We start from the raw sequence: 111,744 nt of genomic DNA on the forward strand, positions 1-111,744 counted from the left end.
CGAGGATCAGGGCCCGGCACGCCGAGAGCACGCACCTGACGCCGCAGAGCCCGCCCTCCAGGCGGACGGCAGGAATTTGACGACAGGACCTAGGGGGTGCCGCCGGCTGATCGGTCACCGTGTCCTGCCGGTGAGGGCGCGCCCGCTCGGCGGAGCCGCTGTGCTGTACGGCCCCGCGCCCCTGGGGTGGGCATGGGTGCCGTCGGCCGACCGGCGGGGGTGTGTGACGACGGAACCCCGCACCCTCTTCCGGGGTGCGGGGCTCCGAGGTGGGACGGGTGGGTCAGTCCTTGATCTCGCAGATGGGGGCGCCCGAGGTGATCGAGGCGCCGACCTCCGCGGCGAGGCCCTTGACGGTGCCGGAGCGGTGCGCGTTCAGGGGCTGTTCCATCTTCATGGCCTCCAGGACGACGATCAGGTCGCCCTCCTTGACCTCCTGGCCCTCCTCGACCGCGATCTTGACGATCGTGCCCTGCATCGGGGAGGCGAGGGTGTCACCGGAGGCGACGGGGCCGGACTTCTTCGCCGCGCGCCGCTTGGGCTTGGCACCCGCCGCGAGGCCCGTGCGGGCCAGGGACATGCCGAGCGAGACCGGGAGGGAGACCTCCAGGCGCTTGCCGCCGACCTCGACGACGACCGTCTCGCGGCCCGCCTCCTCGTCGGCCTCGGTGTCCGCGGGGGCCGCGAAGGGCTTGATCTCGTTGACGAACTCCGTCTCGATCCAGCGGGTGTGGACCGTGAAGGGGGCGTCGGAGCCGGTGAGTTCGGGGGCGAACGCCGGGTCCCTCACCACCGTGCGGTGGAAGGGGATGGCCGTGGCCATGCCCTCGACCTGGAACTCCTCCAGGGCGCGGGCGGCCCGCTGGAGGGCTTCCTTGCGGGTGCGGCCGGTGACGATCAGCTTGGCCAGCAGGGAGTCCCAGGCCGGGCCGATGACCGAGCCGGACTCCACGCCCGCGTCGAGCCGCACACCCGGCCCCGAAGGGGCGTCGAACCTGGTGACGGTGCCGGGGGCCGGAAGGAAGTTGCGGCCCGGGTCCTCGCCGTTGATGCGGAACTCGAAGGAGTGGCCGCGCAACGCCGGGTCGTCGTAGCCGAGTTCCTCGCCGTCGGCGATGCGGAACATCTCGCGCACCAGGTCGATGCCGGCGACCTCCTCGGTGACCGGGTGCTCCACCTGGAGACGGGTGTTGACCTCCAGGAAGGAGATCGTGCCGTCCATGCCGACGAGGAACTCCACGGTGCCGGCGCCGACGTAGCCGGCCTCCTTGAGGATGGCCTTGGAGGAGGAGTACAGCTCGGCGATCTGCTCGTCGGAGAGGAACGGCGCCGGGGCCTCCTCGACCAGCTTCTGGTGCCGGCGCTGCAGGGAGCAGTCACGGGTGGAGACGACGACGACGTTGCCGTGGGTGTCGGCGAGGCACTGGGTCTCGACGTGCCGGGGGTTGTCGAGGTAGCGCTCGACGAAGCACTCGCCGCGGCCGAAGGCGGCGACGGCCTCGCGGACCGCCGAGTCGTACAGCTCGGGGACCTCTTCGAGGGTGCGGGCGACCTTGAGGCCGCGTCCGCCGCCACCGAAGGCGGCCTTGATCGCGATGGGCAGGCCGTGCTTCTCGGCGAAGGCGACGACCTCGTCGGCGCCCGACACCGGGTCCGGCGTGCCCGCCACCAGCGGCGCACCGGCGCGCTGGGCGATGTGCCGGGCGGCGACCTTGTCGCCGAGGTCGCGGATGGCCTGCGGCGGCGGGCCGATCCAGATGAGGCCCGCGTCCAGGACGGCCTGGGCGAACTCCGCGTTCTCCGAGAGGAACCCGTAGCCGGGATGGATCGCGTCCGCCCCGGACTCGCGGGCGGCGTTCAGCACCTTCTCGATGTCGAGGTAGCTGGTGCCGGGAGTGTCACCGCCCAGGGCGAACGCCTCATCCGCGGCGCGGACATGCAGAGCGTCCCGGTCCGGTTCGGCATACACGGCGACGCTTGCGATACCGGCATCCCGGCAGGCCCGGGCCACGCGGACTGCGATTTCGCCACGGTTGGCGATGAGCACCTTGCGCACGATTGAGGCTCCCTCCTTGAAACAAGCCGAGTTTAGGGACTGCCGACACGACTGATCGACCCGTCCTCGATGGTGAGCTTTCCCACACACAGCGTGATGTCAGGCTCACTCGATTGCGAAATCCCTTGCAGCACCGCCGTACGCAGCACTCCTTCCGGAAACCCTAGCCCTCCACTGTGGCCAAGGTCTCTGTGAGCACGTGCTGCGGCCCACTCCGATTCTTTGTGGAGTCCCTACGAATGGCCCAATGATTCTTTGCCGCCGGCAGAACCCTTGTCCCCTGGTTTACCCGTTAGTAGCGTTCGGGACGCCGAAGAGGGCCCGGCGGCCCGAGGGGCCTCCCCGAGGGGTGGCGGTCGGGCGGCGGGCGGGCACTGCTCGGGGTAACCAGGGGGCCCGTACGGGCCGGGTCGAAAGTGGGTGGGACCGGTGGTGCGCAGACCGGTGGCAGTCGTCGTGGCGGTCGTGCTCGTCCTGGAGGCGGTCGGCGTCGCCGCGCTGAACTGGTTCCTGGGGATCGTCGTCGACCGTCAGGACATGTCCCTGGCGGGCCTGGACCCGGACATGATGTCGACGTCGTCGAAGGCCGGCGGGATCGTCTTCGGTCTCTACTTCGCCTTCTGCGGGCTGGTCGCCCTGCTGGTGGCGGTCCGCGACCGGCCGCCGGCCGGCCTCGGCCGCGTCCTGCTGATCAGTGCGGCGGTGGTGCACGGACTGCTGGCCGCCGTCGCGTGGGGGCTGGTGGGGTGGCCCGCGTTCCTGTTCATGGTCGTCGTGCTCGCGCTCATCGTGCTGCTGCTGATGACGTACGACCGCCACGACGGGCCCGCCACGCCCGCCGCCGACCCCCGGGACGAGGGGCCGCGGGACCAGGGGCCGGCCCCGGTCAGTGGTCCGCCGGCGCCCACAACTCCGTGATGTTCACGCCCAGTTGCGCCAGCAGTCGGCGTACGAGCGGCAGACTGATGCCGATCACGTTGCCGTGGTCGCCGTCGATGCCGTCGATGAAGGGCGCCGAGCGGCCGTCCAGGGTGAACGCCCCGGCGACGTGGAGGGGCTCGCCGGAGGCGACGTACGCGGCGATCTCCTCGTCGGTGGGCTCGCCGAAGCGGACGACGGTGGAGGCGACGGCGGAGGTGTAGCGCCCGGTCGTGGTGTCGTAGACGCAGTGGCCGGTCTGCAGCGTGCCCACGCGGCCGCGCATGGACTTCCAGCGGGCGGTGGCCTCCTCGGCGTCCGCGGGCTTGCCGAGGGCCTCGCCGTCCAGGTCGAGGACCGAGTCGCAGCCGATCACCAGGGCGCCCCGGACCTCGGGCTTCGCGGCCACGACGGAGGCCTTGGCCTCGGCGAGGGCGAGGGCCAGTTCGGCAGGGGTCCGGGCGGTCACGGCGTCCTCGTCGACCCCGCTGACGATCACCTCGGGGTCGAGCCCGGCCTGGCGCAGCAGGCCCAGCCGGGCGGGGGACTGGGAGGCGAGCACGAGACGGCGGCGCGGCTGATCGGTCATGCGGTCAGGGTATCGGCGTGCCGCGCCGCGTTCATCCCGGTCACCCGAGGCCGATGACGATCATCGCGAGCACCATGGCCAGCGCCATGAGGACCCCGAGCCGCCGCAACATCTCCTGCATGTCGCGCAGTTCCTCGGGCGGTTCGTTCTCGGGGTCGGACCACAGCATGCCGTCCAGCCTGCGACGACGCGATGCCGGATGCCTGAGTACGCGTACTCAACTTCCTTAAATGGGACTGTGGTTTCATTAAAGCACGCACCGTGCCGGCCGACGAGAGGACACGCCCGTGTTCACCACCGCTTGGACCGCCCCGCCCCAGCTCCCCAGCGAGGGCTTCACCCCCAACTGGTCCCGCGAGGGCTTCTGGCGCCAGTCCGTGCGCCAGACCGTCCGGCTCACGGCGGGCGGCGACCGGGTGCGCGTCCGGCTGTCGAACGCCTACGGCACCTCCCCGGTCCGGGTCGCCGCCGCCACGGTGGCCCGCGCGGCCGCGGGCGCCGCCGTCGAGCCGGACTCCGTCACCCGCCTCACCTTCGACGGCGCTGGGCCCGCGGTGATTCCGGCCCGGGGCCACCTGCTCAGCGACCCGGCCCCCCTCGCCGTGGCCCCCGGACAGGCGCTGACGCTGACCCTGCACTTCGACGCGGTCACCGGCCCCGCCACCTTCCACGCGCAGGCCTTCACGACCAGCCACCGCGGCGAGGGCGACCTCACGGCGGACGCGGGCGGGGAGCGCTTCGACGCGAGGAGCGAGTCCTGGTACTTCCTCACCGCCGTCGAGACCGACGCGGGCCGGACGGACGGCATCGCCCTCCTCGGCGACTCCCTCACCGACGGCTTCGGCTCGACGCCCGGCGCCGACCGGCGCTGGTCCGACCAGCTGGCCCGGCGCACCGGACGTCCCGTCCTCAACGCCGGGATCGGCGGGAACCTGCTGCTCAACGACTCCGCCTGGTACGGCGAGAAGGCCCTGCACCGGCTGCGCCGCGACGTGCTGGACCAGCCGGGCGTGGACACCCTCGTGGTGCTCCTCGGCCTCAACGACATCGGCTTCGGCGAGACGGACGAGCAGCCCACGTACAAGCCCGCCCCCGTGGTGGAGGCGGACGAGCTGATCGCGGGGCACCGGGAGCTGATACGGCAGGCGCGCGGGCGGGGCCTGCGGGTGATCGGGGCGACCCTGCTGCCGTTCGGGGGCTCGGACCACTGGGGCGGGCACGCGGCCGGGGTGAGCCGCGAGGTGGACGCGTGGGTGCGCGGCTCCGGCGCCTACGACGCGGTCGTGGACCTGCGCCGGGCCCTGGCCGATCCGGCGGACCCGGACCGGCTGCACCCCGCGTACGACTCCGGCGACCACCTGCACCCCGACGACGCGGGATACGCGGTGATGGCCGAGGCCGCGGCCGCCCGCCTGTGACGGGCGGGAGACCGGACAGGCCCTAACCGGGCCAGTACGTGCGGCCCCAGGCGGCCGGGCCCGGACGGGGCAGGCGACGGGCCGCGATGCGGGAGGGGTCCGACCAGGAGTCCCCGGCGTCCTGCGCGCCGGACGGCTCGGCCGTCGCCGCCGCGGCGCGGGCGCGCACCACCGCCAGTGCGGCGGCCAGCTCCTCCGGGGTCGGATTGCCCCGTACGACCTTGATCACAGCGGCTCCTTACAGGGGGATGTTGCCGTGCTTCTTCGGAGGGAGGGATTCCCGCTTGGTGCGCAGCTGACGCAGGCCCCGCACGATGTGCCGGCGGGTGTCCGACGGCATGACCACCGCGTCGACGTAACCGCGTTCGGCGGCGATGTAGGGGTTGAGGAGCGCGTCCTCGTACTCCTGGATCAGCCGGGCGCGGGTCGCCTCCAGGTCTCCCGCGGACTCCGCCTCGGCGATCGTGCGGCGGTGCAGGATGTTGACCGCGCCCTGCGCGCCCATCACCGCGATCTGGGCGGTCGGCCAGGCCAGGTTGAGGTCGGCGCCCAGGTGCTTGGAGCCCATGACGTCGTACGCCCCGCCGAAGGCCTTGCGGGTGATGACCGTGATCAGCGGGACGGTCGCCTCGGCGTAGGCGTAGATCAGCTTGGCGCCGCGGCGGATGATGCCGTCGTGCTCCTGGTCCACGCCGGGCAGGAAGCCGGGCACGTCCACGAAGGTGACGACCGGGAGGTTGAACGCGTCGCAGGTGCGCACGAACCGGGCCGCCTTCTCGGAGGCCTTGATGTCCAGGCAGCCCGCGAACTGCATCGGCTGGTTGGCGACGATGCCGACCGGACGGCCCTCCACCCGGCCGAAGCCGGTCAGGATGTTCGGCGCGTACAGCGGCTGCGTCTCGAAGAACTCGGCGTCGTCCAGGACGTGTTCGATCACCGTGTGCATGTCGTACGGCTGGTTGGCGCTGTCCGGGACGAGCGTGTCCAGCTCCAGGTCCTCGTCGGTGACGGCGAGGTCCGCCTCCTCCGGGAACGACGGGGCCTCGGAGAGGTTGTTCGACGGCAGGTACGACAGCAGCTGCTTGACGTACTCGATGGCGTCCTTCTCGTCGCCCGCCATGTGGTGGGCCACGCCCGACGTGGAGTTGTGGGTGCGCGCGCCGCCCAGTTCCTCGAAGCCGACGTCCTCGCCGGTGACCGTCTTGATGACGTCCGGACCGGTGATGAACATGTGCGAGGTCTGGTCGACCATGACGGTGAAGTCGGTGATCGCGGGCGAGTAGACCGCGCCGCCCGCGCACGGCCCGACGACCAGGCTGATCTGCGGGATCACCCCGGACGCGTGGGTGTTGCGGCGGAAGATCTCGCCGTACGCCCCCAGCGAGGCCACGCCCTCCTGGATGCGGGCGCCGCCGGAGTCGTTGATGCCGATGACCGGGCAGCCGGTCTTCAGCGCGAAGTCCATGACCTTGACGATCTTCTGGCCGTAGACCTCGCCGAGAGCGCCGCCGAAGACGGTGAAGTCCTGCGAGAACACGGCGACGGGCCGGCCGTCGACGGTGCCGTACCCCGTCACGACACCGTCCCCGTACGGGCGGTTGTCCTCCAGGCCGAAGTTGGTGGAGCGGTGCCGGGCGAACTCGTCCAGCTCCACGAACGAATCCTCGTCCAGGAGGAGTTCGATGCGCTCACGGGCCGTCAGTTTGCCCTTGGCGTGCTGCTTCTCGACGGCGCGTGCGGAGCCGGCGTGCGTCGCCTCCGTGACGCGGCGCTGGAGATCCGCGAGCTTTCCCGCGGTCGTGTGGATGTCGATCTCTTCCGACTCGGACATCGGGATGCGGCTCCCTGCCTGCTCAAAAGGGGGGACGGTTACTCATTCGTAGAGTAGTGGCGGCCCCACCGATCGGCAGTGCGGCATTTACCACACCTAGGGTGGCTTGCATGACGCCGCGAGATGCAGCAGGAAACCCCGGAACCCCAGGAAATCCAGGACACGGCAGCAGCCGGTGGTCCGACCTGGACCGTCCGCCCCTCAACGCCGTCGCGCTGCGGCGCGGACTCCTCCGCGAGGGCGGGCTGTGGACGGCGGTCGACATCGTGCCCCGCACCGGGTCCACCAACTCCGACCTGGTCGCGCTCGCCGCCGCCGGGAAGGCCGACGAGGGCACCGTCCTGGTGGCGGAGGAGCAGACCTCCGGCCGGGGACGGCTGGACCGGCGCTGGACGGCGCCCCCGCGGTCGGGGCTGTTCTTCTCCGTACTGCTGCGGCCGGCCGAGGTGCCGGTGGCGCGCTGGGGCTGGCTGCCGCTGCTGACCGGCGTCGCGGTCGCCACCGGCCTGTCCCGGGCGGCGGGCGTCGACACGGCGCTGAAGTGGCCCAACGACCTGCTGGTGACCGTCGGCGGCCAGGAGCGCAAGGCCGGGGGGATCCTGGCGGAGCGGGCCGGGACGGACGGGGTCGTGGTGGGCGTCGGCATCAACGTCACCCTGCGGGCCGGGGAGCTGCCGGTGCCGCAGGCGGGGTCGCTGGCGCTGGCCGGGGCGGTGAGCACGGACCGCGATCCGCTGCTGCGGGCGGTGCTGCGTTCCCTGGAGGAGTGGTACGGGCGGTGGCGGCGGGCCGGCGGTGACCCGTCCCTGTCCGGGCTCCAGGAGGCGTACGCGGCGGGGTGCGCCACGCTGGGGCGGACCGTGCGGGCGGAGCTGCCCGGGGAGCGCTCGGTGGTGGGGGAGGCCATGGCCGTGGACGGGGACGGGCGGCTGGTCATCGCCACGGGGGAAGGGGTGCGCGAGCCGGTGGGCGCGGGCGACATCGTGCACCTGCGACCGGCGTGAGCCGCGCCCGGACGGCCTCGTCCCGAACTCCTCCGGGAGGACGGCCCCGGACGGACCGGGACACCCGGCCGGCGCCGGCCGGCCGGCCCGGTCGGCGGCGGGACGGGCCGCTTCTCCGAACGGAGTGAGCTGGCGCACACCTGCCGTAGAGTTGGGCCCGGTCGAAACCTGACCGCGATAGATCGGAAGGGCAGCAGGCGTGACCGTCGACGACACGGGCTCCGACGAGGGCGCGGACGGCCGGGTTGACGATCCGGCCGCCGACCCCGGTGACGACCCCCTCGCCCTGCGCCTCGAGCACCTCATCCTCGGTGCCGAGCGCCGCTACACCCCCTTCCAGGCGGCCCGCAGCGCCGGTGTCTCCATGGAGCTGGCCTCCCGTTTCTGGCGGGCCATGGGCTTCGCCGACATCGGGCAGGCCAAGGCGCTCACCGAGGCCGACGTACTGGCCCTGCGCCGCCTCGCCGGTCTCGTCGAGTCGGGGCTGCTGAGCGAGGCCATGGCGGTGCAGGTCGCGCGGTCCACCGGGCAGACCACCGCCCGGTTGGCGGAGTGGCAGATCGATTCCTTCCTGGAGGGACTGACCGAGCCGCCCGAGCCGGGGATGACCCGCACCGAGGTGACGTATCCGATCGTCGAGCTGCTGCTGCCCGAACTGGAGGAGTTCCTCGTCTACGTGTGGCGCCGGCAGCTCGCCGCCTCGGCGGGACGGGTCGTGCAGGCCGCGGACGACGACGAGATGGTCGACCGCCGGCTCGCGGTCGGCTTCGCCGACCTCGTCGGCTTCACGCGGCTGACCCGCCGCATGGAGGAGGAGGAGCTCGGCGAACTGGTCGAGGCCTTCGAGACCACCGCCGCCGACCTGGTCGCGGCCCGCGGCGGACGGCTGATCAAGACCCTCGGCGACGAGGTGCTGTACGCGGCCGACGACGCCGGCACCGCCGCCGACATCGCGCTGCTGCTCGTCGAGACGATGAGCAACGACCCGACGATGCCCGAGCTGCGGGTCGGCATGGCCTTCGGCACGGTGACCACCCGGATGGGCGATGTCTTCGGCACGACGGTCAACCTGGCCTCCCGGCTGACGTCGATAGCGCCCCGGGACGCCGTGCTCGTGGACAGCGCCTTCGCCGAGGAACTGGTCCGCACCGGCGACGCGCCCGCCTCGGAGGCGGAGGCCGCCGAGGCCGCGGCCGCCGCCGAGAAGGAGGGCGAGGAGCCGCCCGGGTACCGGTTCGCGCTCCAGCCGATGTGGCAGCGGCCGGTGCGCGGGCTCGGCGTGGTCGAGCCCTGGCTGCTCACGCGGCGCAACGGCGGCGGCGCGTAGGGCCGCTCCCGCGGACCGAGCCGGGTGAACCGGCGGATCGAGGCGGAGGAACCGGCGGCGCCTTCCGGTCCGGGTGGGCGGGGCCCGGTACGCCCGGCTGCGCGGCGGAGGAGCCCGCTGTCGCGGTGGGGCCCTCGCGGTAGGGCCCTCGCGTGGACGCGACCGGGCGTGGGGGAGCAGGGCGACCGAGGACGGCGCCGCCGGTGCACCTGTCCGGGCTGGGGCACCCCTCCGGAGGAGGGCGTGTCCGGAGGAGGGCGTGCCGGACCCCGCGTCTTCGACGCGATCCGGCGCACCGGCTCCGGGGTTCCGAGTCTCCGGGTTCCGCGTCTCCGGTACGACCTGCTGGACCGGTTCCGGGGTCCGCTCCTCGGTTCAGTCTGGCGGACCGGTTCCGGGGTCCGCTCCCCGGTTCAGTCCGCCGGACCCGCTCCCGGTTCAGTCCGCCGGACCGGTCAGTGTGTCCACGCAGAGTCCGACGACCGGCAGGCAGAGTCCGGGACCGCCCGTCGGTCCGGGAGGCGGCGGGGCGGTGGCCGGGCCGGGCGCCGTGGACTCGGAAGGGCGGGAAGGCCCGGAATCGCGCGGCGGCCGGGGGGTCGCGCTCCGGGAGGACGTGGGTGCCGGTGTGCGCGGGCGCGCCCCGGCCGACGGCGTCGTGCGCGGGCCGTAGGGGCCGCTGGGGGCACGGACCGCGGAGGTCGGGGAGGCGGTGGGGACCGCGGGGGAGACGGGGGCCGCGAGGGAAGCGGGGGTGCCGCCCATCGGGACGGGGGCGGTGGGCGTCGGCCCGGGCGCCGGGGAGACCGCGCCGGTCGCGCCGGCCGGGTGGCCCGTGGCCGTCTCCGGCCTGGTGTCCGCGGTGGGCTGGAGCCGGGGTCCGGCCTCGGCGGTGTCCACGCCGGAGTCCGAGCCCGGCCGCAGCAGACTCAGGGCCCCCACCGCCAGCGCGAACCCGCCCGCGGCGAACAGCGCCTTCCTGGGCCGGGGCCGGGGCCGGCGATGCCGCCCGTGGGTGCGGCGGAGCCGCCCGAGGCGGGTCTCCGTCGTCTCCGTCGTCTCCGTCGCCTCCGTCGCCTCCTCGGCACAGTCCGCTCTCGCGCTTCCGGCCCGGGTCCTCACCGGTGTGGTCGTCATCGCGTGCCCTTCCCGATGTCGTCGCGCCCCCTCTGCGCCGTGGCGGACGCACGTTATGCGCTCCCTCGGGCGGTGCGAGGGGAGTCGGGCGGGATGTCACTCGAACGGGTGGGCGGGGGCGAGCGCGACGCGGGCGGGACGCGGCCGGGCCTTTCCCCGGCGCGGCGCGGCTGCGATGATCGGCGAGCCAGATTTGTTAACCCGCGTTAACCCGGAGGGTGTCATGAGTGAGGAACGGTTCGGGGAGTTCGTGCTGGTGCGGCGGCACGGGGACGGGCATGTCGCGGAGCTGGCCCTGGACCGGCCCAAGGCCATGAACGCCGTGTCGACCGAGATGGCCCGGTCCGTCGGGGCCGCCTGCGCGGCGCTGGGCGACGACCGGGACGTACGGGTGGTCGTGCTCACCTCGACGCACGAGCGGGCCTTCTGCGTCGGGGCCGACCTCAAGGAGCGCAACTCCTTCTCCGACGCCGAACTGGTGCGGCAGCGGCCGGTCGCGCGAGGGGCGTACACCGGTGTGCTGGAGCTGCCCGTGCCGACGGTCGCGGCGGTGCACGGGTTCGCGCTGGGCGGCGGCTTCGAGCTGGCGCTGGCCTGCGACGTGATCGTGGCCGACCGGACGGCCGTGGTGGGGCTGCCCGAGGTGTCGGTCGGGGTGATCCCGGGCGGTGGCGGGACCCAGCTGCTGCCCCGCCGGGTGGGCGCGGCCCGCGCGGCCGAGCTGATCTTCTCCGCGCGGCGGGTCGAGGCCGCCGAGGCGCGGGAGCTGGGGCTGGTGGACGTCCTGGTGGACGAGGGGCGCGACCGGGAGGAGGCGCTGGCGCTGGGGGAGCGCATCGGGGCGAACTCGCCGGTGGGGCTGCGGGCGGCCAAGCGGGCCCTGCGGCTGGGGCAGGGGCTGGACCTGCGGGCGGGGCTGGAGGTGGAGGACGCGGCCTGGCGGACGGTGGCCTTCTCGGGGGACCGGGCCGAGGGGGTCGCGGCCTTCAACGAGAAGCGGAAGCCGCAGTGGCCGGGGGAGTGAGCCGGTCCGGGGGCGATGAGGCGTGAGCCGGTCCGGGGGGGGCGGGGCCGTCACTCCCGGCACCATCCCGAGTCCCCTTTGTTACTGAATGTCCCTAGCCTGGGGAGATGGGTGAGGACAGACGCCTCGCGGCCGTGGTGGCGCTGGCGCAGGGGATGGCGGCGGCGCGCACGCCCCGCGAGTCGTGGCGCGCCGCGGCTCTCGGCGCCTGCCGGGCGCTGGCCGGCGGCTTCGCCGCGCTGTCGGTCTGGGAGCGCGACCTCGGGCGGCTGCGCGTCCTCGTGAACGTGGGGGACCGGGCGCCGGACGAGGACGAGTTCCCGGAGCACGAGGCCTATCCGGTGCACCGGTTCCCGGAGATCACCGAGTTCCTGCACGAGCGCTGGATGGCGGGCGGCGAGCCCGACGCCTGGGTGGAGACGGCCCAGGGGCCGGCCGCCGGCCGCCCCGGCTACTGCCACCAGCGTGTCGCCGCCCTGCGCCGGCGCGGGCGCGGCTCCTGCGTGGTCGCGCCGATCGTGCTGCACGGCCGGGCGTGGGGCGAGCTGTACGTGGCCCGCTCCTCCGGCACCCCCGTCTTCGACCGCGGCGACGCCGACTTCGCGACCGTCCTGGCGGCCGTGGTCGCGGCCGGGCTCGCGCAGACCGAGCGGCTGGAGGAGGCCCGCCGGCTCGCCTTCACGGACTCCCTGACCGGCCTGGCCAACCGCCGCGCCGTCGACGTACGCCTGGAGGAGGCGGTGGAGCGGCACCGGACGCACGGGGACGTGGTCAGTCTCGTCGTGTGCGATCTCAACGGGCTCAAGCGGGTGAACGACACCTGCGGGCACGCCGTCGGCGACCGGCTCCTGGAACGGTTCGGGTCCGTGCTGTCGCTGTGCGGGGCGATGCTGCCCGGCGGGCTGGCCGCCCGGCTCGGCGGGGACGAGTTCTGTCTGCTCGCCGTCGGCCCGGCCGCCGACGAGGTGGTGAAGGTCGCCGACGAACTGTGCCGCCGGGCGGCCGAGTTGGAGCTGGGCGAGGGCGTGGCCTGCGGGGTGGCCTCCACCGGGGACCCGATCGGGCCGGTACGGTCGGCCCGCCGTCTCTTCCGGCTCGCGGACGCGGCCCAGTACCGTGCCAAGGCCGTCCGGGCCGCCCGGCCGGTCGTCGCGGGGCGGCAGGGGCCCGACGACCCGGTGGTCCGCCTCGCCGACGAGCCGCCGCACGGTCCGGCCGGTGAGCGGCGACGTTTCCGCGGGCGGCACTGAGCGGCGGCGCCTTTGCGGGCGGCACCGAGCGGCCGCGACGCACCGGTGAACGGCTGCGACGCGGCACCGAGCGGCCGCGACGCACCGGTAAGGGGCGAAGCCCGCCCCCACTGGTGACATCTTCGTCTTCACTGCGTACGCTTTTGAATATGGATATGCACACTGTGGTGGTGGGGACGTCCGGCGTGACCGCGTCCGACGTGCTCGCCGTGGCGCGCGACGGCGCCCGGGTCGAGCTCTCCGAGCAGGCGGTGGCGGCCCTCGCCGCGGCACGCGGGATCGTCGAGGCGCTGGCGGCCAAGCCCGAGCCCGTCTACGGCGTCTCCACCGGGTTCGGCGCCCTCGCCACCCGGCACATCAGCCCGGAACTGCGCGCTCAGCTCCAGCGCAACATCGTCCGCTCGCACGCCGCCGGCATGGGGCCGCGCGTCGAGCGGGAGGTCGTCCGCGCCCTGATGTTCCTGCGCCTGAAGACGGTCTGCTCCGGACACACCGGCGTACGGCCCGAGGTCGCGCAGACCATGGCCGACCTCCTCAACGCCGGCATCACCCCGGTCGTCCACGAGTACGGCTCCCTCGGCTGCTCGGGCGACCTCGCCCCGCTCTCCCACTGCGCCCTCGCCCTCATGGGCGAGGGGGACGCCGAGGGCCCGGACGGGGCCGTACGGCCCGCCGGCGAGCTGCTCGCCGAGCACGGCATCGCCCCCGTCGAACTGCGCGAGAAGGAGGGCCTGGCCCTCCTCAACGGCACCGACGGCATGCTCGGCATGCTGATCATGGCCCTCGCCGACCTGGACCGCCTCTACAAGTCCGCCGACGTCACGGCCGCCCTGACGCTGGAGGCACTCCTCGGCACCGACCGGGTCCTCGCGCCCGAGTTGCACGCCATCCGCCCGCACCCCGGCCAGGGCGACTCCGCCGCCAACATGCTGGCCGTGCTGGCCGGTTCGGAGCTGACCGGGCACCACCAGGACGACGCGCCCCGCGTCCAGGACGCCTACTCCGTGCGCTGCGCCCCGCAGGTCGCCGGCGCCGGACGGGACACCATGGCCCACGCCCGCCTCGTCGCCGAACGGGAACTGGCCTCCGCCGTCGACAACCCCGTGGTCCTCGCCGACGGCCGCGTGGAGTCCAACGGCAACTTCCACGGCGCCCCGGTGGCCTACGTCCTCGACTTCCTCGCCATCGCCGCCGCCGACCTCGCGTCGATCGCCGAGCGCCGCACCGACCGGCTGCTGGACAAGAACCGCAGCCACGGCCTGCCGCCCTTCCTCGCCGACGACGCCGGTGTCGACTCGGGCCTGATGATCGCCCAGTACACGCAGGCCGCGCTGGTCGGCGAGTTGAAGCGGCTGGCCGTGCCCGCCTCCGCCGACTCCATCCCGTCCTCCGCGATGCAGGAGGACCACGTCTCCATGGGCTGGTCGGCGGCCCGCAAGCTGCGCACCGCCGTCGACAACCTCACGCGCGTCCTCGCCGTCGAGCTGTACGCCGCCACCCGCGCCGTCGAACTGCGCGAGGGGCTGACGCCGGCGCCCGCGACCCGCGCGGTCCTCGACGCCGTACGCGGGGCGGGAGTCCAGGGCCCGGGTCCGGACCGCTTCCTCGCCCCCGACCTCGCCGCGGCCGACGCCGTCGTGCGCGACGGACGGCTGGTCGCGGCCGTGGAGACGGTGACAGGGCCGCTCCGCTAGCCGAACGGAAGGGCCCCGCCGTACGCGCGTGCGTGCGGCGGGGCCCGGTGTGCTGTGCCTACTTGAGCTTGGCGACCTGTGCCTGGGAGACGGCGGCCGGGACCTGGGAGTCCCCGCCCTTGGCCAGCGCGCCGAGGTTGATGCCGTAGAACGTGGCGACCGTGCTGCCGCTGCGCACCACCTCGACCTGGAAGTTGGCCGTGCCCTCGCCGTCCATGTCGGCGACCACGGTGAAGGCCGCGGACTCCTCGCCGAGCCCCGAGGCCTTGGCCGAGGTGACCTTGGTGGCCTTCTGGGTCTCGCTGTCGGCCGTCATGCTGAACCCGCCGGAGCAGGCCGTGACGCTGTCGGTGACGGCCTTCATGGCCTTCTCGGCCCCGTCGCCCTCGTAGGACGAGAGACCGACCAGCGTGGTGGTGACGTTGAAGGCGTCCTCGATGTCCGACTCGCTGATGTCCTCGGGCGACTTGGTGGCGGCCTGGGCCGACTTGTCCTCCGTGACGGTGTTGCGCGCGCTCACGTCGGTGTCACCCGGCGGGAGGGCGGAGATGGCGTAGACGAGCGGCTCGCACGCGGCCTTGTCGACCTTCACCGCGCTCTTGGACTTCGGCAGACTGGCGTCGCCCGCGTCCACCTTGTAGCCCTTGACCTCGCCCTGGGCCAGCAGCAGCTTCTCCAGCTCGGCCGCGGTCAGCGCCTTCGCGGCCGGGGCCGAGGACGAGGAGGAACCGGAACCCTTCGAGGATCCCTTGGAGTCCTTCTTCGACCCCTCGTCCGAGCAGCCCGTGATGAGGACGAGCGACAGTGCGCCGACAGCGGCCGTGGCGCACAGCCGCGCCCCCGATGATCTCTTCATGAGCGGACTATGAAGGTCGGGTCAAGTAAGCGTCAAATCAATTCAGAAACCCAGACGTTCCCGGCGTACGGAATAGACCACGAAACCGGCGCCGAGGGCGAGCAGGGTCGTCCCGCCCGCGAGGTACGGGGTGGTGTCGAAGCTTCCGGTGTCGGCGAGGCGCGTGCCGTCGGAGGCATCGGAGACGTCGGAGGCATCGGAGACGTCGGCGGTGTCGGCGGTGAGAGCGGTGGCGGTGAAGTCCGCGGACGCGGCCCGCGCCTGGGTGGTGACCTGCGTCGTCACGGCCGTTCTGGTGGGCTCGTCCTGGGTCGCCTGGGCGTTCGGGACGAACCACAGGGCACCCAGCAGGGTTCCCGCGGCGGTGGCGGTCAGCAACGGACGGCGAGCGGATGACACGGAATATCGATCCCCTTGTGGCGCTGGCGAATTGGCCGTGTGCCCCGATGCTAATGAACGGCGCGGGTCGCGGGAAAGCCGCGGGCGCCGGTAGCCGTACGCTCCGGGGGTGACTACCGAAAAGACATCCCCTTTTGTCCGCCTTCGACTTGAACTCGTCCTGGAGATCGACGACGTGGACGCCCTGACCGCGGCCGCCCTGCGACGGCTCGCGGAGGAGGCCGCGGACCCGGAGATTCCGGAGAGTGAGCGCGCGCAGGCCGAGAGTGCTGTGACGGAAGACACGGCCGAGGCCCTCGCCTGCCTCGTGGATCCGTTCGACCTGGTCAGTGAGATCCCCGGCATCGAACTCCAGCAGGCCTCCTGGTCCACCGAGCCCGTCGAGTACGACCCCGATTCGCCGGACTGGGACCTCGACGAGGATGATGACGGCCACGACGGCGCGGCGGACGCCGGGGAGGACGGCCGCGCGGGCGGCATCGGCTGAGCGTCCCGGGGAATTCATGACCCCGGGGGGCAACCGCCGCCCGGGGTTTCGTCGTCTCAGGGGACGCACCGACCGACACCCGCATCAGGGGCCCCGGGGGGGACCGAGCGCCCGCGGACGTGGTGTGGCCCACACATCAGGCATATGTGGAACGGGACGAACCGGTCGTAGCGTTGAAGGTCTTGACGGGGACTCCCGGGGGTTACCGGGAATCGGCGACGATGGAGAAGCGTGTGATGACGGACGGTAGGCGGCGCAGGGGTCTCATGACTGCGTCCGCCCTGCTCGGTGGTGTTCTGGTGCTCTCTGCGTGCTCGAGCGGCGACAGTGACGCGGCCGACGGCGGAGGCGGCTCCTCACAGGCCCAGGCCGACGAGGCGGCGGCCCAGAAGTCCTCCGAGGCCCAGATCAAGATCACACCTGCGGACGGCTCGAACAACGCCTCCATCAACAACTCCGCGACCGTCACCGTGAGCAAGGGCACGCTCACCGAGGTGACGATGACCACGGCCGACGGCGGCAAGGTCGCGGGCGAGCTGTCCGCCGACAAGACCAGCTGGAAGCCCAGCGGACAGCTGGAGCGCTCGACCACCTACAAGCTGGCGGCGACCGCGAAGGACTCCAAGGGCCTGGAGGCCCACGAGAACTCCTCCTTCACCACGGTCTCCCCCGACAACAGCTTCATAGGCAACTTCACGCCGGAGGACGGCTCGACCGTCGGCGTGGGCATGCCGGTCTCCATCAACTTCAACAAGGAGATCACCAACAAGGCCGCCGTCCAGAAGGGCGTCACGGTCAACACCACCAGCGGTCAGGAAGTCGCCTGCCACTGGTTCAGCGCCACCCGCATGGACTGCCGGCCCGAGGACTACTGGCAGGAGAACTCCACCGTCACGCTGAAGCTCGCGCTCGACGGGGTCGAGGGTGCCGACGGGGTCTTCGGCGTCCAGCAGAAGACCGTCACCTTCAAGATCGGCCGCAACCAGGTCACGTACGTCGACGCGAAGACCAAGCAGATGAAGGTCACGCAGGACGGCAAGACCGTGCGGACCATCCCGATCTCGGCCGGCTCGCCCGACAACAAGACGTACGAGGGCCAGATGGTGATCTCCGAGAAGTTCAAGGAGACCCGGATGAACGGCGCGACGGTCGGCTTCACCGACGACGACGGCAAGGGCGAGTACGACATCAAGGACGTGCCGCACGCCATGCGCCTGACCAACTCCGGCACCTTCGTGCACGGCAACTACTGGGGCGCGAAGTCCATCTTCGGCTCGGTGAACACCAGCCACGGCTGCGTCGGCCTGTCCGACACCAAGGGCGCCGACGACCCGAACACCCCGGGCGCCTGGTTCTTCAACAGCTCGATCGTCGGTGACGTGATCGTCGTCCAGAACACCGGCGACAAGACCGTCTCGCCGGACAACGGCCTCAACGGCTGGAACATGGACTGGGCGCAGTGGAAGGCCGGTTCGGCCGCCTGACGCACATCCCGCCCACAGTCCACCGGTGCCGCCCCCAGGGGCGGCACCGGTGTTTCCGGGGCCGGGCACAGCCTTCTCATGCTTCTCTTATGTCAGCCTTACGCCTTCATCACGGTCCGTACCTAGCTTGCGGCCATGTTCTTCACCTACCTGAGGCGCGAACTGCGCCGCCGCAGAAAAGCGGCCCTCGTCGTCGCCTCCGGACTGGCCCTCGGCATCGCGCTGGTCATCGTCGTCACCTCCGTGTCCGCCGGCATGGGGAAGGCCCAGGACAAGGTCCTCCAGTCCCTCTACGGCCTGGGCACGGACATGACGGTCACCAAGGCGGCCGAGCCCACCGCCGGCACCTCCGAGCGTCCCCGGTTCCGGTTCGACGCGCAGGACGGTGACTCCGACGCCGAGCAGAGCAGCGACCGCGTCATGGTCCAGGGCTTCCAGACCCTGTCGGCCGCCACCGTCACCGAGGTCGGCAAGCAGAGCGGCGTCTCCGACGCCGTCGGCGGACTGAGCCTGACGGTCGTCAAGGTCAACGGCCAGTTCACCCGCGGCCAGTTCCAGCAGGGCGAGGGCGGCGGGCCGGGCGGACCCGGTGGCGGCGACGGTCAGCCGCAGGGCGAAGTCCAGGGCGGCGGCGCCGACTTCGACGTCGACAACTACTCCGTCTACGGAACCGACGTCACCGAGCCCGCCCTCGGCCCGCTGACCTCCTCGAAGATCACCAGCGGCCGTACCTTCAGGACCACCGAGGCGAACGCGAAGGTCGCCGTCGTGGACTCGGCCTACGCCAAGGAGAAGAAGCTCGAGGCCGGTTCGAAGCTCACCGTCAAGAGCGTCGAGTTCAGCGTCATCGGCATCGCCACCGCCGACAGCGGGGACTCCGCCGCCAACGTCTACCTCCCGCTGACGCAGGCTCAGACGATCGCCGACGCCAAGGACAAGGTCACCACGATCTACGTCCGGGCGGCCGACTCGCAGAAGATCGACAGCGTCAAGTCCGCGATCCAGAAGAACGTCTCGGGCACCACGGTGACGACCTCCGCGGACCTCGCCGACACCGTCTCCGGCTCCCTCTCCACGGCCTCCTCGCTCGCCGCCGGCGTCGGCAAGTGGCTGTCCGTCGCGGTCCTCGTCGCCGCGTTCCTGGTCGCCGGACTCCTCACCTCCTCCGCGGTGTCCCGGCGCGTGCGCGAGTTCGGCACGCTCAAGGCGCTCGGCTGGAAGTCCGGCCGGGTCACCCGGCAGGTCGTCGGCGAGGCCATGGTCAACGGCCTCCTCGGCGGCGCCCTGGGCATCGCGCTGGGCCTCGGCGGCGCCTACGCCGTGACCGCCGTCAGCCCCACCCTCCAGGCCGAGACGGGCGGCTCCGCCGGCGGCGGCCAGGGCGGTCCCGTCGGCGGCGGCTTCGGCGGTCCGGGCCGGCAGGCCGCGGCCCGCACCCTCGACGTGGCGCTGACGGCGCCGGTGAGTGTCACGACGGTGGCCGTCGCGGTCGGACTCGCCGTCGCCGGCGGTCTGATCGCGGGGGCGTTCGGTGGCTGGCGGGCGTCCCGGCTGCGGCCGGCCGACGCGCTGCGGCGCGTCGAGTAGCCAGCCCACCCCATCCATCCCAGGAGTTGTTGTCCCCATGTACGAACTCAGAGGCGTCTCCAAGCGCTACACCCGCGGCAAGGACGTCGTCCACGCCCTCGACGGGGTCGACCTGACCATCCCGGACGGCGACCGGCTCGTCATCCAGGGCCCCACCGGAGGCGGCAAGTCCACCCTCCTGCAGATGCTCGGCGGCCTCGACCGGCCCAGCGCGGGCGAGGTCGTCCTCGACGGCACCGACCTGGCCGCACTGTCCGAGGCCAGGCTGACGAAGGTGCGCAGCGAGAACATCGGCTTCGTCTTCCAGGCCTTCAACCTCATCCCGACGCTCACCGCGCAGGAGAACGTCGAGACCGCCCTCGTCCCGCTCGGCGTGAAGGGCGGGGAGCGGCGCGAACGGGCCGCCGAGGCCCTGCGGTCCGTCGGCCTCGGCGAGCGGCTCGGACACCTCCCCGGCGAGATGTCCGGCGGCCAGCAGCAGCGCGTCGCCATCGCCCGCGCGCTGGTGAAGCAGCCCAAGGTGCTGCTCGCCGACGAGCCCACCGGCAACCTCGACGAGGGCATGCGCGACGAGATCATGGACGTCCTGCACACCATGTGGAAGGAGCACGGCCTGACCTTCGTCATGGTCACCCACGACTCCACCATCGCGAAGAAGGCCCCGCGCGTGGCCACCATCCGCAAGGGGAAGATCACCGTCAAGGAGAACGCCGTCTCCTGACGCGGTACGGCGCTCCTCGACACGGCGCCCCACGCGGTACGGCGCCCCACGCGGTACGGCGTCCCCGCGACCCGACGCGCCGAGCGGGCGGCCCCCGGAACACCGGCTCCCCGGAGCAGCGGCTTCCGGCGGGCCGTCCGCGCCCGGCTCAGGACGGCGCGGGCGTCCTCACACCGACGAGGAGGAGCCCGTCCCCACCCGGCTCGCGTCCGTCCCCCAGCTCGCCAGCAGCCGCAGCCCCTCCGCCGAGGGCGACCCCGGCTCCGCGTGGTACGTCACCATCGTCTGCTCGCTCTCCCCGAGCAGCCGGAACCCCTCGAAGTTCAGGGACAGCTCACCCACCAGGGGATGGCGCAGCAGCTTCACGCCGTAGGCCTTGTCCTTGACGTCGTGGGTCGCCCACAGCCGCCGGAAGTCGTCGCTCTTCACCGACAGCTCACCCACCAGGGCCGACAGCCGCGGGTCGTCCGGATAGCAGCCGGCGTCCATCCGCAGCGCGCACACGATGTCGATCGCCTTCTGCTCCCAGTCCACGAACAGATCGCGGTAGTCGGGCCGCAGGAACACCAGCCGCGCCCAGTTCCGCTCGGCGACCGGCAGCTCGCCCCAGTCCCCGAACACGGCCGCCGCCATCCGGTTCCAGGCGAGGATCTCCGACCGCCGCCCGATCACGTACGCGGGCACCCCGTCCATCTGGTCCAGCAGCTCCCGCAGCGCCGGACGCACCTGCCGGCCCCGCGCCGCCGGCCTCTTCTTGTGCTGCTTCGGCTTGGCGAGATGGGTCAGGTGCGCGTGCTCGGCGTCGGTCAGCCGCAACGCGCGGGCGATCGAGTCCAGCACCTCCGCGGACACGTTCCGCCCGTTGCCCTGCTCCAGGCGCGTGTAGTACGCCACCGACACCCCGGCCAGCTGCGCCAGCTCCTCGCGCCGCAGCCCCGGCACCCGGCGGTGCCGCCCGAAGTCGGGCAGCCCCACGTCCCCCGGCTTCAGCCGGGCGCGCCGGGTGCGCAGGAACTCGCTGAGTTCGGCACGCCGGTCCAGACGCCCGCCGGGCTGCGGTACGGCATCGGCCTGTTCGTCCATGCGTCCAGTATTCACGGTCGTACGCAGGCGAACCTGACCCCGCCAGTGGTAGGCACGGCGGACGTAGGCACAAGTGAGGCCTGGGTGGACGCCGCGATACGGGGCAGGCTGGACGCCGTGCCCGGTCCGAAGGCCGACCGGGCGTACGACTGCTAGGAGAACCCCGGCATGACCACTGTTGCCGCGTACGCCGCACCCTCCGCCAAGGCTCCGCTGGAGCGCACGACGATCGAGCGACGGGAGGTCCGCGAGTTCGACGTCCTGATCGACATCAAGTTCGCCGGCATCTGCCACTCCGACATCCACCAGGCCCGCGAGGGCTGGGGCGAGGCCATCTTCCCGATGGTGCCCGGCCACGAGATCGCGGGCGTCGTCTCCGAGGTCGGCCCCGGTGTGACCAGGTTCGCCGTCGGCGACCGCGTGGGCGTCGGCTGCCTCGTCGACTCCTGCCGCGAGTGCGACAACTGCAAGGCCGGCCTGGAGCAGTACTGCACCGGCGGCAGCGTCGGCACGTACAACGCCGTCGGCAAGGACGGCGAGCCCACCTACGGCGGCTACTCGGAGAAGATCGTCGTCGACGAGAACTTCGTCGTCCGCATCCCCGACGGCCTCGCCCTCGACGTGGCCGCCCCGCTGCTCTGCGCCGGCATCACCACCTACTCCCCGCTGAAGCACTGGAACGCCGGCCCCGGCAAGAAGGTCGCCGTCCTCGGCATGGGCGGCCTCGGCCACATGGGCGTCAAGATCGCGCACGCCCTCGGCGCCGAGGTGACGGTGCTCTCCCAGTCGCTGCGCAAGAAGGACGACGGCCTGAAGCTGGGCGCCGACCACTACTACGCCACCAGCGACCCGGAGACCTTCAAGGAACTGGCCGGCACCTTCGACCTGATCCTGTCCACCGTCTCCGCCCCGCTCGACCTGGACGCCTACCTGGCCCTGCTGCGCACGGACGGCGCCTTCGTCAACGTCGGCGCCCCCGAGGAGCCCGTCGCGCTCAACCTGTTCTCGGTGATCGGCGGCCGCAAGACCCTCGCCGGCTCCGGGATCGGCGGCATCCAGGAGACCCAGGAGATGCTGGACTTCTGCGCCGAGCACGGCTTCGGCGCCGAGATCGAGCTGATCAGCGCCTCCGAGATCAACGAGGCGTACGAGCGGGTGCTGGCCAGCGACGTCCGCTACCGCTTCGTGATCGACACGGCGACCATCTGACGTCCCGCGTCCCGCGTCCCGCGTCCCGCGTCCCGCGTCCCACGTCGCCTTCGACGGGCCCCCGGCCGCACGCGCCGGGGGCCCGCGTCGTACGTCCTCCGCCGGCCCGGCCTCTCGGGTCAGCCCGCGGAGAAGGACTCCCCGGCGCCGTACGACCGCACGAGCGCGCCGCCGGCCGGCGCGGGCCGTACGGAGTGGGCGCGGCCGAGTCCCGCGACCCGCGCCCGTCCGCCCGCCACCCGCACCACGGTGTTCTCGTCGACGGCGACCCCGTGCGCGAGCCGCCCGTCCGCCACGACCGCGGCCAGCCGCGCCAGCGTCCCCCACTGCGCCGCGTGCACGTCCACCCCGAACGGCACCAGCCCCAGTCCGGCCCGCACCTCGATCTCCTCCAGGTCCTCCGCGGTGTCCGGCGGACACACCGCCACCCCGCCCGCCAGCCAGCCCCCGACCACCGCGTCCCGCGCCGCGATCGCCGCCCCCGCGGAGTAGCCGGCGTACGGCACACCCCGCTCGGCGAGCAGCGCGGGCAGCGTGTCGCGGCTGTCGGCGAACGCCTCCTGGTAGGCCGGTGTCAGCCCGCCGCACACCAGCAGCGCGTCCACGTCCGCCGTCAGCGCCCCCGGCTCGAACGGCTCCCCGAGCGGCAGCAGCAGCGGCACCGGCGCGCAGTCACCGGCCTTGCGCAGCAGGGTGTCGTACCGGGCGAACAGGTCGGCGCCGTCGCCCTCGTCGACGAGGACGCACAGCACCCGGGGCACGGCCGCGGAGGCGGCGCGCAGGAAGGGGCCGTAGACGGCGCCGGCGGCCGACTCGTCCCGCCCCCCACCGATCAGGAACACATCACTGCTGCCGCTCATACGGAATTCCCCCCGGGGCTGTGCCTACGACGTCGACGGACACGGCCGCCCCCACGGACGGCCCGGATGCCCGGGGCAGTAACTCACGAACGGACGGCTGTGCGCCGCCGATTTTCGCGGCGCACAGCCGTCCGGTGACGGGTCCGGCAACGGGGGCGGAGGCAGGAAGGCCTCTCCTCACCGGTCGCCGTCGCGGCTCCACAGGGTCAGGTCACTGCTGGTCGCGACGGCGAGCGTGCGTCCGGAGGGGGAGAAACCGACGGCACGGAGGGTGGAGTAGTTCGAGTGGAAGACGTGCCACCACTTCTCGCCGTGCGGGCCGCGGTGCGGGAGTCCGTCACCGCGGGAGAGCAGGACGCGTTCGTGCGGCCAGGCCGGCTGGACCACCTCCACCGACCAGCCGTCCGCGGTACCGGTGTGCAGCCCGCCACCGAACAGGCCCGCGATGCGCACCCGGCGTCCGGCGACCGGTCCCAGCCCCGGACACGACAGGTCCTCCGACTCGTCGGGCATGCCGCCCTCCGGACCGGGGTCACGATCGCGGGCGATCCTCTCGCCCGTGACGGCGTCGAAGAGCCCGTGACCGTCCTGCGAGACGACCATCACCAGGTCGTTCCCGCTGCCGGGATGCACGGCGAACCCGATCCCGAGAAGCCCGCCCACGGCCGCACAGGAGCCGAAGACGGACCGCCAGGGCGCGGGCGCGGCAACCACCGGCGCGGCGAGCAGCCGGTCCCGCATGGCCAACTGGTAGGCGGACAGACCGGCTTCGGGGTCCGGCCGCTCGGCGGAGGCGGTCGAACTGGTCCACTTCACCATCGGGTCGTGCTCCTCGGGTTCTGGCATCGCGCTCGTCCCGTCACGGGAACAGCGACGAACAGGTGGCCGGATGAATTCCGCACGTCGGTCATGCCGGGCAACCGGACCGCGGAACCGGGGGCGTGGGCAATCGAATTCTCGCCTGCCCACGGACGGTCGGAGCCGCTCGCCCGAAACCCCTGTGCGGCTCCCCGCCTCCTCCTGCCTTCACGGCATGACGTCGGTCGAGGAGTGGCCGGACTTTCCCGAGGGGCTCGATCCCCGGAGCGTGTCCTTCCGGGAAGCCCGTTGCACGTGGCACGGCACGACCTGACCGGAGCCGCCGGCCAAGGTCGTGCGCACCCGGGACGGCGCCCGGTGGGCGGCCTGCGCGCGGGCAGTGCGCACGACCGCGGCCGACCGCGGCGTCCCACCTGGCCGACTGACGACTGTCACGGCCCTTTCCCCGACAGGTCACCCGCACAGGCCGGCCAGGAGCCCGTCCGGGGCGGGGTAGGGGCGTTCGGGCGGGAGGAGCCGGGCCGCGGCATCGAGGTCGCCACCGGTCACACGGTCGCGTATCTCGTGGACGAGCGGGGTCACGTCGCGGACGGCGACCGTCCACTCGTCCGCGTAGCGCCGTGCGGCCTCCCCGGCGAGGCCGAGTTGCAGGGACCGGTACGGCAGGGGCTGGAGGCGCAGGTCCCGCTCGGGGTCCCACTGCACACGGGTGGGCGCGCGCCTCAACTGCCGCTGCCAGGCCTCGCGGTCGGCGTGCACCCCGGGCACGTAACTCGACAGGCACGCGTGCCGCAGCGCCCAGTCGAAGCCGTCGCGGGTGATCTCGACGGCGAGGACCGTCTCCTGCCCGGCCTTGGCGCCCCAGCCGCAGCGGTACATCATCCACAGGAACGACGGCTTGATCCAGGTCATCCGGTCCCGCTTCCACGCGGCGGGGAAGCGGCCGTCGCGGGCGGCGGGTACGCCGATCTCCGGTGGGTACGCCTGGTGGACGGTGACCGTGGACTCCGTGTGGACGGCGCGGATCCGGCGTTGCGGTTCTTCCATGCCGTACAGCGTGTGGCCGCCCGGTCCGGGCGGCCACCGATTTAAGGACTCAGCCCTCGACCTCGGCGAGACCGATCGGGCACGACAGCCCCGTGCCGCCGAGGCCGCAGTAGCCGTTCGGGTTCTTGGCGTCGGAGAGGTACTGCTGGTGGTGGCTCTCCGCCGGGTAGAACGTCCGGTCCCGTGCCGGGAGGATCTCCGTGGTGATCGTGGGGTGGCCCGCCGCTGTGAGGACCTGCTGGTAGGCGTCACGGGAGGCTTCGGCCGCGGCGGACTGGGCGGTGGTGTGGGTGTAGATCGCGGAACGGTACTGGGTCCCGACGTCGTTGCCCTGGCGGAAGCCCTGGGTGGGGTCGTGGGACTCCCAGAACGTCTTCAGGAGGGTCTCGTAGGAGATGACGTCCGGGTCGAAGACCACGCGGACCACCTCCGTGTGACCGGTCAGCCCCGAGCAGACCTCCTCGTACGTGGGGTTCTCGGTGTGGCCGCCCTGGTAGCCGACCAGCGTCGTCCACACACCCGCCGGGAGCTGCCAGAACTTGCGCTCCGCGCCCCAGAAGCAGCCCAGGCCGAAGTCGGCGGTCTCCAGGCCCTCAGGGTGGGGGCCGAGCAGCGGGGTGCCGAGGACGGTGTGGCGGTCGGGGACGGAGAAGGCCGGCTCGGTGCGGCCGGGCAGAGCCTGCTCGGGGGTCGGGAGCTGGGGCTTGCGGCTGTGCGGGAACATGCGGTCTCCAATCAGGGGTCCGGGCATGTCAACGCTTGTGGGCCCCGGCGCATTCCGGCCCGGACCTGGACTCAGGCCGGTGGCCCGGGCCCAGGCCCGGGCCGGGACCGGGCTCAGTGCGGGAGCGACGCGGGGCTGCCGCCGTTGGCCTCGTATCCCGCCACGGCCAGCGCGCGGTACACCGCGAACTCGCCCGCCGGGTCGGCGGACAGGGTCCAGGGCAGCGCGCCCACGTGGCCGTCGACGTGGACCAGCTGGTTCACCGCCTCCGACCAGCGTTCGGCGCGCACCAGGAAGAAGACCAGGAGGTGGCGCACGTGCGCCAGCATGGGGTCGTCGGGGCGGGCCGCGTGGACGGCGAACAGGGCGCCGTGGATCGCCTTGGTCACGACCTCGCTCTGGTAGAAACCGGTGACCAGGTTGACCTCGGGCAGGTGCTCGAACACCGCGAAGAGGGGCATCGCCGCGAGGAGGGAGCCCTGGGGTGCGCGCGCCGCCGCGGCCTCCGCGAAGGACATCGCCGTCTCGCGCGAGCCGTGCCACTTCTCACACCAGTAGTGCAGGGCCGCCAGATGTGCGCCCATGTGCGCGGGGGCACGGTCCAGGATCTTCAGCCACAGCTGCTCGAACTCGCGCTGCGAGTAGGCCAGACCGCGGGCCACCGACAGCTCGACGATGTACGGGACCGGGTCGCCGGGGGCGAGCAGCGCCGCCTGCCCGCAGGCGTCCTTCGCCTCCTCCATGATGATCCGGAAGTCGTCCGTGCCCGGCGTCGAGGTGCGCCACGCCTGCTGGACGAGGAACTCGGCGTGCACCGCCGCCCCGCCCGGATCCTCGGGCGCCTCGGCGCGCCACACCCGCAGCCACTGCCCGCCCGGCGTGTCACCGACCCCGCCGGGCCGCTGCTGGAGCTCCAGCGCGGCGGCGCCCGCGAAGGCCTGCACGCGCTGCCAGCGCCGCTCGCCCTCGGTCTCGGTGCCCATCAGCAGTTGCCGCGCGGCCCGGTGGTCCTGGGTGCGCTGCACCACGTTCAGGACGTCGAGCAGGTCCTGGTCGGGGCCGGGCATGCGGATGTCCAGCTCCTCCTCGCGGACGAAGCCGTAGTCCGCGGGGTCCGCGGCGTCGGGGTGCCCGGCCGGGACCTGCTCGATCCCGCCGCGCCTGCGCCGCAGGAACGGCAGCAGCACGAAGCTGAGCATCACCAGCGCGATCAGGACCCAGAGAATTTCCATGCCCCAAGGGTTCCAGACGCCGCGGACAATTGGCCAACCTCCTCCGCCGGCCTGTGGAAAACCTCCCGGTGGAGCGGCGGGCACCCCGCCGTCCCGCACCTTCTCCCCCGGCGCACTACGCTCGGTGCCCATGAGCGACAGGCACATCAGTCAGCACTTCGAGACCCTCGCGATCCATGCGGGCAACACCGCCGATCCCCTCACCGGCGCGGTCGTCCCGCCGATCTACCAGGTCTCGACCTACAAGCAGGACGGCGTCGGCGGTCTGCGGGGCGGCTACGAGTACAGCCGTAGCGCCAACCCGACCAGGACCGCCCTGGAGGAGAACCTGGCCGCCCTGGAGGGCGGCGTCCGGGGTCTCGCGTTCGCTTCCGGACTGGCGGCCGAGGACTGCCTGTTGCGTACGCTGCTCAGCCCCGGCGACCACGTGGTGATCCCCAACGACGCGTACGGCGGCACCTTCCGGCTGTTCGCGAAGGTCGTCTCCCGGTGGGGCGTGGAGTGGTCGGTGGCCGACACCAGCGACCCGGCCGCCGTACGGGCCGCGATCACCCCGAAGACGAAGGCGGTGTGGGTGGAGACCCCCTCCAACCCGCTGCTCGGCATCACCGACATCGCGGCCGTCGCCCAGGTGGCGCGGGACGCGGGCGCCCGGCTCGTCGTCGACAACACCTTCGCCACGCCGTACCTCCAGCAGCCGCTGGCGCTCGGCGCGGACGTCGTCGTGCACTCGCTGACCAAGTACATGGGCGGCCACTCGGACGTCGTCGGCGGCGCGCTGATCACGGGCGACCGGGAACTCGGCGAGGAACTGGCGTACCACCAGAACGCGATGGGCGCGGTCGCCGGGCCCTTCGACTCCTGGCTGGTGCTGCGGGGCACGAAGACGCTGTCGGTGCGCATGGACCGGCACAGCGAGAACGCGACCAAGGTCGCCGACATGCTCACCCGGCACGCGCGCGTGACGAACGTCCTCTACCCGGGGCTGCCGGACCACCCCGGTCACGAGGTCGCCGCCAAGCAGATGCGGGCGTTCGGCGGCATGGTGTCGTTCCGGGTGGCGGGCGGCGAGGAGGCGGCGGTCGAGGTGTGCAACCGCGCCCAGGTGTTCACGCTGGGCGAGTCCCTCGGCGGCGTGGAATCGCTGATCGAGCACCCCGGACGCATGACGCACGCGTCCGCGGCCGGTTCGGCCCTGGAGGTCCCGGCCGACCTGGTGCGCGTCTCGGTCGGCATCGAGAACGTCGAGGACCTCCTGGCGGACCTCCAGCAGGCCCTCGGCTAGGCACCCGGCCACGGGCCGGCTTTCACCAGCCGGTCAGGGGTGGGGTCGTCTCCGACGGCGGCTCCACCCAGGGCTCGGCCACCGCCGCCCAGACGGCGAACGCGACGGCCGCCGCCCACAGCAGCAGCCACAGCAGGCGCCGGGCGAGCGTGCGGCGGCGGAGCATGCGGCTGCCGCGGCGGACGGCGTCCGTGTGCAGCTCGGGCGGCAGCCGGGGCACCGTCCGCTCCATGATCTGCCGCACGGCGGCCTCCCGCTGGGGCCGGTTCACGTCGGCGTCGCCTTCGCGGCGGAGGGCCGGGGCGGGAGCGGCGGGGGCGGGTGCAGGACGGTCGCCGTCGCCCGGTCGCAGAGGGCGTGGACGCGTTCCGCGGGCAGCCCGAGGAGGGCCGCGACCTGTTCCTCGCCGACGCCCTCGTAGAGCCTGAGGACCAGGATGAGGCGTTCCCGCGGGGTGAGGCCCGCCAGCGGGCCGGTGAGGTGCCGGCGGGGCCGGCCCAGGGCGGCGTACCGGTGCCAGGCGGTGTCGGCGAAGCGGACGGCGAGGTGCCGGCGGGCGTGGTCGTAGGGGTCCTCGCTGTGCAGCCGGTCCCAGCACGCGTAGGTGTGCGCGAGGGCGTGCGTCAGCAGCCGTCGCGCGCGCGGGTTGTCGTCGGACGGTTCCCCGGTGAGCAGGGTGGCGGTCTGCGTCAGCCGCCCGCCCGCGCCCGCCACGAACGCCTCGAAATCCTTGGCCCGACGGGCGTCCCGGCCCGCATGCCGTGCTCGCACCGTGCGCCTCCCGCCTGCCGGCGACCCCCTGGGAACGGATCCCGGCCGGCTGTGGCGAACGGGGACCCGGTCTCATATGAGGCCAGGGGCGGGCCGTCGGTCAAGAGCCGCGCACGCGCGGGATGCGCGACGCGCGCGGGGGTCAGGAAGCCGGTGCGGGCTCCGTGCCCGACAGACCGGGGGAGGCCATCCGGGTGGACAGGGCGGTGTTGAAGCGGGTGAGGAGCGTGCAGAACGCCTCGCGCTCCTCCGGGCTCCAGTCCCCGGTCAGCTCGGCCATCAGCTGACGTCTGGAGGACCGCACCTCGTCCAGCCGGGACAGCCCGCGCGGGGACAGCTGGAGCACCACGGCCCGCCCGTCCTCGGGGTGCGAGGTGCGCTTGACCAGACCGGTGTCCACCAGCGGCGCCACCTGCCGGGTGACGGTCGACGAGTCGATGCCCATGCTCGCGGCGAGCGCCTTGACGCCCATCGGGCCTTCCTTGTCGAGGCGGTTGAGCAGCAGGTAGGCGGCGCGGTCCATGGAGTTGCGCACCTGCCCGACGCCGCCGAGCCGGGTCTGTTCGGCACGGCGTGCGAAGAGCGCGACCTCGTGCTGCAGCGTGTCCAGAAGACCGGTGTCACCGACGGTCGTCATGTCCATCGACATTTCAGGTGTTGTGGGCATGGCCGGGGGCTCACTTCATGAAGGGGGTGCTGGGTTGGGGGACAGGGTACGCGGCCCGGAGGCGGGTCGTACCGGCGCTGCGGAAACCGGTCTCGGTGGTTGGTCACAGCGGTCGTTCCCGCCTGTGAACTGCGATGCTGGTGTCATGAGCTATGGCACGGCTGACTCCTTGCGGGCCGTCACTCTCGACGATGTGCGCGGCGCCCAGAAGATGCTGTCGGGGGTGGCGCGGACGACCGCGATGGAGGGCAGCAGGCACCTGTCCCAGCTCGTCGGGGCGCCGGTGCACCTCAAGTGCGAGAACCTCCAGCGGACGGGTTCGTTCAAGCTGCGCGGCGCGTACGTCCGGATCGCCGGCCTGCTGCCGGAGGAGCGGGCGGCCGGGGTCGTCGCGGCGAGTGCGGGCAACCACGCGCAGGGTGTCGCGCTGGCCTCCACCCTGCTGGGTGTGCGGTCCACGGTGTTCATGCCGACGAGCGCCCCGCTGCCCAAGATCAGCGCGACCCGGGAGTACGGCGCGCGGGTGTGCCTGCACGGGCAGGTGGTCGACGAGACGCTGACGGCCGCGCAGAAGCACGCGGCGGAGACCGGCGCGGTGTTCATCCACCCCTTCGACCACCCGGACGTGATCGCCGGGCAGGGCACGGTGGGTCTGGAGATCCTCGAGCAGTGCCCGGAGGTGCGGACGATCGTCGTCGGGATCGGGGGCGGGGGACTCGCGGCGGGCATCGCGGTGGCGGTGAAGGCGCTGCGGCCCGACGTGCGGATCGTGGGGGTGCAGGCGGAGGGCGCGGCGGCGTATCCGCCCTCGCTGGCGGCGGGCCGGCCGGTGTCGTTGCGCAGTCCGGCGACGATGGCGGACGGCATCAGGGTCGGCCGGCCCGGTGACGTGCCCTTCGGGATCGTCGGCGACCTGGTGGACGAGGTGCGCACGGTGTCGGAGGACGCGTTGGCGGCCGCCCTCCTGCTGTGTCTGGAGCGGGCCAAACTGGTCGTCGAGCCGGCCGGGGCGAGTCCGGTGGCGGCGCTGCTGAGCGCGCCGGACGCCTTCGAGGGGCCGGTGGTCGCGGTGCTCTCCGGAGGCAACGTGGATCCGCTGCTGATGCAGCGCGTCCTGCGGCACGGCATGTCCGCGCAGGGCCGCTACCTGGCCGTCCGGCTGCGGCTGACGGACCGGCCCGGCGCGCTCGCGACGCTCCTCGGGGTGCTGTCGGCGATGGACGCCAACGTCCTCGACGTGAGCCACGTACGGACCGACCCGCGGCTCGGACTCACGGAGGCGGAGGTGGAACTGCACCTGGAGACGAAGGGGCCGGTGCACTGCGCCGAGGTCGGCCAGGCCCTGCGCGAGGCCGGTTACACCGTCATAGACTGACGCCGCTGCCCGCTGCCCGCTGCCCGCTGCCCGCTGCCCGCTGCCCGCTGCCGGTCCCGCGCGCCGGCCGAGGCCGTCCGCCGGGCCGGAACTCTCTTGTCACTCGTTCGGGTAAGCCCGTTGAGAGACGCGATACATCGCGTTACGGTGTGAGTCACGCCATGTCGCCGGTGCGCTCGCCGCGTCCCGGCCGAGCGGAACGAAACGCGCAAAACTAGTCTTTCCGGAGAAACCCCACCGACGGAATCCCCAACTGCAGAATCCCCAACGACGTGGAGACTCACATGCCGGGCGCCATCCATGCCGAAGGCCTGGTGAAGACCTTCGGCGACGTAAGGGCTCTGGACGGCGTCGACCTCGACGTCCCGGAGGGCACCGTCCTCGGCCTGCTCGGGCCGAACGGCGCGGGCAAGACCACCGCGGTCCGCTGCCTGACCACCCTCCTGCGCCCGGACAGCGGCCGGGCCGTGGTCGCCGGACTCGACGTGCTCGAGCATCCCCACGAGGTCCGGCGCTCGATAGGACTCTCCGGCCAGTTCGCCGCCGTCGACGAGTACCTGACCGGGCGCGAGAACCTCCAGATGGTCGGGCAGCTCTACCAGATGCGGGCGAGGGCCGCGAAGGCCCGGGCGGCCGAGCTGCTCGACCAGTTCGACCTCGCGGACGCCGCCGACCGCGTCACGAAGACCTACTCCGGAGGCATGCGCCGCCGCCTCGACCTGGCCGCCGCACTCGTGGTCTCCCCGCCCGTGATGTTCATGGACGAGCCCACGACCGGCCTCGACCCGCGCAACCGGCAGATGCTGTGGGAGGTGATCGAGCGCCTCGTCTCCGGCGGCACGACACTGCTGCTGACCACCCAGTACCTGGAGGAGGCCGACCACCTCGCGCACGACATCGCTGTCGTCGACCACGGCAAGGTCATCGCCCGCGGCACCTCCGACCAGCTCAAGGCCCGCACCGGCGGCGAGCGCGTGGAGGTCGTGGTGCACGACCGCGAGCACATGCCGACCGCGGTCGAGGTCCTGGCCGGCTTCGGCAAGGGCGACACCACCGTCGAGGAGCACACCCGCAGGCTCACCGTGCCCGTCACCGGCGGCGCCAAGCTCCTCGCCGAGGTCATCCGGGAGCTGGACATCCGCGGCATCGAGATCGACGACATCGGCCTGCGCCGCCCCACCCTCGACGACGTCTTCCTGTCCCTGACGGGACACGCGGCCGAGGCGAGGGCCGAGGAGGATGCCGAGGCGAAGGACGAGAAGGATGCCGTGGCCCGGAAATGAGCGGTGTCGCGCTGTGGACGCGAGACGCGGACCCGAGTGGACCGGCGGTCGGCACCGGAGGGCCGCGACCGCACGCGCCCGACGGCGAGGACACCCGGCCCGGCTTTCGGAAGGAGCGGACTGAGTGAGCGGCATGAGCGATTCCCTGGTCATCGCCCGGCGGAACGTGATCCGAATGAGCCGGATTCCCGAGGTGGTCATCTTCGGGCTGATCCAGCCGATCATGTTCGTGGTGCTGTTCAGCTACGTGTTCGGCGGCTCGATCAGCGTCCCGGGCGCGGGTCTCAGCGCATCCGGATATCGAGAGTTTTTGATGGCGGGCATCTTCGCGCAGACCGTCACCTTCGCCACCGCCGGAGCCGGCGCGGGCGTCGCCGACGACATGCACAAGGGCCTCATCGACCGGTTCCGCTCGCTGCCCATGGCGCGCGGCGCGGTGCTGACCGGCCGTACCCTCGCCGACCTGATGCAGACGGCTCTGACTCTGGTGGTCGTCGCGATCGTCGCCCTCCTGGTCGGCTGGCGCACCCACGAGAACTTCGGCAAGGTACTGGCCGGATTCGGCCTGCTGCTCCTGCTCGGTTACGCGTTTTCGTGGATCGGCGCGCTGATCGGCCTGTCCGTACGCACTCCCGAGGCGGCCACCTCCGGCGGACTGATCTGGCTGTTCCCGCTGACGTTCATCTCGAACGCGTTCGTGCCGCCGGAGAACATGCCCACGTTCTTGCAGACCATCGCGAACTGGAATCCGTTCAGCGCCACGGTGCAGGCCTGCCGTGAGCTCTTCGGGAACCTCCCGGCGGGTTATCCGGTGCCGGACGCCTGGCCCATGCAGCACCCGGTGTGGGCCTCGCTGCTGTGGTCCGCACTGATCATCGTGGTGTTCCGCACGCTGGCCGTGCGCAAGTACCGCAGGGCGGACGCTTGACCGACCGGACCGGTGGCACGTGCGACCAGGCTCCTGATCGCGGACTTCCCCCTGTCGACGATCAGATCGCCCTCCCGGTGACCGGGCACCGCCCGGTCCCGGCCGCGGGTGCCCGTGGGGTGGTTGCGGCGGATCCCCCGGCTGACCGTGGACGGGCCGCGGCCCGATTCCGCGACGCCCGCCGCACGGTGGCCCTCTCCCGCGGCCGGCCGGCGATGTGGACCGGCTCGTCCTCGCGCGGGTATCCGGACGCCGCGGACGGCGGCACCACCGCACGTATCGGTGGTGCCGCCGTCCGTCGTCCGTGAGCGCTGCGGCCGTTGTGCCACTTCCGGCCCGTGCGGTCACCGACACCGACGATCACGCCTCGGCGTCGCTGTGGTCCCGCTGGACGAGCCGGGAGGGTGCCGCCCGCTCCCGGCTCGGCTTCACCGGCCCCCGAACCGTCCGGACCCCGCGGATCCCGAAGTCCATCGCACCCCTTGCACCGGGGCGTCGCGGCGACCCCTGGAACCCGAGCCGAGTCCTCCCCGGCCCATCGCCTCGTTCTCCGCCGTCAGGGGCAGATGAAGTTGTACTTCGAGGACCCCTGCCAGATGATCCTGCCGTTGTACTTCGCCACCGCCCACGTGGTCCAGTTCGAGCACTGACTCGGCGTGACCGAGACCGAGACCGTGCCGGCGTTGATCTTCTTGCACTTGGACGCCACATTGACGTCCGGGGTGAACGGGTGCTGAGCGTTGAGATACACGCACAGCTGGGTGCCTACGGGATTCGGTCCGTTGAGGTTCGCCGCCGCGATCACCTTGGCCCCTGACTTGTACGGGGCCTTGGCCGTGCCGGACGCGGCCTGGGCAGGAACGGTCAGCGCCAGCACGCCGGCACTCGCGAGACATGCGACGAGCGCGCACTTGCGAAGGATCTTCATTTCCCCCTCCAACAATCACCTGGGTACGGGCATGATCCGCGGGGTGGAGTGGGGTGGCCCGCCTCCTCGGTCCCGGCGTGATCATGCCGAGTGGTCGCGAGCACGCTAGCGCGCGAGAAAATCCCGATCCACTGCTTTGCAGGAGTGTTTGCGCCAGTTCTCCCTGTGGACGGCGAGTTCTGCCGATGGATCCGAGCACTGTCGATGGATCTTCGCCGACTCCGGACGATCGCCGTCCGTGGCACGGGCCGTGCGGCACCCGGTGTGGGCCTCGCGTCCGACGACGGCATGACGAAGCCCCCCGGCGTCACGGAGCGCCGGGGGGCTTCGTTCGGGAAGTCCGGGAAGGGGGGTCAGCCGTTGTAGGGCTCGGCCTTGAGGATGCGGACGGAGGCCTTCTTGCCGTTCGGCAGCTCGTACTCCGCGTCCTCGCCGACCTTGTGGTCGAGCACGGCGGAGCCCAGCGGCGACTGCGGCGAGTAGGTCTCGATGTCGGAGCTCGCGTACTCGCGCGAGGCCAGCAGGAAGGACAGCGTGTCGTCCTCGTCACCGTCGAAGGCGATCGTCACGACCATGCCGGGCGCCACCGCACCGTCCGTGGACACCGGGGCGGCGCCCACCTTGGCGTTGTCCAGGAGCTGGGTGAGCTGGCGGATACGGAGTTCCTGCTTGCCCTGCTCCTCCTTGGCAGCGTGGTACCCGCCGTTCTCGCGCAGGTCGCCCTCCTCGCGCGCGGCCGCGATCTTGGCGGCGATCTCGGTGCGCGCAGGACCAGTAAGGTGCTCAAGCTCGTCCTTGAGCTTGTTGTACGCCTCCTGGGTCAGCCAGGTGACGTTCTCGCTGGTCTGGGTCACAGGGTGCTCCTCGTCGGTACTGGGAATAACAAAGCATCGCCCTACCTGGAAGCATGTTCCTCCACAGATGGGCGAAACCACGAGCCTAACAATTCAGCGGCCCAAAGGGGAGGACATAAGCCGTAAGACTTACGTCGACGCAGGTCAGTACCGGCGTATTGCGGCGATGGTCAGTCCGCGTGACAACCCAGCAATTCCGCCGTGGTGCCCCGGGACGTCGTACGGAGCGTGACCACCTTGTCGATCCGCGTGTCCGGGCCGGAGAAGCGGAAGTCGGCGCGGCCCACCTCGGCGCCGTTCTCGGCCTGCGAGCGGACCGTGCAGTAGCCGCTCACCCCCGCGTCCTTGCGGACCTCGAGGTGCACCCGCACCGAGTCGTCCGAGACCTGGAAGGTGATCATCTCGCCGCTGATCTTGTTCTGGCCGACGTAGTGATAGGCGAAGTAGCCGATCAACGCGAGCAGCAGCGCACCCAGGACGGCGCCGGCCACCTTGAGCGTGCGGTCCGCACGCTCGTCCGAGGAACGGCCGTAACGGCCCTCGGGCGGTCGCGTGCTCGCCGTACTCATGATCGTCCTCTCGGCAAGGCCTCCGGCCGGTCGGGCGAAGGTCCGAAAGTGGGCTGCCGGGGCAGGACCACGGAATTATTGGCCCCCCGATTCGGTCACTATAGAAGCCGCCGATCGCACCCCGTCCCACGGGGGCGCCGACTTACTGAGGATTTGAGTCTTGACTGACCAGCTGCGACTGATGGCCGTGCACGCCCACCCCGACGACGAGTCGAGCAAGGGCGCGGCCACCATGGCGAAGTACGTGTCCGAGGGGGTGGACGTGCTGGTCGTGACCTGCACGGGCGGGGAGCGCGGCTCCATCCTCAATCCGAAGCTCCAGGGCGACACCTACATCGAGGAGAACATCCACGAGGTGCGCAAGAAGGAGATGGACGAGGCCCGCGAGATCCTCGGGGTCGAGCAGGAGTGGCTCGGCTTCGTCGACTCCGGGCTGCCCGAGGGCGACCCGCTGCCGCCGCTGCCCGAGGGCTGCTTCGCCCTCGAGGACGTCGACAAGGCGGCCGGTGAGCTGGTGAAGCAGATCCGCTCCTTCCGTCCCCAGGTGATCACCACCTACGACGAGAACGGCGGCTACCCGCACCCCGACCACATCATGACCCACAAGATCTCCATGGTGGCCTTCGAAGGCGCGGACGACACCGCGAAGTACCCGGAGAGCGAGTTCGGGCCGGCGTACCGGCCGCTGAAGCTCTACTACAACCAGGGCTTCAACCGGCCGCGCACCGAGGCGCTGCACCAGGCCATGCTCGACCGCGGCCTGGAGTCGCCGTACGGGGACTGGCTCAAGCGCTGGAGCGAGTTCGAGCGGGTCGAGCGCACGCTGACCACGCACGTTCCGTGTGCCGACTTCTTCGAGATCCGCGACAAGGCGCTGATCGCGCACGCCACGCAGATCGACCCCGACGGGGGCTGGTTCCGGGTGCCGATGGAACTCCAGAAGGAGGTCTGGCCGACCGAGGAGTACGAGCTGGCGAAGTCGCGCGTCGACACCTCCCTCCCCGAGGACGACCTCTTTGCGGGCATCCGCGACAATGCCTGACATGAGCGCAAGCGTGAGCCTGGCAATGACGCACCTCGTCCCCCTCGCCAAGGAGGTCGACGAGAACAAGGTCACCCCCGGCGTCCTCGGCTTCATCGTCTTCGCGGCGATGGCGATCGCTGTCTGGGGCCTGATGAAGTCGATGAACCGCCGCATGGGCAAGGTCGACTTCGTGGAGACCCCGGAGGACGCCTCCGGCGAGACCACCACGGAGAAGCCCACGCCCGCCAAGGGCTGAGCCGGGCCGCACCTGCGGACCGCCGCACCGCCGCCCGCCCGCGCGGGCAGCGGTGCCGGCGTCCTGCGCCGCGCCGACCCGCGCGGCCGCGGGCCGCGCCCGTCGGCGGCCCGGCCCTGGCTTCGGCTCCGGTCCTCGGAGCCACGACGGACAGCCCCCGCCCCCGGAGCCACGACAGCTCCAGCCCGCGGAGCCGCGGCGGCCCGGTCCTCGACCCCCGGAGCCACGGCGGTGCCGGTCCGCGCCGGCCGCGGTCGGCGGCGGTCGGCGGCGGTCGGCAGTGACCGGTGGGGCACCCGCGGTGCCTGGTCGGCGCAGGGCGTCGGACGCGTTCCGGGAGGGGCCTGCGGCAGGATGGACCCCATGGCGAACCGGCTGGCCCATGAGACGTCCCCGTACCTGCTCCAGCACGCCGACAACCCGGTCGACTGGTGGCCCTGGTCGGCGGAGGCGTTCGAGGAGGCGCGCCGGCGGGGGGTGCTGGGATCGACACATCGCTCGACCTCATGGTCGTGGCGCGCATGAATGGTCGGCTGGTGGTCGCACATGTCAGCTCGTACCTGCCTGTAGTGCCATGGCTTTCCGGCCTGCGACTGGCGCGCTCGTGGCGTCGATGGCAAAGCGGGGCAGTCGTGGCCCGTTCGCGTCGATGAACCGCAAACCGGATGCCCGGACCTGGGTCAGTTTCGTAGGTAGCTGCCCCGGTTGGTGTGATCTTCCGCCAACGTGACCTTGATCAGTTCCTGACCGGGCACGGCTGAACGATCGCTTACGAGCCGGCATGGCATCCGCAGGTGGTGCATCCGGCCCGGAGGTGGGGAATGTTCCGATCGGTCCGCGAACAACGACTATCCGGACACTACCGGTCAGCTGTCGAAAGCGGGGAGACCTCTCCGTCCTTACACGACCCCGAGATCGACGGTGATGGAGAAAGGCGCGGTGGCCTTCACCGTGCCGGTGAACATCTCGCCGTCCCTGTAAGCCCTGATGGCGGGATCGAGGACGTAGGTGTAGACGATCGGAACACCGGTGGCGGCCTGTTCGACCCGCCAGTAGAAGGGGATTCCGGCCTTGGCGTACTGGTCCACCTTCACGATCCGGTCGGTGGTCTCCGAACCGGGCGACACGACTTCGACGACCAGGAGTACGTGCTCGGGTCGGGTAGGCGTGAGGTCGATGGTCTCCGCCCGGTAGACGATGACGTCCGGCCGGCGGTTGGTGAGCGGAACGTCCTGCAGTCGGACGTCGAAGTCCGTGTCCGCGTTCCAGTCCCGGCCCGCAGCGGCGTCCAGGGCATTGGCCAGGATCCGGGCCAGCCGGTTGTGCCGCTTGGACGCGCTCGGGCTCACGACGACCATTCCGTCCACGATCTCGATGCCGGCACACTGCTCCTCGGACCAGGAGTCGTACTGCTCCGCGCTGATCTGCGAATGCATCCACGCGGGCGCCACCATCTCGGCGGCCATGGTGTACCTCCTTCGAGGAGCATCGGCAGTCCCGGCGCTGCTGGGCTCAGCCTACTGTCCGGTGACGCCGGGACGCTCGGCTTCGGAAGGCACCCCTGTCTCACCTGCCCGTTCCCGGTAGGGGTTCGGTTTCGATGCTGGAAGCCCGATCGCGGGCTCGGTGGTGGCTCGGCTCCGTCAGGTGTTGACCCGCCGGGTCTGTGGGCCTGTGTGTGCTGTCCGGTGAGCTGAGGGCACTGCGGCAGGATGGACCCCATGGCGAACCGACTGGCCCATGAGACGTCCCCGTACCTGCTCCAGCACGCCGACAACCCGGTCGACTGGTGGCCCTGGTCGGCGGAGGCGTTCGAGGAGGCGCGCCGGCGGGGGGTGCCGGTGCTGCTCAGCGTCGGGTACTCGAGCTGCCACTGGTGCCACGTCATGGCGCACGAGTCCTTCGAGGACCAGGCCACCGCCGACCACCTCAACGAGCACTTCGTCAGCGTCAAGGTCGACCGTGAGGAGCGGCCCGACGTCGACGCCGTCTACATGGAGGCCGTGCAGGCCGCGACCGGGCAGGGCGGCTGGCCCATGACCGTGTTCCTCACGCCGGACGCCGAGCCGTTCTACTTCGGCACCTACTTCCCGCCCGTGCCCCGGCAGGGCATGCCGTCCTTCCGGCAGGTGCTGGAGGGCGTGCGGCAGGCCTGGGACGAGCGGCGGGACGAGGTGGCCGAGGTCGCCGGGAAGATCGTGCGGGACCTCGCCGGACGCGAGATCTCCTACGGGGACAGCCTGGCGCCCGGCGAACAGCAGCTGGCGCAGGCACTGCTCGGCCTGACCCGGGAGTACGACCCGCAGCGCGGCGGGTTCGGCGGGGCGCCGAAGTTCCCGCCGTCCATGGTGATCGAGTTCCTGCTGCGCCACCACGCGCGCACCGGGGCCGACGGTGCCCTGCAGATGGCGCGGGACACCTGTGAGCGGATGGCCCGCGGCGGGATCTACGACCAGCTCGGCGGCGGCTTCGCCCGCTACTCCGTCGACCGGGACTGGACCGTGCCGCACTTCGAGAAGATGCTGTACGACAACGCGCTGCTGTGCAGGGTGTACGCCCACCTGTGGCGGTCGACCGGGTCCGAGCAGGCCCGGCGGGTCGCGCTGGAGACCGCCGACTTCATGGTGCGGGAACTGCGCACCGCCGAGGGCGGGTTCGCCTCCGCGCTGGACGCCGACAGCGACGACGGGAGCGGGCGGAACGTGGAGGGGGCGTACTACGTCTGGACGCCCGAGCAGCTCACCGAAGCCCTGGGCGCCGAGGACGCGGCGCTGGCCGCCGCCCACTTCGGGGTGACCGACGAGGGCACCTTCGAGGAGGGCGCCTCCGTGCTGCAACTGCCCCAGCGGGAAGGCGTGTTCGACGCGGAGAAGATCGCGTCGGTGAAGGAGCGGCTGCTGGCCGCGCGGGCGGAGCGGCCCGCACCCGGCAGGGACGACAAGGTCGTCGCCGCCTGGAACGGTCTCGCCGTCGCCGCGCTCGCCGAGACCGGCGCCTGCTTCGACCGGCCCGACCTGGTGGACGCGGCCGTCGCCGCCGCCGACCTCCTCGTCCGGCTGCACCTCGACGACCAGGCGCGGCTCACCCGGACCAGCAAGGACGGCAGGGCCGGGGCCAACGCGGGCGTCCTGGAGGACTACGCCGACGTCGCCGAGGGCTTCCTCGCGCTGGCCGGGGTGACGGGCGAGGGGGTCTGGCTGGACTTCGCCGGGTTCCTGCTCGACCACGTGCTCGCGCGCTTCACCGACCCGGAGTCGGGGGCCCTGTACGACACGGCGTCGGACGCCGAGCAGCTCATCCGGCGCCCGCAGGACCCGACCGACAACGCGGTGCCCTCCGGGTGGTCGGCGGCCGCCGGGGCGCTGCTGTCGTACGCCGCCCACACCGGGTCGCAGGCGCACCGCGCCGCGGCGGAGAAGGCGCTGGGGGTCGTGAAGGCGCTCGGGCCGCGGGTGCCGCGGTTCATCGGATGGGGTCTGGCCGCCGCCGAGGCGCTGCTCGACGGGCCGCGCGAGGTGGCCGTCGTCGGGCCCTCGCCCGACGATCCCGCCACGCGCGAGCTGCATCGTGCCGCGCTGCTGGCGACCGCGCCGGGAGCGGTGGTCGCCTGTGGCACGCCGGGGAGCGAGGAGTTTCCGCTGCTCGCCGACCGGGTGCTGGTGGGCGGGGCGCCGACGGCGTACGTCTGCCGCGGGTTCGTGTGCGATCTGCCGGTGACGGAGGTGGACGCGCTGCGCGCGAAGCTCACCCCGTGAGGTGGTGGGGGGCGTCGGTTGCGGAGCGGGGGCGGCGCGGCGGGAGCCGGTCGCGCCCCGCGGCGGGGCGGCACGGGTGACGGCCCCGCCCCCGGTGGCCCCGCCCCCCGTCGGCCGGGCCGCCGCCGTGACGAACGCGGGCTTTCAGTTGTTCCTGTTCCCCGCCCCCGCCGGTCGGGCCGCCGCCGGCCGCCCGCCGACGGGGCCCGGCCCGGTGGTTCAGCGGGCCGGGGTGGAGCCGCGCAGGTGACGGTCCCGCTCCCGGCCGGTCGCGGGCCGTGTCACCGCCGGTCCCGGAGGCCGCCGGGGCCCGACTTCGGACGTTTACGGGACCCGACTTCGCACGCCGCCGGGACCCGACTTCGCACGGCGACGGGGCCCGGCCGGTGGCCGACCGGGGCGAGCCGGTGGCCGACCGGGCCGTGCCCCGTCGCTTCAGCCGTGGCCGGGCCCCGTCGCTTCAGCCGTGGCCGGGGCCTCGCCTCAGCCGTTGCGGGGTCTCACCCCGGCGTCCCGCACGCCTCGTGCCGGCCGTGGCTTCGGCCCCGCCGTCACCCGAGCGGGTCCGGCACCGGGTCGGGGACCGGGTCCGGCGTGACGCGGGGGAGGGGCGGAAGGGCGGTGTGCGGGCGGCGGTACAGCCAGCGGTCCACGACCAGGAAGCGGGCCGTGAAGACGATCGCCATGGCGAGTGCCGTCGCCGGCAGGGCGGTCATGCCGGCGGCGCCGATGAGCAGCGCGCCGAGCGGGATGCGGGCGACCAGGTCGGCGTTGCCGACGGCGGCGAACGTCAGGATCCGTATCCCGCGCCGGTGGTGGCGCCGCTGGTTGCGGTAGACGAAGGAATCGATCAGGGCGAAGTTCCACAGCAGGCCCGCCTGGTTGGCGACGATCTCCGCCGGGGCGTAGTGCAGGCCGGGGGCCCGGCTGGTGAGCAGCCAGAGCAGGGCCAGGTTGGGGACGAAGCCCGACAGGCCGATGAGGCCGAAGACGACGGCGCGGGCGCGGGGGTCGGCGGTGCGCAGGGTGATCAGGTGGCGCAGGAAGCGCATGCCCTCGCGGGCCGTCGACTTGGACTCGCCGGCGTGCCGTTCCCCGAAGGCGTACGGGACTTCGGCGATGCCGCGCGGGCGGCACCGTACCGCCAGTTCGAGGAGGATCTTGTAGCCGAGGGGCTGCAGGCCCTCGTCCTGGGCCGAGGCGCGGTCGACCGCGGTGCGGCGGATCGCGAAGAAGCCGCTCATCGGGTCGGTGAGGCCGCCGAGGGCGCGGGGGAAGAGGGACTTGGCCAGGAGGGTGGAGGAACGGGAGACGAGCCTGCGGTAGGTGCCGTCGAGGCCGCCGCGGTCCCCGCCGTCCGTGTAGCGGCTGGCGACGACGAGTTCGGCGCCGGTCGCCTCGCCGCGGGCGACGAGGTGCGGGACGAGTTCGGGCGGGTGCTGGAGGTCGGCGTCGATGACGACGATCCAGGGCGCCGAGGCGCGGGCGACGCCCTCGACCACGGCACCGCCGAGGCCGCCCTCGGGGACGGGCCGGTGGTGCAGGACGACCGGGACGGCACTGCGGCGGGCCGCCTCCTCGATGACCTCGCAGGTGTGGTCGGTGGAGTCGTCGGCGAAGACCACCTCCGCGCGGGTCCCCGAGGGGATCGCGGCGCCGATGCGGGCGAGCAGCTCGTGGATGTTGTCGGCCTCGTTGAAGGTCGGGACGACGATGGACACGTCGGCGGGCAGGGCCGTCACCGTGCCTCCTGGGGCTGCGGGGCGGGGGCGGGGAGGTGTGCGCCGACATGGGAGGTCAGCTCCCAGTCGCGGCGCCCGGTGTACTCGCGCCACACGGCGCGCAGGGCGGCGCCCGCGAGGATCACGGCGTAGACGGGGCCGAGGAGGACGAGCCCCGCGTACTGGCCGAAGCTGATGCGGAAGCCGTACTCGCGGCCGAAGTCGTGCAGGGCGACCGCCTCGAAGACGATCATGGCGGCCATCGGCAGCATGGGCAGCCAGGCGAACATCGAGAAGGGCAGCGGGACTCCGCCGACGAAGGCGAAGAGGATGCCCAGCGGGATCATCACACCGGTCGCGGCCTGCACGAACGGGGTGCTGAGCGTGTAGCGGGCGAGCATCCGCTGGCCGAAGCCGGGCAGCCGGCGCCATTCGCCCTTGCGCAGGACCTGGAGGAAGCCCTGGTTCCAGCGGGTGCGCTGCTTGTAGAGCGCCCTGATCGAGCCGGGCGTCTCCTCGCGGGTGACCAGCGCCGCGTGGTAGGCGACGACGACCTTGGCGCCGCCGCTGGACAGCCGGACGCCCAGGTCGCAGTCCTCGGCGAGGCAGTCGCCGTCCCAGCCGCCGGTGTCGCGCAGCAGTGCGGACCGGACGAAGACGGTGTTGCCGCCGAGCGGGATGAACCCCTTGCGGGCGTGCAGGTGCAGCCGGCTGCGGAACCAGAAGAAGTACTCCAGGCAGTTGCGCAGGCTGTACCAGCTGCTCCGGTAGTTGATCAGCTGGACGCCGCCCTGGACGACGTCGGCGTTCTCGTGGCGGAAGGCGAAGTCGACGTGGCCGAGCAGTTCGGGGTGGACGACGTCCTCGGCGTCGAAGACCCCGACGACCTCGCCGCGGGCGTGCGGCAGCGCGGTGTTGAGGGCCCGGGGTTTGTTCTTCCTGGCGTGGGTGTCGACGACCGTGCGCACCCTGTCGGGGTGCTCGGCGGCGAGTTCGTGGGCGATGGCGGCGGTGCCGGGGTCGTCGTGGCCGACGATCAGCAGGATCTCGTAGTCCGGGTGGTCGATGCGGAGCATCTGCTCGACCGTGTGCCGCAGGACGGCCTCCTCGTGGCGGGCCGGGACCAGCAGGGAGAAGGACAGGTCCGCCCTGCCGTCGGGCGTGGCGAAGGCCGTCGACTCCAGTGTCTCCGGGGTGCGCCAGGCGTGGAGCATCCACCACAGGGTGATCCCTGCGGCGGCCATGAGGACGATCGAATCGATGAACAGAATGGCGGAGACCACGAATTCCCCCCTCGGTCTTTCTTGGTCATCCTTGTCGGAACATGGTGTTTCCCCGGGCGCAACCCGGTGTCGTCCGGCGTTCTTCGATGTTCTTCGGTGTTCTTCAGTGTTCTTCGGTGTTCTTCGGAAAGGACCCGTCCGTCTGCGGCCCCCCGGCGGACGGTGTTCCGTACGGTGCTCGTGATGTGTGACGGCCCTCGGCGAGAGGCCGGTTCCCAGCCGGTTTCCCACTCCGATATCACGGATATCGCGGATATTGCGGAGTTTTCGCGCATGATCGATTCGGGCCCACGAGCAAACCAGAGCCGAAGTTAGCAGGTTCGGCATTTGCCTCGCAATGTGGCCTCGGCGTGATGATCCCCGCCTCAAGCGGAGTCATGGGTTCTGCTCATGTGCCGCCCAGGCGTGTGCCATGATGCTCCGGCATGCCTGATTCCGGGGGGTTTCAAGGGGGAGTCCCGCGGCTGCCGTCAGGCCGAGAAGTGGGTGGGGGGATTCCGCATGGGGACTGCCGTGCCGAAAACGCGTGCGCGTGACGAGTCCGAAACACACCTTTCCGAAGGCGCTCCTTCCGTTTCCCGTCCGGTGCCCGGAGATTCCGCGGCCGATCGCACGTCCCCGCGCGAAAGCGTGTTACGGCGCGATTATTTCTGGGTTGCGCTCGTTCTCGTCGCCGGTCTCCTGGCAAGGATTCTCGGAATCGGCAATTACCCATTCCCGAACGATGACGAGGGCACCTATCTCGCGCAGGCGTGGGCGGTGCAGCACGGTGAACTCGCGCATTACACCTACTGGTACGACCACCCGCCGCTCGGCTGGATGCAACTCGCCTCCGTGTCCTGGCTGCCCCACTGGCTGCTGCCCGACCTGCCCACGTTCGTCCAGGGCCGGATCGCCATGCTGCCGGTGGCCGCGGCGTCGATGGTCCTCGTCTTCGTCATCGGCCGGCGCCTCGGCCTGGCCCGCCCCACGGCCGCCGCGGCGATGCTGCTGTACGCGTTGTCACCGCTCGCCGTGGTGCTGCACCGGCAGATCTACCTGGACAACTTCGCCGTCCTGTGGGTCCTGGTGTCCTTCGCCTTCGCGCTGTCGCCGCGCCGCCACCTGGGGCACCACGCCGCGGCCGGCATGGCGTTCGCCGTGGCCGTGCTCTCCAAGGAGACCGTCGCGGTCCTGCTGCCCGTGCTGCTGGTCACCCTCTGGCAGGGCAGTCACCCCAGCACCCGCACGTTCTCCTTCGCCGGCTTCGGCTCCGGGTTCGTCCTCACCGGCCTGTTCTACCCGCTGTACGCCCTGCTCAAGGGCGAGCTGTTCCCCGGCGCCGGGCACGTCTCGCTGCTCGGCACGCTCAGGTTCCAGCTCGGCGGGCGCGAGGGCAGCGGATCGGCGTTCGCCGAGGGCACCGACGCCCACCAGCTGTTCACCGGCTGGCTGGACCGGGACCCGTATCTGCTGATCGGCGGCGCCGCGGCCGCCGGCTGCGCGCTCGCGGTACGCCGGCTGCGGCCCGTCGCCCTCGCCGTGCTGGTGCTTGCGCTGGTCGCGCTGCGGCCCGGCGGCTACCTGCCGCAGATGTACGTCGTGCAGGTCCTGCCCTTCCTGGCGCTCGCCGTGGCCGGACTGGCCGAGGCCGCGGTGAGCGTGCTGCCCGGCAGGCCGCGTCCCGCGGCGGGGTCCGCCGGGTCCGCCGGGTCCGTGGTGGGACGGCTGTTCGCCCGGCCGGGTCCGCGCACCGCCGCCTCCCTGGCGGTCGTCGCGCTGGCCGCGGTGATCACCGCACCGCACTGGTACGAGCAGGACCGCGCCGCCGTGCGGGCCGACGACAACGGCGTGTACCACGACGCCGCCCGCTGGCTGCGCGAGACGCCCGTCGGAGACCGCGACCGGGTGCGCGTCGTCACCGACGGCGTGCTCTGGCTGGACGCGGTCGACGCCGGCTACCGGCCGGGCACCGGTGTCATCTGGCACTACAAGCTCGACCAGGACCCGGCGGTCACCAGGACGCTGCCGCACGGCTGGAAGGACATCGACTACGTCGTGTCCACCCCGGCCCTGCGCGGCGAGCGCGAGCACCTCCCCACCCTGCGGGACCTGTTCGCGCACGGCACGCCGGTCGCCACCTTCGGCGAGGGCGGCGGCCGGATCGACATCCTCCGCATCGAGAACGACGAATGACGCCCGTGACGCGCCGCCCGTGACGCGGGGGCCCGTGACGCGCCACCCGTGATGCGGGGCTCGTGAACAAGGGGGAACCACCATGTACGGAGCCCGAAGACGACCGGGGCGGCGGACCCTTCCACCCGGAAGGACACCGCGTCTGCTGCTCACCGCCCTCATGCTGTTCGCCGCCGCCCTCGGGCTCGGCCCGCTGGGCGCCCAGCCCGCCACCGCCGCCACCAACCTGATCGACAACCCCGGCCTGGAGATCCTCGACGGGCCGTCCGGGTTCCCGCGGTGCTTCGAGAAGTCGGGCTGGGGGGACAACGACTTCTCGTTCACCGTCACCGACGACGCCCACTCCGGCAGCCGGGCCGTACGCATCGAGCTGACCCGGCGCGCCGACGGCGACCGCAAGACGATGATGCTGGAGAACGCCTGCGCCCCGCAGGTCACCCCGGCCCACCAGTACGACCTGTCGTTCTGGTACAGGTCCACGACACCCGACGTGGCCTTCACCCTCTTCCGCCACGACACCGTCCAGGGCTGGGTCTACTGGACCGACCTGAAGACCCTGGAGCAGTCGGCCGGCTGGACCCGCACCGAGGTCCGCACCCCGCTCGTCCCGCCGAACACCGACCGGATCACCTGGGGCGCCTCCCTCTACGGCGTCGGCACCCTCACCACCGACGACTACGCGATGACGGACGCCACCGTCCCCGCCGGCCCCGACCCCTGCGCCACGGGCGGCACCGGACCGCAGTGCACGGGCGTGTGGACCGTCCAGGCCGCCGAGATGCCCGTCCGGGCGATGCACTCGGTGCTGCTGCACAACGGCAAGGTCCTGCTCATCGCCGGCTCCGGCAACAACCTCGACATGTTCGAGGCGGGCACCTTCAGGACCTCGCTCTACGACCCCGTCACCGGCGCCTACACGGACATCCCGACCCCGGAGGACTTCTTCTGCGCCGGGCACGTGCAGCTCCCCGACGGCCGGGTGCTGGTCGTCGGCGGCAACAAGGACTACGCCGCGCCCGACGGCAGCGTCGGCTACAAGGGCCTGCGCACCAGCTACGTCTTCGACCCCGACCGGAACACCTACACCAAGGTCAACGACATGCTGGCGGGCCACTGGTACCCGTCGGCCACCGCGATGGGCAACGGCGACGTCATCTCACTGGGCGGCCTCGCCGAGGACTCCTCCGGCACCGTCGTCAACGAGCACTTCTCCTACGCGCAGAACAAGTGGCTGCCACTCGGCGAGGCCAAGCAGGCCTGGTCCTTCTGGGGGCTGTACCCGTCGATGATCCTGCTCCAGGACGGCCGCCTCTTCTACACCGGCAGCCACGTCTTCGGCAACGGCCTGCCCGGCACCGGCGCCTCCGTGTACGACTACGGCGCCGGCACCGTCGCCGAGGTGCCGGGCCTGCGTAAGAAGGACGAGCGGGACCAGTCCATGTCGGTGCTGCTGCCGCCCGCCCAGGACCAGAAGGTCGCCACGATCGGCGGCGGCAACCACACCGTGTCGCCCGACGCGCACCGGCTCGTCGACGTCATCGACCTGAAGGCCGACTCGCCGCGGTACGTGCCGGGCCCGAACCTGCCGCAGGGCCACTACCGGGACGGCACCCCGCAGACCGGCGACCAGGGCAAGGTGTACGTCTCCGCGGTCATCCTCCCGGACGGCAAGGTCCTGGAGACCGGCGGCGCCCTGCACACCTACCGCGAGGACCCCGTCTTCGAGGCGTCGATGTACGACCCGGCGAGCAACACCTTCCGGGCCGGCCTGGCGACCGATCCGGTCCCGCGGACCTACCACTCCTCGTCCCTGCTGCTGCCCGACGGCCGCGTCCTGAGCGTCGGCGACAACCCGGGCGACGGCTCCTTCGACCAGCGGGTGTCCCTCTACGAACCGCCGTACCTGTTCAGGGGCGCCCGCCCGCGGATCACCTCGGTGGCGAGCACGACCTGGGCGTACGGCAGCGACCAGCGCATCACGGTCGACAAGCCGGTGGTCAAGGCCTCCCTGATCCGTCCGGCGGCCGTCACCCACTCCTCCGACCCCAACCAGCGCTACGTCGACCTGCCGATGACCGTCGACGGCGACACCGTCGACCTCAGCCTCACCAGCAATCCCGACCTGGCCCCGCCCGGCTGGTACATGCTGTCGGTCGTCGACGCCGACGGCGTGCCGTCGGTGTCGACGTGGGTGCGCGTCGGAGCGGCCGGCCAGGCCGCGGCGGCCCGCGTCCAGGACTTCGCGGAGGACCTGCGGGCCGTCCCCGCGAGCGAGACCGGCACCGCCGTGCCGCAGGGCACCGGCCACGGCGGCCACCAGGGCCACGAGGGCGTCCGGATGCCCGCCGGCTTCGACGGCTGCGACCACTCCTACGGCGCCGTCGGCCAGTGCGTGCCCTGGACCTTCCCGAAGAAGGCGGACACCGTCGCCGAACGCTGCGACTGGCTGGAGGAGAAGGGCTACGGCACCGGCCTGAAGGTCTCCGGCCGCGACCGCCACGGCCTGGACCGCACCAAGGACGGCATCGCCTGCGGAAAGGGTGACGTGCGCGAGAAGCAGCGCTAGGGCCTCTCGTTCGGATCATGCCGGGCTCGCGGGGCCTGGTGCCGTCCCTCGCGGCGTTGTCGTCGGTCGCCATGGCGCCCTCCTCCGCCTTGCGATGAACGGCACCAGGCCCCGCTCCCTGATCCGGCCTGATCCAGACGAAAGACCCTAGCGGTCGCCCGCGAAGTCCCGAAGGGCGCGTTCCACGATGGCCTCCAGCTGCTCGTGGTGCGCGCCCTTCCAGTACGCCCGCCCGCAGTCCGGGCACCGCGCGAACACGTCGTACGACTTCCGGGTGCCGCCCTCGAGCTGGTCGGTGACCTCCTCCTTGGTGGCCTCGCGCAGCAGCCCGTTGCAGGCGGTGCAGCGCGTCCAGGGGCGCAGCTCGGGGGCGAACCGGTCCAGGACGTCCCGGAGCTGCTCCTCGGGGCCGGTGCTGTAGACGAAGGCACCCGCCCACAGCTCACGGCGGCGCAGCAGACCGCGGTCGCGGCTCAGCATGACCCGCCGCTCGGCCGCCGAGCGGGCCGCGAGCGCCGGGTCGCCGATGTCGGCCGACTCGTACGCCGTGTCCACGCCGAGCAGCCGCAGCCGGCGGGCGAGGGTGCCGAGGTGGACGTCGAGGAGGAAGCGCAGCGGGGCGCCCGGCACCCGCTGGGGGCGGGCGACGGGGCGCACGTCCACCGACTCGCCGTCGGCCGGGACGTGCGAGACCGGTACCTCGCGGCCGTCGACGAACAGGGCGCCGACCTCCGTGAGGGGCACCCCGAAGGACTCGACGACATGGCCGAGGGTGGAGACGCCGTCGACGGCGAGGGCGGTGGCGCCGGCCCGTCGGGCGGGCGGGACGAACAGGGCCAGCTCGGGGGCGACTTCGACGCGGATCTCGGGTGCGTTCACCTGGTCAGGATGGCATGGGGAGGCGGCGGGGCCTCAGGGGTTTTCGTTGCCGAGGCCGTGTTCCAGGACGTTCAGCGCGCGGTCGACGAGGGCGGCGAAGTCACCCTGGTGGCCGTTCTCGGCCCAGTACAGGGAGGCCTCCATCAGGCCGCCGACGAGGGACATCGCGTAGACGCGGACCTCCAGGCCGTCGGGGTCGCGGCCGGTGCGCTCGGCGAGCGCGGCGCGGATCGTGCGGCCGGTGACCGACATGCTCTCCATCATCCGCGAGCGCACCGCCGGCACCTCGGCCATCAGCCGGGTGCGCAGCCGCGCCACGCGCGGTTCCTCCGCGACGCCGACCCGCGCGGCCGCCAGCATCACGTGCCGGACGGTGTCCGGCCACGGCTCGTCCGCGGGCCGGGCCCGCAGTTCCTCCCTCAGGACCGGGTCGTACTCGTCCGTGAGGACGATGTCCTCCTTGGCCGGGAAGTAGCGGAAGACGGTCGACGGCGACACCTCGGCCCGCTCGGCGATCTGCTCGACCGTCGTCGCCCCGTACCCCTGCTCCTCGACCAGCGCGTACATCGCGGAGCGGATCGCCTCGCGCGTCTTGATCTTCTTGCGCTCGCGGAGCCCGAGGTGGGGGCGGTCGGCGGGGGAGAGGGGGGAGCGTGCGGCCGTCATGGTGGTCATTGTCGGACATCGGCCTTCGGAGCGACCAGGTCAGGGACGGGGGGGCGGTGCGGGGGCGGGGGTCCGGGTACCGCGCACGGAAAAGGGCCGCGGCTCGGAAGCCGTGGCCCTTCGGGAGGGGGCGGGGAGCTATCCGTGCTGGTAGGCGACCAGCGAGATGCCCACGTAGTGCGTGATGAACGCGGCCAGGGTGAGGGAGTGGAACACCTCGTGGAAGCCGAACCAGCGCGGTGACGGGTTCGGGCGCTTGATGCCGTAGATCACGCCGCCCGCGCTGTAGAGGAGGCCGCCGGCGATGACCAGGACCAGCACGGCGATCCCGCCCGTGCGCATGAAGTCGGGCAGGAAGAAGACGGCCGCCCAGCCCATCGCGATGTAGCAGGGCGTGTAGAGCCAGCGCGGGGCGCCGACCCAGAAGACCCGGAAGACGATCCCCGCGGCGGCGGCGGCCCAGATGCCCCAGAGCAGCACCTCGCCCTTGGCGCCCGGCAGGAGCAGCATCGTCAGCGGCGTGTAGGTGCCCGCGATGATCAGGAAGATGTTGGCGTGGTCCAGGCGGCGCAGGACGCCGTCCATGCGGGGGCTCCAGTCGCCCCGGTGGTAGAGCGCGCTCACGCCGAACAGCAGGCAGGCGGTGAGGGCGAAGACGCCGCAGGCGATGCGGCCCCTCGTGGAGTCGGCGAGGGCGGTGAGCACGAGGCCCGCGACCAGGGCGGCGGGGAACATGGCGAGGTGCAGCCAGCCGCGCAGCTTGGGTTTGACCGGATGCGGCAGGGAGAGCGCGACGGGACCGCGGCCGGCGGCCGGCGTGTCCATAGGCGCGTCGGGGGCGGACGCAGTCATGCGATCCATCGTACCTACGGAACCGTAAGTTACGGATCGGCGGGGTGGGGCGGACGGCGCCGAGTGGTCATCGTCTCATGTCCCCGACCGGGCGCCCGAGGGTGCGGCGGGCGGTGGCGGGCGTCGGCGGGGGCGTACGTGGCGAGCCTCACGCCGCTCATCTGTGACGCCCTCTGGACAGATGCACGTGCGCGTCGGATGATCAAATGAGTGCGGTCGGCACCGGATGAGCGCTCAGCAGCTCGCTGCGAAGCATCCGGGTCGTGGCCCCCACGGGGCAAAAGAGAACAAAATCCCTCATCTAGGAGCAATCGTGGCGCGCGACATCGCGGCTCCCCCCGTCATCCCCACCCAGCACCAGGAACTGATCTCGTGGGTCAACGAGATCGCCGAACTGACGCAGCCGGACAACGTGGTCTGGTGTGACGGATCCGAGGCCGAGTACCGGCGGCTGTGCGAGGAGCTGGTGGAGAAGGGCACCTTCCGCAAGCTCGACCCCGTCAAGCGCCCCGACTCCTACTACGCGGCGTCCGACCCGACCGACGTCGCCCGGGTCGAGGACCGCACCTTCATCTGCTCCGAGAAGGAGGAGGACGCGGGCCCGACCAACCACTGGAAGGCCCCCGCCGAGATGCGGGAGATCTTCACCGGCGAGAAGGGCGTCTTCCGCGGCTCGATGAAGGGCCGGACGATGTACGTCGTCCCGTTCTGCATGGGCCCCCTCGGCTCGGACCTCTCCGCGATCGGCGTCGAGATCACCGACTCCGCCTACGTCGCCGTGTCCATGCGCACCATGACCCGCATGGGACAGCCCGTCCTCGACGAACTCGGCTCCGACGGCTTCTTCGTGCGTGCCGTGCACACGCTCGGGGCGCCGCTGGCCGAGGGCGAGGCGGACGTCCCCTGGCCGTGCAACACCACCAAGTACATCTCGCACTTCCCCGAGACCCGCGAGATCTGGTCCTACGGCTCCGGCTACGGCGGCAACGCCCTGCTCGGCAAGAAGTGCTACGCCCTGCGCATCGCCTCCGTCATGGCCCGCGACGAGGGCTGGCTCGCCGAGCACATGCTGATCCTCAAGCTGACCCCGCCGCACGGCGAGCCGAAGTACGTCGCCGCCGCCTTCCCGAGCGCCTGCGGCAAGACGAACCTCGCCATGCTGGAACCGACCACCCGCGGCTGGACCGTCGAGACCATCGGCGACGACATCGCCTGGATGCGGTTCGGCGAGGACGGCCGGCTGTACGCCATCAACCCCGAGGCGGGCTTCTTCGGTGTCGCGCCCGGCACCGGCGAGCACACCAACGCCAACGCGATGAAGACGCTGTGGGGCAACGCGGTCTTCACCAACGTCGCCCTCACCGACGACGGCGACGTGTGGTGGGAGGGCATGACCGAGGAGCCGCCCGCCCACCTCACGGACTGGAAGGGCAACGACTGGACCCCCGAGTCGCCGACCCCGGCCGCCCACCCCAACGCCCGCTTCACCGTCCCCGCCTCGCAGTGCCCGATCATCGCGCCCGAGTGGGAGGACCCCAGGGGCGTGCCGATCTCGGCGATCCTCTTCGGCGGCCGGCGCGCCACCGCCGTACCGCTGGTGACGGAGTCCTTCGACTGGAACCACGGCGTCTTCCTCGGCGCCAACGTGGCCTCCGAGAAGACCGCCGCCGCCGAGGGCAAGGTCGGCGAGCTGCGCCGCGACCCCTTCGCCATGCTGCCGTTCTGCGGCTACAACATGGGCGACTACATGGGCCACTGGGTCGACGTCGCCAAGGACAAGGACCAGGCGAAGCTCCCGAAGATCTACTACGTCAACTGGTTCCGCAAGGACGACGACGGCAGGTTCGTCTGGCCCGGCTTCGGCGAGAACTCCCGCGTCCTGAAGTGGATCGTGGAGCGCCTGGACGGCAGCGCCGAGGGCGTCGAGACGCCGATCGGCATCCTGCCGGCGCCGGGCGCCCTGGACACCGAGGGCCTCGACCTGGACGGGAAGGACCTCGACTTCCTCCTCACCGTCGACAAGGAGATCTGGCGCGAGGAGGCCGCCCTGATCCCCGACCACCTCAACACCTTCGGCGACCACACGCCGAAGGAACTGTGGGACGAGTACCGCGCTCTGGTGCAGCGCCTGGGCTGACCAGCCCCCTCCCTACGCCGCGGCCGGTTCCGATCGAGCCCTGACCAGCAACATCGTCACGGCCGGCCGCGGTGACAGCACCACCGACCGGCGAGGTCCCGCACAACGGCGTGGGGGGCCCAGGGCCTGTCGTCGCCCGTCCCGTCAGCCCCGACGGGACGGGCGACGACAGGCCTTCGCCCTTGCCACGCCCTACTTCGAGCGGTCCTCCAGGTACCGGGTGTGCGACTCCTGCCGCCGCGCCTCCGTCTCGCGCAGCCCCGCCGCCAGCCGCTCCGCCTCCTCGTGCAGCAGCGCCAGCTGCCGCTCCAGGTGCCGCTCGGGCGGTTCCTGGCCCGGTGCGAGCCGCGTCCACCAGCGGGTCCGCACGAACGTGTCGACCGCCTCCGGCACGTCCTGGCGCACCGCCCGCGACAGCGCGTGCACCGCCTCCGGGTCCTGGGCGAGGATCTCGGTGACCCAGCCCGGGTCCAGCAACGCGGCCAGCAGCTGGGTCAGTTCGGTGAGCCGGCCGGCCGCCGCGGGCGGCAGTTCGACGTCCGCGAGATAGCCCTGAAGCCGGCGGAAGTCACCCCGCACCTCGTCGAGCTGCGCGGAGGGGTCCGGGAAGTCCGGCGGCGCGGGCCGTTCCGGCGGCGCGATCAGCGCGCCCGCCCCGTACAGGCCGGCGACCACGACCGGCCAGTACGGCCCCGCCGTGCCCGTGAAGGTCAGCACCAGGCCGGCCAGCCCGCACCCGCTGCCGGCGATGTTCTTGCGGGACTCCAGGTAGCCCACGAACCTACTGGTAGCCACGGATCTCCTCGAAGGCGCCGTCCAGCGAGCCCTGCCGGGCGTCGAAGAGGCGGCCGCCGGTCAGCTCGGCGATGTGTTCCAGTTCCGCGCGGTCGGAGTCGCCGAACAGGATCGGGAAGACGGGGATGTTGCGGCGGTCGCCGGACAGCCGGCGGTAGAAGGCGTCGAAGTCGTCCGCGCCGGCGCCCGCGGTGTTCTCGCCGTCCGTCATCAGCACGATCGACGTGAACGTGCCGGTGCCGGTGCCGAGATGGTCGTACGCCTTCTCCAGGGAGGTGAAGATCGCGGTGTCGCCGTCGGCCTCCAGGGCCTCGGTGTCGTCGCGGATCGCGGCGAGGCCCTTCTCCGGGGCGGCGGGGTCGACGACGTGCGTGCGCACGCTCTTCACGTCCGAGCCGAACGGCATCAGGGTGACCTCCTCCCGGTCGCGGAAGTCGCCGGTGAGGCCGGTGAGGGCCGCCTTCAGCCCGTCGAGGCGGCCGCCCTCCATCGATCCGGAGGTGTCGAGGACGTACACCGTCCGCGAGGGGCGGCGCAGCTCGTTCTCGTAGGCGTCGAGCAGGCCGTCGGCGACGGACCGGGTGCCGGGGAAGGGCAGTTCGCGCCGCCGGCCGGTGTCGAGGCCCGCCGCGGGCGGCACGGAGGCGACGACCGGACGGCGGTGGGTGCGGTCGGTGATCAGCTGTTGCACGGCGTCCGTGCGCAGCGCCTCGGCCACCCGGCGCACGTCCTCGCGGGTCGTCGTGCCGGTGGCGGCGAGGGAGGAGAGGGGGTAGTCGGCGGTGACGACGCCGTCCGTCGGGCGGATCACGGTCAGGTCCGGGATGCCCTTGAGGACCGACTCGTAGTTGAGCAGGGCGTCCACGTCACCGCGGCGGGCGTACGCGCCGGCCAGCCAGCCCGAGGAGCCCGAGGTCAGCTTCTGCCCCTGGAAGAACTCCTTCAGCCGTGGGCGGGCCTTGGCCACGTCCGCGTCGGTGAGCGCGGACTGGGCGCCGGAGAGCGCGGAGGCGACCGAGATCAGTGTGGAGAAACCGGAGTTGGAGCGGGCCGGGTCGGTCATGCCGTAGGTGAGCCGCCCGTCCCGGACAGCCCGGTCGATCTGCGACCAGGTGACCTCGGCCGGCTTCCAGCCCAGCTTCTCGACCGTGGCGGTCCGGACGCCGACGGCGACCGGACTGGACATGACGGGGGTCTCCGACAGGACCCGCTTCGCCGCGTCCGGGCGCAGCCGCAGATAGTCGTTGGAGGACAGCCACACGGCGTCGTAGCGGCCGTCGGCCTTGCCGGTGGCCAGCAGGTCCACGGCGTCGAGGGTGCCCATGTAGGTGGGCCGGAGCGTGACCCCGGTGTCCTTCGCGACCCGCTCGAAGACCGGTGTCATGTCGCTGAGTTCGCTGGAGGCCAGGACGCGCAGGGTGCCCGGCTCGGGGGCACCCGCGTCCTTCTCCCTCCCCTTCTCCTGGGCGGCCGTGCACGCGCTCAGCAGGGCGACGGCGGCGAGCAGGGCGGCGGCCGGCCGTCTCATCCGAGGCCCCCTTCCAGCGCGTCCTGCGAGCGGCTGCGGTCCAGCCGGGCGCTCGCCTGCTGGAGTTCGGAGGTCAGGTTCTCCACCGTCACCGCCATCGCCTCGGTGGCCCGCACCTTGTACGTGTCGATGGCGTCGAGGGTGCGGTAGATCTGCTGGAAGGCGGTCCGCAGGGTCTCGGCCCCCACCGCCGGGTCGGCGGCGATGCGCTGGATCTCCCCGCTCTGCGTCGCCAGCATCTCCGCGTTGCCCCGGATCAGGTCCTCGGTGGTCCCGCGCAGGGCGTTGACCTGCTCGACGACCTTCTTCTGGTTGTCCAGCGCCGAGGCCAGCATCACGGAGATCCGCAGCGCCGACACGGTCGTCGTGGCCGCCCGGTCGACCCCCTTGATCAGTTCGTCGTTGTTGCGGCGTACGACGTCCATGGCGAGGTATCCCTGCGCGCACACCGCGAGCTGGGTGAGCAGGTCCTGGTGCTTCTGCCGGACCGGGAAGAGGACGTCGGCGCGCAGGGTGTCGGCCTGCGCGGGGTCGGTGGCCCCGACGCCGGCGATGTGCCGCTCGACGGCGTCGTCCAGGGCCTCGGTCAGGACGACGTACTCCTGGAGCTTGCCCATGGTCTCCCACAGGCGGACCCGCTCGGTCTGCAGTGCGGCGTTGTCGCGGCGCAGTTCGTCCTGGCCGCCCCGCAGCGATCCGACGATGTTGTTCAACGTGCCCTGCGCGGAGGCGTACTTGGCGACGTGGTCGCGCAGCCGGTTGCCGCCGGGAAGCCGGGACAGGAACCTGCGGCCCTTGCTCGCGGGCAGGTCCCGCGGGTCCAGGTCCTCGACCACGCGCCGCAGTTCGACGAGCGAGCCGGCCACCTTCGACGAGGCGTCCCCGCCCTTGTCGGGCAGGCTGCGCACGGTGCGCTCCAGCATCCGGTTGGACTGCGTGGTCGCGGTGCGCATCTCGCCGGCGCCCAGCGCGGTGATCTCGCCGACCTTGCCGGCGAACTCGGGCGAGCGGGCGTCCAGGGCGGCCAGGCCGTCGACGTACGCGGCGGCCTTGGCGGCCATGTCGGTGCGGACCCGGTCGTCGACCGGCACGAGTCCGCCGGCCCTCTCCCGCGGCACGGCCGTGACGGCCTCCGGTGGGGTGAGGGTGAAGTCGCTCTCGGTGGTGCTCACTTGATCTGTCCCCCCTGTTTCCGGCTTCATCCGCGCGCCCGTCGCGCCAGTTCGTGCAGCACCGCGGAGGTGGGCACGGGCGCCTGGCGGACGCCGGTCAGCTGCTGCTTGAGATAGGCGGTGCGCCGCGCGGTGGCCGCCGCGAACTCGGCGAGGTCGCCCTGCGGACGGAAGCCGTGCCGCACGGCCAGCTTGCGCAGTCGCGGGTCGCTGCCGAGGAGTTCGGCGACGTCCTTGCCCCGCTCGGTGAGCGGTACGACGGTGTGGTCGCTGTTGACCGTGGTGTCCGGGTAGAGGACGACCAGGTCCTGGGGGTCGGGCTGCCCGTCGAGGAGAGCGGCCACCTGGGACTCGTAGACGAGGACGAGGGGGTTGCCGGCGCCGCTGACGAAGTCCCGGAAGGCCGCGTCGGTGCTGGACTGCTGGGCGCCCTGCACGCTGACCAGCTTGCGCAGCAGCGGCGCGGTCCCCGCGACCTCGGCGTCGCTCGCGACCACCTTGCCGCCGTTGGCGACGTAGGAGGCGGCGGCCAGGTAGAGGGCGCCGGAGTTGGAGCTCTCCGGGTCGGTGCTGGAGATGTAGAGGGTGCCGGTCAGCTCCCCGTACGCCGCGGCGCCCTTGAGCTGCTGCCAGGTGCGGTCGTGTCCGGCCGCGTCGAGGAAGGCGGCCATGTCCAGGATGCCGCGGTTCTTTCCGTCGAGCGTGGCCAGCCCGTTCCCGGCGAGCACCTCGGCGGCCCCGCGGTGGGCCACGACGACGAGCGGCGAGTAGAACGGGCGGGGGAGGGTCCCCGTGACCTTGTACTTGGCGGCGAGTTCGGCGGCGGGCGCCTGGCTGGACGGGAAGGCGAGGTCGTACCCCTTGAGATCCAGTCCCTCCATGGCCCAGGACCCGGAGGTCTCGGCCCGCACGGTGTAGCCCTTGGCGGCGAGGGCCTTCACCACGTCCGGATCCGCGAAGAACTCGGCCTTCTCCGATCCGATGACCATCCGCACGGTCTTCGTTGCCGTGCCTGTCTCCTCGTTGTCCCGGCCTGCGACGACGGCGGCCACCACGCCACCGATCAGCAGCACCGCGAGGACGATTCCTGCGATACGTCTCACGCCGGGAGCGTGCTCCCGGAATCGCACATTCCCGGGTGACCGGGATGAACGGAGGGTGAAGGACCGGACCCGGATTGCAACAGGAACCGGCCCTTCCTGTTGTGGACCTGCGACCGTCGGGGGCCTGGCTCAGTTCGCGCTGTTCCCGGCCTTGCCGTAGCGGCGGAAGTCTGCCGTGTCGACCGTCCAGGGGCCGAAGGGGACCTTGTCGCCGTAGATGTAGGGGTCCTTGCGCGTGTACCGGCCCTTGCAGGGCTCCGAGTGCACCTCGACGGTGCCGGTGCGCGGGTCGACGATCAGGTAGTGGGGGATGCCCATGGCGGGGTAGTCGGCGAGCTTGTCGACGAGATCGCCGCCCGGCCCGGACGGTGGGGTGACCTCGACGACCCCCAGTACCGCCGTGGCGTCGACCGCGAGACCCTCCTCGTCGAGCACGTGCCGGGGGACGACGACGGCGTCGGGGCGACGCATGCGGGCGAGCGCGAGGTCTTCGACGTACGGGCCGTTGGCGCACGCGTACCCGGGGTGTGTGTCGGCGAGCTGGGGGCCCAACTGCTCGCGGATGCGCAGAAGTGTGCCGTGGTGGCGTGCCGGCGCGCGTCTCATGGCCAGCACGGGACCCGACGGGCCGATCTCGACGCGCCAGCTCCCCTCGAGCCCCTCGGCGAAGGCGTCGAGGTGCTCGGCGATCGCGCGCATCTTCGCGTAGTCCACGACCGGAGAGCGTACTGAGGTCGTGGCGCCCGGTCCGCGCGTCGCTGCGGGTGCACGCGGACCGGGGCCGTTCGGGGGACCCGGTGGGGTCAGGCGGTGGCGGTCAGGGTGTCGGCCGCCGGGGAGCCGGTCGCCAGGGCCGCGGTGTGGGCGTCCATGCGTTCCGCCGAGAGGATCGCCGCGGCGGTGTCGGCGCGGGACGCGGCGACGACCAGGGCGCGTCCGGCGAGGGTGTGGGCCCGGCGGTGCAGGGCCGCGGACCGGGTGGTGCCGGGGGTCGTGGTGCGGACCGGCGGCCTGCCTCCCCGCAGCCGGGCGACCTGCTGCGCGAGCCGTTCGGCCGCGGTGTCCAGGTCGCGGGCCGGGGTCCGGGCGCGTAGTTCGTCGGTGACGGCGAGCAGTGCCGCGAGATGGCCCGCGAGCTGGATGTCCAGCTCCTCCTCGCGCGTCCGGTGGGGGAAGTCGGAGGTGCCGGCCATCGTGCTGTGCACCGACTTGGTGCGGATCGGTTCGTACATGAGATGGCCTCCCGTGTGCTGACAGGAAACCATCCTAGCTTGGAATTCGTCTAAAGTTGAGTTGATCTCAGGAGCGGATGCGGCCGCTCACCCGGCGTGACCGGGCCCGGCCGCCGGGGACGGCCCTCAGGGCTGGCCGTAACCCTCCAGGAAGCGCCCGATCCGTCCGACCGCGTCCCGCAGATCCGTCACCGTGGGCAGCGTGACCACCCGGAAGTGGTCGGGTTCCGGCCAGTTGAAGCCGGTGCCCTGCACCACCATGATCTTCTCCTGGCGCAGCAGGTCGAGGACCATCCGCCGGTCGTCCTTGATCTTGAAGACCGACGGGTCCAGGCGCGGGAAGAGGTACAGCGCCCCCTTCGGCCGCACGCACGTCACCCCCGGGATCCGCGTCAGCAGCTCGTACGCCGTGTCCATCTGCTCCTTGAGCCGCCCGCCCGGCAGCACCAGCTCGTCGATGGTCTGCCGTCCGCTGAGCGCGGCCACCACCCCGTGCTGACCCGGCATGTTCGCGCACAGGCGCATGTTCGCCAGTATCGTCAGGCCCTCGATGTAGGAGTCGGCGTGGGCGCGGGGTCCCGAGATCGACATCCACCCCACCCGGTACCCGGCCACCCGGTACGCCTTCGACATGCCGTTGAAGGTGAGGGTGAGCAGGTCCGGGGCGACCTTGGCGGTCGGGGTGTGCGTGGCGCCGTCGTAGAGGATCTTGTCGTAGATCTCGTCCGAGCAGACCAGCAGGTTGTGCCGGCGGGCGATGTCGGTCAGGCCCCGGACCATCGCCTCGTCGTACACCGCGCCCGTCGGGTTGTTCGGGTTGATGATGACGATCGCCTTGGTGCGGTCGGTGACCTTGCGCTCGATGTCCGCGAGGTCCGGCATCCAGTCGGCCTGCTCGTCGCAGCGGTAGTGCACGGCGGTGCCGCCGGAGAGCGCCACGGCGGCGGTCCACAGGGGGTAGTCGGGCGCCGGGACGAGGACCTCGTCGCCGTCGTCCAGCAGGCCCTGCATCGCCATCACGATCAGCTCGGAGACGCCGTTGCCGATGAAGACGTGCTCGACGTCCGTCTCGATGCCCAGCGTCTGGTTGTGCATGACCACGGCGCGGCGCGCGGCCAGCAGGCCCTTGGCGTCGCCGTAGCCGTGCGCCGAGGAGACGTTGCGGAGGATGTCCTCCAGGATCTCCGGCGGGCAGTCGAAGCCGAACGCGGCCGGATTGCCCGTGTTCAGCTTGAGGATGCGGTGCCCCGCCGCCTCCAGACGCATCGCCTCCTCGAGAACCGGGCCCCGGATCTCGTAACAGACATTGCTGAGCTTGGTCGACTGGATCACCTGCATGTCTGGGAGCTTACGGCTCGGTAACGCTCCTCGGGGCGTGTTTTCCGCCACGTGAGACGTCGGGTTTGCGGTGATATCGCCGCTCGCTGTCCTGGAAGGCCCCGCCTCTCTACAATCCCCGGCCATGTCCAGGCCAGGTGAGAGCGCGAACCCCCCGGTTCAGCCGAACGTGTACCTCCCGTACGCCGAGACCGACCCCCCGCCCTACGAGGCGTACCGGGATCCGGCCGCGGCGCACGGGTGGGAGAACGCCTACGACGAGACGAGCGAGCTGCCGCGCGTCGCGGAGGTGCCCGGCCCGCAGGGACACGACTCGCAGGTCTTCGACTCGCAGGTCTTCGACCCGCAGTCGTCCGGCGGCCGCGCGGACCGTCGGCGGGCCGCCCGGCGGCCCCGGCGCGCGCTCGCCGCCGTCGGCGCGGTCGGCATCGTCTCCGTGGCCGCGCTGGTCGCGGGCTTCGCGTTCTCGGGATCGCCGGACGACGCGGAGCAGGGGCGGCCGGCGGACACCCGGTCGGCTCCGGTGGAGACGGCCGGAGGGGAGGGCGAGGAGTCCTCGTCACCCACCCCGGGGGCGGACACCGGGCCGACGGCCGGGGCGTCCCCCACCGCGGCCCGGCCCACCGCCTCGTCGGGCGCCAAGGCGTCCGAGCCGCCGGCGGCGGCGGCGTCCCCTTCGGCGGCCCCCGTGACCAGCCCCGCACCCGCCGAGGCGGGGACCGCCCCGACGGCCGACTCCGGCAGGGGGAACGCCAAAGGGCGGGGCAAAGGGCAGAGGTAGAGGGGGCCGGGAGAGCGCCGGTCCGCACTGAGACGGCCACGGCTCCCGGCCGCATCCGGCACTCCCGACCACCGGCTCCGGACCGCATCCCCTGCCGGCTCCCACCTGCTCCCACCGGCTCCGGACCGCATCCCCTGCCGGTTCCCACCGGCTCTCTCGCCGCTCTCACCGGTTTCCACCGGCTCTCTCGCCGCTCCTGCCGGTCACCGGCGCTGCCTCGCGGCTGGTCCGTCGGGCCTTCGGCCGCTTGCGCCGCACCCGTCGGCTTCCTGGCCGCTCCCGCCGGCCGGCGGCAGCTTCCGGTGGCGCCCCGCCGACTTCCCGGCCGGTCTCGCCGTCCCCGGCGGTTCCGCACCGGTGCCGGGGCGACTCCCCGTCGACTGCCGACGGCCCCGCCGACTCGCGCCGGCGGCTGGCTGCCGGCCGGCCGCTCTCGCCGATTCCTCGGCGGTGCCGGGCCGCCGCCCCCCGGTGGTGCCGGGCCCGGCCGCCCCGGCCCTCACCGCCCCGGCCCACCGCACCCCCCTCCGCGGCTGAAAAGTGATCCTTGTCCTCCCCTCCCTCTGCGCTAACAATGCGCATGACAAAAAGCGCGCCTGATCCGTCGCGCTCGACACAGCACCGGCGGCCGGAAGATCTCCGGTCGTCCTGTCGTCAGAGGGGACCCCCCACATGAGAAAGCCTCTCGTCGCCGCGTTCATCGCCCTGGCCATCGCCGGGGCCGGCGCGGCGCCCGCGGTCGCGGCGCCCGTGAGCGAGGCGCCCACCGGCGAGGCGTCGGCGGTCGTGAACACGGCGTCGGCCGTCGCGGACGCGGCGGACACGAAGGCGGCCGCGTCACCGTCCCTGCGGGCCGTCACCCTGGCCGGGACCGTGGCGCTGAGCAACTGTTCCGGCTCCCTGGTCCGCTTCCCGAACTCCCTGGACACCGACCCGGCACTGGTCCTCACCAACGGCCACTGCCTGGAGACGGGATTCCCGGCCCCGGGCCAGGTCATCGTGAACCGGGCCTCCAGCCGCACCTTCGGGCTGCTCAACTCCGCCGGCACCCGGGTCGCGACCCTGCGCGCCAGCAAGATCGCCTACTCGACGATGACCGACACGGACGCCACGGTCTACCAGCTCACCAGCACGTACGCGACGATCCGCAGCTCCTACGGCATCAGCGCGCTCACCGTGCAGGACACGCACCCGACCGCCGGCACCGCGATCACCGTCGCCTCCGGCTACTGGAAGCGGCTCTACAGCTGCAACATCGACGGGTTCGTGTACCGCATCAAGGAGGGCGACTGGACCTGGAAGGACTCGGTCCGCTACACCTCCGCCTGCCAGACCATCGGCGGCACCTCCGGCTCGCCGGTGGTCGACCAGGCCACCGGCAAGGTCGTCGCCGTCAACAACACCGGCAACGAGGACGGCGAGTCCTGCACGGTGAACAACCCCTGCGAGGTCGACGCGAGCGGCAACGTCACCGTCCGCAAGGGCATCAACTACGCCCAGGAGACCTACCAGTTCCCCGCCTGCTTCACGACCGGCAACCAGCTGAACCTGAGCGCCGCCGGGTGCGCCCTGCCCAAGCCGTAGGGCGACGCGCGGGGGCGGCCCGCCGTACTTCCGCGTCCGTCACCCGGACACGGGAGTGCGACGGACCGCCCGTCCCGCCAGTACGTCCGTGCGCCGGCCGTCCTCGATGACGAACCGGCCGTCGACCAGCACGTACGGGATTCCGGTGGGCGGCGTGCGCGGCGCGTCGTAGGACGAGCCCGCCGCCACCGTCCGCGGGTCGAACAGGACCAGGTCCGCCCGGTACCCCTCGCGGACCAGGCCCCGGTCCGGCAGCCGCAGCCGGGCCGCCGGGCGGCCGGTGAGGTGGGCGACGCAGCTCTCCAGCGACAGCACCCCCGACTCCCGCACGTACCGCCCGAGGTACCGCGGGAAGGTGCCGTACGCGCGCGGGTGGGGCTTGGCGCCCTGGAGGATGCCGTCCGAGCCGCCGGTGTGCACCCGGTGCCGCATGATCGCGCGGACGTTCTCCTCGTGGCCGACGTGCTGGAGGATCGCCGTGGCGAGCCGGTCCTCGACCAGCAGCCGGCGGGCGGTCGTCCAGGGCGTCTCCCCGCGCAGCGCCGCCGACTCCCGGACCGTGCGGCCGACGTACGCCTCCAGGGCGGCGCTGCCGACGCCCGAGATCTCGACGGTGTCCCAGTCGACCGGCACGCCGTGGCAGCCGTCCGAGCCCACCGCCTCCAGGTCGTGCCGGATCCGCTCGGCACTCTCCTCGTCCGTCAGCCGGCGCAGGATCTCCCCGGGGCCGCCCTCGCTCGCCCAGCTCGGCAGCAGCGCCACCAGGGTGGTGCAGCCGGCGGTGTAGGGATACGTGTCGAGGGTGATGTCGGCCCCGGCGGCCAGCGCCTCGTCCAGCAGGGCCAGCAGTTCGGGCGCCCGGCCCTCGTTCACCCCGAAGTTCATGGTGGCGTGGGCGAGGTGGAGCGCGCAGCCCGCCCGCCGGGCCAGCCCGACCATCTCCGCGTACGCCTCCAGGGCCCCGGCGCCGTAGGAGCGGTGGTGCGGGCAGTAGTAGCCGCCGTACGAGGCCACCACCCGGCACAGCTCGGTCAGTTCGGCGTTCCCGGCGTACATGCCGGGCGTGTAGGTCAGCCCGGAGGACAGGCCGACCGCGCCCTGCTCCAGGCCCTCGGCGACCAGTTGCCGCATCCGGTCCAGTTCGCGGGGCGTCGCCTCGCGGTCGTCCCAGCCGACGACGAGCGCGCGGACCGTGCCCTGGGGGATCAGGTAGGCGGCGTTGACGGCGATGCCGCGGTCCAGCCGGTCGAGGTACTCGCCCACCGACCGCCAGTCGAAGTCGACGTCGTCGCCGGGGCCGTTCCACCCGGCGATGGACCGGCGCACCCCGTCGAGCGTGCGGTCGTCGACGGGCGCGTACGACAGGCCGTCCTGGCCCAGCACCTCCAGGGTGACGCCCTGCGCGGCCTTCGCGGCGTGGTCGGGGTCGCGCAGCAGGGCGAGGTCGCTGTGGGCGTGCATGTCGATGAAGCCGGGGGACAGGACCAGCCCCTCGGCGTCCAGTTCGCGGACCGCCTTCGGGCGCTGGCAGCCCGCGGCGGCGGCCTCCTTGACGATCGAGACGATCCGGCCGCCGTCGACCACCACGTCGGCGCGGTAGGAGTCCGCGCCCGTGCCGTCGACGACGTCCGCGTCCCGGATGACCAGAGCTTCCACGACCGGCCTCCTAGAAGAACGTGCGGATGTAGTCGACGACCGTGCCGTCCGCCTCGGCGAGCGGGATCAGCTGCCACTTGTCGAAGGACGTGCACGGGTGGGACAGGCCGAGACCCACCCAGTCGCCCACCTCCAGGTCGGCGTCCGGTGCCGTCCGCAGCCAGGCGTGCTGGTCGGACAGGGCGGTGACGTCGATGCCGGCCGCCGGGCGTTCGCCGCCGTCCCGCCGCACGACCTGCGCGACGGGCAGGTCGAGGTCGTGGGCGGCGTCCCGCTTGCCCGCGTTCAGGAAGGCCTGCTCGGCGGACGGCCGGGACACCACCTGCGCCCAGAGCCGGAACGCCGGCTCCAGGGCGCCCTCCCCGGGGACGCGGTTGAAGGGCGTGATCCTCCGGTAGTGGCCGTCGTCGTGCGAGACGTAGGCGCCGGAGCGCAGCAACTTCAGCACCGGCAGCGAGAGTTCGGGGATCGTGGCGAAGACGTCCGCGACCGCGTCGAACCAGGCGCTGCCGCCCGCGCTGACGACGATCTCCTCCGCGCCGGCGAACCGCCCCGCCCTGTCGAGGTCCGCGGCCAGCGCCACCAGCCGGCGCAGCCAGGCGTGCACGCGCTCCGGGTCGGCCCGCGGCACCTCGCCCTCGTAGCCGGCGACGCCCACCAGCCGCAGGGTCGGCGCGGCGGCCACCGCGTCCGCGACCGCCGCGCAGCCGGCCTCCGTGCGGACCCCCGTGCGGGCGTCCTCGCCCGCGGCCAGTTCGACGACCACGTCGAGCGGGCGGGCCGCCCCGCGCAGTGCCGCGTCCATCAGTTCCACCCCGCGCACGGAGTCGACGTAGCAGACGAAGGAGTACCCGGGGTCGGCGGCGAGGTCCGCCGCGACGGCGCGCAGGGCCGCCGGGTCCACCAGTTCGTTGGCGAGGAAGATCCGCCGGACGCCGTACGCCCGCGCCACGCGGACCTGGTGGGGGACGGCGAGGGTGATGCCCCAGGCGCCGTGCTCGATCTGCCGCCGGAACAGCCGGGGCGCCATGGAGGTCTTGCCGTGCGGGGCGAACGCGAGGCCGTGCCGGGTCGCGTACGTCTCCATCAGCCGCAGGTTGTGCTCCAGGCGCTCGGCGGACAGCGCGAGGACGGGGGTGGTGAAACCGCCGGTGAAGAGGTTGCGGCGCTGGGCGGCCAGTTCGCCGACCGTCAGGCCGTCGGCGTCCGGCGGCAGGCCCTTGAAACGGTGGTCGACGCGCTCCCGCGCGAGCCGCGCGAGCGCTTCGGTCCCGGGATCGAGGGCCATACGAGCCTCCAGAAGTGGTGTGTTGCATCATGTGCAACGCTCATTGCGTATGCCGCTTACCGCTGTCTAACATCTCGTCCGACGCGGGGTCAACGGAGCCGACCCGCACCGACCAGGGAGCTATGACGATCGTGACCGCCGACGGACCCCGCAACGCCCCCGACGTCGTGGACGTCGTCGCGCTCGGCGAGTCCATGGTCACCTTCCTGCCCTCCCGGCCCGGCCGCCTCGCCGACGTCCCCTCCTTCGACCGGGCCATCGGCGGCGCCGAGTCCAACGTGGCCTGCGTGCTGGCCGCCGCCGGCCACCCGGCGCGCTGGGTCAGCCGCGTCGGCGCCGACGGGTTCGGCGACCACCTGGTCGAGACGATCGGGGCGTACGGCGTCGACGTCACCGCCGTCCGGCGCGACCCGGCGCGGCCGACCGGCGTGTACTTCCGCACCGCCGGGGACCGGGCGACCGACGCCCACGAGGTGGCGTACTACCGGGCCGGTTCGGCGGCCTCCGCGATGACGACGGACAACGTGGACCTCACGGCCGCGCGGGCCGGCCGCGTCCTGCACCTGTCGGGCATCACGGCGGCCCTGTCGGGGGACTGCCTCGGCCTCCTGGAGGAACTGACCGGACCCCGGCCGGACCGGCCGCTCGTCTCCTTCGACGTCAACTTCCGGGCCGTGCTGTGGCCCGACGCCGAAGGCCCGCACGTCCTGCTCGAACTGGCCCGCCGCGCCGACCTCGTCTTCGTCGGCGCCGACGAGGCACGGGACGCCTGGGGCCTGCACGACGCCCGCGCCGTCGCCGACGCGCTGCCCGGGGTGGGCCTCCTCGTCGTCAAGCAGGGACCGGACGGAGCCGTCGCCTTCGACCGGGGCGCCGAGGGGACGGCGGACGCCGACGGGACGGCCGTCCGTGCGCCCGCCGCCCGCGTAGACGTCCCCGCCCCCCGCGTCGACGTCGTCGCCGCCGTCGGCGCCGGGGACGCCTTCGCCGCCGGGTTCCTCTCCGCCACCCTGCGCGGCCTGCCGGTGAAGGACCGCCTGCGCCACGGACACCTCTGGGCCGCCGCCGCCCTGACCGTCCCCGGCGACCTCGCCGTGCCCCCGCCCGCCCGTCGCCCGACCACCGCCCCTCATGGAGCGGCTGCGCCGCGCCCCGCCTGGCTCGCACACGCCGACCGCCTCGCCGCCCTCGACGACGACGCGTGGGGGAGACTTCGACTCGCCCCCGGCTGGACGCAGGCCGCGGCGGCCACCGAGGAGGTACGCACCCCATGAGCCAGACCGTCGACCGCGCCCTGAGCATCCTGCCCCTGCTCGCCGAGGGCCCCGCCGACCTCGGACAGGTCGCCGACCGCCTCGGCGTCCACAAGTCCACGGCCCTGCGGCTGCTGCGGACCCTGCACGAGCACGGGCTCGTCTACCGCCAGTCCGACCAGCGCTACCGGCTCGGCGCCCGCCTCTTCGCCCTCGCCCAGGAGGCGATGGAGAACCTCGACGTCCGCGAGATCGCCCACCCCCACCTGGCACGGCTCAACGAACGCTGCGGACACACCGTGCACCTCGCCGTGTACGAGGAGGGCGAGGTCCTCTACATCGACAAGGTGGAGAGCCGCTACCCGGTGCGGATGTACTCGCGGATCGGCAAGCCGGTCGCCATCACCGTCGCCGCGGTCGCCAAGCTGCTCCTGGCCGACCTGCCCGAACCCGAGCGGCGCACGGTCGCCGAGCGGCTCGACTACCCCCTCTACACGGCCCGTTCCACCCCCGACGCGCCCGCTTTCCTGCGGGAGCTGGCGAAGGTGCGCGAACAGGGCTGGGCCACCGACCTCGGCGGCCACGAGGAGTCCATCAACTGCGTCGCCGCACCGATCCGCGGCGCCGACGGCCGGGTGGTCGCCGCGATGTCGGTCTCCGCGCCGAACGTCGTCGTCACCGCCGACGAACTCCTCACCCTGCTCCCGCAGGTGCGCCGCACCGCGGACGACATCAGCGGCGAGTACTCCGGCAGGACCTGAAGCGAAGGACACCGTACGACCATGACCGCCAAGACCGCGCTCACGCCGAAGACCCACACCGCCCCGCCCGCGAAGTTCTCGCACGGCGTGCGCAAGGGCAACATCCTCCAGGTCGCCGGGCAGGTCGGCTTCCTGCCCGCCGAGGAGGGCAGGCCCCCCACACCGGCCGGCCCCACCCTGCGCGAGCAGACCCTCCAGACCCTCGCCAACGTCAAGGCGATCCTGGAGGAGGGCGGCGCGAGCTGGGACGACGTGATGATGATCCGCGTCTACCTGACCGACGTGGACCACTTCGCCGAGATGAACGACCTCTACAACACCTACTTCGAGGAGCAGGCGCTCACCGCCCCGCCCGCCGCGCGCACGACCGTCTACGTCGGTCTCCCCGCCGGCCTCCTCGTCGAGATCGACGCGCTCGCCGTCCTCGGCTGAGCCCTCGGCCGATCCCGGCTCCCCGACGACCCGCGAACTCCCGCACTCCGCAGCCCACTTCGCGCACCCCGCACTCCATTTCGCGCACCCCGCACCCCGTACGACGGCACGGCGGCCCCCGACCAGGGGGCGCGCCGTGCCGCGATCCGTCCTGCCCGAAAGCTCCATGCACCCACGCAGAGGACCCCCGAATGCCCCACTCCCTGGCGGCCGCCGCCGAAGCCCCACCCCACACCGGCGGACTGCTCCTGCTCGTCGACGGCACGGCCGGACTGCTCACGGTCGCCGCCCTCGGCATCGCCCTGCTGCTCGTCCTGATCATCAAGGTCAGGCTCCAGCCGTTCGTCGCCCTGCTCGCCGTCTCCATAGCCGTCGGCCTGTCGGCCGGACTGTCCGTCACCGAACTCTTCGGCACCGTCCAGCGTTCGGACGCCGTCTCCACCATCGAGTCGGGCATGGGCGGCATCCTCGGCCACGTCGCCATCATCATCGGCCTCGGCACCATGCTCGGCGCGGTCCTCGAGGTCAGCGGCGGCGCCGAGGTACTGGCCTCCCGGCTCCTCCACCTCTTCGGCGAGAAGCGGGCGCCCCTCGCGATGGGCATGACCGGCCTCGTCTTCGGCATCCCCGTCTTCTTCGACGTCGGCATCTTCGTCCTCGCGCCGATCGTCTACGCCGCCGCCAAGCGCAGCGGCAGGTCGATCCTGCTGTACTGCCTGCCGCTGCTCGCCGGCCTGTCGATGACCCACGCCTTCCTGCCCCCGCACCCGGGCCCGGTGGCGGCCGCCGGACTCCTCCACGTCGACCTCGGCTGGGTCATCCTCATGGGCGTCGTCTGCGGCGTCCCCGCGGTCCTGGCCGCCTGGGCGTACTCCGCGTGGATCGGGCGCCGCCTCTTCGTCGCCGTGCCGCAGGACATGGTCGAGGCGGCGGCGGAGGCCCGGTCGGCCGTCGTCGAGGAGCAGCGGGCGCAGGGCGTCGTCCCGCGCGAGGACCCGGTGCCGCTGGGCACGGTCCTCGGCATCATCGGCACGCCGCTGGTGCTGATCCTCGCGGCCACCTTCTCCTCGATCGCCCTGGACCCCTCCACCGCGCGCTCGGTGATCGAGTTCTTCGGCAGCCCTTTCGTCGCCCTCACGATCGCCCTGCTCCTGGCCTACTACCTGCTCGGCATCCGGCGCGGCTGGTCCCGCAAGTCCCTGGAGACCGTCTCCACGGCCTCGCTGAAGCCGGTCGGCAACATCCTGCTGGTCGTCGGCGCGGGCGGGGTCTTCGGCGCCGTCCTCAAGGCGAGCGGCGTGGCGCAGGCCCTCTCGGACACCTTCAACGACGTCGGCCTGCCGGTGCTGGTGCTGTCGTACCTGATCTCGGTGGTGCTGCGGGTCGCGCAGGGCTCGGCGACGGTGGCGATCGTGACGACGGCGGGCATCGTGGCGCCGCTGCTCGCCGGGGGCGACCACTCGCAGGCCTTCGTCGCCCTCGTCATCATGGCGATCTCCGCCGGCTCGATCTTCGCCTCGCACGTCAACGACGGCGGCTTCTGGATGGTCGCCAAGTACTTCGGCATCAGCGAGCGGGACACCCTGCGGACGTGGACCGTGCTGGAGACGGTGCTGTCCGTCGTCGGCTTCGCCGTGGCGGCCGTATTGAGCCTGTTCGTCTAGCCACGGCCGCTTGCTCGCGTGTAGGCGTCTCATAACGAAGTTGGGGGCTGGCTGTGTCCGGCACAGGATCGTCGACCATACTGCCCGCTGTGGAGCAGCGCATAGGTTCGAGCAGCCAGCCCCTGGAGGGCGCCGGATTCGATCCGGCATTCATCCCCGGGCTCACGTCGCCCGTGACCGCGGAGCCGAAGGACGCCAGGCCGAAGGGCGGCGCGGAGGCGGACGAGGCGGTCACCGCCCCGGACGTCTCCGACGGCGCCCCGGCCGAAGTGACCGCGTCGGCCGGGGAGTCGGAGGAGCCGGAGCCGGAGGCGGCGCCGGACGGCCCCGTCTTCGAGGCCGCCGACCGCCGGGCGCGCATCGTCGCCGACGCCCGGGGCGTCCGCCTCCGCCTCGACGAGGAGGAGTGCGAGTTCCGCTGGGACGAGATCGGCGCGATCGAGACGGAGACCCCGCGGTTCGGGAAGCGGTTCACCATCACGGTGCACACCCCTGACCGCCGCTGGTACCCGATCGAGATCGAGGCGACGGCCAGGGACCGCTTCAAGGAGTGGGACGAGCAGCTGGACGCGGTCCTCGACGCCTACTTCGAGGAGGCGGCCGACCGCGAGGACACCACGTCCGACGCCGGGCCCGACGCCGACTAGCGGGCGCCGTCAGCCGCAGTACTGGGCCTGCTTGCCGATCGAGCGGTACATGCAGTCCGAGTTCTCCAGCAGTTGCAGCACCGCGTCCTTGTTGCGCGCGGTCTCCCGCTCGATGACCTCGTCGGGCGGGTAGAACCCGCCGCCGCCCGACGAGCCCGGGTACATCTCGAAGGTGTACGAGAAGATCTTGTGCGTGCCCCAGAGGTAGTCGTCGATCGACCCGTCCGTGATGTACAGGTCGCTCGACTGCTCCGGGGTGTACCCGTTGCTGGCCGCCATCGAACGGCCGACCGTGGCGAAGGCGTTGCGGTCGTCCGCGGTCATCCCGGTGGCGGTGTCGGCGGTGGTGTACCCGAAGGGCCACAGCACCAGTTCGCTGTAGGTGTGGAAGTCGATGCCCGACTTGATCTGCTGGACGCCGCCCACGACCCGGCTGCGCACGAAGTCGGCGACGACCTTCACCTCGGGCGCCGACTCGGCCGCCGCACCCCGGTAGGTCTCGGAGGACGTCGAGCCCGAGGAGCCGCCGCAGCAGCCCCACCGGTAGGCCCAGTTGCGGTTGAGGTCCGTGCCGACGGCCGTGGAGCCGGAGTTGGGCTGGCGGTTCTTGCGCCACGACCGGTAGGAGCCGGTGGCGACGTCGTACTCGCCGCCGTCCGGGTTGAGGTCGGGCACGATCCAGATCTCGCGGTTGTTCACCATGCTGGTGATGCGGGAGTCGGTGCCGTAGCCGGCGCCCAGCTCGCGGATCAGGTACAGGGCCATCTCCACGGTCAGGTGCTCACGGGCGTGCTGGTGGTGGGTGAACAGCACCTCGGGCTCGGCCTCGTCGGTGCCGACGTTGTCGCTGATCTTGACGGCGACGATGTTGCGGCCCTGGTAGGAGGTGCCGATCACCCGCTTGCTGATGATGTTCGGGTAGGCCGCGATGCGCTGGTCGATCTCCGCGGTCATCTCGGCGTAGTTGTGGTAGCGCGAGTCGGCGGAGGGGAAGTCGTAGAGCCGGGTCTCGCCCTCGGCGGTGCGGTCCGGGGCGGCGCCCAGCGCGGCGACCTCGTAGCCCTGCGCGCGCAGCTTCCTGATCTGGTCCGCGCGGCCGGAGACGACGACGGTCTCCTCGTCGGCCTCGTCCACGCTGACCCCGGCCCCGGCGATCGCGGTGCGCGTCTCGGGCGTGCTGTGGGGGACGTGGATCTCGTACTGGCGGATGTCGTCGGCGGAGGGTGCCGCCTCGACGGCGCCGCCGGCCGCCGCGTCCGTGGCCGTCGCCGAGATCGGCGCGGCGAGGGCGAGGGCCATCAGGGCGGCCAGCGCGGCGGTTCGTCTGCCGCCGCGGCCGCGGACGAGTCCTGCGCCGCGTGTGCGGAGTCGCATGGGTTCTCCTCGGTTCTCCAGAAGTCCGGGATCGCCGGACACGTGGGGGATGGAGCGGTGTGGAGCGGTGTGGAGCTGCGTGCGAGGTGCGGTGCGCCTGTGGTGCGGTGTCGGTGTGTCTGTGGTGCGGTGCTTCCGCGGTGCGGTGCTTCCGCGGTGCGGTGCGTCCGCGGTGCTGCGGTGCTGTGTGCTCGCCGTGCACGGGTGCGGGGTGCCGCTCATCGTCGGGGCATGACATGGTCAGGTCAAGAGCGGCCAAGGAGTCGAATGGCCGGAATCGTACGGAACGGCCCTGCCCGGAAGGGAGTTGCCGCGCCGACGGCGGCCCCGCGGCATACGCGTGACCGGCCCCGGCGCGGCGGGCCCCGGCGAAGTGCACCCGTGGGTGTGAGTCGCGCGTGCGGATGCGTACGGCCCCTTGCCGGACCCGCCCGCTTCGGCTTTCTTGAGGGGCATGGCGGACACCACGGGAAACCCCACTGACACCGAGGCATCATCCGGCAGCGACAACCCCACCCCCCGTAAGTCGAGTTGGCGTCACATCGGTCCCGGCATCGTCGTCGCCGCGACCGGGGTCGGCGCCGGCGACCTGGTCGCCACCCTCATCGCCGGCAGCAACTTCGGCTACACCCTGCTCTGGGCGGCGGTCCTCGGCTGCCTGGTCAAGATCTCCCTCGCGGAGGCGGCCGGCCGCTGGCACCTCTCCACCGGCCGCACCCTGTTCGACGGCTGGGCGAGCCTCGGCCGCTGGACGACGTGGTTCTTCCTCGTCTACGTCGTCGTCTGGGGCTTCGTCTACGGCGCGGCCGCGATGTCGTCCAGCGCGCTGCCCCTCCAGGCCCTGTTCCCCGGCGTGATGGACCTGGAGTGGTGGGCCATCGCCTGCGGGCTGGTGGGCCTGGTGTTCGTCTGGTTCAACAAGTACGCGGTGTTCGAGAAGGTCATGACGGTCCTGGTGGGCGTCATGTTCGCGGTGACCGTCTACCTCGCGGTCCGTGTGACGCCGAACCTCCCGGACGCCCTGGCGGGCCTGCTGCCCGTCCTGCCCGACGAGAAGGACTCCGTCCTCAACACCCTCGGCCTGATCGGCGGCGTCGGCGGCACCATCACCCTCGCGGCCTACGGGTACTGGGTCAACGCCAAGGGCTGGACCGACACCGGCTGGATGAAGGTGATGCGGCTCGACAACCGCGTCGCCTACCTCACCACCGGCGTCTTCGTGGTCGCGATGCTGTTCGTCGGCGCCGAGCTGCTGCACTCCGCGAACGTGGCCATCGCGAGCGGTGACAAGGGACTCGTGCAGCTCGGCGACATCCTGGAGGCGGAGTACGGCTCGGCCACCGCGAAGTTCTTCCTCATCGGCTTCTTCGCCACCTCCTTCACCTCCCTGATCGGCGTCTGGCACGGCGTGAGCCTGATGTTCGCCGACTTCGTCGCCCGCCACCGGGGCGGCGCGCGGGCCACGGGCGCCGAGGTCGCCTCCGGCCGGCGGGAGCGCTCCGGGCCGTTCCGCCTGTACCTGCTGTGGCTGACCTTCCCGCCGATGGTCCTGCTCTTCCAGGGCCAGCCCTTCCGCCTGGTCATCCTGTACGGCGTGCTGGGCGCGGCCTTCCTGCCCTTCCTGGCGCTGACCCTGATCTGGCTGCTCAACTCGGCCCGTACGCCCGCCGAGTGGCGCAACGGCAGGCTCAGCAACGGGATGCTCGCGGCGGCCGGGCTGCTGTTCCTGGTGCTGTGCGTGAAGCAGGTCGCGGACCAGCCGTGGTCGGAGTTCTTCTGAGCGACGCCCGCCCGGCAGCCGACCCCGGCGGCCGACCCCGGCGGACGGCGCCCGCTCGCCCCGGTGCCGGCCGCGTCGACCGCGGCCGGCACCGGGACCGGGGTGGGGCCGGGTTCAGCCGCCCAGCACCTCCCACTGCGGGCTGAGCGCGATCTCGCGCAACTGGGTCATGGTGAGCGCCGGTTCGGAGCGCGTGGCGGCCGTCGTCTGGCTGCCGGAGTTGAAGGCGCTGACCACCACGCGCCTGCCGTCCGCGCGCATCGTGTCCACGGTCCACATCACGACGCCCTCGCCGCCCTTCTCGCCCGGCCCCTGCCGCGTCGCGACACGGGTGCCGTCGGCCAGGGTCTCGGCACCGGAGCCGTACAGCTCGCCCGCGGCGTCGGACATGCCGCGCTGCATGTTGACCTGGACGTAGCTCCTGCCCTTGCCGTCGTCCACGACGGCGTAGGCGAACTCGGTCTCGTCGTGGTCGCTGGAGACGACCTGCATGCCGTCGGGCAGCGAGCCGGTGAGGGCGGCGAGGATCCGCCGCCCTGCGAGACCCGTCGTGTCCGCGGCGGAGCCCGATCCCGATCCCTCCCCTGACCCCGATCCCGACGCCGTCGGCGCCGCGGCCGGCTCCGGGAGGGTGTCGGCGACCCGGCGCCACTCCTTCGCCGCGGCCAGCGACTTCAACTGCGCCATGGTCAGCGGGGGTTCGGTCCGGGAGACGGGCTCGCCCTTCTCGGCGGCGGCGTTCCACTCGCTCACGCTCACCCGCTGCCCGGCCGGAGTGACCAGGTCGGCGCTCCACGCCTTGGTGTCCTCGCGTCGGTCGGGATACTCGTACCCCTGGATCAGGGTGACCACGGATCCGTCGGGCAGGTTCTGCGTCACGCAGCTGTCCGGTACCGTGCCGGGCATCTCCATCCCGGGGCAGGGCGTCACCACGCTCGCCGGATCGAAGGTCCCCTCCTCGCGCCCCACCCGGTCCACCACCAGCGAGACCGCCCCCACGCCCGCGCCGTCGTCGAACACCACCTGGGCGAGCGGCGGCAGCCCCAGCGGATCGTCCGTCCCGCGCGCCGCCCCGCGGGTCACCTTCCCCTCGGGGAGCAGCTTCGTGAGCGTACGGACCATGTCGTCGGCGGAGACGGCGGCGACGTGGGGGGCGGCCGTCGGCTTCCCGGACCCGGTCGCGGCGACCGATCCGTTCCGCGGGCCGTCGCCCCCGCCGGAGGGTACGAGCAGTGCCCCGCCCACCCCCACGAGGGCGAGGCCTGCCGCACCCCCCGCGAGGGCGGCCCGCCGCCGCAGGCGCAGTCGGCGCCCGCGCACCTCGCCGGCCGCGGCGAGCGCGGCACGGTCGGTGTCGAAGGCGCCGCCGGCCTGGTGCAGGGCGGCGGAGAGCTGCTCCTCGAAGGGGTCGTGGGTCTGGTCGACGGGCATGGCGCACCACCGTTTCCGTGGGTCGGAGTGGTCGGAAGGACGTCGTGGGGGTGGTCGGGCCGCCCGGTGCCGGACACGGACGGACACGGGTGTACGCGTACGGGGGTGCGCGTACGGGGTGTGCGCGTACGGGGTGTGCGCGTACGGGGTGTGCGTACGACTACGGGTACGGCGGGGACGCTCAGGGACGGGCGTACTCGCCGATGTCCTCGCCCAGCAGCTCCCGCAGCCGGCCGAGGGCCCGCACGCACCGCGTCCGTACGGCGGCGGAGCTGGCGTTCATCGCACGGGCCGTCTCCTCCACGGACCGGTCCTCCCAGTACCGCAGGACGAGAACGGCCCGGTCCTTCGCGGGCAGCCGGCCGAGGGCCTCCACCAGCGTGAGCCGCAGGGGCACGTCGGCCCCCGCGCCGGCCCGCTCGGGAAGGACGTCCACGGCCCGCTCACCGCTGCTGCGCCGCCGGCGATGGGCGAGGAACGTGCGGGTGAGGACGGTCTGCGCGTACCCGGCGGGGTTGTCGGCCCGGGAGACCCGCCCCCAGCGGACGTACAGCCTGCCGAGGGTCTCCTGCACGAGATCCTCGGCGAGGTGCGTGTCCCCGGCGGTGAGCAGACACGCGGACCGGTACAGATGCCCGGTCCGTGCCGCCGCGAACTCGGCGTACCCGTCCGCGCGGACCTGTCTCATGCCTGTTCCCCCAGTCCGGTGCGTCCCCGTGTGCTGCTCCCACCTCACTGATGCGGTGGACCCACGGAAATGTTTCACGGTGAGCGGGAGTGGTTTCACGGTGAGCGGAGGTCGTTCCACGGTGAGCGGGGGTGTCCTCACCCGTCCGCCGCCCCCGAGCCGTGCGCGGGCGCGGGGCCGGGCCCCCTGGGGCAGACTGAGGACATGGCCGACCACCATGTTCCGGGCGCGCCGTCGCGGCGGTTCGGCCGGGGCCCGCGGAGCGTGGCGGAGGCCCGGCGGTTCGTGCGGTCCGCGCTGGGGGACGTCCTCGCGCCGGACGCCGTGGACACCGCCGCACTGCTGGTCAGCGAGTTGGTGACCAACGCCCTGCTGCACGCCCGTACCGAGGTCGAGGTCGAGGTCCGGGCGGCCTGCGGTGCGGTGCGCGTCGCGGTGAGCGACCGGCGGCCGGACCTCGGACCGGTGCCCTACACCTACCCCGCGTACGCCGGCACCGGGCAGGGCCTGGCCCTCGTCGGACGGCTGGCGTCCCGGTACGGCGTCGACACCGGCGAGGAGACCAAGACGGTGTGGTTCGAGCTGGGGCCCGGCGCGACACCCGACGGGACGGCGGCGCAGCCGGACGGGTGGGGGACCCCGGCCCCGCCGGCGGGCACCGGGCCCGGCACGTCCGCGGGGTCCGGTACGTCTGCGGGGTCCGGCACGTCCGCGGGGCCCGGCACGGACGCGGCTCCCGGCGCGACCGTGACGCTCATCGACGTGCCCGGGGCGCTGTACTCCGCCTCCCAGCAGCACCGGCACACGCTGCTCCGCGAGGTCGCCCTGGCCCTGGCCGCCGGACACGTCCTGGGCGTCGCACCGGCGGAACTCGCCGCCGCCCAGGACATGAACCACCTGATCAGCGCGAGTGTGACGGCCGCACTGCGGCACCAGGCCGGCGGAGCGGGGATCCGGTCCCTGCCGCTGTCCGTGCCCGCGGACGCCGGCCCCGCGGCGCAGGCGCTGCGCGCGGTGCTCGACCTGGCCGAGGAGGCGGCCCGCGACGGACGGTTCCTCACCCTGCCGGCCCTGCCGCGCGGCCGCGCCTTCCACGAGTGGCTGTGCGACCAGATCATCGGCCAGCTCGCCGGCGAGCCGCCCACCGCGTGGACGGTGGTGCCCCGGGAACCGGGGTCCAGCCTGTCGGAGCCGGTCTCCTGGGACGCCGACCAGGTACGGGCCAGCAGGGTCCCGACGATCGCCGCCGACGAGCGGGGCACGATCGTCGTGGTGAACGGACCGGCGGCGGACCTGCTCGGCTGGCACCCGGACGACCTCGTCGGGCGGCGGCTCACCACGCTCATGCCGGAACACCTCCGCCAACGCCACCGCACGGCGTTCACCTCCCTGATGCTCAGCGGGCAGCCCGGAATCCTGGGCCGCTCGGTGCCGCTCCCCGCACTGCACCGCGACGGTCGGCTCGTCCCCATCCGGCTGTTCGTCCAGTCCCAGGAGATGCCCGACGGCCGCACCGTGTTCGTGGCCCAGCTCACCCCCAGGGCGGCCGCGCCGGACGCCGCGTCGCACCCGCCCGGCCGGGCCCGGCCCCCGGCGCCGCAGCAGCCCGGCGGACCCGCCCCGTCGGCCGTCCCGCAGAACGAGGGCGACGGGGCGGGCATGTCGGCGCTGGAGCGGCTCTCACTCCTGGCCGACACCGGGAACACGCTGAGCAACGCCACCGGCCTCAGCGAGGGCGTCCAGCAGGTGGCCCGCGTCCTCACCGAACGGCTGGCCGACTGGTGCGCGGTGGACCTGTTCACCGCGCGCGCCGCCCAGGTGGACCGCGTCTGCGTCGTCCGCCGTGGCCCCGGAGCGGCGGACCCGGAGGAGCACGAGGGCCGGCTTCCGCCCGTGTCGCAGGCCGCCCGCGGTCCCCTGGCCCGCGCCCTGAGCGGCGCCGGCCCGCTGCTGCTCACCGAGCCCCCACCGCCGGGCCGGGCCACCAGCCCGCTGGACACCCACTACGCGGAACTGCTGCGGAGCATGGACACGCACAGCGCCGTCGTCGCCCCGCTCCGGGCGCGCCGCCAGGTCATCGGCGCGCTCACCGTGGCCCGCGGCGGTGCGGAACAGCCGTTCACCGAGGAGGACCTGCCCCTGATCGACGATCTGGCGCGCGCCCTCGGCCTGGGGGTGGACAACGCCCGCCTCTACCAGGAGACCCGGAACATCGCCGAACGCCTCCAGCGCTCCCTGCTCCCCGCGCTGCCGGAGATCGACCACCTCCGGATCTCCGCCCGCTACGCGGCCTCCTCCACCACCGCCCAGGTCGGCGGCGACTGGTACGACAGCTTCGTCCTCCCCAGCGGGGACACCGCCCTGGTGATCGGCGACGTCGCCGGCCACAACCTCGACGCGGCCATCGCCATGAGCCAGTTGCGCAGCATGCTGCGCGGCATCGCCGTGGACCGGCAGGAACCCCCCGAGACGGTTCTGCGCCGCCTGGACATGGCGAACCACAGCCTCTACCAGGAGGCCACCGCCACCTGCATCTACGGACTCCTCAAAGGCCCCGAGGACGGCCCCTGGGAGCTGGTGCACTCCTCCGCCGGCCATCTGCCGCCCCTCCTGATCAGCGAGGACGGCCGCACCCGCTACCTGGAGGACGGCGCCGGAGTCCTCCTCGGCCTGGACCCCGACCTGCCCCGCCCCCGGGCCCGCGACGCGATCCCGGCGCACTCGACCGTCCTCCTCTACACCGACGGCCTGATCGAACGGCGCGACGAGTGCCTCGGCGACGGCATGGACCGCCTCCGCCGGCACGCCGCCGCGCTGGCCCGCGAACCCCTGGACGTGTTCTGCGACGAACTCCTCATCGGCCTGGGGGCGGACAACGGCGACGACATCGCCCTCCTCGCCGTCCGCCCCACTCCCCGGCGCGGCTCCACGGCGGGTAGATTCCCGGTGTGACAGAGCAGCCGCAGGCCCCCGTCCCCACCGGCTTCGGCCCGCCCCCGCCGCAGTACGCCCCCTCCGTACCGGCACCCGCGCCTGCGCAGGCGCCGCCGGACGCCCCGGAGTTCCTGGCGATGGACAAGCACAGCTCGGTCCTCGTCGACGCGTCGGGCGTGGCCTTCGACATGTACGGCACCGTCGTCGACTTCTCCTGGCCCGAGATCCGCAGCGTCCACTACAAGGCACGCCCCGACGGCAAGGCCCTGATGGTCGCCGTGGTCCACCTGGACGGCCGCGTCTACGAGGCCATGGTGAACGCCAAGCCACAGCACATGCTGCACACCTGGTTCGCCCAACTGGCCTGGGTCCTCGGCTACTACCGCCCGGCGGGCTGACGCCGACTCACAGCAGGTGGTCGGCCTTCCCCGCCTTGATGTCGAGGATCATGGTCCGCAACGCGTCCCGGCTGTCGGTGAGGTAGGCCTCCTCGGCCCCGGCTACGGCGATGTAGGCGTTGCCCTCGGGGTCGGTGCCGAGGCGGAAGCAGCTGGCTCCCTCGCCGCAGAAGGGATCCTCCCAGGTGATGCCGTCCATCTGACGTCTCCGCACAGGCTTTTGGCGATGTCCAGGATGAAGTCCCTTGACGCATCGGGCGAGAGGGCGATGCGCTCCAGCCAGTCCAGGTGCGTACGGTACTTGGCCAACTGCGCCTCCCCGCTGAGAAATTCCGGTCCGTGCGTGCTGCCGACCCGCGAGGTCCTCACGACCCACGGCCTGCGCGACATGCTGGACCCGGCACTGCGATCGGTGGGCGAACCGACCGCGTTGGCAGCCCAGTTCACGGAGTCCGCCAACTTCTACCTCTCCCTCCGCTACCGCGCGGACATCCTGCGAGTGATCGTCTACGGCGACCACCCCTGCTGCACTCAGCCCCACCTCGCCACCGCCTGCGACACCCGCCGCCGAGCTGCACTCCGCCTCCTGGCCTGCTTCTGCCACGCCCGCGACGGAGACTGAGGCTTCGGCGAGTTCCGCGAACCGGGCAGCGGCACCTGGATGTGGGCGAGGCTGCCGGGGGGAGCGCGGCAGCCTACGGTGCGGCTACGGGAAGGGAATGTTGAGCCCGGGGCTGTCTGCGTCCTCCGGGCTGAGGTTCCTCATCGATGTTGAGGTGGTTGGGAGGATTGAGACAGGGCTGACGTGCAAAAGTCCTCCGGCGGCAGGTAATTGTGATCCTCCACGTAATGCACGACCATTGCCGGAGATGCGTATATCGTTCCGTTGTTGTTCGATACGTGAATTTCCCCGCTGCCAAGGAATACGTCGCCACGGGACGTGTGCTCTCTGGCTGTCTCGAAGTCGGGGCACAGTTCGCAAAAATGCATTCCGCGCTGAACGTTGACCGCTTCGCGGGCCAGTTGTGTGAGTGCATCCACCAGACCTTCCGGCGTTGGCCCGGTAGTGTACCGGTGATCCCTGGACAGCCAGCCTACGTTCAGCATGTCCTTATTGGTGTGGTCGTACGTGTATGTGCTCAGGTCGGGAAAGTGTGACATTTTCTCACCAGGGCTTTACGTGCTCGCGGCAGATCAGGACATGAACGGCTCCCATTCTATCGGTGACGATTTCACTGAGTCGAGTGGCAGTGTTCACGGTGATTGACTTGCTGCTGATTGTCAGGTTTTTCGGGGTGTCGACGGTGTAGTTCGGCACAGACTTTCCTGGGCCGAAAGTCTCCACCGGGGGATGCGTTGTTCCAGTTTCAATTTCGTGAGCGAAGGCATCGTTCAGGCGTTCGCCGTCTCTGACGTAGAATTTCAGCCATGTTCCGGGAGGTACCGTCAGGTCTCCCGCTCCGAATTCGTAGTAACCGTGGCCGGAGATGACCTGCGAGTTATCGGTTCTCCCCTTCTGTGTCACGCTCTTGGCCCATTCATGTCCCTCCCCCGTGCCATGGGTGGGTTGCGCGCGCCGGTCCTCCCCCGGAGGGCAAGGGGAAAGGCCGTAGGGGTCCACCCACATGGTGGGATTGACCACGTATGTGGCGGGGTTCGGTGCGGGTTCGAGCCCAAGTGGGTCGGCTGAGAGGTAGCGGGCCGTCTCCGGGTCGTAGTGCCGGAAGTAGTTGTAGTGCAGCCCCGTTTCCGGGTCGTAGTACTGGCCCGGGAACCGCAACGGCGTATAGGTGGTGCTGTTCGTGGTCCAGGCGGTGGTGCCCCAGAGGGTGCTCCTCGTTCGCCAGGCGATCTCGCCCCGCTCGTCGACGAGTTCGCTCGGAGTGCCGACCAGGTCCGTGACGATGGAGAAGAAGCGGGAGTCGATCTCCTCCTGTGGGGCGTCGGCCGTCAGGATGCGTTCGGTCTGGGCGATGGGGTGCAGGCCCCGGTGGTCCCAGGTGAGGGTGACCGGGTGGGGGAGTCCGGCCGACGTGGTGGTCTGCTCGCACAGGGTCGTGCCGTCCCAGGTGAACAGCACCTGTTCGACGACCGTCTCGCCGTCCTCCGCCAGACGCAGCTTCGCCGTGCGGCGGCCCAGTGGGTCGTAGGTGTACCGCCAGCGCGTGCCGTCCGGGGTCGTCACCGACGTCAGGCGGTCCTCGGCGTCCCACTCGTAGCGCCAGGTGTCCGGCTTGCGGGACAGGCGGGTCTTCCGGCGCAGGACGATGCGGCCGAGCGCGTCGTGTTCGTAGCGGACGCGGCCGGCCCGGGTGATGCGGGTGCCCGTGTACTCGCGGTCGCCGGTCGCCTCCCCGCCCGGGTGGGAGGCCGGCCAGGACGCCGAGGTCTGGTTGCCGGCCGCGTCGTACGCGTACGTCTCCGTCCAGTCCGCCGCGTGCACCGCCGTCACCCGGCCCGCCGCGTCCAGGTCGAAGCGGCGGGAGCCGGAGAGCTGGTCGTCGACGCCGGTCAGGTTGCCGTCGGCGCGGTAGGTGTAGGTGCGGGACTGGACGGCGTGGCCGCCCGGCCCCGTCACCGACTGGGTCGTCAGGCGGCCGAGGTCGTCGTAGCCGTGCTCCAGGGTGACCGTCTCGCCGATGCGGCGGGCCAGTTCGCGGCCCGCCTCGTCGTACGTGAAGTCGATCGGGCGGCCCGAGGCCGTCATGCCGGTGCGGCGGCCCGCCGCGTCGTACGACCACGTCGTCACCGCGCCGGTCGGGGTCGTACGGCCCGTTCGGCGGCCCGGGCCGTCGTGCGTGTACGTCAGGGTCCGGCCGTTCACCGTCTCCGAGCGCAACCGCCCGAAGCGGTCGCGCAGCAGTGCCAGCGTGGTGCCGTCCGGGCCCGTCGCCTGCGCGAGCCGGTCGGTCATGTCGTACGCGTATGTCGTGACCCGGCCGGCCGCGTCCTTGCGGATCACCTGCCCCAGCGCGTTGCGCTCGAAGGACACGACCTCGCCCAGGGCGTTCACCCGGGAGACCAGGCGGCCCGCCGCGTCGTACGCGTACGTCAGCGTGCGGTCGTCGAAGTCGGTCTCCGTGACCAGCCGTCCTGCCGCGTCGTACGCGTACGTCCACGTCAGGCCCTGCGGGTTCGTGACCTTCGTCAGCCGCAGCTCCAGGTCGTGGTCGAACGCGTACCGCACGCCGTCCGGGCCCGTCCGGGCCGTCAGCAGGTCGAAGTGCGTGTACTCGAAGTGGGAGACGCCGCCCGTCGCGTCCGTGTGGCTGGTGCAGTTGCCCTCGCCGTCGTAGGTCCAGGACTCCGTCGTGCCGTCGGCTGCCGTACGGCGGGCCGGGCGGCCCTCGACCGTCCACTCCAGGCGGGTCGCCGATCCGGTGGGGTCCGTGATGGTGACGGGCCGGCCGAAGGCGTCGCGTTCGTAGCGGGTGACCGCGCCGAGCGGGTCCGTGATCTCCAGCGGGAGGCCCGCACGGTCGCACACCACCGTGGTCGTGTGGCCGAGGGAGTCGGTCACCGACGTCAGGCGGCCGGCCTCGTCGTAGGCGAAGCGGGTGGTCCGGCCCGCCGGGTCCGTCACCGACGTGCGGTTCCCGCGGTCGTCGTACGTCTGGCGGACGGTCGTGCCGTCCGGGTTCACCACCTTCACCGGCAGCCCGAGGTCGTTGTACTCGGCCCTCGACGCGCGCCCGTCGGGACGGGTCAGCGCGAGCAGATTGCCCGCCTCGTCGTAGGCGAACGTCGTCCGGTGGCCGAGTGGGTCCGTGCGGGAGAGGAGGCGGTGGTACCGGTCGCGTTCGAAGCGGGTGACCGCGCCCAGCGGGTCGGTCTCGGCGATCACCTGGCAGGCGTCGTCGACGGTGTAGCGGCGGGTGTGGCCCTCGGCGGTGGTGGTCGTGGTGACCCGCAGGCCGGTGTCCGGGTCCCGTTCGCCGTACGACAGCCGCAGGCTCATGTGACCGTGCGAGCCGCCCTCGGCGACGCAGCGGTCCCGGTCGTCGTACGCGTAGGTGTAGCCGCGGTCGTTCGTGTCCGTCCAGGAGGTGACGCGGCCTGCCTCGTCGTAGCTGAAGCGCAGGGGCAGGCCGGAGGAGTTGACGACCTCCGTCAGGTTGCCGTCGGTGTAGCAGTAGCGCATCAGCACCTGGTCGGCCGCCGACAGGCGCAGGGCCGTGACCCTGCCCGCCTCCGTGGAGATGCGGACGTCGTGACCGGCGCTGGAGACGATGCCCAGCGGCGTGCCCTCGGCGTCGTACTCGAAGGTGAGCCAGTTGCCGTTGCGGTCGTCGATCTGTTCCAGGACCGCCAGGTCGTCACCGCGGTCGGCGAAGTGCCAGACGCGGCGCGTTTGCGGGTCCGTGATCGTGTAGCCGCCGTCCACGCGGTCCAGCGGCCGGCGCGGGCCGTGACCGGGGAGGGTCGGGAGGCCGGGTGCGGGATGCGGGTAGGCCAGCAGCATGCCGTCCTCGGTGACGAGGACGACACCCTCGGAGTCGATCTCGAGGCGCTGGTCGACCGTCGAGGACCAGGACGGGCCGAACCAGCGTCCGAAGCGGTAGCCCGACTCCACGCGTCGCCGGAAGACGAGGGGTAGGGCGCCCGGCAGCGTCACGTCCGTCTGCGGCAGGTACATCCTGCCGGTGGTGAGGTCGATCGGGTCGGTGGGATCCTTGTCGACCTTGTCCCGGGGATCGGGGGTGTCGTGCTCGGCGGGACGTTCCCTGGCTGTCTCGGCGGCTCCCTTGCCCTCCCTGCGTGCCGCCGACTCGGCGGCCTCTTCCATCCCGGCCTTGACTCCGGCCCGTATGCCGCCCCGGGCCGCGCCCAGCCCCTTGGTTCCGATCAGCTCCGGCAGCAGCCGCCCCGTGCCCTCCGACGGGTCCTTCACGAAGCCGTCCCATGCCGCCTTCGCCGTGCGCTCGGGGTGTGAGGCGGCCGAGACGAGACCGGACAGGGTCATGCTGACGTTCTGGAGGTACTGCGCCGGGTGCGTGACGTTGTAGGGGTCCATCGGGTTGAGGCCGCGGGCGAAGTTCACCAGCCCGGCCGTGCCCTTGACCACGCCGCCCAGGAGGTGCAGGCCCTCGGTGTTGACCGCCGCGAACCCGTCGCCGACGTCCGCCTTGAGGCGGTCGAATGCCGGCGGTTCGGCCGGGGCGTGGGCGAGCGCGGCGGTGACCGAGGTGGCGGCGGTGCGGCCGGCGTCGTTGCGCTGGCGCCGGGCCTCCGCGAGGATCTCGCGGGCACGCGCGATGTCGGCGGAGCCGGGGTCCTCGAATTTTTCCGGGCGCGGGCCGGGTTCCTCGTCCGCCTTGATCTTGGCGTTGTAGGCGTCGACGCGTTTGTTGTACGTCTCCCTTGCCTGCTCGGATGCCTTCTGGCCCTGCTTGTACAGGGCGATGGCGTTCTTCGCCTGGCCCTGTGCCCAGGTCACCGTGTCGGCGAAGTCCTCCAGGGCCTTGGCGGCCTTGTCGCAGGCGTCCGCCGCGCGCAGCCACTTGGCGGGATGCATGGCGAACTTCTCGCGGAAGGTGTCGGCGGCCTCGCCCTTCCAGTGCGAGGAGTCCAGCTTCCGCATGCCCTCGCCGGTCGTGTCGAAGGCCTTCCGGAAGTCCTTGAGGTGCCCGGCAGCCCCACGGATGGCGCCCGGGTCTCCGTGGATCAGCTCGTTCGCCTGGTCGGTCTCGCCGAGCTGCTGTTCCCCCGGAGTCGCCCCGAGCTCCGAGGCGAGACCGTCACCGAAGTCCTCGACCTTGTCGGCCCAGCCCTCGGCACCGACCCTCTCCAGTCCCTCCCCGACGAGGTCGGTGCCCTTGTCGATGCCCTCGCCGAGGAACTTCTTGCCCGCGTCGACACCGTCGCTGACCTTTTCCAGGCCGGAGTCGACCAGGTCGCCGATGTCCATCAGCCGGCGTTCCCGTCTCGCTGCCCCTGCTGCCCCTGCTGCCCCTGCTGTTCCGCGGCCTCGGCCCGCTCCTCCGGCGAGGGACCGAAGGTGTCGTCGAGCCACTGGTCGTACTGTGCGTCATCCACCCCGAACGCACCGTGCAGGTTCTGGGGGTTGAGGTACATCGGCCCTGCCCAGCGCGAGGTCATCACGTCCCGGCCCGCGTCCTTCCAGCCCTGCTTGCTGTTCTCCCACGCCTGCTCGAAGGACTCCTTGCTGTAGTCCGGATTGCGGTAGGCGTCGATGTTGTTCTGGGCCAGCTCGCCCCAGCCCATCCGCGTGATCTCCTCCTCGGAGGCGTACGGGTTGCCCAGCAGCGAGTTCACCCCGACCTTCAGCGCGCCACCGACGTACTCGTCGGTCTCGTGGAGCGTGCCCGCCGCGAGCCCCACGTTCTGCGCGAAGACGTTCCCCTCGATCACGAGCGAGCGCACCCCCCACTCCCAGCGCTCGCAGAACGTCGTGAACGCGGACGTCAGTCCCTCGTGCCCCAACTGCAGTCCCGAGAGGGAGAGTCCGGAGAAGCCCCGGCCCGACCCGGCCATGCTGTCGACACCGATCTCCTTCAACTCGGCCAGCGTCAGGGTGATGCCCCGGGCGATCGAGTCCAGGCCCGACGCCTTGATGTCCTTGCCCCCGTCACCGCTCATCGCGGTTCCTCCCCGTGTGCCGCTCGTACGTCCACCGCCACCGCGTCCGGCACGATCCCCGCCACGGGCGGGAACAGCACGCCGTTCCCCTCGCCGCCCACGTCCAGAGCCACCCCGCACGGCACGCCCGTCGCCCCGACCCCGGCGTCCAGCAACCGGGCTCCCAGCACCCGCCGGTACGGCCACTCGCGTGCGGTTTCGCCCCTCGCGATCGCGAACCGGGCAAGCGCCGACTCGTCGGAGAAGGCGTACAGCCAACGGATCCCGCCGTGGTCCGCGGCCAGGGGCGCCTCGTCCTCACCGACCGGAACGAGGACGGCCGTGCGGCGGAACTCGCCCAGCAGCGCGCCGAACTCGCGACGGACGCGGGCGATGTCATCCGTCCCCGGGAAGGAGGCCGGGGGCTCGGGTGGCGCCGGGACGGGCGAGGGCGGTGCTCCGTCGTCCGGGACGGGACGCCCCTTCGCGGTGGCCGAAGGGGTGCGCTCGTCCCCCGTGCCCGGTCCGGTCAGCTCCGCGTAGTCGTCCAGTGCGGACCTGCGGGTGTGGGCCTCCGGACCGTCCCCGCCCCCCTGTTCAGCCATGTCCGGCATCAAAACACCAGCACATTGCCGACCGCAACGCCGCCCCGCCGGACGGCGGTTCGGTGCTGCGGTCGGCTTCCTCGAGGGCGGCGGGCCTCTGAAACCCTTCAAGGTGAACTTCCCTCCGGGCTCCCGCCACTCGTCCGGGTCCTCGGGGTTACGGCAGCCCGTGCACGTGCGCCCCCACCGTGTTCGACCACGCGTTGCCCGCCGTCGCGTCCCAGTTCGTGGACCAGGTCATCGCGCCACGGAGGTCGGGGTAGGTGCGGGACGGTTTGAAGGTGCCGCAGGAGGTGCCCTTGGTCAGGCAGTCCAGGGCGTTGTTGACGACCGTGGGGGAGACGTAGCCGCTGCCCGCGCCGCGGGTGGAGGCGGGGAGGCCGAGGCCCACCTGGGAGGGGGCGAGGCCGCCTTCGAGCTGGATGCAGGCCAGGGCGGTGAGGAAGTCCACGGAGCCCTGGCTGTAGACCTTGCCGTCGCAGCCCAGCATCGAACCGCTGTTGTAGTACTGCATGTTGACGACCGTGAGGATGTCCTTCACGTTGAGGGCCGTCCGGAAGTAGGAGTTGGACGTCGACTGCATGTCGATGGTCTGCGGGGCCATCGTGAGGACGAGGGACGGTCCCGCCTTCGCCGACAGCGAGCGCAGCGCCTGTGACATGTAGGTCGCGTCGAGGCCGTTCTCCAGGTCGATGTCGACGCCGTCGAAGCCGTACGTCTGCATCAGGGTGTGGAGGGAGTTCGCGAAGTTGGTCGCGGAGGTGGGGTCGTTGACGGTCACCGTGCCGCGTTCGCCGCCGACCGAGATGATCACCTTCTTGCCGGCCGCCTGCTTGGCCTTGATGTCGGCCTTGAACTGGTCGACGGTGTAGCCCTTCAGACCGGCCGAGTCGAGGGTGAAGGTGACCGCGCCCGGAGTCGTCGTCGCGTCGGCGAAGGCGACCGCGATGATGTCGTACCGGTCGGGGACGTCGGAGATCCGCTGGACCGTCGCGCCGTTGTCGAAGTTCTGCCAGTAGCCGGTCACGGCGTGCCTGGGCACCGAGCCCCCGCCGCCCGGTCCGGTCGCGGCCGTCCGCCCGGTCACCGCCGCCGATTTCACCGACTCGCCGGCCGCGTTCGTCGCGGTGACCTGGAAGGAGTACGACGTGGCCGCCGCGAGCCCGGTCACGGTGGCCGAGGTGCCGGTCACCGCCGTCACCTTCGTACCGTCGCGGTAGACGCCGTACCCGGTCGCGCCGGAGACCGCGTTCCAGGCCAGGGAGACGGACGACGTCGTCGTGGCGGAGACGGTGAGGCCGGCCGGGGCGGACGGGACCGTGGGGGCCGGGTCGGTGCCCCCGCCGCCGTCGGGGCCGTACACCGAGACGTCGTCGGCGAGGTAGGCCGCCTGGCCGTACCAGCCGTGCAGGTAGATGGTGACCGAGGTGGTCGACGCGCCGGTGGAGAACGTCGTCGACAACTGCTTCCAGGCGGTGGAGTCCGGCGTCCAGGTGGAGACGTCGGTGGTGCCGGTGCCGGTCGCGCCGAGGTAGGCGTAGCCGCCCTGGACCCAGGCGCTCAGCGTGTAGGCGGAGTTGGGCCGCACGGCGACCGTCTGGGTGCAGCGGGCGTTGTCCTGGCCCGCCGGGGTCGCCTTCAGCGCGGCCGTGCCGCCGTGCACGGGGGAGGTGACGGTGGTCCCGCTGCCCGCGGAACACGTCCAGTTGCCGAGGCCGGACTCGAAGCCGGCGTTCCTGGCGTTGTTGACGTCCGAGTTGACGTCCGCGGCGGACGCCTGGCCCGTGCCCGCGAGGGTGAGGGCGAGCGCGGCGGTGACGGCTCCCGACCAGAGCCGGGCCGATCTTTTAAGTGGGGACATGACAATAAATTGGTCCAGACCAATTCTCTTGTCAAGGGGCCCGTCGGCGGCGGGCCCGCGCGGGCAACCTGCCCCGTTTTGCAGTGACTTGCGCGAAGATCCGTCCGCAGGGGGTCACGGAAAGCTGTTCTCCGGCCACAGAGGCGTGGATACAGTGCTGAGGTAGTCACGCAATGAAGTCACCTCGGTGCGCCGGAGTCACTCCCGGTGGACCGGACCGCGGGAATCGGGGAGCTGCGCGTGCCAACTGCCATTGCCGTGACCGGCGCCGACCTGGCCCTGCCGCCGCAGGACGAACGCACCGTGCCCGCCGCCGTGCTCGACGGCCTGGACCGCCGGCCCCTCGACCAGGCCGTCGCCGACGTCCAGACCCTCCTCGACCAGCACGGGCACCTCGTCGTCGTGTACTCGCGGGCGGTCCCCGCCGCCGTCGAGCAGCGGCTGCACACCGTCCGCTCGCTCCTGGAGAGCGACCGCATCGCCCTGTTCCAACCGGACCTGCCGCCCCTTGGGCTCGCCGTCCTGGCACGCCAGTTGCGCCAGCTCGCCTCCTGCGACCTCAGCCCCGGCGTGCTCGCCTCGGCCGGCCGGCTGCTCACGCACTACATCCACGCCGGCGCGCTCCTCGCCTCCGTGGCCCGCCTCGACCGCGTCCCCGTCGGCCTGACCTCGCACGCCCGGTCGTGGATGCCCGGCAGCCAGTTCGCCGTACTGGCACACCCCCAGCCCCAGCTGGTGAAGGCCGGGCCGGAAGCGGTCCTGCCCGGACCCGAGTTCGGCACCTGGATGCTGGTCGCCCGCGGCCGGCTCCAGTCCGACTGGGTCACCGGCACCCTCGCCCCCGCCTGGCGGACCCAGGGCCTGCGCGAGACGGAGGCGCCCGCCGAGTCCGCCGCCTGGTGGGGCACCGACAAGCTGATCGAGTTCTGCGCCTACCTGCCCGACCTGTCGGTCCTCTACCAACTGGTCACCTCGGTCCGCCAGACCGTGTGCCACTGGTGCGGCGTCGACGTCATCGGCGACCTCTGCGTCTTCTGCTCCGCCACCCCGCCGTCCGCCTCCGAACCCCGCCCCGCCCGCGCGCTCACCGGCGGCGGCCCCCCGCACCGCGCGCTCACCACGGGCGGCTGAGCCGGACGGGACCCCGGACCGCGAGATCCATCCCGGACGCGAAACCGCCGACGCTCCTCCGCCCGCCACCCGCCACGTCCTCCGCCCGCCACGTCCCCCGCCCGCCACCGTCCGCTCGATCCGACCCCAACGAGGTTGCACCGGTTCATGAACTCCCGTCAGCGCCGCGGCGTGATCCTCCTGCTCCTGTCGGTTCTGTGCGCCCTCGGCGCCTTCGCCGGCGTCCTCTCCGTCATCGACGACGTGCAGTCCAAGGTCGGCCCCGAGGTCACCGCCTACCGGGTCAGGGCCGACGTGGCGCCCTACGCACCCCTGACCGCGGACCAGTTCGAGAAGATCGAGATGCCCGAGCGCTGGCTCTCCGGGAACGCGGTGACCGACCTCGCGGGCATCCGCGGCAAGATCGCCGTGACGACCCTGAAGAAGGGCTCCCTGCTCCAGAGCGACATGATCGTCGACCAGCCCGCCCTCCAGGCCGGCCAGCAGGAGGTCGCCATCATGATCGACGCGGCGACCGGCGTCGCCGGGAAGATCACCCCAGGGTCCTCCGTCAACGTCTACGCCACCTTCGAGGGCGCCCGCGAGAGCGACCCCGACCAGTCGAAGATCATCGTCACCAACGCCCGCGTCCTCGACGTCGGCGACCTGCGCGCCCTGAACCCCGACAAGGACGACCGCGGACAGCGGCTCACCGAGGCGGTCCCCATCACCTTCGCGCTGTCCACCCTCGACGCCCAGCGCATCACGTACGCCGAGTCGTTCGCCAAGCGCGTCCGGCTCGCCCTGGTGGCGCCCGGCACTCCCACCACGGTCCCCGACAAGGACCGCACGTACGAACTCGTCACGGACAAGTGAGGGCCGCCGCCATGCCCACGAGGATCCTCCCGGCCGTCGGCGACGCGGACGCGGTCCGCTCCCTCACCAGCCTGCTCAGCCAGCTCCCCGACGCCGAACCCGTCACCCCGGTCGCCGACTCCACCCAGCTCGTCGACACCCTCGCCCGCCTCGCCGCCGAGTCGGTGGACGAACTGCCCGAGGTCGTCATCGTCCACGAGCGCATCGGTCCCGTCCCCGCCCTGGAACTGGTCCGCGACGTCGCCCTGCGCTTCCCCGCGGTCGGCGTCATCCTCGTCACCACCGACGCCGGCCCCGGCCTCTTCTCCGCCGCCATGGACGCCGGCGCCCGCGGCCTGGTCACCCTGCCCCTCGGCTACGAGGACCTCGCCCACCGCGTCCAGGCCGTCGCCCAGTGGTCGGTCGGCGTACGACGCCATCTCGGCCACGGCGGCGACGTGTTCACCGGCGCCGGCGGCACCGTCGTCACGGTCAGCGGCGCCAAGGGAGGCGTCGGCGCGACCCTGCTCGCCGTCCAGCTGGCCCTCGCCGCACAGGCCTCCGGCCGTCCCACCGCCCTCGTCGACCTGGACCTCCAGGCCGGCGACGTCGCCTCCTACCTCGACGTCCAGTTCCGCCGCTCGGTCGTCGACCTCGCCGCGATCACCGACCTCTCGCCCCGCATCCTCGCCGAGGCAGTCTTCCGCCACGACACCGGCGTGGCCCTGCTGCTCGCCCCCGGCGAGGGCGAACGCGGCGAGGAGGTCACCGACCGCGCCGCCCGCCAGATCATCGGCGCCCTGCGCTCCCGCTACGAGGTCGTCGTCGTCGACTGCGGCGCCCAGCTCGGCGGAGCCGGCGCCACCGCGGTCGAGATGGCCGACCGCGCCCTGCTCGTCACCACCCCCGACGTGGTGGCCGTCCGCGGCGCCAAACGCACCGTCCGCATGTGGGACCGCCTCCAGATCCGCAAGGCCGAGGAGACGACGGTCGTCGTCAACCGCCACAGCCGCGCCACGGAGATCCAGCCCGCGCTCGTCCAGAAGATCACCGGTACGCCCGTCGCGGCGACCACGGTCCCCGCCAACTTCAAGGAACTCCAGTCCGCCGTGGACGCCGGCCGCGTCCACGCCCTCGACGCCAAGGGCACCGTCCGCCAGGCCATGTGGGCCCTCGCGGGTGAACTCGGCCTCGTCGCGGCCCCGGAGGGCTCGCAGCACCGCAGGTCCGGCCGGGCGGGGCGCGGCGGCGACCGGGGGGCGGCGGGATTCCGCCGCAGGAGGGAGTGACGTGAGACCAGGGCGAGCGACACGACGGCGTACGGCGTCACGGCATCCGGTGCCATGGCGTAAGGCTTTACTGCGTACGGCTTTACGGCGTCCGGTGCCATGGCGTACGGCATCACGGCGACCGGTACCGGGCCGGCGTGGCGGCGACCGGGGCCAGGTCACCGTCGAGCTCCTCGGCATGACCCCGCTCATCATCGTGACCTTGGTGGTGGTGTGGCAGTTCGTGCTCGTGGGATACACGTTCACGCTCGCGGGGAATGCTGCCGACGAGGCGGTGCGGGCGGGGACGGCGGCGCAGCGGGGGGAGCGGCAGGCCGTGTGCGAACAGGCGGGACTGGCCAAGCTGTCGGACGCGTGGCGCTCCGGGGCCACGGTCAGCTGCCCGACGTCGGGCGGATACGTGACGGCGACCGTCACCCTCCGGGTCCCGGTCCTCTTCCCGGGCGCGATCGACTTCCCGTTCGAGGTGAAGGGGCACGCCGGTGCCGTAGAGGAAGAGGACGGCGACTGACATGGGACGCGGACGCCTCGGACGCGACAGGGTACGCGGACGCCTCGGACGCGACAGGGGACAGGTCGCCCTGGAGTACCTCGGCTTCCTGCCGATCCTGCTGCTCGTCGCGCTGGCCGCCGTACAACTGGGCCTGATCGCGTACGCGGCGCAGCAGGCGGGTACGGCGGCCAGGGCCGGGGCCCGCAGCGCGTCGCTCGGCGAGGGCGCGGGGGGAGCCTGCCGGGGCGCGGTCAGTTCCTGGCTCGCCGGCGGCACCAGCTGCGCCCCCGAGGGGCTGGGCGACGAGGTCCGCGTCACCTCCACCGTCACCATCCCCTCCGTCATCCCCGGCATCGGGGACTTCGGTGAGGCCCACAAGACGGCCACCATGCCGGTCGACCACTGAGGGAAGGGCTTTCGACATGAGCCTGCGGGCACGCATCACCTCGCCCGAGGAGCACGGCGGCCGGGGCGAGGACGGCCACCTGGTCGCCTCCTACCGGGCCAAACTCCTGGAGGAGATCGACCTCGCCGAGATGAGCGCGCTGGCGGCGGCCGAGCGCCGGGCCCGTCTGGAACGGGTGCTGGGGCACATCATCAGCCGCGAGGGCCCGGTGCTGTCCACGACGGAGCGCGCCCAGCTCATCCGCAGGGTGGTCGACGAGGCGCTGGGCCTCGGCATCCTCGAACCGCTCCTGGAGGACGCCTCCATCACCGAGATCATGGTGAACGGCCCGGACGCGATCTTCGTCGAAAGGGTCGGCCGGGTCGAACAGCTGCCGCTGCGCTTCGCCTCCGACGACCAGCTCATGCAGACGATCGAACGCATCGTCTCCACGGTCAACCGCCGCGTCGACGAGACCAACCCGATGGTCGACGCCCGCCTCCCGTCGGGCGAACGCGTCAACGTGATCATCCCCCCGCTGTCCCTCACCGGACCCACCCTCACCATCCGCCGCTTCCCGCGCTCCTTCACCCTGCACGAACTCATCGGCTTCGGCTCGCTGGACGAGCCGATGCTGTACCTGCTGGCGGCACTGGTGCAGGCGAAGTTCAACATCATCGTCTCCGGCGCGACCGGCACCGGGAAGACGACCCTCCTGAACGCCCTCTCCGGGCTCATCCCGGAACACGAACGCATCATCACCATCGAGGACTCGGCCGAACTCCAGCTCCAGCAGTCCCACGTCATCCGTCTGGAGTCCCGGCCCCCGAACGTCGAGGGCAAGGGCCGCATCACCATCCGCGACCTGGTCCGCAACTCGCTGCGCATGCGTCCCGACCGGATCGTGGTCGGCGAGGTCCGCGGCGGCGAGTCCCTGGACATGCTCCAGGCGATGTCGACCGGTCACGACGGCTCCCTGGCCACCGTCCACGCCAACAGCGCCGAGGACGCGCTGATGCGGCTCCAGACGCTGGCGTCCATGTCGGACGTCGAGATCCCGTTCGTCGCCCTGCACGACCAGATCAACAGCGCGGTGGACGTCATCGTCCAGCTCACCCGCTTCGCGGACGGGACCCGGCGGGTGACGGAGATCGCGCTGCTCGACAGCCACGGCGGGGAGCCGTACCGGCTGGCGACCATCGCCCGCTTCAACGCCCGGCCGATGGGCGCGGACGGCCGCATCCACGGCGCCTTCGCCTACCACCCGCTGCCGCGCCGCACCGCCGACCGCCTCTACATGGCGAGCCAGCCGATCCCGCAGGCCTTCGGAGTGGCCCGCACGCTCGACGAGCTGACCACCAGAGAAGCCCGATAGCCCGACAGCAGACCTTCGCGACAGCGCGGCCAGGACGGAAACGGAACAGGACAGGACAGGCAGGACCCCACATGACCCTCCAGAACCTGATCACCCTCACCACCGGCGTGAGTCTGCTGACCTGCTGCCTGGCCGTCGCGGGCGTGCACACCTACGGGCGGGGCCGCGCCCAGCGGGCCGCCCTCGTCGACCGCCTCACCGCCACCGGCCAGGTCCCCCCGGCCGGCCGCCGGCGCCGCTTCCGCACCCTGGACCGCCGCCTGCGCCGCACCGACCTCGGCCGCACCCTGGAACTGCGGCTGACGGCCACCGGCCTGGACGTGACGCCGGGCGAGTTCCTCGCCTACATGCTGACGGCGGTCGCGGCCCTGTGGCTGATCGGCCAGGCCACCCTGGCGCCCTTCTTCGGCCCCCTGGCCGGACTGCTCGGCATCTGGGCCGCCTGGCAGTTCCTCAACTGGCAGCGCCAGAAACGCATCGAACGCTTCATCAACCAACTCCCCGAACTGGCCCGCATCCTGGCCAACGCCACCAACGCGGGCCTCGCCCTGCGCACCGCGATCGGCATGGCAGCGGAGGAACTGGAGGCCCCCGCCGGCGAGGAGCTGGCCAAGGTCGCCAACCAACTGGCCGTCGGCCACTCCCTGGACGACGCCCTCGGCGAACTCGCCGACCGCCTCCCCTCCCGCGAACTCGTCGTCCTGGTCACCACCCTCGTCCTGTCCAACCGGGCCGGCGGCCAGGTGGTGGGCGCCCTGCGCAACCTCACGGAGACGCTGGAGGAGCGCAAGGAGACCCGCCGCGAGGTCCGTACCCAGCTGTCCCAGGTGAACATGACCTCCTACGCGGTGCCTGCGCTGGGGGTGGGCGCCCTGTTCCTCATGGACAGCGTCGCGGACGGCACCCTCGACCGCATGACGGGATCGGCCGCCGGCCAGGCCAGCGTGATCATCGCCTTCGCCCTGTACGCCGTCGGCTTCGTCCTCATCCGCCGCATGTCCCGCATCGACGTCTGAGGACCGGAGGCCGGAGACCGGGAACCGGCTACCGGGGACCGGGGACTTCGGGACCGAGGGAGGAATCGACCGCCATGGAACTTCTGCTCGCACTCGTCATGGGCCTCGCCGTCTGGGGCGTCTTCGCCGGCCTGCGCATGTACCGCGCCGAGGTGAAGCTGCCCAGCGACCTCGCCCTGGCGCTGGAGGTCGGCGCCACCCGCACCGGTGCCGTCGGCTCTCTCGTCGACCGCCTCGGCATGCGGTACGCCCCCGCGGTCCTGCGGCTCATGGGACCCCGGCAGGTCGCCAGGTACCGCCGCAGGATCGACCTCGCGGGCAACCCCGGCGGCCTGACGATCGACCGCTACGCGGCCCGCCGCGCGGTCTACGGGGCGATCGGCGCCCTCGGCGCCCTGGCCGCGCTGCTCCAGGGCAGCTTCTTCCTCGCCCTCCTCATGACCGCGTTCGGCCTGTTCTGGTCCGAGGTCGGCATCTGGGCGGCGATCCGGGTCCGCAGGGACGCCATCGAACGCACCCTGCCGGACTTCCTGGACGTCCTCGCCGTCGTCGTGAGCGCGGGCCTCGGCTTCCGCCAGGCCCTCGACCGGGTGGCGTCCCGGTACGCGGGCCCCTGGGCCGACGAGATCCGGATCACGCTCCGCCAGATGGACCTCGGTATGAGCCGCCGCGACGCCTTCGCCGAACTCCGCCGCCGCAACGACTCCGAGCAGGTCGCCATGTTCGTCACCGCACTCCAGCAGGGCGAGGAACTGGGCGCGCCGATCGTCGACACGCTGGTCGCGATCGCCAAGGACATGCGCCGCACGGACGCCCAGAACGCCCGCCGCAAGGCCGCCCGCGCGGTCCCCAAGGCCACGCTGATGATCACGACGTTCATGGTCCCGGCCACGATGCTCCTCCTCGGCGCGGGCATGCTGCTGGGCTCCGGCACGGACTTCAGCTCGATCACGGGCGAGTAGGTGAGCGGGATGACGGCCATGACGGCCACTCCGGGGCGACGCGGCGGCCTGCTGCGCCGCCGCCGTGCACGGACGGAGGAAGCCGCCGCGGCGGCCGGCGTTCCCGCCGCGGGTCCGGACCTCGCGGACGCCCCCGGTGCCGCCGCCGTCCGCGCCACCGCCGCCCGCGACGGCGCGCCCGCGGCCGAGCCCCCGGCCGCGCGGCGGGAGGCCGAGCCACCCCTGCCGCTCCAGGTCAACGCGCTCCAGGCGATGTGCCGCCAGGTCTTCGGCTTCCGGCTCGCCATGATCGCCCTGGCCGCCCCGGCCGCCCTCCTCAACGCCTCACCGGGCCTGGGGACCCGCCTGGTCGGCGCAGCCGTGGTCATCACCTTCATGGGCTCCTACGTCCTCTTCCGGGACTGGGAACGCTTCGGCCCCCTCCTGCTGCGCCACCCCACCCTGCTCGCCGTGGACACCCTCTTCGGCACCCTGCTGCTGATCTCCGCGGGCCCCGACACCACGCTCGCCTACGTCAGCGTCTGCACCCCCCTCCTCGCCGGCATCGTCTACGGCTGGCGGGGCGCCGCGGGTTTCGCCTCGCTCCAGTCGCTGATCCTGCTGCTGGTCCACACCACCCTGGAACGGGAGTCCGGCGCCGGCCTCGCGGAGAGGCTGCTGCTCCCCGGCTTCTGCGTCATCACCGGGGCCGTGGGCTCAGCCCTGCGCGGCCTCATGCTCCGCTTCGGCACCGCGACCCTGGCCCTGACCACGGTCAAGGCCCGGCTGGCCGTGACCCAGGCGGTCGCGGCCGAACGCGCCCGGCTGGCGCGCGAGATGCACGACTCCGTCGCCAAGACCCTGCACGGCGTGGCCCTCGCGGCGGACGGCCTGGCCCGTTCGGCCGGGTCGGCGACCATGGACCCGGACCGCGTCCGGCAACAGGCCGAACTGGTCGCCCGCGCCGCCCGCCGCGCCGCCGCCGAGTCCCGCGAACTCCTCACCGACCTGCGCCGCGAGACGGACCCGGACCAGGGCGTCGACCTCCTGCGCGAACTGGCCGCCCACACCCGCGCCTTCGCCGACCGGACCGGCCTGCCCGCCACCTACCACCCCACGGGCGACCGCACCGAGCTCCCCGTCCCGCCCGCGGTGGCCCGACACCTGCTGACCATCGCCGCGGAGGCCATGGAGAACGCCCACCGGCACGCCCACCCCACCCGCGTCGAGGTACGGGCAGGCGTGCGCGACGGGCTCCTCGACGTCGGCGTCCTCGACGACGGACCCGGCCTGCCGCCCGGCACAGACCTCGAACAGCTGCGCCGCACCGGGCACTTCGGACTCGTCGGCATGGCGGAGCGGGCCGCGACCGTCGGTGCCCGCCTCCGCTTCGGCGACGGTCTTCACCCCCGCGGCACCGGAGTGTTCCTGGAACTTCCGCTCGCGGCGGTCACGGCCTCGACACCATGACCGGCACGCCGTACACCCCGACCACCCGCCCCCCGAGAGGAGGCCGCCCGATGCCGGACCAGCCGCCCGCCACCCCCCTGGGTGACGCCTTCGCACCGCCGCCCCCGTCCACGCCGGTGCGTGTGGTGGTGGCCGACGACAACCCCGTGGTCCGCGCCGGCCTGACCGCTCTCCTCTCCGGCGTGGAGGACATCACGGTGGTCGCCGAGGCCGCCGACGGCCGCCAGGCCTACGAGGCCGCCCTCCACCACCGCCCCGACCTCGTCCTGCTCGACGTCCGCATGCCCGGCGTGGACGGCCTCTCGGCGCTGCCCCACCTGGTGCGGATCGCCCCCGTCGTGATGCTCACCTACAGCAGCGAGTCGGAGGTCGTCCAGGAGGCCCTGCGGCGCGGGGCGGGCGGCTACCTGGTGCACGGCGAGTTCACCGTCACGGAACTTCTCTCCGCCATCCGGGACATCGTGGCCGGGCGGGCCCACTTCACCCCCACGGCGGCGACGGCGGTGCTCGCCCACCTCCGCTCCTCCGATGCGACTGCACATGATGACGCCCCTTCAGAAACCTTATCGCCCGCGACTTACCGAGAACGGCTTTCGCATGTGCAACCCCTTGTGGGACAGTCGGTCGGGGCACACCAACTCAGCGCGAGGGAGGCGGAGATCATGGACCTGATCGCGGCGGGCCTGACCAACCAGCAGATCGCCGCCGCCTGCTTCATCAGCGAGAAGACGGTCAAGAACCACATCAACCGCATCTTCGCCAAGCTCCACAGCACCAGCCGTTCCGAAGCGGCGGCCAAGTGGCTGGGAACGGCGGTGACCCCGTGACGAGCCGCCGCACCCCCGGTTGGGCCCGCGATTGGGCCCTGGGACCCTCCGCCGGGACTGCCGTCCCGCCCTACGTTCCTCATGCCGGTAACGCCTCAAACGGAGGGGAACGCCATGAGCGACCTCATGCTGAAGACCGTCGTCGCGGCCAAGGTCCGGGTGAGCGGCTGGAAGAACACGACGGCCCGGGCCGCCCGTCGCCGCGGCGACCGGGGACAGACCGCGGTCGAGTACCTGGGCATCATCGCGGTGGTGGTGGCGATCGTGGTGCTGATCGCGAACACGAACCTGGGGGCGACCATCGTCAACAAGCTCACAGCTCAGATCGCCAAGGTGGCTCCCTGACGCCTTTACGCGCGCGCGGCGACGCAGGGCAGGTCTTCCCCATCTACCTCACGGTGGTGGCGGGCCTGCTCTTTCTCGCGTTCGCGTACTTCGCGGTCGGCCAGGCCGCGGTGAACCGCAACGGCGCCCAGACCGCCGCCGACGCGGCGGCGCTGGCGGCCGCGCAGGAGACCAGGGACGGACTTGCGGGCCTGTGGGTGGAGGACGTTCTCGATCCCACGAAATGGCAGGACATCTTCGACGGCGACGGGTTGGGGCTTCCTGACCCTTGCTGGCGCGCCCACGAGCTTGCCGCACAGAACGATGCCACTGTGGACGACTGCTCCCCGGACCGGCTGCGATTCCGTGTCACCGTCCAGGCGAACAAGACGGCGGGGGATTCCGTCATTCCGGCCACGAGTACCACGAAGGCGCACGCTGACGCCGTCGCCGTGATCGAACCACTGTGCGCGTTCGAGCTCCCGGGTGAGGATGCCGATGAGGACGTACTGCCGAAGCTCACTTGCGAGGACGGGGACTGGGAGCTGGATCCTGACGCCCTCGGCGATCTCCCCGGGCCCGAAGACCTCTTCGACGTCCACCTGGCCGACTGACGCGCGAACGACGAGTGGAGAAGGAAGCAGAGTGATGAGCATGCGGTTCACCGGGAAAGCCCGCAGGGGGATGGTCGCGCTGGCCGCCGTGGCCGGGCTGGCCCTCGGTTCGGCAGCGTGCGGCGGGGGTGGGGGCGACGACAAGAAGCCCGAAAGCTCGTCGTCCGCTTCCACGACCGGTGGATCGCAGCCGGACCCTCAGGAGGGTCAGTCCGATGATCCGTTGGCGGAGGTGAAGGGGCCCGGCGGGCTTCTCCTTCAGATCACTTCTGCCGCGCGCGACTCTGGCGGCTTCGTGACGGTGAACGGTGTTCTGAAGAATGACGGCTCGGAAGTAGCAGTTATTCCACTGGAGTTGAGCGGCAACGAGACCGAGATCATGAACAACGGCCGATCCCTCGGCGGAGCCACCCTCGTCGACTCCAAGAGCAAGAAGCGCTACTACGTCCTCCGCGACACCGAGGGCCGCCCCCTGACGACGACGGGCTTCTCGACGCTCAAGGCCGGGGAAACCATCGACGTGTTCCTCCAGTTCCCGTCGCCGCCCGCCGACACGGCCGACGTCTCCTTCCAACTGCCGCTGTTCCCCAGCGCGGTCATCAAGATCTCCGGGTGAGCCCCCGATGACCCCCACCGGACTCGCACCCCGCCGGCTGCCCCTGGCCCTGCTCGCGGCCACCCTGCTCCTCGTGACCGCACCCCCCGCCCGCGCCGACGACCCCAGCGTCCCGCCGGGCACCGAACCCACCGCCACCGCCCCCGTGGAAGTGGACCCCAACGACCCCGACCTCAAGCTGCCCGAGGGCGCCACCCTCGCGGAGCCCAAGGTGCTCGACATCAAGCAGGTCGTCGAGGACGAGACCGGGGACGAACGGCGGGAGGACACCAACGCGGACGTGAAGTTCGCCCTCCAGGCGGAGGTCCTCTTCGGCAAGGACAGTGCCAAGCTCAGCGCCGACGCGAAGGCCCGCATCGCCGGGATCGCCGCGGAGATCAAGAAGCAGAACGCCACCCGGATCCGGGTCTTCGGCTTCACCGACAACCTCGGTTCCTCCGCCCACGGCGACGTCCTGTCGAAGCAGCGCGCGAACGCGGTCCAGGCCGCCCTCGCCGGCGATCTGAACGACGCGAACGTCGTTTTCGAGGTGCGTGGCTACGGCGAGCAGTACCCCATCGCCGACAACGCCTCGGAGGCAGGCCGCAAGAAGAACCGCCGAGTGGAGGTCACGTTCCCGAGGACGGCGGGCTGACGGGCCGTTCGCTCAGCCGGCCGACCTGTAGGGTCTCAGAACTCGCTGCACGATCTCAGCGAGAACTGCACAGTGGCAGCACTTGTACGGCCACCGTGAGACCTGCAGGTCAGAGCGTCACCTGTTCGGGTGGCAAGGTTGGTGATCCAGTCGGGTCCGGTGGCTGGGAGACGGATGCGCGGCCCCCTACGCCGATGCGGGAGGGGAAGCAGAACCGGAAGTCGACTTAGTGTCCTGGCTCCAGGACCGGCAGTCCGATCGAGGGTGGTGGTCTCAGCACCTCGAAGACCTTGACCGAGTACACCTGCGGTGGGCCAATGCCGTGAGAATCCAGGGATTTCGACGCGTCTGCGAGCGTCGGGCTCCGGTGCATGTGTGCTGTCAGGCACCAGGTTCGTCCTGGCCAGCGGAGATCGCTTGCCGGTGCGAGAGCGTGATGCGGCGCTGAACCAGGTCGATGTCCAGAATCTTGACCGGTAGTGCGTCACCGACTTGGACGGCCGGCTGCGGATGGTCCGGGTGCCTCTCGCCCAGTTCGGAGTTGTGCACCAGCCCCTCGAAACCGCTCTCCATCTCTTCAATGCGAACGAACGCACCGAACGGTACGAGCTTGGTGACGTGGCCGACGACGGTCTGGCCGATCTGTCCGGTCAGCAGCGGCAGCGGATCTTCGTGCAGGGCCTTGAGCGACAGTGACACGCGGTCGCGGATCGGGTCGACATCGAGGATTTCGGCGCGGATCTCCTGACCGACGGCAACGACGTCGGAGGGGTGGTTGACAGGACGCCATGACAACTCAGGGATATTGATCATCGCCTCGAAGCCGCCGATGTCCACGAAGGTGACGCCGAAGGTGGCGATCCGGGTCACGGTGCCAGTGACGATCTCACCTCGGTGGAGGGTCTTGAGGAGGGCCCAGTTCCGGTCGCTCGGCGTCGGCTCGGTCCGCCAGCGAGCCCGTACCACTCCGTCGCTGTCGGGCATGACGCCGGTGAACAAAGGGACACGCTCATCGGCGTACAGGGGGAGAAGCGCCGCGGCGCCGGCACCGGACATCCGGGTGGCCAGCTCCGGGAACTCGTCCTCGTCGACAACGGCACTCTGCAGCCGACCGTCCTCGTCCTGCCAGACGCATTCCACCAGGCCCTCGGCGGGGAGGGCACCGAGGACCGCGTCGATGTCGGAGGACAGGTCCGGCCAGACGGCCAGCCGAGCGCGGGGAGCGAGGCCGGCACGCACCGTGTCGACGTTGTCACGGGTGAGGCGGTGCCACCGCGAGGCGCCTTCGACGTATATCTCCTCCAGGATTCCGGCACGGCACGAGGCGACGGCCCAGCGCAGACCGGCCCAGAAATCGTCGTCGCCGGGCCGCTGGACGTCTTCGCCATCGGTTTCCACGCTGTAGGGAGATGCATCCACGCGTTCCGGGAACAGCCCGAGCACACGAGTCCGGGCCAGTGCCTCCTCGCAGCGCCGGCTGCTGCCGATGTAGAGGTACTGGTCCCACCCCACGTGCACCGCGAAGGCAGCCTCCGCCTCCAGCCGATACCAGGCGCCGCTGTCGCGCAGCATGACCCGCACCAGTGCCAGTCCGATGTCGAGCGGCACCTCTGCCCCATCGTGGAATCCAGACAGGCCGGTCGGGAAGAGTCCGTCCAGCCCGAAGCCCTCCAGTGGCTGCTCGACACCGAAGTGCACGAGGGACGAGACCTGCGGCTCGCGAACGGCCAGGTGACCGATGCCGGTGCCCACGGCAAAGGCCTCGACCGCTTGAAGACAGGCCGCCTCGACCTGGCCATGATCGCTGACCGTGTCCTCGGCGCCGGCGTAGCAGCCGCGTTCGTCGCGGTCGGCGGGGTCGTACTTGGTGATGCGATAGACGTAGGGGAGCACATCCCCATCTTTCAGCACCCGTCGAGGTGTGGCTCACCCGATGTGGTGAAGGCTGGCGGTACCCCCCCCTGGGAAGATAAGCTGGAGCTTAAGTTCTCTCTATGTGGGAGATCACGCTGCTGGAGCCGGTGGAGACCTGGTTTCTCAAGCTGTGCGAAGACGATCCGGAGAGCGCCAACCGCATCACGGATGCGTTGGATTTCCTGGCGCAGGAAGGGCCGAACCTCGGGCGGCCGATGGTCGACCGGATCCATGGCAGCCGATTGCACAATCTCAAGGAGCTGCGTCCAGGTTCGAGCGGGCACACGGAGATGCGCATGCTGTTTGTATTTGACCCTGAGCGCGAGGCGATCATTCTCGTGGCGGGTGACAAGTCCGGCCGTTGGTCCGACTGGTACCGCGACAGTATCCCCGTCGCCGAACTGAGATACGCAGATTTCCTGGCAGAGCGTGAACGCGGAGGTGCGCAGTGAAGGGACGTTCGTGGTCCGAGGTTCGCGCGGAGGCGTTGTCGCGCCATCCGGAGCTGGCCACGGCTGAGGCCGAGGAACAGCGCACCGCCCTCCGGGAAGAGAGCAAGGCCCGCATCCGGGGGCATGAATTGGCCGAGCTGCGCCGGAAGGCAGGGCTGACGCAGCGAGACATGGCGGCCAGGCTCAAGGTCAGTCAGGCGCGCGTCTCGCAGATCGAGCACGGTCAGATCGACAGTCTGGAAATGCTGCGCGCCTATGCGGCCGTGCTGGGTGGGCGGATCACGGTGCGTCTGGAGTGGGACGAGTCCTCAGTGCAGGTGGCCTGACACCTCATCGCCCCGTGAACTCCTAACGGACCGCGCTCGGACGGCGCGTCGGCAATGCGGCAACCTGGCTTGCCAGGGCCAAGCGGGCTGGCGAGGATCTGACAGCGATATGAGACTGATCTTGCCGGTCGCCTGGTGAGACACGAGGCGGCGGCGCAGGTCAGCGCGTCGCTCGATGCCACAGATCGCGAGATCCTACAGATCGCTCAGCCGACCGGTCCCTCGCCCTTGCCCGGCGCGCTCGGGGCTGATTCGGGCAGTGGGTCGGCGACGAAGGTCCCACGCCCGTGAACGGTCTCGACGAGCCCTCGTTCGCGCAGGACCTGGGCGGCCCGTCGGACGGTGAGGTAGGCGACGCCGTACTCCTGAGCGAGATCGCGCTCCGAGGGCAGGCGGGCGCCGGGCTGGAGTTCCCCGCTTCGAATCCTCGCCTCGACGTGGTCGGCGACGGCGACGTAGATGAGCTGGGGTCCCTGCGGGTTGAAGTCGGGCACCTCGCTGCGGTCACTCACAAGGGCAACATAGGTCGGTACTGAGCTGCACGAATCTATAGAGAGCTATACATAGCTCTACATGGCTTAGTGGGATCCTGCGCAGACGAGACCCCGGCGACCGCGCGAACGGCCCCGGGGCATGACCACCAGCTTTCAAGGAGCTGATGACAGTGAGCATTATCCACGCGCTGCTGCGCTGGACCCTGGCCGTGTTCGGGCCCGGCACCGGCAGGCGACGGGCGGGTACGTGCCCCGCCGCGACGGCCCCGGCCCGCGTTCCGGAGAGCCGGCCCGGCCCCGTGATCGTACCGCTCCCCGCAGCCCGTTCCCCGTACGGGCTGCCCGTGCTGCTCGACGGCGCCCGCACCGCCCCGGTCCGCCCGTACGTGCTCGCGGCGGAGAGGGCGGCCTGATGGGGGCGGAAGGCAGGAAGCCCCGCCCGCCGGTGCGGATGTGCGTGCGCTGCGAGGTGACCACGGAAACGCCGGTGGTGGTCGCCGTGGTGCACCAGAACTCGGGGCCGGGCTTCGTCGTGTACGCGTGCCAGGCGTGCGCCGCGCACTACCCGCCGCAGCCGGACGTCCTCACCGCCCCGCGGCCGCCCCGCCGAACCGGGGACCAGCAGTGACCGCGCCGCCCGGCCCGGCGGCGGACCGGCGCGAGCTGTCGCCCGAGTGCGCCCTGGCGCGCAGGCCCGGATACGAGGACGTGCACGGCGCGTGCGGCCGCCTACGGGATGTCCCGCTCCCGCACGGCGGAGGCCTGCTGCTGGTGCGCCGCTGCGGCTGCGCCTGTCACCGCCCGCCTGCGGGGGAGGAGCCACGGTGAACGCCGGCACTCCACCGAGCCGGGCACCTCCCGCCTGACGCTCCGCATCTACCGCGTGGACCGGGGCGGCCGACGCGTCGCCTCGGCCTCGACCGCGCATCGACCGCCGCAGTGCAACCTTCTATTGTGCTCGGTTGGCAGAACGCAAAGGAGCGGCTTACTTGCTGATCTGCAAGTCACCCGGAATGTCGGGATCGTTGGTGCACGACAGCTCGGCCGCCACGTTATGGGCGAGCTGGGCGGTCATTTGGCTGAGCAGCCCAGTGTCGAATTCGGCTACGTTTCTGACCCTGGTCTCGATTTCGATAGGGAGCTCGGCTTCCTGATCCTTGTGAGATCCCTTGATCTTGCAGGGGAACACCGCGGTGAGGTGCAGGCCGTTCTCCTCGCGGCGAACATACAGGTCTTTTCCCGCAGATTCCCAGCCCTCCTCGGACTTGAGGTGTTCCACTGAGGAGAGAGACCAGCTCACATAGGAGTAGAACCGCTTGCCCGTTTCGTCGATTCCCAGGTCGCATGGCTGCGTCGCGAAGTGTGCATTCTCGCCAGGTTTCCAGGATCGTGCACTATGTGCCCAACCGGACGTCAACTCATTCATTGGGAAGGCTTGGTTCAAGGTCTGTAGAGTCCCTTCCCCCATCTCCTCCTGAAGCGCGTCGATCTTCTTGGCACCGAACAGTGCGTTACATGTCTTCCAGCCGATGGGGGCATCGTTCCTGTCCTGACGGCTGTCCCCCTCTCCCGAACCAGAGCAGGCGGAGAGCAAGGCCATCGTCGCAACCACTGCACCGACCATTGGAAACGCCCATCCCGCACACCTCACGACGACACCTTCTCCGCATCCGAGATGGCATCTTTCCCATCTCTGTATGATCCCTCGATCTCCCGGTTGAGAACGAGCTTTTCCTCCTGTGTCATACCGATCGCGTCGGCGTAGTTGTAGACGGGCAACCAAGCTCCGTGTTCGCCGACAGCCTCCAAACCCTGGACCTTCCTCAGAGCCTCCGGATCGTTCTTGTATTCGTTGTCCTGGAGATACTGCATCGTGTGGTTGCCGTAGGCCGTGCTGACCGTGGAGGCGCCCGATTCCAGCAGAACCGGAACGGCGGTGGTCGCCACGACGCCGGCGGCCGGACCCAGGACCAATGCCGTGCCGCCGGCGGCGACCGCCGTGACGGCGCCAGTCATCAATGTCTTGCGCCATTCGCCCTGCTTCCCCATCTCCAGGCTTCTGGCGGTCTCGTCGTCCTTGAAGTCCTCGCGGATCTGATGCGCCCGGGACTCGTCGAGGATTCCGTTGACTTTGGCCGAGTTGTGGGCGAAGGCTAGTCCGTCGTCGCGGTTGTCCTCGTGAAAGGCGAGCCCGCTCGCCGTGTAGACCTGCTGGGCGGCGGACAGGGTCTGGTATCCCTCCTCGTCCCCGGCGACCAGCATCATGAAGTTCCGTGCATCCTCCTGGCCGAAGGTCCGACGAGCCGAACCGTCGCTGCTGTCACCGAAGATTCGGTCACGCCCCAACTCATCGCCCGTGTCACCGAAGTCCAGAACGGAATAGTTGAGGTCGTCGATGTACGCCGCGCCCATGCGGGCCAGGCTGTCCTTCATGACCTCGGGCGGCGGCCCGTCCTCGGAGGCTACGTTGTAGCGGTTGATCACCTTCTCCATGAGATCGGCAGTCTGTTCGTCCCGATGCAACATCGGCGGATCCGCATCCCACGCCGCCCCCGTCGTCGCGGCCTCCAGCGCGTGGCCGAGGGCGTCCGGGCCCGTCTCGCGTGCGTGCTTCGCCTCGTCGCTGCTGGGGTGGGCCAGGCTGTCCGGGGCCCATTCGAAGTCTTGCCGGTTCAGTTCGTCGAAGTAGGAGAAGTCACCGAGCGTCGCGTCCTTGTCGACCGTGCCGTCCTCCCTGTACACGGTCGGCGCGTCGGTGAAGAACTTCTTAGCGGCCTCAGGGCTGTGCCCGAGGCCTTCCAGGACGCTGGTCAGCGGGTCGTAGCCGGTGCCGTTCTTTCCCGACGGGTTGAAGCCCCAGTCGAGGTCGTAGCCCGCGGACATGGGCTTGTTCTCCATGAACCGGTAGGGGTCCTTGCGGTGTAACTGGACGATGTGCTCGGCGATGGGGTTGATGAACCGCGCGTCGTAGTTGCCGTAGCGCAGCATTCCGCCCAGGATCTGGTAGCCGTACGGCGCGCTGCCCGCGGAGTAGAGCGGGATCTGTTGTGTGCCCAGTTTCCGGAACTCCGAGGACCAACTGGCCGGTAGGTGAGACCTGTTGTCCGGGTCGGTCGCCGACGCCAGGGCCAGGCCCATGTTCTTCTGGAGCTGCCGTGTCAAGGCCAGCCGCTCTTTGTCGTCCCCGGCCGTGCCGTCCAGCGACATGCGGCCGTAGAACTCGAGTGCGTCCTTGGGGCCGCCGAGCGACTTGTAGAAGTCCGTCGAGAAGTCCGAGTCCCTGGCGTTGAACCTCATGATGGAGTTCAGTTCCATGTACTGCTTGTCGGTCATCTTCGGTCCGAGTTTCGCCAGTTCGGACGCGCGCTCGGCCTGGGCGTCGTCGAGGGACTCGTACGAGCTGTGCCCGGCGTTGTGGTCGTCGTTGCCGTGGCTCTTGTTCAGCGCGCGGGTGACGGAGGCGTCGACCTCAGAGGCGTGGGCGAGGATCCGGTTGATCCGGCCCTCCAGTTCGTCCCTGGCCTCGTTCTCCTCCTTGGTGTGCACGTCCGTGTCGCCCCGGACGTGCGGGTAGACACAGTGGAGGGTGCCGTCGCCGTAGTCCTGGACGCTGATGCCCCACTTCTGCACGTCGGCCTGCGCGGCTCTGATCTGCTTCTGGAGCGAGACGAGTTCGGTGTGGGCGTCGTCGAGGACCCGATGGATGCTGCTGGCCTCGGCGTGCAGGTCGGCGACCTCCTTCGCCGTCTCCGCGACGAACCCCCTGGTGACCGTGGCGTTCACGCCCGCCCAGCGCGCCGCGTCCGACTTCGCCAGCATCCCCGTACGGGCACTCTCCGCCAGCTTCTTCAGCCCTTTCACGGTGCTGTCCCAGTCGGAGACGGCCGTGCCCAGTCTGCCCAGGTCGACCTCGATGAGGTCCGTGTACGTGAGCGCCACAGGTTCGTTCCTCCGCCTACTGGAAGTACTTGCTCAGGACCGACACGGACAAGGAGCCGCCGTCTACGGCCGCTGTCTGGGCGGCGATCTTCGCGTCGTCCTCGGCGTGCAGCTTCTTGGTGAAGTCGAGGTGGTTGGAGATGTGCGCGCATGCCTGGAGCACCGACTTCGACTGCGAGGTCCAGATCTCCACCGTCCTGGTCAGTGCCGCGCCCATGGCGAAACCGTGCGACGTCAGGGTGCTCGCCGCCTGGCCGGTGGATCCGGCGCCACTCTTGTCGGCCCCCGCCCCCGCGATGTCCGACGTCGTGCGCAGTTCGTCCCACAGCAGGTAGGCCTCGTGGCCGACCGCGCCGAGGTCGTCCTGGTTCACCACCAGATCACCGGCCACGCCGCCCGGCCCCTGGTCCACCGGCAGTTGGTTGAGCTGCATCCGCGTGTGGTTCGGTTCCCCCGCGGCGGCCTTGATCTGCTCCCACTCCTCCCACGCCATGCGTGGACCCTCCTTGCGACCCGTCGTCGTGCTGCCTCTGCCTTGGTGCTCCTGGCAGCGTGGGGTGTATGAACGCTTCGGTCACACGGGCACACGGGAACATGAGGGAATTGGCGTGAAGCAGGTGCCTCGACGGCCGGGGGGCACGGCATCCGCCGTGCCTGTCGGCAGCCGAGGTATCCCGTCGTCGCCCCGGGTCCGGCGACCGCCGATTCGGAGCAGGCCTTTTCCAGCGCCGCGTCGAACGGGCGGGACAGGTCATGACGCCGCCGCTGCCACAGACCCATCCTCACGCGGTGACACAACGCCTCCGTGGAGCCAAGCGCGAAACACACGATGTTCCATCGGCGACTGTAGCCACCAGTCGTGTCAGAGCGAAGTCGCTCATCACGCGCCGTGGCCGGAATTGCCTTCGACCCCGGTCTCGAATCTCACCGCGACCACCACCCCTACTACGCCCCTCCTGCGGCACCGTGAGCAGGAACCCGCGCATCGAACGTCTCGGCGTGGCCTGATGTCCAGCAGATCAGGAAGCGGAACGCCGTCCGCGTTCACGGCCTCGGCCACCCGAGTCGTATGGACCGGCCGTCAACTGCCGCAGGTCATGGCGTTGTCGACGGTGTCTCCGTGCCGGACGCCCGGTGCGGGGTGACGGCGTTCCTCGTCAGCGGATGTCGTGGTCGGGGTGGGTCCGGTCGTAGGCGTGCCGTGCTTCCGCGATGGCGGCACGGTGGGCGAGCGACCAGTCGGCGAGTGCCTTGACCAGGTGGGTCAGGCCGGCTCCGGTCCCGGTCAGGCGGTAGTCGACCTGGGCCGGGACGGTCGGGTACACGGTGCGCAGCACGAGGCCGTCGCGTTCGAGCCTGCGGACGGTGAGGGTGAGCATGCGCTGGGAGATGCCGTCGACGGCGCGCTGCAGTTCGCGGAACCGGCGCGGTCCGCCCGCGAGTTCGACGATCACGAGCACCGACCACTTGTCGCCGATGCGGTCCAGGACGTCGCGGATGCCGCAGTCGGGGTGGTCTTCGCGGCCGCAGGGGGCGAGGTCGGCGGGGGTGGTTACCCCGGTGTGCGTGAGTGACATCGAACTGCCTTCTTGAAGCCGGTGGGGGCGCGATCAAGGATCAAGCGTAGTTACCGATGAGAACCACGACGGAAGGCTGCGATCGACATGATCCTGGTGACGGGAGCGAACGGGAACCTCGGCTCGGCGACCCTCGCGGCGCTGCGGGCCGGCGGCGCCGCCGCGACGGGTGGCAGCCGCACGCCGGGCGAGGGGACGCGGCACCTCGACTTCGACGACCACGCGAGCCTCGTCCTCACCGGGGTGTCGACCCTGGTGCTGGTCTCCGCCGGTTACGCGGAGGACGACCGGGTCGTCGGGCGGCACGCGGCGGTCCTGGAGGCCGCCGTGCGCGACGGTGTCGGCCACGTCGTCTACACGAGCCTGACCACCGCCGGCGACCATCTCGGCTTCGCGCTCGCGCACCGTGCCACCGAGCGCCTGGTGCGGGCGAGCGGACTGCCGTGGACGATCCTGCGCAACGGCCTGTACGCCGAACTCTTCGGCGGCCTGCTGATGTGGGCCGACGACGGGGTGGAGTCCGCGTTCGGGGACGGTGCCCTGGCGGCCGTCGCGCGGGAGGACCTCGCCGACGCCGCGGCGGCCGTCGCGGCGGATCCGGCCCGACACGGCGGGCACGTCTACGACCTTGTCGGTACGCCGATCACGGCGGGGCAGGTGGCCGACCGGCTCGGGGTCCCGCACCGCACGATCGGACTGGGTGAGTACCGGCGCAGGCTCCTCGAGGAGACGCCGGGGCTCCTGCCGTTCCAGCCGCCCATGCTCGCCTCGATCGCCACGGGCGTCCGGCACGGCTTCCTGGACGGCACCGCCTCCGACCTCACCGGACTTCTCGGCCGCCCGGCCCGCGACCCACTGGCCACGGCCGTTGCGGCCGCGTCCGCCACCCGGCCGGAAGCAAGCCGCTAGCAGCGGTCCCTCACGCTCTCACGCTCTCACGCAGAGCGCCCGAAATCGGCCTCCACCTCGATACGGGCTCCCACCCGCACCCCCCACCCCGCCATGACCCCCGCCTCCGCCTCCAGCACATGACGTGACCTCGGCCGGGGCAGGCCCAGCCGTCCCGGGCGCATGGTGCGGACGGACAGGACGGTCAGCCGGCGGTCCAGGTAGGCGACGTCGATGGGCATCCGCATGCCGAAGGTGTGCACGCTGCCGGCGGGGGAGAGCAGCAGCGCGCCCTCGACCGCGTCCCGCCCCAGCAGGCCCCTCGTCCGGGCGCGGTACGAGGCCGCGATCTCCAACGGGACCGTCACCGCCGCCCCGCCCGCACCCCGCACGACCAGCCGCCCCCGCCCGTCCCGGAACCGCCGTCCCATACCCGTCCCCGCCCCCCCCAGACCCGATCCACCGCCGGCCCGCGAGCCCAGCACCCCCGGTACCGACTCCCACGACACGACGACACGACCCGACACGACACGCCCGACGGTATCCCCGACCCGCCCCCACCACATCCCCTCCCGTGACACCGTGAGCAGAGGGGGCCGAGGACCAGCGAGGAGCACCGCCATGCGTGACATCGTCCTGACCGCCTCCGTCTCCGTCGACGGGTACATGGAGGGGCCCGGCCGGGACATCTCCTGGCACCGCGTCGACGAGGAACTGCACCAGCACTTCAACGACACCCTCCGCGAGGCGGGCGCCTTCCTGAGCGGCCGGGTCACCCACGAGCTGATGGCCGGCTTCTGGCCCACGGCCGACCAGGACCCCGAAGCCCCCGCCCCCATGGCCGAGTTCGCCGGGATCTGGCGGGAGAAGCCGAAGATCGTGTACTCGCGGACCTTGGAGCACGCCGACTGGAACACGACCGTCGTGCGGGACGTCGTACCGGAGGAGGTGCGCGCCCTCAAGGAGCGGCCCGGCGGGGAACTGGTCCTCGGCGGCGCGCACCTGGCGGCCGCCTTCCTGCGGCAGGGGCTCGTCGACGCGTTCCGGATCTACGTCCATCCGGTGCTCGTCGGCGGCGGCACCCCGCTGTTCGCGGAGGGTTCCGTCCCGGCCGGTCTCCGTCTGGCCGGGACCCGCACCTTCGGCAACGGCGTCGTCCTGCTGCACCACGAACGCGGCGGTGGTGAGCCCCACGGACCCGCCGACTCGGCTGCGCGGTAAAGGAGTTGTCCGGACGGGGACGGCCCGGATAGGAAGAGATCATGACCGAACTCGGCGCCATCTTCCGCCCGCAGCTGCCCCCGGAACGGCTCCGCACGATCGCCCGTCTCGCGGACGCCACCGGACTCGACGAGCTGTGGGTCTTCGAGGACTGTTTCCGCGAGGCCGGGATCTCGGCCGCCGCGGCCGCGCTCGCCTGGACCGAGCGGGTCCGGATCGGGGTGGGCCTGCTGCCGGTGCCGCTGCGCAACGTCGCCGTCACCGCGATGGAGGCCGCCACCCTGCACCGGATGTTCCCCGGCCGCGTCAGCCTCGGCATCGGCCACGGCGTCCAGGACTGGATGGGCCAGGTCGGCGCCCGCCCCGCCTCCCCGCTGACCCTGCTGCGCGAGTACACCCTCGCCCTGCGCGGCCTGCTGGACGGAGAGCGGATCACGACCCGGGGGCGGTACGTCACGCTGGACGACGTCGCCCTCGACTGGCCGCCGCCGGGCGGGGCCGAGGTGCTGGTCGGCGGGATCGGCCCGCGCACCCTGCGGCTGTCCGGCGAGGTCGCGGACGGCACGGTCCTCAACGAGGTCTTCACCCCGGAGGGCGTGCGCGAGGCCCGTCGGCTGGTGGCGGAGGGCAGGGCGGCGGCCGGCCGGGACGCCGCCCCGCACAAGATCGTCGTCTATCTCTTCACCGCCACCGGCGAGGACGCCGCCGCCCGCCTCCGGCGCGAACTGGTCACGACCGGCCTCTCCGACGTGCCCGGCCTGGGCGTCGCCGGGGACGCGGCCGAGGTCGCCGAGCGGGTCACGCGGTACGCCGAGGCGGGCGCCGACACGGTCGTCCTCCTGCCGACCGCCGACGAACCCGACCCCGAGGGCTTCATCCGGTTCGTGGGCGACGACGTACGGCCCCTGGTGAGGTGACCATGAACCGGGCGGCGGTTACTTCGCCCAGCACGTCGGCTCGCGCAGTGTCTTCGAGCTGGTCGAGCACTTCCTCGGTCCGCTGCCCGACGAGGTGAGCGCCGTCCGCCCCCCCGACCGCGAATGCGCCGAAGCCGAGGCGGCCGGCCTGGAGATCGTCGACCTGCGGGCGGAACGGCTGCGCGTCGAGTTCCACGACATCGCCGCCGTCGTCCACTTCCTGCGCAAGGTGGTGTGGATGGTGCCCGGCTTCACCGTGGACCGGTACGAGGAGCAACTCCGTTCCCTGCACGAGCGGATCGAGTCGGAGGGGCCCTTCGTGGCGCACAGCACCCGCCACCTCGTCGACGCCCGCAGACCGGCCCGGTAGTACGTCCCGAGGCTGCCCCGTCGTACGTCCGAGGCCGGTCCGCGGTGCGTGCCGACGCCGCCCCGCGGTGCGCCCGGCACTCC

At 71.8% G+C, this 111,744-nt stretch carries 105 protein-coding genes and 2 pseudogenes; 56 read left to right on the forward strand and 51 right to left on the reverse strand.

Annotated elements, in window-relative coordinates; translation table 11 throughout:
- Nucleotides 1-283: 283 nt before the first annotated feature.
- Nucleotides 284-2,056, reverse strand: a complete 1,773-nt coding sequence (locus ACH4N1_RS20235; RefSeq protein WP_398098785.1) for an acetyl/propionyl/methylcrotonyl-CoA carboxylase subunit alpha — start codon at nt 2,054-2,056, stop codon at nt 284-286.
- 429 nt (nt 2,057-2,485) lie between these two features.
- Here ACH4N1_RS20235 and ACH4N1_RS20240 point away from each other — a divergent pair, with 429 nt between their 5' ends.
- Nucleotides 2,486-2,974: a hypothetical protein gene (locus ACH4N1_RS20240; RefSeq protein WP_398098787.1), complete on the forward strand. Its 489-nt coding sequence runs from the start codon at nt 2,486-2,488 to the stop codon at nt 2,972-2,974.
- On the opposite strand, the gene ACH4N1_RS20245 is transcribed toward ACH4N1_RS20240, so the two are convergent.
- On the reverse strand, nt 2,943-3,563 hold the full coding sequence (locus tag ACH4N1_RS20245; protein ID WP_398098789.1) for a Maf family protein: 621 nt from the start codon (nt 3,561-3,563) through the stop codon (nt 2,943-2,945). The two genes, ACH4N1_RS20240 and ACH4N1_RS20245, sit on opposite strands and share 32 nt — an antisense overlap.
- Before the next feature lie 40 nt (nt 3,564-3,603).
- A complete protein-coding gene (gene mmpB, locus ACH4N1_RS20250) occupies nt 3,604-3,732 on the reverse strand; it encodes a morphogenic membrane protein MmpB (RefSeq protein ID WP_366059750.1) in 129 nt (42 codons plus the stop codon).
- Between the two features lie 118 nt (nt 3,733-3,850).
- Between mmpB and ACH4N1_RS20255 the strand changes: the two genes are divergently transcribed.
- Nucleotides 3,851-4,981: an SGNH/GDSL hydrolase family protein gene (locus tag ACH4N1_RS20255; protein WP_398098791.1), complete on the forward strand. Its 1,131-nt coding sequence runs from the start codon at nt 3,851-3,853 to the stop codon at nt 4,979-4,981.
- A gap of 22 nt (nt 4,982-5,003) precedes the next feature.
- On the opposite strand, the gene ACH4N1_RS20260 is transcribed toward ACH4N1_RS20255, so the two are convergent.
- Both ACH4N1_RS20260 and ACH4N1_RS20265 read right to left on the reverse strand, forming a co-directional pair.
- Nucleotides 5,004-5,210 (reverse strand): acyl-CoA carboxylase epsilon subunit, encoded by a 207-nt coding sequence (locus tag ACH4N1_RS20260; RefSeq protein WP_366059752.1) that lies wholly within the window; start codon nt 5,208-5,210, stop codon nt 5,004-5,006.
- A gap of 9 nt (nt 5,211-5,219) precedes the next feature.
- A complete protein-coding gene (locus ACH4N1_RS20265) occupies nt 5,220-6,812 on the reverse strand; it encodes an acyl-CoA carboxylase subunit beta (protein ID WP_398098794.1) in 1,593 nt (530 codons plus the stop codon).
- A gap of 110 nt (nt 6,813-6,922) precedes the next feature.
- Here ACH4N1_RS20265 and ACH4N1_RS20270 point away from each other — a divergent pair, with 110 nt between their 5' ends.
- The gene (locus tag ACH4N1_RS20270; protein ID WP_398098795.1) at nt 6,923-7,816 is read left to right on the forward strand and encodes a biotin--[acetyl-CoA-carboxylase] ligase; all 894 of its coding nucleotides are present in this window, start codon (nt 6,923-6,925) and stop codon (nt 7,814-7,816) included.
- A 199-nt stretch (nt 7,817-8,015) separates the two neighbouring features.
- A complete protein-coding gene (locus tag ACH4N1_RS20275; RefSeq protein ID WP_398098796.1) occupies nt 8,016-9,143 on the forward strand; it encodes an adenylate/guanylate cyclase domain-containing protein in 1,128 nt (375 codons plus the stop codon).
- A 438-nt stretch (nt 9,144-9,581) separates the two neighbouring features.
- Here the strand turns inward: ACH4N1_RS20275 and ACH4N1_RS20280 are convergent, their stop codons facing one another.
- Nucleotides 9,582-10,280, reverse strand: coding sequence for a hypothetical protein (locus ACH4N1_RS20280; protein ID WP_398098798.1), 699 nt, complete (start codon nt 10,278-10,280; stop codon nt 9,582-9,584).
- Nucleotides 10,281-10,503: 223 nt separating this feature from the next.
- Here ACH4N1_RS20280 and ACH4N1_RS20285 point away from each other — a divergent pair, with 223 nt between their 5' ends.
- From ACH4N1_RS20285 to hutH, 3 genes are all read left to right on the forward strand, one after another.
- Nucleotides 10,504-11,304, forward strand: coding sequence for an enoyl-CoA hydratase-related protein (locus ACH4N1_RS20285; RefSeq protein ID WP_363092915.1), 801 nt, complete (start codon nt 10,504-10,506; stop codon nt 11,302-11,304).
- A 107-nt stretch (nt 11,305-11,411) separates the two neighbouring features.
- On the forward strand, nt 11,412-12,554 hold the full coding sequence (locus tag ACH4N1_RS20290) for a diguanylate cyclase domain-containing protein (RefSeq protein ID WP_398098800.1): 1,143 nt from the start codon (nt 11,412-11,414) through the stop codon (nt 12,552-12,554).
- A 155-nt stretch (nt 12,555-12,709) separates the two neighbouring features.
- Entirely contained in the window at nt 12,710-14,248 is a 1,539-nt protein-coding gene (hutH, locus tag ACH4N1_RS20295) for a histidine ammonia-lyase (RefSeq protein ID WP_398099166.1), read from the forward strand.
- Nucleotides 14,249-14,306: 58 nt separating this feature from the next.
- Here the strand turns inward: hutH and ACH4N1_RS20300 are convergent, their stop codons facing one another.
- Together ACH4N1_RS20300 and ACH4N1_RS20305 are read right to left on the reverse strand one after the other, a co-directional pair.
- Nucleotides 14,307-15,104, reverse strand: coding sequence for a hypothetical protein (locus ACH4N1_RS20300; RefSeq protein ID WP_398098801.1), 798 nt, complete (start codon nt 15,102-15,104; stop codon nt 14,307-14,309).
- Between the two features lie 42 nt (nt 15,105-15,146).
- Nucleotides 15,147-15,503 carry an LAETG motif-containing sortase-dependent surface protein gene (locus ACH4N1_RS20305; RefSeq protein ID WP_398098803.1) on the reverse strand — a complete coding sequence of 119 codons (357 nt, stop codon included), beginning with the start codon at nt 15,501-15,503 and terminating at the stop codon, nt 15,147-15,149.
- A gap of 109 nt (nt 15,504-15,612) precedes the next feature.
- Here ACH4N1_RS20305 and ACH4N1_RS20310 point away from each other — a divergent pair, with 109 nt between their 5' ends.
- The 4 genes from ACH4N1_RS20310 (at nt 15,613) to ACH4N1_RS20325 (ending at nt 19,782) form a co-directional block, all read left to right on the forward strand.
- Nucleotides 15,613-15,990: a hypothetical protein gene (locus ACH4N1_RS20310; protein WP_398098805.1), complete on the forward strand. Its 378-nt coding sequence runs from the start codon at nt 15,613-15,615 to the stop codon at nt 15,988-15,990.
- Nucleotides 15,991-16,226: 236 nt separating this feature from the next.
- On the forward strand, nt 16,227-17,474 hold the full coding sequence (locus ACH4N1_RS20315) for an Ig-like domain-containing protein (RefSeq protein ID WP_398098807.1): 1,248 nt from the start codon (nt 16,227-16,229) through the stop codon (nt 17,472-17,474).
- Nucleotides 17,475-17,609: 135 nt separating this feature from the next.
- On the forward strand, nt 17,610-19,061 hold the full coding sequence (locus ACH4N1_RS20320; RefSeq protein ID WP_398098808.1) for an ABC transporter permease: 1,452 nt from the start codon (nt 17,610-17,612) through the stop codon (nt 19,059-19,061).
- Nucleotides 19,062-19,098: 37 nt separating this feature from the next.
- Entirely contained in the window at nt 19,099-19,782 is a 684-nt protein-coding gene (locus ACH4N1_RS20325; RefSeq protein WP_398098810.1) for an ABC transporter ATP-binding protein, read from the forward strand.
- A 168-nt stretch (nt 19,783-19,950) separates the two neighbouring features.
- Here the strand turns inward: ACH4N1_RS20325 and ACH4N1_RS20330 are convergent, their stop codons facing one another.
- Nucleotides 19,951-20,865: a helix-turn-helix domain-containing protein gene (locus tag ACH4N1_RS20330; RefSeq protein ID WP_398098812.1), complete on the reverse strand. Its 915-nt coding sequence runs from the start codon at nt 20,863-20,865 to the stop codon at nt 19,951-19,953.
- 168 nt (nt 20,866-21,033) lie between these two features.
- Here ACH4N1_RS20330 and ACH4N1_RS20335 point away from each other — a divergent pair, with 168 nt between their 5' ends.
- Nucleotides 21,034-22,074: an NAD(P)-dependent alcohol dehydrogenase gene (locus ACH4N1_RS20335; RefSeq protein WP_398098814.1), complete on the forward strand. Its 1,041-nt coding sequence runs from the start codon at nt 21,034-21,036 to the stop codon at nt 22,072-22,074.
- 119 nt (nt 22,075-22,193) lie between these two features.
- On the opposite strand, the gene ACH4N1_RS20340 is transcribed toward ACH4N1_RS20335, so the two are convergent.
- The 5 genes from ACH4N1_RS20340 to ACH4N1_RS20360 all read right to left on the reverse strand — a co-directional run bounded on the left by ACH4N1_RS20340 (nt 22,194) and on the right by ACH4N1_RS20360 (nt 26,756).
- On the reverse strand, nt 22,194-22,934 hold the full coding sequence (locus ACH4N1_RS20340; protein ID WP_398098815.1) for a Type 1 glutamine amidotransferase-like domain-containing protein: 741 nt from the start codon (nt 22,932-22,934) through the stop codon (nt 22,194-22,196).
- Between the two features lie 177 nt (nt 22,935-23,111).
- Nucleotides 23,112-23,753 carry a hypothetical protein gene (locus ACH4N1_RS20345; RefSeq protein WP_398099168.1) on the reverse strand — a complete coding sequence of 214 codons (642 nt, stop codon included), beginning with the start codon at nt 23,751-23,753 and terminating at the stop codon, nt 23,112-23,114.
- 453 nt (nt 23,754-24,206) lie between these two features.
- Nucleotides 24,207-24,800 (reverse strand): DUF4291 domain-containing protein, encoded by a 594-nt coding sequence (locus tag ACH4N1_RS20350; RefSeq protein ID WP_398098817.1) that lies wholly within the window; start codon nt 24,798-24,800, stop codon nt 24,207-24,209.
- 49 nt (nt 24,801-24,849) lie between these two features.
- A complete protein-coding gene (gene msrA / locus ACH4N1_RS20355) occupies nt 24,850-25,524 on the reverse strand; it encodes a peptide-methionine (S)-S-oxide reductase MsrA (RefSeq protein WP_398098819.1) in 675 nt (224 codons plus the stop codon).
- 113 nt (nt 25,525-25,637) lie between these two features.
- On the reverse strand, nt 25,638-26,756 hold the full coding sequence (locus ACH4N1_RS20360) for a hypothetical protein (RefSeq protein ID WP_398098820.1): 1,119 nt from the start codon (nt 26,754-26,756) through the stop codon (nt 25,638-25,640).
- Between the two features lie 130 nt (nt 26,757-26,886).
- On the opposite strand from ACH4N1_RS20360, the gene ACH4N1_RS20365 reads away from it, so the two are divergent.
- A complete protein-coding gene (locus ACH4N1_RS20365) occupies nt 26,887-28,041 on the forward strand; it encodes a cystathionine gamma-synthase (protein WP_398098822.1) in 1,155 nt (384 codons plus the stop codon).
- Nucleotides 28,042-28,063: 22 nt separating this feature from the next.
- Here ACH4N1_RS20365 and ACH4N1_RS20370 read toward each other — a convergent pair whose 3' ends face one another.
- From ACH4N1_RS20370 to ACH4N1_RS20380, 3 genes are all read right to left on the reverse strand, one after another.
- Nucleotides 28,064-28,312 (reverse strand): hypothetical protein, encoded by a 249-nt coding sequence (locus tag ACH4N1_RS20370; protein ID WP_366062684.1) that lies wholly within the window; start codon nt 28,310-28,312, stop codon nt 28,064-28,066.
- Nucleotides 28,309-28,812: a sigma factor-like helix-turn-helix DNA-binding protein gene (locus tag ACH4N1_RS20375; RefSeq protein WP_398098823.1), complete on the reverse strand. Its 504-nt coding sequence runs from the start codon at nt 28,810-28,812 to the stop codon at nt 28,309-28,311. Before ACH4N1_RS20375 ends, ACH4N1_RS20370 begins: the two co-directional genes overlap by 4 nt.
- Before the next feature lie 142 nt (nt 28,813-28,954).
- Nucleotides 28,955-29,461 carry a MarR family winged helix-turn-helix transcriptional regulator gene (locus ACH4N1_RS20380; protein ID WP_398098825.1) on the reverse strand — a complete coding sequence of 169 codons (507 nt, stop codon included), beginning with the start codon at nt 29,459-29,461 and terminating at the stop codon, nt 28,955-28,957.
- 163 nt (nt 29,462-29,624) lie between these two features.
- On the opposite strand from ACH4N1_RS20380, the gene ilvA reads away from it, so the two are divergent.
- The 3 genes from ilvA to ACH4N1_RS20395 all read left to right on the forward strand — a co-directional run bounded on the left by ilvA (nt 29,625) and on the right by ACH4N1_RS20395 (nt 33,065).
- A complete protein-coding gene (gene ilvA / locus ACH4N1_RS20385) occupies nt 29,625-30,854 on the forward strand; it encodes a threonine ammonia-lyase (RefSeq protein WP_398098827.1) in 1,230 nt (409 codons plus the stop codon).
- Nucleotides 30,855-31,138: 284 nt separating this feature from the next.
- Complete coding sequence (locus ACH4N1_RS20390; protein ID WP_398098829.1) at nt 31,139-32,137, forward strand: ATP-binding cassette domain-containing protein; 999 nt, start codon at nt 31,139-31,141, stop codon at nt 32,135-32,137.
- A 133-nt stretch (nt 32,138-32,270) separates the two neighbouring features.
- Nucleotides 32,271-33,065, forward strand: coding sequence for an ABC transporter permease (locus ACH4N1_RS20395; protein ID WP_398099170.1), 795 nt, complete (start codon nt 32,271-32,273; stop codon nt 33,063-33,065).
- Nucleotides 33,066-33,621: 556 nt separating this feature from the next.
- Here ACH4N1_RS20395 and ACH4N1_RS20400 read toward each other — a convergent pair.
- The 3 genes from ACH4N1_RS20400 to ACH4N1_RS20410 form a co-directional block, all read right to left on the reverse strand.
- Nucleotides 33,622-33,993 (reverse strand): hypothetical protein, encoded by a 372-nt coding sequence (locus ACH4N1_RS20400; protein WP_398098831.1) that lies wholly within the window; start codon nt 33,991-33,993, stop codon nt 33,622-33,624.
- A 353-nt stretch (nt 33,994-34,346) separates the two neighbouring features.
- The gene (gene greA / locus ACH4N1_RS20405) at nt 34,347-34,847 is read right to left on the reverse strand and encodes a transcription elongation factor GreA (protein ID WP_398098833.1); all 501 of its coding nucleotides are present in this window, start codon (nt 34,845-34,847) and stop codon (nt 34,347-34,349) included.
- 170 nt (nt 34,848-35,017) lie between these two features.
- Nucleotides 35,018-35,416 (reverse strand): DUF4307 domain-containing protein, encoded by a 399-nt coding sequence (locus ACH4N1_RS20410; RefSeq protein WP_398098835.1) that lies wholly within the window; start codon nt 35,414-35,416, stop codon nt 35,018-35,020.
- 160 nt (nt 35,417-35,576) lie between these two features.
- Here ACH4N1_RS20410 and mca point away from each other — a divergent pair, with 160 nt between their 5' ends.
- From mca to ACH4N1_RS20425, 3 genes and pseudogenes are all read left to right on the forward strand, one after another.
- A complete protein-coding gene (gene mca, locus ACH4N1_RS20415; protein WP_398098836.1) occupies nt 35,577-36,458 on the forward strand; it encodes a mycothiol conjugate amidase Mca in 882 nt (293 codons plus the stop codon).
- Nucleotides 36,451-36,696, forward strand: coding sequence for a hypothetical protein (locus ACH4N1_RS20420; RefSeq protein WP_398098838.1), 246 nt, complete (start codon nt 36,451-36,453; stop codon nt 36,694-36,696). The genes mca and ACH4N1_RS20420 overlap by 8 nt, the downstream gene beginning before the upstream one ends.
- A gap of 363 nt (nt 36,697-37,059) precedes the next feature.
- Nucleotides 37,060-37,176: pseudogene (locus tag ACH4N1_RS20425) on the forward strand (DUF255 domain-containing protein); the annotation flags it as partial.
- A gap of 419 nt (nt 37,177-37,595) precedes the next feature.
- Here the strand turns inward: ACH4N1_RS20425 and ACH4N1_RS20430 are convergent.
- Complete coding sequence (locus tag ACH4N1_RS20430) at nt 37,596-38,162, reverse strand: Uma2 family endonuclease (protein ID WP_398098840.1); 567 nt, start codon at nt 38,160-38,162, stop codon at nt 37,596-37,598.
- A 255-nt stretch (nt 38,163-38,417) separates the two neighbouring features.
- On the opposite strand from ACH4N1_RS20430, the gene ACH4N1_RS20435 reads away from it, so the two are divergent.
- The gene (locus tag ACH4N1_RS20435; protein ID WP_398098841.1) at nt 38,418-40,451 is read left to right on the forward strand and encodes a thioredoxin domain-containing protein; all 2,034 of its coding nucleotides are present in this window, start codon (nt 38,418-38,420) and stop codon (nt 40,449-40,451) included.
- A gap of 551 nt (nt 40,452-41,002) precedes the next feature.
- Here ACH4N1_RS20435 and ACH4N1_RS20440 read toward each other — a convergent pair.
- Nucleotides 41,003-42,193, reverse strand: a complete 1,191-nt coding sequence (locus ACH4N1_RS20440) for a glycosyltransferase (protein WP_398098843.1) — start codon at nt 42,191-42,193, stop codon at nt 41,003-41,005.
- Nucleotides 42,190-43,416 carry a glycosyltransferase gene (locus ACH4N1_RS20445; RefSeq protein ID WP_398099171.1) on the reverse strand — a complete coding sequence of 409 codons (1,227 nt, stop codon included), beginning with the start codon at nt 43,414-43,416 and terminating at the stop codon, nt 42,190-42,192. The genes ACH4N1_RS20440 and ACH4N1_RS20445 overlap by 4 nt, the downstream gene beginning before the upstream one ends.
- A 798-nt stretch (nt 43,417-44,214) precedes the next feature.
- On the opposite strand from ACH4N1_RS20445, the gene ACH4N1_RS20450 reads away from it, so the two are divergent.
- Both ACH4N1_RS20450 and ACH4N1_RS20455 read left to right on the forward strand, forming a co-directional pair.
- Nucleotides 44,215-45,630 (forward strand): glycosyltransferase family 39 protein, encoded by a 1,416-nt coding sequence (locus ACH4N1_RS20450; RefSeq protein ID WP_398098845.1) that lies wholly within the window; start codon nt 44,215-44,217, stop codon nt 45,628-45,630.
- A gap of 82 nt (nt 45,631-45,712) precedes the next feature.
- Complete coding sequence (locus ACH4N1_RS20455) at nt 45,713-48,196, forward strand: galactose oxidase-like domain-containing protein (RefSeq protein ID WP_398098846.1); 2,484 nt, start codon at nt 45,713-45,715, stop codon at nt 48,194-48,196.
- A 147-nt stretch (nt 48,197-48,343) separates the two neighbouring features.
- Here ACH4N1_RS20455 and ACH4N1_RS20460 read toward each other — a convergent pair whose 3' ends face one another.
- From ACH4N1_RS20460 to ACH4N1_RS20470, 3 genes are all read right to left on the reverse strand, one after another.
- Entirely contained in the window at nt 48,344-49,075 is a 732-nt protein-coding gene (locus tag ACH4N1_RS20460; protein ID WP_398098848.1) for a Mut7-C RNAse domain-containing protein, read from the reverse strand.
- 33 nt (nt 49,076-49,108) lie between these two features.
- Entirely contained in the window at nt 49,109-49,750 is a 642-nt protein-coding gene (locus ACH4N1_RS20465; RefSeq protein WP_398098850.1) for a TetR/AcrR family transcriptional regulator, read from the reverse strand.
- A gap of 129 nt (nt 49,751-49,879) precedes the next feature.
- Complete coding sequence (locus ACH4N1_RS20470) at nt 49,880-50,593, reverse strand: hemolysin III family protein (RefSeq protein WP_398098851.1); 714 nt, start codon at nt 50,591-50,593, stop codon at nt 49,880-49,882.
- A 313-nt stretch (nt 50,594-50,906) separates the two neighbouring features.
- Between ACH4N1_RS20470 and ACH4N1_RS20475 the strand changes: the two genes are divergently transcribed.
- Nucleotides 50,907-52,730 carry a phosphoenolpyruvate carboxykinase (GTP) gene (locus tag ACH4N1_RS20475; protein WP_398098853.1) on the forward strand — a complete coding sequence of 608 codons (1,824 nt, stop codon included), beginning with the start codon at nt 50,907-50,909 and terminating at the stop codon, nt 52,728-52,730.
- Nucleotides 52,731-52,922: 192 nt separating this feature from the next.
- On the opposite strand, the gene ACH4N1_RS20480 is transcribed toward ACH4N1_RS20475, so the two are convergent.
- The 7 genes from ACH4N1_RS20480 to ACH4N1_RS20510 form a co-directional block, all read right to left on the reverse strand.
- Nucleotides 52,923-53,525, reverse strand: coding sequence for a hypothetical protein (locus tag ACH4N1_RS20480; RefSeq protein WP_398098854.1), 603 nt, complete (start codon nt 53,523-53,525; stop codon nt 52,923-52,925).
- Nucleotides 53,512-55,053: a substrate-binding domain-containing protein gene (locus ACH4N1_RS20485; RefSeq protein ID WP_398098855.1), complete on the reverse strand. Its 1,542-nt coding sequence runs from the start codon at nt 55,051-55,053 to the stop codon at nt 53,512-53,514. The genes ACH4N1_RS20480 and ACH4N1_RS20485 overlap by 14 nt, the downstream gene beginning before the upstream one ends.
- The gene (locus tag ACH4N1_RS20490) at nt 55,050-56,225 is read right to left on the reverse strand and encodes a toxic anion resistance protein (RefSeq protein WP_398098857.1); all 1,176 of its coding nucleotides are present in this window, start codon (nt 56,223-56,225) and stop codon (nt 55,050-55,052) included. Before ACH4N1_RS20490 ends, ACH4N1_RS20485 begins: the two co-directional genes overlap by 4 nt.
- A 26-nt stretch (nt 56,226-56,251) precedes the next feature.
- Complete coding sequence (locus tag ACH4N1_RS20495) at nt 56,252-57,328, reverse strand: hypothetical protein (RefSeq protein ID WP_398098858.1); 1,077 nt, start codon at nt 57,326-57,328, stop codon at nt 56,252-56,254.
- Between the two features lie 129 nt (nt 57,329-57,457).
- Complete coding sequence (locus tag ACH4N1_RS20500; RefSeq protein ID WP_398098859.1) at nt 57,458-58,042, reverse strand: Uma2 family endonuclease; 585 nt, start codon at nt 58,040-58,042, stop codon at nt 57,458-57,460.
- A gap of 89 nt (nt 58,043-58,131) precedes the next feature.
- On the reverse strand, nt 58,132-58,560 hold the full coding sequence (locus ACH4N1_RS20505) for a hypothetical protein (RefSeq protein ID WP_398098861.1): 429 nt from the start codon (nt 58,558-58,560) through the stop codon (nt 58,132-58,134).
- 126 nt (nt 58,561-58,686) lie between these two features.
- Nucleotides 58,687-59,898, reverse strand: coding sequence for a pyridoxal phosphate-dependent aminotransferase (locus ACH4N1_RS20510; protein WP_382780796.1), 1,212 nt, complete (start codon nt 59,896-59,898; stop codon nt 58,687-58,689).
- Between the two features lie 124 nt (nt 59,899-60,022).
- On the opposite strand from ACH4N1_RS20510, the gene ACH4N1_RS20515 reads away from it, so the two are divergent.
- Both ACH4N1_RS20515 and ACH4N1_RS20520 read left to right on the forward strand, forming a co-directional pair.
- Nucleotides 60,023-60,679 (forward strand): hypothetical protein, encoded by a 657-nt coding sequence (locus tag ACH4N1_RS20515; protein WP_398098863.1) that lies wholly within the window; start codon nt 60,023-60,025, stop codon nt 60,677-60,679.
- 672 nt (nt 60,680-61,351) lie between these two features.
- Complete coding sequence (locus tag ACH4N1_RS20520) at nt 61,352-62,263, forward strand: serine protease (RefSeq protein ID WP_398098864.1); 912 nt, start codon at nt 61,352-61,354, stop codon at nt 62,261-62,263.
- Nucleotides 62,264-62,302: 39 nt separating this feature from the next.
- Here ACH4N1_RS20520 and ACH4N1_RS20525 read toward each other — a convergent pair whose 3' ends face one another.
- Nucleotides 62,303-63,919 (reverse strand): amidohydrolase family protein, encoded by a 1,617-nt coding sequence (locus ACH4N1_RS20525; RefSeq protein ID WP_398098866.1) that lies wholly within the window; start codon nt 63,917-63,919, stop codon nt 62,303-62,305.
- Nucleotides 63,920-63,929: 10 nt separating this feature from the next.
- Nucleotides 63,930-65,207, reverse strand: coding sequence for an amino acid deaminase (locus ACH4N1_RS20530; protein ID WP_398098867.1), 1,278 nt, complete (start codon nt 65,205-65,207; stop codon nt 63,930-63,932).
- Between the two features lie 131 nt (nt 65,208-65,338).
- Here ACH4N1_RS20530 and ACH4N1_RS20535 point away from each other — a divergent pair, with 131 nt between their 5' ends.
- The 5 genes from ACH4N1_RS20535 to ACH4N1_RS20555 all read left to right on the forward strand — a co-directional run bounded on the left by ACH4N1_RS20535 (nt 65,339) and on the right by ACH4N1_RS20555 (nt 69,964).
- Nucleotides 65,339-66,481 carry a sugar kinase gene (locus ACH4N1_RS20535; RefSeq protein WP_398099173.1) on the forward strand — a complete coding sequence of 381 codons (1,143 nt, stop codon included), beginning with the start codon at nt 65,339-65,341 and terminating at the stop codon, nt 66,479-66,481.
- Nucleotides 66,478-67,221, forward strand: a complete 744-nt coding sequence (locus ACH4N1_RS20540) for an IclR family transcriptional regulator (protein WP_398098868.1) — start codon at nt 66,478-66,480, stop codon at nt 67,219-67,221. The genes ACH4N1_RS20535 and ACH4N1_RS20540 overlap by 4 nt, the downstream gene beginning before the upstream one ends.
- A 21-nt stretch (nt 67,222-67,242) precedes the next feature.
- Nucleotides 67,243-67,653 (forward strand): RidA family protein, encoded by a 411-nt coding sequence (locus ACH4N1_RS20545; RefSeq protein WP_398098870.1) that lies wholly within the window; start codon nt 67,243-67,245, stop codon nt 67,651-67,653.
- A gap of 191 nt (nt 67,654-67,844) precedes the next feature.
- Nucleotides 67,845-69,317 carry a GntP family permease gene (locus tag ACH4N1_RS20550; protein WP_398098872.1) on the forward strand — a complete coding sequence of 491 codons (1,473 nt, stop codon included), beginning with the start codon at nt 67,845-67,847 and terminating at the stop codon, nt 69,315-69,317.
- Nucleotides 69,318-69,406: 89 nt separating this feature from the next.
- Nucleotides 69,407-69,964, forward strand: coding sequence for a hypothetical protein (locus tag ACH4N1_RS20555; protein WP_398098874.1), 558 nt, complete (start codon nt 69,407-69,409; stop codon nt 69,962-69,964).
- A gap of 9 nt (nt 69,965-69,973) precedes the next feature.
- On the opposite strand, the gene ACH4N1_RS20560 is transcribed toward ACH4N1_RS20555, so the two are convergent.
- A complete protein-coding gene (locus tag ACH4N1_RS20560) occupies nt 69,974-71,338 on the reverse strand; it encodes a M14 family metallopeptidase (RefSeq protein WP_398098875.1) in 1,365 nt (454 codons plus the stop codon).
- Between the two features lie 454 nt (nt 71,339-71,792).
- Here ACH4N1_RS20560 and ACH4N1_RS20565 point away from each other — a divergent pair, with 454 nt between their 5' ends.
- A complete protein-coding gene (locus ACH4N1_RS20565; protein WP_398098876.1) occupies nt 71,793-73,118 on the forward strand; it encodes an Nramp family divalent metal transporter in 1,326 nt (441 codons plus the stop codon).
- Between the two features lie 114 nt (nt 73,119-73,232).
- On the opposite strand, the gene ACH4N1_RS20570 is transcribed toward ACH4N1_RS20565, so the two are convergent.
- Together ACH4N1_RS20570 and ACH4N1_RS20575 are read right to left on the reverse strand one after the other, a co-directional pair.
- Complete coding sequence (locus tag ACH4N1_RS20570) at nt 73,233-74,549, reverse strand: hypothetical protein (protein ID WP_398098878.1); 1,317 nt, start codon at nt 74,547-74,549, stop codon at nt 73,233-73,235.
- A gap of 181 nt (nt 74,550-74,730) precedes the next feature.
- Nucleotides 74,731-75,237 (reverse strand): SigE family RNA polymerase sigma factor, encoded by a 507-nt coding sequence (locus tag ACH4N1_RS20575; protein WP_398098879.1) that lies wholly within the window; start codon nt 75,235-75,237, stop codon nt 74,731-74,733.
- Nucleotides 75,238-75,441: 204 nt separating this feature from the next.
- Here ACH4N1_RS20575 and ACH4N1_RS20580 point away from each other — a divergent pair, with 204 nt between their 5' ends.
- Together ACH4N1_RS20580 and ACH4N1_RS20585 are read left to right on the forward strand one after the other, a co-directional pair.
- Nucleotides 75,442-78,189, forward strand: a complete 2,748-nt coding sequence (locus tag ACH4N1_RS20580; protein ID WP_398098881.1) for a SpoIIE family protein phosphatase — start codon at nt 75,442-75,444, stop codon at nt 78,187-78,189.
- A complete protein-coding gene (locus ACH4N1_RS20585) occupies nt 78,186-78,569 on the forward strand; it encodes a hypothetical protein (protein WP_398098882.1) in 384 nt (127 codons plus the stop codon). Before ACH4N1_RS20580 ends, ACH4N1_RS20585 begins: the two co-directional genes overlap by 4 nt.
- A gap of 7 nt (nt 78,570-78,576) precedes the next feature.
- On the opposite strand, the gene ACH4N1_RS20590 is transcribed toward ACH4N1_RS20585, so the two are convergent.
- Together ACH4N1_RS20590 and ACH4N1_RS20595 are read right to left on the reverse strand one after the other, a co-directional pair.
- Nucleotides 78,577-78,759, reverse strand: a complete 183-nt coding sequence (locus ACH4N1_RS20590; protein WP_398099175.1) for a hypothetical protein — start codon at nt 78,757-78,759, stop codon at nt 78,577-78,579.
- Nucleotides 78,672-78,959 carry a hypothetical protein gene (locus ACH4N1_RS20595; RefSeq protein ID WP_398099177.1) on the reverse strand — a complete coding sequence of 96 codons (288 nt, stop codon included), beginning with the start codon at nt 78,957-78,959 and terminating at the stop codon, nt 78,672-78,674. Before ACH4N1_RS20595 ends, ACH4N1_RS20590 begins: the two co-directional genes overlap by 88 nt.
- On the opposite strand from ACH4N1_RS20595, the gene ACH4N1_RS20600 reads away from it, so the two are divergent.
- On the forward strand, nt 78,913-79,191 hold the full coding sequence (locus tag ACH4N1_RS20600; RefSeq protein WP_398099194.1) for a hypothetical protein: 279 nt from the start codon (nt 78,913-78,915) through the stop codon (nt 79,189-79,191). The genes ACH4N1_RS20595 and ACH4N1_RS20600 overlap by 47 nt on opposite strands.
- Before the next feature lie 543 nt (nt 79,192-79,734).
- On the opposite strand, the gene ACH4N1_RS20605 is transcribed toward ACH4N1_RS20600, so the two are convergent.
- The 4 genes from ACH4N1_RS20605 to ACH4N1_RS20620 all read right to left on the reverse strand — a co-directional run bounded on the left by ACH4N1_RS20605 (nt 79,735) and on the right by ACH4N1_RS20620 (nt 87,614).
- Complete coding sequence (locus ACH4N1_RS20605) at nt 79,735-84,477, reverse strand: putative T7SS-secreted protein (RefSeq protein WP_398098884.1); 4,743 nt, start codon at nt 84,475-84,477, stop codon at nt 79,735-79,737.
- Nucleotides 84,477-85,169: a hypothetical protein gene (locus ACH4N1_RS20610; protein ID WP_398098886.1), complete on the reverse strand. Its 693-nt coding sequence runs from the start codon at nt 85,167-85,169 to the stop codon at nt 84,477-84,479. The genes ACH4N1_RS20605 and ACH4N1_RS20610 overlap by 1 nt, the downstream gene beginning before the upstream one ends.
- Nucleotides 85,166-85,753, reverse strand: a complete 588-nt coding sequence (locus ACH4N1_RS20615) for a hypothetical protein (protein WP_398098887.1) — start codon at nt 85,751-85,753, stop codon at nt 85,166-85,168. Before ACH4N1_RS20615 ends, ACH4N1_RS20610 begins: the two co-directional genes overlap by 4 nt.
- 157 nt (nt 85,754-85,910) lie before the next feature.
- Nucleotides 85,911-87,614 carry a chitinase gene (locus ACH4N1_RS20620; protein ID WP_398098889.1) on the reverse strand — a complete coding sequence of 568 codons (1,704 nt, stop codon included), beginning with the start codon at nt 87,612-87,614 and terminating at the stop codon, nt 85,911-85,913.
- Nucleotides 87,615-87,854: 240 nt separating this feature from the next.
- On the opposite strand from ACH4N1_RS20620, the gene ACH4N1_RS20625 reads away from it, so the two are divergent.
- From ACH4N1_RS20625 to ACH4N1_RS20690, 14 genes are all read left to right on the forward strand, one after another.
- Nucleotides 87,855-88,745, forward strand: a complete 891-nt coding sequence (locus ACH4N1_RS20625; RefSeq protein WP_398098890.1) for a hypothetical protein — start codon at nt 87,855-87,857, stop codon at nt 88,743-88,745.
- Nucleotides 88,746-88,892: 147 nt separating this feature from the next.
- Entirely contained in the window at nt 88,893-89,600 is a 708-nt protein-coding gene (gene cpaB, locus ACH4N1_RS20630; RefSeq protein WP_398098892.1) for a Flp pilus assembly protein CpaB, read from the forward strand.
- Nucleotides 89,601-89,611: 11 nt separating this feature from the next.
- Nucleotides 89,612-90,868 (forward strand): CpaE family protein, encoded by a 1,257-nt coding sequence (locus ACH4N1_RS20635; RefSeq protein ID WP_398098894.1) that lies wholly within the window; start codon nt 89,612-89,614, stop codon nt 90,866-90,868.
- Nucleotides 90,869-91,046: 178 nt separating this feature from the next.
- Nucleotides 91,047-91,379, forward strand: a complete 333-nt coding sequence (locus tag ACH4N1_RS20640) for a pilus assembly protein (protein ID WP_398098896.1) — start codon at nt 91,047-91,049, stop codon at nt 91,377-91,379.
- 1 nt (nt 91,380) lies between these two features.
- A complete protein-coding gene (locus ACH4N1_RS20645; RefSeq protein WP_398098898.1) occupies nt 91,381-91,767 on the forward strand; it encodes a TadE/TadG family type IV pilus assembly protein in 387 nt (128 codons plus the stop codon).
- A 16-nt stretch (nt 91,768-91,783) separates the two neighbouring features.
- Entirely contained in the window at nt 91,784-93,121 is a 1,338-nt protein-coding gene (locus ACH4N1_RS20650; protein ID WP_398098900.1) for a CpaF family protein, read from the forward strand.
- 71 nt (nt 93,122-93,192) lie between these two features.
- Nucleotides 93,193-94,137: a type II secretion system F family protein gene (locus ACH4N1_RS20655; protein WP_398098902.1), complete on the forward strand. Its 945-nt coding sequence runs from the start codon at nt 93,193-93,195 to the stop codon at nt 94,135-94,137.
- 74 nt (nt 94,138-94,211) lie between these two features.
- Entirely contained in the window at nt 94,212-95,099 is an 888-nt protein-coding gene (locus ACH4N1_RS20660; protein ID WP_398098904.1) for a DUF5936 domain-containing protein, read from the forward strand.
- A gap of 18 nt (nt 95,100-95,117) precedes the next feature.
- Entirely contained in the window at nt 95,118-96,548 is a 1,431-nt protein-coding gene (locus tag ACH4N1_RS20665; RefSeq protein WP_398099179.1) for a sensor histidine kinase, read from the forward strand.
- Between the two features lie 50 nt (nt 96,549-96,598).
- Nucleotides 96,599-97,375, forward strand: coding sequence for a response regulator (locus tag ACH4N1_RS20670; RefSeq protein ID WP_398098906.1), 777 nt, complete (start codon nt 96,599-96,601; stop codon nt 97,373-97,375).
- A gap of 114 nt (nt 97,376-97,489) precedes the next feature.
- Nucleotides 97,490-97,720, forward strand: coding sequence for a Flp family type IVb pilin (locus ACH4N1_RS20675; protein WP_398098908.1), 231 nt, complete (start codon nt 97,490-97,492; stop codon nt 97,718-97,720).
- Nucleotides 97,717-98,313: a pilus assembly protein TadG-related protein gene (locus ACH4N1_RS20680; RefSeq protein ID WP_398099181.1), complete on the forward strand. Its 597-nt coding sequence runs from the start codon at nt 97,717-97,719 to the stop codon at nt 98,311-98,313. The genes ACH4N1_RS20675 and ACH4N1_RS20680 overlap by 4 nt, the downstream gene beginning before the upstream one ends.
- A 34-nt stretch (nt 98,314-98,347) precedes the next feature.
- Nucleotides 98,348-98,929 (forward strand): hypothetical protein, encoded by a 582-nt coding sequence (locus tag ACH4N1_RS20685; protein WP_398098910.1) that lies wholly within the window; start codon nt 98,348-98,350, stop codon nt 98,927-98,929.
- A 7-nt stretch (nt 98,930-98,936) separates the two neighbouring features.
- On the forward strand, nt 98,937-99,563 hold the full coding sequence (locus ACH4N1_RS20690) for an OmpA family protein (protein ID WP_398098911.1): 627 nt from the start codon (nt 98,937-98,939) through the stop codon (nt 99,561-99,563).
- A gap of 381 nt (nt 99,564-99,944) precedes the next feature.
- Here ACH4N1_RS20690 and ACH4N1_RS20695 read toward each other — a convergent pair whose 3' ends face one another.
- The gene (locus tag ACH4N1_RS20695) at nt 99,945-101,456 is read right to left on the reverse strand and encodes a S1 RNA-binding domain-containing protein (protein WP_398098912.1); all 1,512 of its coding nucleotides are present in this window, start codon (nt 101,454-101,456) and stop codon (nt 99,945-99,947) included.
- Nucleotides 101,457-101,557: 101 nt separating this feature from the next.
- On the opposite strand from ACH4N1_RS20695, the gene ACH4N1_RS20700 reads away from it, so the two are divergent.
- Nucleotides 101,558-101,929, forward strand: coding sequence for a type II toxin-antitoxin system RelE/ParE family toxin (locus tag ACH4N1_RS20700; protein WP_398098913.1), 372 nt, complete (start codon nt 101,558-101,560; stop codon nt 101,927-101,929).
- Nucleotides 101,926-102,255 (forward strand): helix-turn-helix domain-containing protein, encoded by a 330-nt coding sequence (locus tag ACH4N1_RS20705; RefSeq protein ID WP_398098915.1) that lies wholly within the window; start codon nt 101,926-101,928, stop codon nt 102,253-102,255. The genes ACH4N1_RS20700 and ACH4N1_RS20705 overlap by 4 nt, the downstream gene beginning before the upstream one ends.
- Before the next feature lie 206 nt (nt 102,256-102,461).
- Here the strand turns inward: ACH4N1_RS20705 and ACH4N1_RS20710 are convergent, their stop codons facing one another.
- Nucleotides 102,462-102,767, reverse strand: coding sequence for a GntR family transcriptional regulator (locus ACH4N1_RS20710; protein WP_398098916.1), 306 nt, complete (start codon nt 102,765-102,767; stop codon nt 102,462-102,464).
- A 146-nt stretch (nt 102,768-102,913) separates the two neighbouring features.
- Between ACH4N1_RS20710 and ACH4N1_RS20715 the strand changes: the two genes are divergently transcribed.
- Entirely contained in the window at nt 102,914-103,162 is a 249-nt protein-coding gene (locus tag ACH4N1_RS20715; protein ID WP_398098918.1) for a hypothetical protein, read from the forward strand.
- 56 nt (nt 103,163-103,218) lie between these two features.
- Complete coding sequence (locus ACH4N1_RS20720; protein WP_398098919.1) at nt 103,219-103,377, forward strand: hypothetical protein; 159 nt, start codon at nt 103,219-103,221, stop codon at nt 103,375-103,377.
- 357 nt (nt 103,378-103,734) lie between these two features.
- Here ACH4N1_RS20720 and ACH4N1_RS20725 read toward each other — a convergent pair whose 3' ends face one another.
- The 4 genes from ACH4N1_RS20725 to ACH4N1_RS20740 all read right to left on the reverse strand — a co-directional run bounded on the left by ACH4N1_RS20725 (nt 103,735) and on the right by ACH4N1_RS20740 (nt 108,265).
- On the reverse strand, nt 103,735-104,361 hold the full coding sequence (locus tag ACH4N1_RS20725) for a hypothetical protein (protein ID WP_398098921.1): 627 nt from the start codon (nt 104,359-104,361) through the stop codon (nt 103,735-103,737).
- Between the two features lie 35 nt (nt 104,362-104,396).
- The gene (locus tag ACH4N1_RS20730; protein ID WP_398098922.1) at nt 104,397-106,688 is read right to left on the reverse strand and encodes a hypothetical protein; all 2,292 of its coding nucleotides are present in this window, start codon (nt 106,686-106,688) and stop codon (nt 104,397-104,399) included.
- A gap of 16 nt (nt 106,689-106,704) precedes the next feature.
- The gene (locus tag ACH4N1_RS20735) at nt 106,705-107,181 is read right to left on the reverse strand and encodes a hypothetical protein (protein WP_398098924.1); all 477 of its coding nucleotides are present in this window, start codon (nt 107,179-107,181) and stop codon (nt 106,705-106,707) included.
- A 664-nt stretch (nt 107,182-107,845) separates the two neighbouring features.
- Nucleotides 107,846-108,265: a winged helix-turn-helix transcriptional regulator gene (locus ACH4N1_RS20740; protein WP_398098926.1), complete on the reverse strand. Its 420-nt coding sequence runs from the start codon at nt 108,263-108,265 to the stop codon at nt 107,846-107,848.
- Between the two features lie 87 nt (nt 108,266-108,352).
- Here ACH4N1_RS20740 and ACH4N1_RS20745 point away from each other — a divergent pair, with 87 nt between their 5' ends.
- On the forward strand, nt 108,353-109,174 hold the full coding sequence (locus ACH4N1_RS20745; RefSeq protein ID WP_398098928.1) for an NAD(P)H-binding protein: 822 nt from the start codon (nt 108,353-108,355) through the stop codon (nt 109,172-109,174).
- A 26-nt stretch (nt 109,175-109,200) separates the two neighbouring features.
- Here the strand turns inward: ACH4N1_RS20745 and ACH4N1_RS20750 are convergent, their stop codons facing one another.
- Nucleotides 109,201-109,584 carry a DUF192 domain-containing protein gene (locus ACH4N1_RS20750; protein WP_398098930.1) on the reverse strand — a complete coding sequence of 128 codons (384 nt, stop codon included), beginning with the start codon at nt 109,582-109,584 and terminating at the stop codon, nt 109,201-109,203.
- 190 nt (nt 109,585-109,774) lie between these two features.
- Between ACH4N1_RS20750 and ACH4N1_RS20755 the strand changes: the two genes are divergently transcribed.
- The 3 genes and pseudogenes from ACH4N1_RS20755 to ACH4N1_RS20765 form a co-directional block, all read left to right on the forward strand.
- Nucleotides 109,775-110,374: a dihydrofolate reductase family protein gene (locus tag ACH4N1_RS20755; RefSeq protein ID WP_398098931.1), complete on the forward strand. Its 600-nt coding sequence runs from the start codon at nt 109,775-109,777 to the stop codon at nt 110,372-110,374.
- Between the two features lie 41 nt (nt 110,375-110,415).
- Complete coding sequence (locus ACH4N1_RS20760) at nt 110,416-111,291, forward strand: LLM class flavin-dependent oxidoreductase (protein ID WP_398098932.1); 876 nt, start codon at nt 110,416-110,418, stop codon at nt 111,289-111,291.
- A gap of 4 nt (nt 111,292-111,295) precedes the next feature.
- Nucleotides 111,296-111,661, forward strand: a pseudogene (locus tag ACH4N1_RS20765) (SAM-dependent methyltransferase); the annotation flags it as partial.
- Nucleotides 111,662-111,744 lie beyond the last annotated feature (83 nt).

This window comes from Streptomyces sp. NPDC017202, from assembly GCF_044331705.1.
Taxonomy (GTDB): Bacteria; Actinomycetota; Actinomycetes; order Streptomycetales; family Streptomycetaceae; genus Streptomyces.

Coding starts and splice junctions, on each gene's coding strand:
- ACH4N1_RS20580 (WP_398098881.1), top strand. CDS start 75,442: ATGGCCGACCACCATGTTCCGGGCGCGCCGTCGCGGCGGTTCGGCCGG.
- ACH4N1_RS20290 (WP_398098800.1), top strand. CDS start 11,412: ATGGGTGAGGACAGACGCCTCGCGGCCGTGGTGGCGCTGGCGCAGGGG.
- ACH4N1_RS20285 (WP_363092915.1), top strand. CDS start 10,504: ATGAGTGAGGAACGGTTCGGGGAGTTCGTGCTGGTGCGGCGGCACGGG.
- ilvA (WP_398098827.1), top strand. CDS start 29,625: ATGAGCTATGGCACGGCTGACTCCTTGCGGGCCGTCACTCTCGACGAT.
- ACH4N1_RS20620 (WP_398098889.1), bottom strand. CDS start 87,614: ATGTCCCCACTTAAAAGATCGGCCCGGCTCTGGTCGGGAGCCGTCACC.
- ACH4N1_RS20360 (WP_398098820.1), bottom strand. CDS start 26,756: ATGGAAATTCTCTGGGTCCTGATCGCGCTGGTGATGCTCAGCTTCGTG.
- ACH4N1_RS20750 (WP_398098930.1), bottom strand. CDS start 109,584: ATGGGACGGCGGTTCCGGGACGGGCGGGGGCGGCTGGTCGTGCGGGGT.
- ACH4N1_RS20280 (WP_398098798.1), bottom strand. CDS start 10,280: ATGACGACCACACCGGTGAGGACCCGGGCCGGAAGCGCGAGAGCGGAC.
- ACH4N1_RS20270 (WP_398098795.1), top strand. CDS start 6,923: ATGACGCCGCGAGATGCAGCAGGAAACCCCGGAACCCCAGGAAATCCA.
- ACH4N1_RS20655 (WP_398098902.1), top strand. CDS start 93,193: ATGACCCTCCAGAACCTGATCACCCTCACCACCGGCGTGAGTCTGCTG.
- ACH4N1_RS20320 (WP_398098808.1), top strand. CDS start 17,610: ATGTTCTTCACCTACCTGAGGCGCGAACTGCGCCGCCGCAGAAAAGCG.
- ACH4N1_RS20645 (WP_398098898.1), top strand. CDS start 91,381: ATGGGACGCGGACGCCTCGGACGCGACAGGGTACGCGGACGCCTCGGA.
- ACH4N1_RS20565 (WP_398098876.1), top strand. CDS start 71,793: ATGGCGGACACCACGGGAAACCCCACTGACACCGAGGCATCATCCGGC.
- ACH4N1_RS20540 (WP_398098868.1), top strand. CDS start 66,478: ATGAGCCAGACCGTCGACCGCGCCCTGAGCATCCTGCCCCTGCTCGCC.
- ACH4N1_RS20445 (WP_398099171.1), bottom strand. CDS start 43,416: ATGGCCGCCGCAGGGATCACCCTGTGGTGGATGCTCCACGCCTGGCGC.
- ACH4N1_RS20755 (WP_398098931.1), top strand. CDS start 109,775: ATGCGTGACATCGTCCTGACCGCCTCCGTCTCCGTCGACGGGTACATG.
- ACH4N1_RS20510 (WP_382780796.1), bottom strand. CDS start 59,898: ATGCAGGTGATCCAGTCGACCAAGCTCAGCAATGTCTGTTACGAGATC.
- ACH4N1_RS20545 (WP_398098870.1), top strand. CDS start 67,243: ATGACCGCCAAGACCGCGCTCACGCCGAAGACCCACACCGCCCCGCCC.
- ACH4N1_RS20465 (WP_398098850.1), bottom strand. CDS start 49,750: ATGACCACCATGACGGCCGCACGCTCCCCCCTCTCCCCCGCCGACCGC.
- ACH4N1_RS20690 (WP_398098911.1), top strand. CDS start 98,937: ATGACCCCCACCGGACTCGCACCCCGCCGGCTGCCCCTGGCCCTGCTC.
- ACH4N1_RS20420 (WP_398098838.1), top strand. CDS start 36,451: ATGCCTGACATGAGCGCAAGCGTGAGCCTGGCAATGACGCACCTCGTC.
- ACH4N1_RS20745 (WP_398098928.1), top strand. CDS start 108,353: ATGATCCTGGTGACGGGAGCGAACGGGAACCTCGGCTCGGCGACCCTC.
- ACH4N1_RS20345 (WP_398099168.1), bottom strand. CDS start 23,753: ATGGTGAAGTGGACCAGTTCGACCGCCTCCGCCGAGCGGCCGGACCCC.
- ACH4N1_RS20595 (WP_398099177.1), bottom strand. CDS start 78,959: ATGTCGCGCAGGCCGTGGGTCGTGAGGACCTCGCGGGTCGGCAGCACG.
- ACH4N1_RS20335 (WP_398098814.1), top strand. CDS start 21,034: ATGACCACTGTTGCCGCGTACGCCGCACCCTCCGCCAAGGCTCCGCTG.
- ACH4N1_RS20390 (WP_398098829.1), top strand. CDS start 31,139: ATGCCGGGCGCCATCCATGCCGAAGGCCTGGTGAAGACCTTCGGCGAC.
- ACH4N1_RS20715 (WP_398098918.1), top strand. CDS start 102,914: ATGACAGTGAGCATTATCCACGCGCTGCTGCGCTGGACCCTGGCCGTG.
- ACH4N1_RS20760 (WP_398098932.1), top strand. CDS start 110,416: ATGACCGAACTCGGCGCCATCTTCCGCCCGCAGCTGCCCCCGGAACGG.
- ACH4N1_RS20735 (WP_398098924.1), bottom strand. CDS start 107,181: ATGGCGTGGGAGGAGTGGGAGCAGATCAAGGCCGCCGCGGGGGAACCG.
- ACH4N1_RS20245 (WP_398098789.1), bottom strand. CDS start 3,563: ATGACCGATCAGCCGCGCCGCCGTCTCGTGCTCGCCTCCCAGTCCCCC.
- ACH4N1_RS20650 (WP_398098900.1), top strand. CDS start 91,784: ATGAGCCTGCGGGCACGCATCACCTCGCCCGAGGAGCACGGCGGCCGG.
- ACH4N1_RS20550 (WP_398098872.1), top strand. CDS start 67,845: ATGCCCCACTCCCTGGCGGCCGCCGCCGAAGCCCCACCCCACACCGGC.
- msrA (WP_398098819.1), bottom strand. CDS start 25,524: ATGTTCCCGCACAGCCGCAAGCCCCAGCTCCCGACCCCCGAGCAGGCT.
- ACH4N1_RS20665 (WP_398099179.1), top strand. CDS start 95,118: ATGACGGCCACTCCGGGGCGACGCGGCGGCCTGCTGCGCCGCCGCCGT.
- ACH4N1_RS20315 (WP_398098807.1), top strand. CDS start 16,227: ATGACGGACGGTAGGCGGCGCAGGGGTCTCATGACTGCGTCCGCCCTG.
- ACH4N1_RS20575 (WP_398098879.1), bottom strand. CDS start 75,237: ATGAGACAGGTCCGCGCGGACGGGTACGCCGAGTTCGCGGCGGCACGG.
- ACH4N1_RS20740 (WP_398098926.1), bottom strand. CDS start 108,265: ATGTCACTCACGCACACCGGGGTAACCACCCCCGCCGACCTCGCCCCC.
- ACH4N1_RS20515 (WP_398098863.1), top strand. CDS start 60,023: ATGTCCAGGCCAGGTGAGAGCGCGAACCCCCCGGTTCAGCCGAACGTG.
- mmpB (WP_366059750.1), bottom strand. CDS start 3,732: ATGCTGTGGTCCGACCCCGAGAACGAACCGCCCGAGGAACTGCGCGAC.
- ACH4N1_RS20435 (WP_398098841.1), top strand. CDS start 38,418: ATGGCGAACCGACTGGCCCATGAGACGTCCCCGTACCTGCTCCAGCAC.
- ACH4N1_RS20400 (WP_398098831.1), bottom strand. CDS start 33,993: ATGAAGATCCTTCGCAAGTGCGCGCTCGTCGCATGTCTCGCGAGTGCC.
- ACH4N1_RS20610 (WP_398098886.1), bottom strand. CDS start 85,169: ATGAGCGGTGACGGGGGCAAGGACATCAAGGCGTCGGGCCTGGACTCG.
- ACH4N1_RS20455 (WP_398098846.1), top strand. CDS start 45,713: ATGTACGGAGCCCGAAGACGACCGGGGCGGCGGACCCTTCCACCCGGA.
- ACH4N1_RS20685 (WP_398098910.1), top strand. CDS start 98,348: ATGAGCATGCGGTTCACCGGGAAAGCCCGCAGGGGGATGGTCGCGCTG.
- ACH4N1_RS20340 (WP_398098815.1), bottom strand. CDS start 22,934: ATGAGCGGCAGCAGTGATGTGTTCCTGATCGGTGGGGGGCGGGACGAG.
- ACH4N1_RS20670 (WP_398098906.1), top strand. CDS start 96,599: ATGCCGGACCAGCCGCCCGCCACCCCCCTGGGTGACGCCTTCGCACCG.
- ACH4N1_RS20365 (WP_398098822.1), top strand. CDS start 26,887: ATGAGCGACAGGCACATCAGTCAGCACTTCGAGACCCTCGCGATCCAT.
- ACH4N1_RS20330 (WP_398098812.1), bottom strand. CDS start 20,865: ATGGACGAACAGGCCGATGCCGTACCGCAGCCCGGCGGGCGTCTGGAC.
- ACH4N1_RS20660 (WP_398098904.1), top strand. CDS start 94,212: ATGGAACTTCTGCTCGCACTCGTCATGGGCCTCGCCGTCTGGGGCGTC.
- ACH4N1_RS20700 (WP_398098913.1), top strand. CDS start 101,558: ATGTGGGAGATCACGCTGCTGGAGCCGGTGGAGACCTGGTTTCTCAAG.
- ACH4N1_RS20640 (WP_398098896.1), top strand. CDS start 91,047: ATGACCCCGCTCATCATCGTGACCTTGGTGGTGGTGTGGCAGTTCGTG.
- ACH4N1_RS20325 (WP_398098810.1), top strand. CDS start 19,099: ATGTACGAACTCAGAGGCGTCTCCAAGCGCTACACCCGCGGCAAGGAC.
- ACH4N1_RS20530 (WP_398098867.1), bottom strand. CDS start 65,207: ATGGCCCTCGATCCCGGGACCGAAGCGCTCGCGCGGCTCGCGCGGGAG.
- ACH4N1_RS20380 (WP_398098825.1), bottom strand. CDS start 29,461: ATGTCGATGGACATGACGACCGTCGGTGACACCGGTCTTCTGGACACG.
- ACH4N1_RS20635 (WP_398098894.1), top strand. CDS start 89,612: ATGCCCACGAGGATCCTCCCGGCCGTCGGCGACGCGGACGCGGTCCGC.
- ACH4N1_RS20265 (WP_398098794.1), bottom strand. CDS start 6,812: ATGTCCGAGTCGGAAGAGATCGACATCCACACGACCGCGGGAAAGCTC.
- ACH4N1_RS20520 (WP_398098864.1), top strand. CDS start 61,352: ATGAGAAAGCCTCTCGTCGCCGCGTTCATCGCCCTGGCCATCGCCGGG.
- ACH4N1_RS20505 (WP_398098861.1), bottom strand. CDS start 58,560: ATGTACGAACCGATCCGCACCAAGTCGGTGCACAGCACGATGGCCGGC.
- ACH4N1_RS20560 (WP_398098875.1), bottom strand. CDS start 71,338: ATGCGACTCCGCACACGCGGCGCAGGACTCGTCCGCGGCCGCGGCGGC.
- ACH4N1_RS20470 (WP_398098851.1), bottom strand. CDS start 50,593: ATGACTGCGTCCGCCCCCGACGCGCCTATGGACACGCCGGCCGCCGGC.
- cpaB (WP_398098892.1), top strand. CDS start 88,893: ATGAACTCCCGTCAGCGCCGCGGCGTGATCCTCCTGCTCCTGTCGGTT.
- ACH4N1_RS20615 (WP_398098887.1), bottom strand. CDS start 85,753: ATGGCTGAACAGGGGGGCGGGGACGGTCCGGAGGCCCACACCCGCAGG.
- ACH4N1_RS20350 (WP_398098817.1), bottom strand. CDS start 24,800: ATGGAAGAACCGCAACGCCGGATCCGCGCCGTCCACACGGAGTCCACG.
- ACH4N1_RS20605 (WP_398098884.1), bottom strand. CDS start 84,477: ATGGACATCGGCGACCTGGTCGACTCCGGCCTGGAAAAGGTCAGCGAC.
- ACH4N1_RS20395 (WP_398099170.1), top strand. CDS start 32,271: ATGAGCGATTCCCTGGTCATCGCCCGGCGGAACGTGATCCGAATGAGC.
- hutH (WP_398099166.1), top strand. CDS start 12,710: ATGCACACTGTGGTGGTGGGGACGTCCGGCGTGACCGCGTCCGACGTG.
- ACH4N1_RS20410 (WP_398098835.1), bottom strand. CDS start 35,416: ATGAGTACGGCGAGCACGCGACCGCCCGAGGGCCGTTACGGCCGTTCC.
- ACH4N1_RS20675 (WP_398098908.1), top strand. CDS start 97,490: ATGAGCGACCTCATGCTGAAGACCGTCGTCGCGGCCAAGGTCCGGGTG.
- ACH4N1_RS20485 (WP_398098855.1), bottom strand. CDS start 55,053: ATGAGACGGCCGGCCGCCGCCCTGCTCGCCGCCGTCGCCCTGCTGAGC.
- ACH4N1_RS20570 (WP_398098878.1), bottom strand. CDS start 74,549: ATGCCCGTCGACCAGACCCACGACCCCTTCGAGGAGCAGCTCTCCGCC.
- ACH4N1_RS20300 (WP_398098801.1), bottom strand. CDS start 15,104: ATGAAGAGATCATCGGGGGCGCGGCTGTGCGCCACGGCCGCTGTCGGC.
- ACH4N1_RS20430 (WP_398098840.1), bottom strand. CDS start 38,162: ATGGCCGCCGAGATGGTGGCGCCCGCGTGGATGCATTCGCAGATCAGC.